This is a genomic window from Hymenobacter plasmatis (assembly GCF_020711255.1).
Classification (GTDB): domain Bacteria; phylum Bacteroidota; class Bacteroidia; order Cytophagales; family Hymenobacteraceae; genus Hymenobacter.
Map to the genome: position 1 here is coordinate 1 of NZ_JAJFAW010000013.1, position 115,343 is coordinate 115,343.

The following is a 115,343-nucleotide window of genomic DNA, read 5'->3' on the forward strand; positions in this document are numbered from 1 at the left end:
ATTTCTGGCGCTCTTTGCGCGGCCTACGCTCGTTCATGGAATTCAGAACTAGTGTATAGCTCTGGCCGGACGAGACACCCCAGCTTGCAGGAACGGGCGGCCACGGCGGCCGCAGCTTGCCCACGCACTTGGTCATCATTCCCTCGCTTTGCTTTCCGGCAGTATCTACCGTTTAGGTAAGCTTTCAATAGGTTTCTTGCTGGGATGGTCCACCGTAGCGCGTGACGAACCAGCCGACCCTAACCCATTCCCATTTGTAGGAGGGCACGGCTCCGCTTACTTTTGGTAAGTCAACTATTCAACTATTCCTCTACCGCTCGTTCATGAAGCACGCTTTACTTCTTTACACAGCCGGGACGCTTACCCTGCTCGGCTGTAAGAAATCTACTCCCACGGACCCAACCCCAACGCCCTCCGTCGCCTACCAAGGAACCGTGGTCATGGTGGATGAATTTGGAACGCCGAAGGCCGACCGCAGCTCGGTCAGCGTCACCGTGACGGATACGTCGCCCAACTGGGTTGTGCGCACGGACGCACAAGGGGCCTTTAAAATGCCGCTGGGCAATGTAACCGCTGGCACCCATCAGCTACGCTTCTCCTACGCGGGGTATGGCACGTTCGTGATGGACAATGCCGCCACCGGCAGCCCGATTCCTCCTATCACCTTGGGCCAAGTATCCACCACCCACACGACCGTGACCGCTTCCAAGAACGGCACGGCTTATGTGATTCAGGGCAGCGTCGCCGAGCGGCCCACGGCGGCGCAGCCCCGGCCCTACCGACTGTTTTTAACCCGCAGCTTTGCCCCGGCGCCCCCGCTGCCCATTGCCAATGCATATTACCTGTCCGTGGGCGGGGTCCCCGCTGCCGATGGTTCTTTCACGGTCAGCTTAACCGCCAGTGACCTTACGGCGGCCGGCTTCCGAACCGGAGACGATGTGCTGGTCTATGCCGCGGGCGATAACCCCGCTGCCAGCACGTACATCGACTTTGCGACGGGCAAAAAAGTGTTTCCCGCATCAAACGTAACCTTGAGCAGCACGGCGGCCTCGTTCAGCTTTTAGTAGACCCTTTTTCATGAAAGCTCTTTTACTCGCGGTCTTACTGCCCTTGCCCTTTGGCAGCCACGCCCAGCAGGCACCTGCCCCTTCTGGTACTTCTCCGGCATCGGTACGTCTGGGTACTGCTGCCGATACGACGTTGCACGTCATTGACAAGACCCTACTATTCGCCTGGGGCACCATCAAGCGCATGGACGGGCAGGAAGTACAGGCCTACCTGCCGGTGTTTACCCAGTATCCCGGGATGGATTTTCCCTTCGACTACTATTTTACCCCGCCCGAGGTCAAGCCCACCCCGCCGCGCCAAACAATTGCCGTCGAGCAGGTGCACAGCATGACGGCGGGGCCCTACTACTTTGAAACCATGCGGCTGGAAGGCCAAAAAAAGGCTAAAATTCTGGCCCAACGCATGGCCCATGGCCCCGTGGAATTGTTTCTGCAAGCCGAGCAACAGCGGGCCCCGTTGCCCATCCCGGTACCGGGCGCCATCCTGCACACGGCCATCCCCTACACCAACAGCCATTTCTTTGTGCGCCGCAACGGCCGCTTACAGCAAGTGGAACGCGCCTCGTTTGGCCCGCAGATGAGCCAGTACCTGGCCGACTATCCCGACCTGGCGGCGAAAGTGGCGCGTGGCGAAACCAATTACCACTACCGCGACCTGGTCAGCATTATTACGGAGTACAATCAACACACGGCGACCTCTCCGGCCCGTAGCGGCCAGTAGGATTCGGTTGTGAAAGCAGAAGGGTTGTTCGACACGTCGAGCAACCCTTCTGCTTTATATACCCGCGGCGTTCCTGCCGAACGTAATCCCCACCAATCCGGGCAACCCGTGGTGCTTCCGGCAGGGGCCGTTGGCACCGTTCAGGTCGTCGACCTCGTTGCGGTGGTGGAGGCCCGCCGGACGCCGTCGGCCGGGATAAAAGCTCCCTGGTTCCTGCCCATACGCCCTTCCCCGTTAATACAGGTTCGGCTTGAGCACGCCTTTTTTTTCGTAGCGCGCCTTGTTCATCTCGTAGTGCATGCTCGTCATCATGTTCAAGTAGTCCTTCAACGGCCCGAGCTGGTACGCTTTTCGGCGCTGGTCCACGTTAGCCGAATCCAGCAGCCCGATTTTGGGAATCGCGCGTCCGGTCGTGGCCACCTCGTACGTGACCTGGGTACCAAACAATTGCTTCAAGCCCGCGTTCACTTGCACGCGGTCGTACAGCAACGCATAATCGCTGGGTTTGGCATTCCCTTTTTTTACTTCCCGGTTCATGGCCGGCAGCACGGCTCGTTGGAAAGCCGGGTACTTATCACAGTGCTGCACCAAGAGCCAAAAATGGGTTGAACCATCCGGGCCCACTTGGTTGAAACCTAAAAAGCCATATCTTTTGAACAGGCGCTCGACCCGTTCCTTATTGCTCGTAAAAACGCTGTCTTTAAAGCTTTCCCATCGTTTGGGGGGATACTGTTGATACTTACCCTGCGGGATGTACGCGGCAATCTGGTCCACCTGGGCCATTTGCGCTAACTCCGCTTGAAGCTGCGACTTCTTAGTTGCGGTCAGCGTGGTGGCGCAACCCGCCAGCAACAGCGGAAGAACAACCAAGCAAAAAAAGGGGGTTAAGCGTAGTGACTTCATACACAATGGCCGCTATTCAGCGTTATGTCATAAAAACGGCACAGAAGCGACAGGTGCTACGCCTGGGCCTTAGATGCTATCCATCTTGCACACTAGGTTGCCTTGTAGGTAGTAAGGGGCAAACCGAACGTTGGGTCCCGTCAGCGAGCTATTCAGCTCAGTTTGCCGGACCACCTTCCCATTGACGAGTATTTCGGCCTTAAGGCGAGTCGTAGGCCCCGGTCGCGTCGAAAAACGGTTGTCGACGCTACGAAAGCCGATTTCAGCGGCGACGTAGTCTTTGGGTTCCCGAGGCCCTAAATTGAATGTTTCGGCATACGACGAAGTCGTGATGGCGGTATTCACCGTCGTGGACTCGTAGGGAAACATGGACCGGTAGTCCATTTTGAAGGTGGCCTTGACGTAGGCCCCCATCCCCGTTAAATCGGTGCCCGTAACCCGCACCTGCACGGCCGGGTTGGCGGCGGTGGTGGGCGGAGTGGGGGGGGCAGGGTCCGCTTTCTTAGCGCAACCCGATAAGGTTAGCAGAAACAGAAGAACGGGTAGCGGCTTGTTCATGGGGTAGAGAAATAGGAGTGTGGTAGAAACAATCGGAGGACAGCTCAGTCGTGGACGAAATTAATCCAATATCTCCGGATAGTAATGTTTGCCATATTCCTCGCTTTTTGTTGCTGGCAGCGGAAAGCATTGGCCTCGCAACTTCGACGCCACCGCCAGAGCTGACAGCGACCGGGGCCGCCACCATGCCTGGCCGGCAGTTCCATGTCTGTGCCACCGCGTAGTAGGCGCCAGAACCGAACGGGCCAACCGTTGCGTGCTCAGCCTTGACCGCACCAGTCCCAAGTACCCGTTGCTGGTCATCGTCAAGCCTGAGCTGGTGGGCAGGCTCCAGCTGCCACCCGCCAAGCTGAAGTGGCGGGTGGTGCTGGTGCAAGGCTACGTTCACGCAGCCGAGGGCTTCACCTCGCAAACCTGGCTCGCTCGGGCCCCGGCGCTGTACGTGCCGGCCCCTTCACCCTCCCAAATCCGGCGCATGGTCTGGTGCTGGAAATCCTCGATAATCTTGGCGTAGATGAGGGTGGTTTGCACCTTCTTATGCCCAAGGACTTTCTGCAGCACCTCCACCGGCATTCCCCGCAGCAGGCTCTGCGTGGCAAACGTGTGGCGGGCCGTGTGCATCGTCACCAGCTCGCACTTGGGCACCGCGGCCCGCACGATGCCGCCGCCCTCGGTGCTCACCAGGTCGGCCGCGCCCGTCAGCCCCGCCAGCCGGGCCACCCGCTTCAGGTACTTGTTCATCACCTGGTTCGGATGCACCGGCAGCAGCTTGAGCCGCTCGGGGTCGTTGTATTTGTCCAGAATAGCCGAAGCCGCCGCCGTCAGGTAGATGCTGACCCCGGCCCGCGTCTTGCTCATCATCAGCCGCAGCAGCCGCCCGCCGTCCCATTCGTGCAGGTGCCCCCGGTGCAGCCCCGCCACGTCCGAATAGCGCAGCCCGGTATAGCAGCAGAACAGAAAGATGTCCCGCGTGGGCACCAGGTTAGCCGGCAGCATTGCCGAGGCCAGCCGCTCCAGGTCCGAGCCCGTCAGGTACAGCTTGGGGGTATCAAAAGACTTAATCACCAGCTTGCGTACCTCGATGCCAACAGTTACCCCCCGCTCGTCCCGCAGCCACCGCAGAAACGATTTCAAGTCTTTCATGGCCGTCACCAATGAGTTGGGCGCCAGCTTCCGCACTTCGCGCAAATACACCAGCAGCCGGTCGTGCAGCTCCAGGCTGTACGTAACCGGGTCCAGCAGCTGCCCGGCCCATTCCTCAAAGCCGGCCATCCAGTTGCGGGTTACGAGGTGGTGGCGCAAGGTTTCCCGCGCATACCCCCGCGCCAGCATCGAGCGCCGGTACTCGTCATACCACACCGTCACCGACTCCTGCTCGGCTACCGCCGCTTCCGGCTCGGGTTTCGGCCGCAGCACCTCGCGCAGGCCGGCCAGCGTCGGCGCTTCGCCCGCCGCCCGTAGCTTGCGCCACCACGCCAGCGTATCGGCCGCCAGCCGCGCCAGCAAAAGGTTGGCTTCCTCCGCCAGGGGGTAGGAAGCGCGAAACCGCTGCCGGTCCGCGTTCCAGTCCACCGGCTTACACTTCTCACCGGTGGCGCATTTCAGGCGAGCCCCGTCGAAGTATACCACCAGGTGCACCGGGCACTTTCCGGCCTTGTCTTTCTTATCCGTTCGCAACACAAATTGGGTAACCATACACAGGGGGCGTCAGGGGGGGCGTCCCTCGCGTAGGGAACCCCCGGTTTCGCGTCGGGAAGGACCGAGACCCCCGAACGCAAAAAACCCGGAAAACCCCTTTCACGACGTGAGAAGGCATTTTCCGGGTGTTCCGGGTGTGCATGTATGAGCCTCTTATTGGACTCGAACCAACGACCTGCTCATTACGAATGAGCTGCTCTACCAACTGAGCTAAAGAGGCTTGTTACCCCACCAACGGTTTTGGAGGGGGCTGCAAAGATAGGCAACCCGCCGGAAGACCTGCAACCGCGACCGTAGAAAATTTAGTAACCCGGCCGCAAACTCCGCGTTTGATTGCTGACCACTACCGTCCGCCCATGAAACTCCTTCCTTCCCTTGCCGCCGGCCTGGCCGGTGCCACCGCCCTCACCGCGCTGCACGAAACCGCCCGCCGCCTGCGCCCCCAGGATGCCCCACGCATGGACGTGCTGGGCATGCGCGGCCTGCGCAAGCTATTGCGCAAAGCCGACGCCCCGCAGCCCGACGAAGACACGCTCTTTAACTGGACCATGGCCGGCGATATACTATCTAATAGCCTTTACTACAGCTTGGTGGGTAGTGGCCGCCACGCCCTGCGTCGGGGCCTGGTGTTGGGAGTGGCGGCGGGAGCGGGCGGTGTGCTCCTGCCCGGTCCGCTGGGCCTGGGCAATGGCCCGAGCAACCGCACGACCCAAACCCAGCTCATGACGGTGGCCTGGTACACGGTGGGCGGACTGGTGGCCGGCGCCGTGGCCCGCACCCTGCGGCGCTAAGGCCGCGCCGGCACCAAACCCCGGCTAAAGTATGTTGTTGAGCCAGCCGTCAGCAGGCGCTGGTTGTACCTTGCGGCGGCATTCTCGTTCTAGCTTTTATGCGTTTCTGGCTCATCTTCATCCTTCTCTTTTTTGCAGTGCGCTACGTGCTGCCCATCGTGTTGCGGCTGGTACTGAGCGGCTTTGTGCGCAAGCAAATGCGCAACGGCGGCTTTGGGATGCCCCCGCAGGCCCAGGCCGGCCCCACGCGGGCTCCGGGCGAAATACGCGTAGATTATGTGCCGCCCGTGGCCCCGGAGGCCGATAAGCCTGCCGGGTTTAAAGGCGGCGAATACGTTGATTTTGAGGAAGTAAAATAACCCGGGTAGGGCAGGGGTAAGGGCGGAGCGAAAGCCGCGCGGCTCAACTGCCGTGGCTAATTCGGTGGGGGCAGGCAGAATAGCGGGGCCATAAGTTGAGCCATCGTGCGGTTCTACTGTACCTTCGGGCACGTTTTTGTGTTCCCTAAAATTGCCCTAATGGCTGCTGTTGCTTCTGCTTCTTCTGTTTCGTCCGCGCCGTGGTGGCAGCGGGCTTTGCCCCACGTGCTGGCGGTGCTGTTTTTCGTGGTGCTGGCTTGCCTCTACTTCTCGCCCATCATGTTCGAGGGCAAGACCTTAGCCCAACACGACATCACGCAGTTTCAGGGCGGTGCCCACGAGGCCCAGGAATACGCCAAGGCCATGGGCAAAGAAGCCCTGTGGACGAACTCCATGTTTTCGGGCATGCCCACCTACCTCATCAGCCTGCACTTCCCGGGCGACTGGTCGGTGTATTTGCAGAAGGTGCTGACCCTGGGGCTGCCCGCTGTGGTGGCCAACCTCTTTCTGGCCTTGCTCTGTGGCTACATTCTGCTGGTGGCGCTGGGCGTGCGGCCGTTGGTGGCCGTGGCCGGGGCCGTGGCGCTGGGCTTTTCGAGCTACAACCTCGCCATTCTGGCCGCGGGCCACAACACCAAGAGCCTGGCCCTGGCCTACGCGCCCCTGGTGCTGGGCGGCCTGCTGGTCACCTATCGCCGCGACAAGTGGCTGGGGGCGGCCCTGTTTGCCGTGGGCCTCACGCTGAACGTGCACGTCAACCACCTGCAGATTACTTACTACCTGCTGCTGCTGGTGGCCCTGTTCGGTATTTTTGAGCTGGTGGCCGCGGCGCGTGCCGGCCGGCTGCCCGAGTTTTTCAAGCGCACCGCTCTACTTGGGCTGGGCGCTGCCTTGGCCGTGGGCGTGAGCTTTGGCCGCTTGTATACCACGCTGGAATACAGCAAGTACAGCAATCGCGGCCGGACGGAATTGAAAACCCCCGCGCCCAACGCCCCGGGCCAGGCGGCTGCGGCCAACCCCGAGGAGGCCAGCACCGGCGTCGACCGCGACTATGCGTTTCAGTACAGCTACGGCGTGGGCGAAACCATTACCCTGCTGATTCCCAACTTCTATGGCGGCGCCAGCGCCATGCCGCTCGGCCCCGAGTCTAACCTAGCCAAAGCCGGCCTGCCCCCGGAGTACCTGAACGGCATGCCCACCTACTGGGGGCAGCAGAGCTACACGGCCGGCCCGGTGTACATGGGCGCGGTGGTGTGCTTCCTGTTTATTCTGGGCTTGTTTGTGGTGGATAAGCGCACGCGGTACTGGCTGCTGGCCGGCACTGTGCTGTCCATTCTGCTGGCCTGGGGCAAGAACTTCGAGTCGTTCAACTACCTGATTTTCGACTTGCTGCCGGGCTACAACAAGTTCCGGGCGGTGAGCATGGCGCTGGTAATCGCGCAGCTGGCCATGCCCATCCTGGGCGCGCTGGCCCTGAGCCGCGTGCTGCGGCCCCGCCCCGCGCCCCATCTCCTGGCCCCGGCCGACCCGCAGCTGCACCCCGCCCTGGCCAAAGCCGCCAAAGCGGCCGGCACTGGCTCAACTGCGCCGGTGGCCTCGCCGGAAGCGGCGACCCTGCTGCCTAAGGTGCTCTACGCGGGCGCCATCACGGCGGGCCTCTGCCTGCTGGCGTACCTGGCCAGCTTCAGCTTCGATTTTGCCGCGCCCATTGATAATGAGCTGACCAAGCAGGGCTTTACGCCACAGCTGCTGAGTGCCCTGCGCGCCGACCGCGCCGACCTGCTGCGCAACGACGTGTGGCGCGGGCTGCTGTTCATCGGCGCGGCGCTGGCCGTGCTGTACTTCCACCTCAAGGGCCGCCTGGCCATGGTGCCGGCCGCGGCCCTCATGGTGGCGCTGGTGCTGGTTGACCTGTGGGGCGTGGACAAGCGCTACCTCGGCACCGACAAGTTTCAGCCCACGAGCATTGCCGCCAGCTTCCAGCCCACCCCAGCCGACGAGTTGATTTTGCGCGACACCGCCTTGAGCTACCGCGTGCTCAACATGCAGAACCCCTTCAACGAAGCCCAGACCTCGTACTTCCACAAGAGCATCGGCGGCTACCACGGGGCCAAGCTGCGCCGCTACCAGGACCTGATTGAGCGCCAGATTTCCAACAACAACCAGCAGGTGCTCAACATGCTGAACACGCGCTACCTCCTCACCGGCGACCCCAAGCAACCAGTGCAGCGCAACCCCGGCGCCCTGGGCAACGCTTGGTTTGTGAGCACGGTGAAGACCGTGAACAGCCCCGACGAGGAGATGGCCGCCCTCAGCACCCTGAGCCCTGCCACCGAAGCAGTGGTTGACGCCAGCAAGTTCCCGCAGCAGAAAGCGGCGACCTACGATGCCGCCGGCTCTACCATTACCCTGACCAACTACAGCCCCGACGAGCTCAAGTACCGCTACACCGCCAAGAACGACGGCTTCGTGGTGTTCTCCGAGATTTTCTACGCCGATGGCTGGCAGGCCTTTATCGATGGCAAGCCGGTGCCGCACCTGCGCGCCGACTACGTGCTGCGGGCCATGCCAGTGCCGGCCGGCTCGCACGTCATCGACTTCAAGTTTGAGCCGAAAGCGTACGCCGTGGGCAATGCCGTTTCGCTGGCTTCCAGCATCGTGCTGCTGCTGGTGCTGGTAGGTGCCGGGGTATACCTGGCCCGCCGAAAGCAAGTGGTGGAAGACGACGTGGTGGCCACGGCCGTGCCGGTGGCCTAGCCCAGCGGCTCGCGCCGCCGGCTGCGGATATTCTTAATGCGTGAGGGTGGTGGAGGAGCTTTTGCAGGAAATCGACGAGTCGGCAGCAAGCGCACACGGCGTGCGCTTGCTGCTGTGGCGCGATGACATGGCTCACCCCGACTTGCCCGGCAACAAAGCCCGCAAGCTCAAATACAACCTGGCGGCGGCCCGGGAGCAAGGCCACCACACCCTGCTCACGTTTGGCGGGGCCTACTCCAACCACATCGCCGCCGTGGCTACCGCGGGCCGGCTTTTCGGCTTTGAGACCGTTGGGTTGATTCGGGGCGATGTCCCGGCCCCGGGCGCAGCGCTAGCGGGGCTCAACCCGACCCTGGCCCAGGCCGCGGCCGACGGCATGGCCCTGCACTACCTGGACCGCAGCACCTACCGCCGCCGCTCCGAGCCTGATTTTATTGCCGAGCAGCTCGCCCGTTTCGGCCCGGCCTACGTGCTGCCCGAGGGCGGCACCAACATCCTGGCCCTGCGCGGGTGCGCCGAACTGGTGGCCGAAATCCAGGCCCGAACCGACTTTGATGCCCTGGCCGTAGCGGCGGGCACGGGCGGTACCTTGGCGGGCCTGCTCACGGGACTGGCGGGCCGGCAGCAGGCCGTGGGCGTGGCCGCCCTGAAAAATGGCGGCTTTCTGCGGGCCGAAGTCGACGCCCTGACCCAGCAGGCAGTGGGGCAGGTCTTTACCAACTACGCGCTGCACACCGACTATCACTTCGGGGGCTACGCCAAATACTCGGCCGAACTGCTGAAATTTATTGAGCTGTTTCGGGCGCGGCACGGGGTGCTGCTGGACCCCATTTATACCGGCAAGCTACTCTTTGGGGTGCTCGACTTGATTCGGCAAGGCCATTTCCGGCGGGGCAGCACGGTGGTGACTATTCATACCGGGGGGCTGCAGGCGTGGGCGGGGTGGCACGCACGGTTCGGGACTTCGGGCTGAGCGCCGGAGCCGGCAGCCGCCAGCGGGCGGTGAGCTCCAGCGCGGCCAGCACGAACACCACCGACAGTACCGGCGCCAGAAACCGCACGTCCCAATCATCGACGGTGAGCATGATGATGGCCGTTTGCAGCAGAAACACTGCCGCCAGAAACACCCGCGCCGGGCGCCAGATAGCCCCGCGCCGGGTAGCCAGCGCCGCCAGCCAATAGGCCGGCCACAGCACCAGCACGCCCACCACGCGGTGCGCCAGGGAATAATGCGGCTTGAGGTAGCTGATGAAAATGAACAGCTTCCCCACCATCAGGCGGCCCAGGTACAGGGGGTTGTGCACCCCGAAGTAGAGCACCCGCGCCACCGGCCCGGTGCCGGGCGGCGGCATCTGCAGCGGCTGGGCCTGGTGCACGGCCCACAGCTGGTAGCGGAAAATCAGCTCGCCGCGCTGATAGGTATCCATGAGGTAGTAGGTGGCCAGCTGGTGGTTGAGTGCCTGCCACAGCAGGGGCGAGAGCAGCACCAAAAGCAGGAGTGCCGCGCGCCAGGGCCGGCGGTCACGGCGCCGGCGCAGCACATCAAGCCCCGCGAGCCCGGCGGCCAGCCCCACCATAAAGCCGTTGGGCCGGGCCAGGGCCGTAAGAGCAAGTACGATAATCAGCCAGGCCCAATCCTGGCTCTGGCCGTGGCGCACGCGGCTGAAGGCTCCGAACGACAACGCCACCAAGCTGATAAAGAGCGACTCGGTGAGCAGAAATACGTTGAACTGCTGGATGTCGGGCCAGGTAATGAAGAGGAGCGTGGCCAGTGCAGCGGCCGCCCGCCGACCCCCCGCTAGGCGGCGGGTGCCCTGGTAAATGGCCCGCGTGGCCAGCGCCGAAACAGCCATCTGGCCCGCCACGATGCCCCACCAGCCCAGGCCCAGCCAGAGCCAGATGCTCTGGAAGAGCGGGTAGAGCACGTAGCGCAGGTTGTGGCCGGGCGCGAAGTAGCCGCGCTCGGCAATGTCATGGGCATATTCGAGGTAGCGGGCGCTGTCGTTGGCGAAGTGCGGGCCGTGGTGCTGCCGCAGGTATACCAGCTGCACCAGCACCCACAGCCCCGCCAGCACAGCCGGATGGTGCGGCCACAGGCGCAGGCCCCACGCACGAATGAAGGAGAATAAGCGCATCGGCCACAAAGCTAGGCCCCCGCTCGGCCCAACGCCGCACCGCCGGCCCCGTACTGTAGCGCATATGAACCTTATCCGCCTTATTCGTCGGCTGCTACCGCTCTTGTTTCTGGTGGGCCTGGGCTGGCTGCTGTGGAGCAAAGTGAGCCCGGCGCTCCGCGACCTGAACCCTTTGGCCAGCGCAGGCCCGCAAATCACCGTGACCCACAATACGGTGCTGACACAGGTAGAAGCCCTGGGCCGGCTGGAGCTGGTGCGCTACCGCTTCAAGGACGTGGTGGAGTACAAGCGCCGCGCCTACCGGTTTTTGCCTGAATCGAAAGTGGCCCTTGTAGTGGGCGGCGAGGCCGTGGGCTGCATCGATTTGCGCAAGCTCAAGCCGCAGGACGTGGTGCTGGAAGGCGACTCGGTGGTGCGCGTGGCGCTGCCCCCGCCCGAGCTCTGCAGCTTCCAGGTCAACCACAACCAAAGCCGCGTGTTCAGCACCGAAAACGCCTTGTTTCAGGATGCCGAGCTGATAGACGAAGGCTACAAATACGCCGAAGCCCAGGTGCGCAACGCCGCGCTGCAGTCGGGCATCCTGGCCGAGACCCAGCGCAACGCCGAGCAGATTCTCGTGCCCATGCTGCGCACGCTTACCGGCCGCCGGGTGGTATTGGGCCAACAAATGCGCCTGCCCAAGCCCGGGCCCAAGCAATAGCCAGCGGCTACGCCATGGCCTGCATCTTGTCGTTTTGGTGGCGCAGGCGCTGGCACAGCACCCGCAGGATGTTGCGCAGCACCTCGGGCCGGTCGCCCATCACGTCGTAAAAATCGTCCTGGTCGAGGCGCAGGGCCATCACCGGCTCCAGGGCGCGGGCCGTGGCCGAGCGCGGCTCGGCATCGAGCAGCGCCAGCTCGCCAAAAAAGTCGCCGGCCTCGAACGTGGTGAGCTGCTGCCCGCCGTTGTAGATGCCCACCGTGCCCTCGTGCACAATAAACAGCGACCCGCCCTGGTCGCCCTTGGCAAAAATCTCCTCGTCGGCCGCGAATCCCACCTCGTTCATGATGGGTACGATGGCGCTGAGCACGTGCTCGGGCGTTTCGGCAAACAAGGCGGTGTGTTGCAGAATCCGGACCCGCTCGGCGGCGGATACGCGGGCGGAGTCGGAATCGGGGAGCATGGGGAAGGGCGGCGCCGCGTGGGGCCAGTGGTGGAGCAACGCTTTGTGAACAATGGGCTGGGTTTCGGCCAGGCGGCGCAGCGCGGCAACGGCGCTTTCGCGCACAAGCCGGTTTTGGGCCCGCAAATGGGGGAGCAGGGCTTTTACCGTGGTAGCAGTGGGCTTCCAGGTTTGCAGGGCCTGGGCCAGGGTCCAGTCGGCAAACGCGGCCAAGCCCTGCACGGCCACCAGCTCGGCCACCGGGGGCAGGACGGCGGGCGGCGGACCCAGCAGCTCGTCGAAGGCCCGGGCCTTGGCGGCGGCCGGGGCCGGGTCGAGCAGCGTGAGCAGGCCCTGGTACACCTGCGCCGGAATGAGGTGGCGGAGCAATTCCAGCGCCGTGGCCTGGCGCTCGGGGGCGGCGTGGGCCACCGTGCGCTGCGCCTGGGCAATGAGCTGCGGCGAATACAGCCGAACGAGCAGGCCAAACAAGCGGCTTTGCACGCCCTGCAGCTCGTAGGCCAGGGCCTTGGCCAGCGGCGCTGGAGCGGTGGCCTGGCCGTGCAGCAGCTGCCGGGCCAGCTGCAGCTCGCGCTGCACCACGGCTTCAAACACGGCGGCTTCGGCCGGCTCGGGTCGGGGAGTGGTGGCGCGCAGGGCCGCGGCCCGCGCAAACAGGTTTTCGTTTCGAATCAGCTCCACCATCAGCTGGCGGCTGGCGGGGGTATTAAACAGGGCAGCAGCCTGCACCAGGCGGCGCAGCAGGGCCGGGTCGTCGGTGGCCAGCGCGGCGGGCAGGGCCGCCGCCAGGGCCGGAATGGCGGTGGGGCCCAGCTGCTGCAGGCCCGCCGCGGCGGCGCGGTGCTGCCGCGGGTCGCCGAGGGCGGCCACCAGGGCGGGCGCGCTATCGGCTGGCAGCGGCTTGCCCAGGGGCGCTTCTTCGCCCGGCTGGAGGCCCAGCAGCTGCTGCAAGCTTTGTCGGAAAGTCATTGACGAAAAAGAAGATGAGCGAAGAACTCCGCGGTGCAAGTTAAGGGGCGGGCTACCGGCCGGGCCAGAAGGCGTGCCTGAGCGGGAACAGCCGACGGCAGAGAAGGGGCCGCATCCAAACCAGCGAAGCTGGGCTAAAACTGTGGGGCGGTACTGAGCTCAGGGCCGGCCGGTGGCTGCTACTCGTCGTCCTCGGGCGCTTTGCCCAAGTCGTCGAGCGCGATTTTTATCAGGTCCTGCTCGTAGCCTTTGCCGGTGAGGTACTGCGAGATTTTCATGCGGCGCACCCGCGGGTTCGACTCCTTTTCCTGGCGGTCTTTCTTTTCCATAATCTCCACCAGATTCTGGTAGTACTCCTCGCCATCAATCTCCTTCATGCCCGACTTGATGCAAAACTCGCTGAGGCCTTTCTGCTTGAGCTCCTGCAGGATGCGTCGGCGGCCCCACTTCTTCTGGCGGTAGTGCCCGCGCACAAAGGCCTTGGCAAACCGCTCTTCGTCCAGCAGCTTTTCGCGGCTCAGGCGGATGATAATCTCGCCGGATTCGTCCTCGTCCAGCCCGTAGGAGCGCAGCTTTTGCTCCACTTCTTTCTGGGTGCGCTCCTGGTAGGCGCAGAAGGCCGCAATCTTTTGCAGGGCCTCGCCGGGCGTGTACTGCTTGGGCGTTTTGTCGGGGCTTTTAAACATTTAACAGTTATCAATTAACATTTATCAGCCGTTCGGCTTTTGCTTTCGGCGGCTCCTGTCTAACAACGCTGGCTCAAGTTCGTTACCCGGGCCGGCCGGTGGAGTGGAAATCCTCGAACGTTAAATAAGGTCTGTCAGATGTTAATTGGTAAATGTTAAAGGATATCACGCCCGGCATCCGGCTGATGCTGCTGAGTACCTTGCTGTTTGCGGGCATGAATGCCTGCGTGAAGCAGCTGCACCACCTGCCCGCGCTGGAAATCATTTTTTTTCGCTCCATCTTTTCCATCGTGGCTAGCTACGTGGCCCTGCGGCGGCTAGGCGTGGCCCCGTTTGGCAACAACTACCGCCTGCTCATTAGCCGCGGCAGTACCGGGGCGGTGGCGCTGGTGTGCTATTTTCTGGCCATTCAGCACCTGCCGTTGGCCACGGCCGTCACGGCCCAGTACCTGGCCCCGATTTTTACGGCCGTGATGGGCATCTGGCTGGTGCGCGAGCCGGTGCGCAGCTGGCAGTGGGTGTTCTTCGCCCTTAGCTTTGGGGGCGTGGTGCTGGTGCAGCAGGGCGGGCCCGCCACGCCCAGCGCCGGCCCGGCTGGGCCAGCCGACCTCGGCCTGGTGTACCTGGGCATTGGCGTGCTGGGCGCGCTGCTTTCGGGGCTGAGCTACAACGCCATCCGCAAGCTGCGCGGGCGCGAGCACCCGCTGGTTATTGTCTTCTACTTCCCCTTGATTTCGCTGCCGCTGGCGGCCCTGGGCTGCCTGTTTCACTGGCAAACCCCGCAGGGGAGCGACTGGCTTTGGCTGCTGGTGTGCGGCGCCTTCACGCAGGGCGCGCAAGTGGCCATGACGCGCGCCTACCAGCTGGAGCGCCTCAGCCGGGTGGCGCCGCTCAACTACCTGGGCATGTTTTACGCCCTGGGGTTGGGCTACGTGTTTTTTGGCGAAAGCTTTGGGCCGGTGGCCTATGCCGGCATGGCCATGGTGCTGCTGGGCGTGGGCCTCAATGCCTGGTACACCAGCCACGTAGACGCCCGCTCGGCCAGCTTGCCGCCCGCCGAGGAGGTGGTGGCGTGAGGCGCCGGCGGCAGGCATTCGCCTCTCAGCCCAAGCAACTGTTTGGCGCCGCGCGGCATCAGTTGTACCCGGGGCGTAACTTGGTCGGGTCCTTTGCTTCTGCTGTTTGCTGCTTTATGTTGGTGTCTGCGTTTCGTCTGGTTGTGTTTGCCTTACTGCTGAGCGGGTTGCCGGGGTTGAGCTACGCGGGCATCATCAAGGGCACCGTGAAGGGGGCCAACCAGGATGGGCTGGCCTTTGCCAACGTGGCCGTGCGCGGCGCCGCCACCAGCACCGGCGCCAACGAGCAGGGCCAGTTTCAGCTGCGGCTGCCGGCCGGGCAGTACGAGCTGGTGTTTCAGTACGTGGGCTACCGGCCCCAAATCCAGCCGGTGCGCGTGCTCGGCGGCGATACCGTGGTGGTGCTCAACGTAACGCTGCAGCCCGAGGCCTACAACCTGGGCGAAGTGCTGGTGAAATCCACCGACCGCGACCCGGCCTACGCCATCATTCAGCAGGCGCAGCAGTGGCGGGCCTACCACCGGCGCGAGGTGGCGGCCTACCGCGCCCGCATCTACATCAAGAGCCTGCTCCGCGTAAACGACACGCCGGCCAAAATCATGGGCCTGTTCAAGGTGGGGCCGGATATCAAGAAAGGCATTCTTTACCTCTCCGAAAGCCTGTCGGACATCAGCTTTACCCAGCCCAACGTCATCAAGGAGCGCATGATTTCGAGCCGGGTGAGCGGCGATTCGCGGGGCCTGAGCTTCAACCGAGCCAGCGCGGGCCGCAACTTGGGCTTCTACGAAAACCTGATTAAAATCCCCTTCTCGGAGCGCGGCTTCGTGTCGCCCATCGCAGCCAACGCCATGCTGTTCTACAAGTACGAGCTGGTGGGCAGCACCCCGCAGGGGGGCGCGGTGGTGCACAAAATCCGGGTGATTCCGCGCCGCCGCACCGACCCCGTTTTTTCGGGCTTCATCTACATCGTCGACAATTCCTGGCGCATTCACTCCGTTGATTTGAGCCTGGACAAAGAGGCCCACATCGACTTCGTCGATGTGCTTCACCTGGCCCAACAATACGTGCCCGCTCCGGACAATCACAACGTCTGGCTCATCCAGTCGCAGCAGATACGGGCTAACCTGTCGGGCATGGGTTTCAAAGGCACCGGCTACATCACAGCCGTGCTGTCCAACTACGCCAACGTGGTGCCCACCTACCCCACGCCGCCCGCGGCCACCGCCCCGCCTGTGGTGGCCGAGGCGAAAGAAGCCGCCGTGGGCCAGGAAACCGCCGCCCAAATCCGCAAGCGCAAGCCCGACCTGCGCGGCCTGAGCGCCCAGGTGCGCAAGCAGGTGAAGCGCGCCCAGCGCGACTCGCTGAAAAACGACCCATTTGCCCAGATGCCGCGCGGCGAGGTGCAGCTCATCGAGAAAGGCGTGAACGAGCGCGACTCCAGCTACTGGGACCAAGTGCGCCCCGTGCCACTCACGGCCGAGGAGAAAAAGGACTACCGCGTGAAGGACAGCACGGAGGTCATCCGCAAGTCGCGCCCCTACCAGGACTCGCTCGATAAAAAGCGCAACGAGTTCGAGCCTATAAACTTGGTTATCGGGGGCTATACTCACCTCAATACCTTCCGGAAGCAGTCGGTGACCGTGCAGCCGCTGGCCCAGATATTCCAGTACAACACCGTGGAGGGCGCGGTGCTCAACGCCCAGGCCGTCTTCAGCCAGCGCACCGACGACCGCCGCTACTTCACCCTCACGCCCACGCTGCGCTACGGCTTCAGCAGCCAGCAGCTCAACCCCAGCTTGGTGGCCACCTGGCAGCTACACCCGGCCAAGCTCAAGCAATTCAGCCTGGCCGCGGGCCGCACCGTCGAGAACTTCGACCGCAACTCGCAGCTCACGCCGGCCATCAACACGCTGTACACGCTCTACGCTAACCGCAACTACGCCAAGCTCTACCGCCGCGACGGCGCCGAGCTTACCTACCTCACCGAGCCGATAAATGGGCTCAACCTCCGCGCCACCGCCGCTTACTTCGACCGCCACGAGCTGTTCAACACCACCGAGCGCCTCGTGCGGGACGTGCGCGGCCGCGCCTTCACGCCCAACCGGCCCGTGAGCGAAGAGCTGCCCGATACCGGCTTTGGCCGCAGCCAGGTGCTCACCGTGGGGCTCTCGCTCGATTACAAGCCTGGCCAGCGCTACATCAGCCGGCCCGATGGCAAGTTCAACCTCGGCTCGAAGTGGCCCACTTTCAACGTGCAGGGCCGCCTGGCCGTGCCCCACGTGCTGGGGGCCGACGTGCGCTACCTGCTGCTGCAAGCCGGCGTGCGCGACAACCTGCCGCTGGGCCTGCTGGGCACCAGCAGCTTCCGCGTGAGCGTGGGCGGCTTCGTGGGCCGGGAGGTGGGCCTCACTTTCGCCGACTACCGGCACTTCTCCGGCAACCAAACCATTCTGGCCGGCAACTTCAGCAACTTCCAGCTGCTGGACTACTACCGCTTCAGCACCAAGAATACCTACCTGGAGGCCCACTACGACCACCACTTCAACGGCTTCATCTTCAACAAAGTCCCGCTGCTGCGCCAGCTCAAGTGGCAGGAAGTAGCCTCGCTCAACTACCTCACTACGGCCCAGGCCGGGCACTACGTGGAGCTGGGAGTGGGCGTCGAGCACATCCTGAAAGTGCTGCGCGTCGATTTCTACACCGCTCTGCAAAGCGGCCAGCGGCTGGGCACCGGCGTGCGCGTCGGGTTTGGGTTTTAAGGCCTGAGCTTCCTGGCCCAAGGTTGCTTCTCCTTCGGGCGGGTCAGGCGCGGTTTACAAGGCTTTCTCCGATTTGTATTTATTGATAAGCCGGAGCAGGACCCCATTGGTCCAGCCGAAGCCGTCTTGCAGGGGGTACTCGCCACCGCCGGCTTTCAGGTGCGGGTCTACCACGTTGTATTTCTCCATCAGCTTGCCCGTTTGCTGAAACACCCCGCTGTTCAGGTCAATCCAGCGGGTGCCGATGGTGCGGGCCAGGCCCGACTGATGGTACCGCTCCAGGCCGTCGATGGCCATGGACTGCAGCGGCGCCCAGGCATTGGGGGCGTCCCACTGCTGGCCGCTGCGGCTGCGGGTGGTGGCCAGGCCGCCGGGCTTCAGGAAGTTCTGCTGCAGGCCCTTGCCCACCGCAGCGGCCTGAGGCGGGGTGGCAATGCCGAACTTCAGCGGGTACACGCCGGCCAGGGTTTGAAGGGCCGAGCGCTGCCCCCGGCGTAGGTTGTAGTCGACAAACCAGCCGGCTTTGGCATCCCAGCAATACGCCAGGATGGCTTTTTTGCGGTTTTGGGCCTTGGTGAGAAACGCATTGGCCCGCGCCGGGTTGCCCTGTTGCTGGTAGGTTTTGGCAATCGTGTTTTCGAGGTTGTAGAGCAGGCAGTTCAAATCGACGGGCACCATGTCGGTGGTTTGGATGCTGCCCAGCTGGCCATCGGGCCCAAACCAGCGGGTACTGAAATCCCAGCCCGAAGCGGCGGCGGCGCGGATGTTGCGGTAAAATTGAGCTGGCGTTTGCTTGCTCAGCTTGGCGGCGGCTACGTCCTCGGCGTAAGATTCTTCGCGGGGCTGGTCGCTGGTGTCGTAGTAGCGGTTGAGCAGCTCGCCGTGGGGCATCCGCACGGCCCGGAGCCGGGCGGTGCCGGGCTTCAGGGCTTCGGCGCCGCGCATCCAGTAGGCGTATTCGCGCAGCAGCTGCGGCTGGTAGCGCAGCAGCGTTTTAGGCGTGCCCTCCTGTTCGGCTAGTAGGCCCACCATCAAGGCGAAGAACGGGGGCTGCGAGCGGGTGAGGTAGTAGGTGCGGGTGCCGTTGGGAATGAAGCCGTAGGTGTCGAGCAGGTACGCGAAGTTGTCGACCATGTCCCGAATGACGGTGGTGCGATGGCTCTCGGCCAGCCCCAGCATGGTGAAGTACGAGTCCCAGTAATACACCTCGCGGAAGCGCCCGCCGGGCACGATGTAAGGCCGGGGCAGCGGCAGCAGCGACGAGCCCACCTGCCGAACGGAATCGGGCCGCCGCTGCAGTACGGTCCAGAGGGTATCGAGGTGATGGCGCAGGCCGGCCGTTACCTCGCTGTGGTACTGGCCACCGGCCGGGGCAGGCGGCGTAAAGTGCGCGGCCACAAATGCTTTTAGGTCGAAGCCGGGCGTGTCCTTTTGCTGGGCGTAGGCCCGCAATATTTCCGCCGCGGGCTCTTTGGCCACAGCGTCCACGAAGGTTTTGTTGTCGGGATACACGCGGCCGAGCTGCACGGCCTCGAACAGGCCCGGGAAAAGCTGGCGGGGCGAGGGCGGCAGCGTTTGGGCGGCGGCTAAGCCCGATAGAGCGAGGAGGACCGCGAGGAAGAGCTTGCGCATGGGAAAGCGTTAGTTGTCGGTTGCTAGTTGTCGGTTGTTGGGGTGGCTTTCGGCGTGGGGAACCTCACCCCCGGCCCCTCTCCAAAAGAGAGGGGCCTGACGTGAAGCAATTGAGTCGGTAGGCCTCTGCTGAATTGAGTGAAAGCTTGAGCCGTGGCTCCCCTCTCTTTTGGAGAGGGGCCGGGGGTGAGGTTCCAATATGCCTACCGGCCCACGGAATAGGTCTTGCGCTGCACGCCCACGCCCGTAATCTTCACCGATTGCCAGCCCGTGGGCAGGGTGGTTTTGCTTTGGGTGATGCCCGCGGGCGTGATGTTCAGCCCCCCGAAGCCCATGAGCACGGCCTGCAGCACGCCGCCCGCGCCGGTGGCGAAGTAGGGATTGGTGCCGCCCTTGGTTTCGGCGATGACGCGGAAGGGCGGCAGCAGGTTGGGCTCGTAGGCGTCTTTAAACCACAGCTTGGCCTTGTCGCCGTTGCCGAGGCGGGCGTAGAGCAGGGAGAAAATGGCCTGCGTCATGGCCGGGGTGCCTTCGTTGGGGATGCGGGTTTCGTAGTAGGCCAGGTCTTTCTTGATTTGGGCCGGGGCCGTCACGATGCTGAGTGGGTAGGCCAGCAGGTTCACGTCGCCTTGCTTGATGCCTTCGCCCTTGTACGTGGCGTGCTCCTGGGTCACGCCGTCGGCCATTTTGAGGATGGGGATGTTGCGGGCCACCAGCTGCCAGTCGGGGTCGGCGGGCAGGCCCAGCAGCTTGGCGGCCGCGGCGGCCGCTTGCAGGTTGGCCTGGGCCGCGCCGTTGGTGAAGGCGTCGTTGTCAATGTTTTCGGCCCACTCGTCGGCCGCCACCACGTTCTTGATGTCGTAGTGGCCGGGCCCGTTGCGCTCCACGCGGCTGGCCCAGAAGTCGGCCGTGGCCGAGAGCAGGGGCCAGCCCTTCTCGCGCAGCCAGGCCTTGTCCTGCGTCACGCAGTAGTACTGCCAGGCGGCCAGGCCCACGCAGGCCGTGATGTGGTGCTCAAATGGCCCGCTCAGGGCCCACACCGGCGTTTCTTCTACGCCCGAGTCGGCGCTTTCCCACGGGAACATGGCGCCCTTGTAGCCGTGGGCGAAGGCGTTGTGCCGGGCCGGCTCCAGGCGCCGGAAGCGGTACTCCACCAGCGACTTTGCAATCTCGGGGTGCAGCACCAGCAGCGCCGGGAACATCCACAAATCGGCGTCCCAGAAGACGTGGCCGTTGTAGCCCAGGCCCGAGAGGCCCATGGGCGAAGGCGAATACTCGGTGCCCGCCCGCGAGAAGCTGTAGAGGTGGTAGAGCATGCTGTGCACGTCCTGCTGGGCCTGGGCATCGCCGGCAATCTGAATGTCGCTCTTCCACAAGTCGTCCCAGGCTTTGGCGTGGAAGGCGAGCAGGCGCTCGCGGCCTTCGAGCCTAGCAAAAATGGTCATGCGCTCGGCCTCGTTCAGGGGGTCGGGGTGGTGGGCCGAGGTAATGGACGAGCCCGCCACGGCGTAAGCGTAGGTCTGCCCCGCCTTCAGCGCCTTGCTGAACTTCATCAGGTGCATGTTGCTGTCCCACATTTCGTGGATGACCCGCGGCTCCTGCCCGTGCACCTCGTTGAACAAGAAGCTGGTGGAGGCGCACAGCTGCAGCTTGCCGGTGCTACTCTGGGCCGACGACGTGAGCAAGCTGAGCGTGGCGTGCGGCCGGTCGATTTCGTTGTAGTAGTTCTGCACGTCGCGCAGGGCATCGGGCGCGTCCATCACGCTGGCGGCGGTGAGGGCCACGTCTTTTTTGGCCGTGATGGCCACGTCCAGCAGCACCGTGAAGGGCAGGTGGCGCAGGGCGTAGTACGTGTACTTGATGGTGGCCTTGTCGGCGTAGTCGAAGGTGGTGGTGAGCGCGCCGTGGCGCATGTCCAGCTCCTGGCGGAAGTTGGTGGCGTCCTTGCCCGAGAGCCGGCGGCCGTCCACTTCCAGGTACATGTTCAGCAGGTTAAAGCTGTTGAGAAAATTGCTCACCCGGCCCCGGCCGTACTGGTCGTAGGCGCCGGCCAGCACCACGCTCTTCACCTGAAATGGCTCCGGCGACGACACAATGCCCAGCATGCCGTTGGCCACGGTGGCGCCGTAGTAGTTGCGCGGGTCCACCTTATCGGCGGCAATGCGCCAGGGGTCGGGCGCTTGAGCGGCGGCCGGGGTTGCCGGCGCCACCCACAGTAGCGTTAGGACGCTTATAAGGAATTTCAACTTCTCGGGTTTAGCTAGCAACATGTAAGAGAGTATGGAAGAAGCAGGCGACCCGCCTACTAATAAAGTTGGCCTATGAAACAAGAGGCAGAACTTGAAGAAGCATCTCTGCCGCTTTGCTGCAGCAAAGCAAGTTTCCCACCACTCATGGCAGAGACACTTCAACAAGTTTGATGGGGATGAATATTAGCGCAGCGGCAGCACCAGCGCCTGCCAGGGCAGCAGGGCCAGCGTGGAGCCAGCCGCGAAGGTGGGGTAATTATTGAGCCAGGGCGCGCCGCCTAGTGTGAGCCCGGTGGGCAGGGTCCAGTCGCGCTTTTCGGACGTGAAGTTGAGCACCACCAGCACCTTGTCGTTGCCCTGCGTGCGGGTGTAGGCGTAGACGTTGGGGTTGGCCGCGTCCAGCAGCTGGTACTGCCCGTACACCAGCACCTTGTGCTGCCGGCGCAGGGCCGTGGCCTTGCGGAAGTAGTTGAGAATGGAATTGGGGTCTTTCTCTTCGGCCGCCGCGTTTATCTGGGCGTAGTTGGGGTTGATGGTCAGCCAAGGCTTGCCGGTGGTGAAGCCGGCGTTGGCCGTGGCATCCCACTGGAAGGGCGTGCGGCCGTTGTCGCGGGCCGTAAGCTGCTGGGCCGCCAGAAACTTCGTCAGGTCGCCGCCCTCGCCCTTCAGCTGGGCGTACATGTTGCGGGTTTCGATGTCCTGGTAGTCTTTGATGTTGGTAAAGCGGATGTTGGTCATGCCCAGCTCGTCGCCGCCGTAGTAGTAGGGCGTGCCGCGCATGGTGAGCAGAAACGTGGTGAGCAGCTTGGACGACGGCGCGCGGAATTCGGGCCGGTCGTCGCCCCAGCGCGTGGTCATGCGGGGCTGGTCGTGGTTGCCGAGGTACACGGTGCCCCAGCCCGTGCGGGCAAAAATGCTGTCCCACTTCGTGTACACCCGCTTAAAGTCGAGCAGGCTGTAGCGGCCGGGCGTGCGCATCCGGTACTTATTGCCGGGTACCAGTCCCACGCCCATGCCTTCGAAATGATAAAGCATGTTGAGCTCTTTGCGGGCGGGGTCCACAAACTGCAGGGCGTCGGCCTGCGTTACGCCCGCGCCTTCGGCCACACTCATCACGTCGTACTTGCTCAGGGCCTCGCGGTTCATCTCCTGCAGGTACTCGTGCAGGTGCGGGCCGTTGGCGTAGTAGCGACCGAAGTCGCCGTGGTATTGGGCTGGCAGGGGTGGAAACGTGGTGTCCTTGGAGATGAACGGAATCACGTCCATCCGAAAGCCGTCGATGCCTTTGTCGAACCAAAAGCGCATCATGCTGTAAATCTCCTCACGCAGCTTGGGGTTTTCCCAGTTCAGGTCGGGCTGCTTGCGCGAGAAGTAGTGCAGGTAATAGGCCTTGGTGGCGGGGTCGTAGGCCCAGGCGTCGCCCTTCACGTCGAAAAAGCTCTGGCGCTTGTTGGGGGTGCCTTTTTCGGCGGGCCACCAGTGGTAGTAGTCGCGGTATGGGTTGGTGCGCGAGCTGCGTGCCTGCTTAAACCACTCGTGCTCGTCGCTGCTGTGGTTCACCACCAGGTCGAGCACCACTTTCAGTCCGCGCTGGTGCATGCCTTTCAGCAGCTCGTCGAAGTCCTGCATGGTGCCAAAATCCTTCATGATGGCGCGGTAGTCCGAGATGTCGTAGCCGTTGTCGTCGTTGGGCGAGCCGAAGATGGGGTTGAGCCAAATCACATTCACGCCCAGGCTCTTGATGTAGTCGAGCCGGGAGATGAGGCCGCGCAGGTCGCCCACGCCGTCGCCGTTGCTGTCCTGGTAGCTGCGCGGGTACACCTGGTACACCACCGCTTCTTTCCACCAGGTTTCGTTTTGGTTGGCCGCGGCCGCCGGCTTGGTGGCTTCTGTAGCCGCCGGGCCGGCCTGAGCTGTTTCTGTTTTTTGTTGGCTCCCACCGCAGCCAGCCAGGGCCAGGAGCAGGGCTGCCGAGAGGGTTTTCGCTGCGTTTCTCATCACGGGAAAAGTAAAGGGCATCGCCGGGCCAAATGAAAACGGGCCGCTGGTTGCTGCTCCTTAGCAGCCGCCAACGGCCCGTTTTCGCTATACCGGCAGGGCCTGCGTTAGTAGCCGGGGTTCTGCTTGATGTTCGAGTTTACGTCGGCCTGACTCTGCGGAATGGGATAAATCAGGTACTTCGGGGCGCTCTGGGGCTTGTCTTTACGGGCCTGCAGGAACTTGCCGAACCGGATGAGGTCCTGCCGCCGCCACGACTCGCCGTACAGCTCCCGGCCGCGCTCGTCGAGCAGCACGTCGAGGGTGAGCGCCGTCAGCGGGCTGGCGCCGCGCGAAGGGTGGGTGCGCAGCGTGTTCACGATGGCCAGCGGCGTGGCGCCGTAGGTGCCGGCGCTGGTGGGCGTGGCACCGCGCAGAATGGCTTCGGCTTTCATCAGCAGCACGTCGGCCAGGCGGAAGGACACGTGGTCGTTGTCGGCGCCGTTGCCGCCTTTCAGCTCGCTGGCGTAGTCGACGGGGTACTTCAGGGGTCGTATGCCCTTGGATTCGAGGTCGGTGCCGGTTTCGAGGAGGTTGATGTCCTTGGTAAAGGCCAGCGGAGCCCCGCCGCGCGTGGTGAGCGGTGCGTCGGTAATCAGGTTGTACTGCTGGCCCGCGAGGAAGCCCACGTTCACGCGCCGGCCCGGGTTAGGCGGGCCGCCGGGCGAGTCGTAGGCGACGCCCCGGCGCTTGTCGGTGGCCTCAAACAGGTCGTAGAACTCGGCCGTGGTGGCCGGGCCGTTGTAGCCGTCCACGGGCCGCATGCTATAGTGCGACACAAACTTCCAGAAGTCGCGCGTGGGGCCGCTGTTGCCAAAGGAGTTGGCCTGGGTGAAGATGTTTTCCAGGCCAATGGCCGTGTTGTTGGGCGCGAAGTTGTCGAAGTAGTTGGGCGTGAAGGAGTACTTGCCGCTGCTGATTACTTCGTCGGCCAGCTTCACTACCTGGTTCATGTCGGCCACGTCGAAGGTCGGGGCCGCGCGGTTGGCGTACACGCCCTTGTTGAGGTAGCACTTCATCAGTAGTACCCGGGCGGCGTCTTTGTTGGCGCGGCTGGCGGGGCCATCGGGCAGGTCCTTCTGAATGGCGGTGATTTCGCTGATGATGTAGGTGAGCGCCTCGGTGCCTTTGCGCACCTTGGCCAGCTCGCCCAGGCTGCCGCCCGGCTCCCGGTACAGCACCTGGTCGTAGAGGTCGAGCAACAGGAACTCAGCCCAGGCCCGCAGAAACCGCGACTCGGCGGCCTGCTGGGCCGTGGGCGAGAAGCGCAGCAAGTCGGTGGAGGAGTACTCGATGCCTTCGAGCTGGGTGAAAGTTTCGCGCACCCGCTCGTTGTTGCCGTCCCAGGTGTGGTTGAAGAGGGCGCGCCACTTGCCGTTGTCGTCCCAGTCGGGCCCGCGGGTGGGCATGATGCGGGCATCGGTGGATACCTCTTCGAGGGCAAACACGCTCACACAGCCCTGAATGGGGTCGCGCTGCGCGTTGTAGACGCCCTGCAGCAGGGCGGCCGGGTCGCCTTTCGGAATCTGGTCTTCGGTGAGCTGGCCGTTCAGGGTCTCGTTAATCGAGCAGCCCGTGGTGCCTTGCAGCAGCGCCAGCACGGCCGTTGCCCAGGCAAACTTTGAATATCTCATGGGGGGAAGCATGTAGGATTTAGAGAGAGAAGTTCACGCCGAACGTGAAGGTGCGGGCGCTGGGGTAGGGCAGGTAGTCGATGCCCACCGAAGGCACCTGGTTGGCGCCGCGCTTCACCGTGTTGATTTCCGGGTCAAACCCGGAGTAGTTCGTAATCACGAACAGGTTCTGGCCCGTGGCGTAAATCCGGGCGCCCTTCATGAAGGTGCCCACGTTGCCGAAGCTGTACGCCAGCGTCAGGTTGGACAGTTTCAGGTAGTCGCCCTTTTCCAGGTAGCGCGTGGTGGCTGCCGAGGCGTTGCCGAGGGCTTCTTTGATGGGGTTCTCGAAGGTGGAGAGGGCAATGTTCTTGCCGGCGCCAATCTGGCCCACGTTGCCCACGGCATTGAGCGTGTTGTTGTAGATGTACTGGCCAAAGACGCCGGTCATGTTCGCCACGAGGGAGAGCTTGCCGTAGCGGGCGTTGGCGGCCAGGCCCAGCAGCGTGCGGGGGTTGGGGCTGCCGGCGTACCCAATGGCGCCGAACGTATTAGACAAGCCTTTCTCACTGAGGCCATTGTACTGGGGCAGGAAGAAGGCGTTGATGGGGTAGCCGTTCTGGATACTCTGCGACAGTGCCCCCGACAGGCCCTGCCCGTTGATGGCACCGGTGGGGATGCTGGCGCCGGTCAGGCCCGACACTTCGTTGCGCACGAAGGTGGCGTTGGCGTTCAGGCCAATCTCCACTTTCTCGTTGGTAACCAGGGTGGCACCCAGGGCCATTTCCACGCCCTTGTTCACAATCTTACCGTCGAGGTTCACCCAGTAGATGGCCTGTACCGGCGGCGCGGGCTGGCCGGGCAGCGAGGGAAACAGCAGGTCGGTGGTGGTCTTGTTGAAGTAGTCGGCCGTGAAGGTGAGGCGGTTGTTGAAAGCCCCGATGTCGATGCCCACGTTATACTGCGCATCGGCCTGCCACTTCAAGTTGGGGTTCGGGCCGTTGATGGGGGCCTGAGCGCCGTTGTTGTCCAGCGAGAAGCGGTATTGTGCCGCGCCGGCCGGAAACTCCTGGTTGCCCGTGCGGCCGTAGCCGGCCCGCAGCTTGAGTTGGCTGAGCTTCTCGGCAGGGAAGAAAGCCTCCTGGCCCAGGTCCCAGGCCGCGGCAAACGACGGGAAGTAGCCGACCCGCTCATTGGGGCCAAACTTGCTGCTTTCGTCGCGGCGCAGCGTGCCGGTCAGCACGTAGCGGTCTTTGAAATTCAGAATGGCCCGGCCAAACACCGACTGCAGCTGCGACGACGGGTCGACGAACGACGACACCTGGCGGTTTACCGAGCTGGAGTACTGAATGTAGTTGGTGTAGTCGAGGCCAAAGTTGCCAAAACCGCCCGCGTCGGCGTTGCCGTAGGCATTCACGTTGGAGCCGGAATTGGAGAACTTCGTGTACTCGTAGCCCAGTACGGCGTTCAGGTTCAGGCTGGAAGTCAGCGCCTTGTTGAAGTTCAGGGTGTGGGCGATTTGCTGGGTCACCAGCTCGTTGTTGCTGATGGCGGCAAAGCCCTGCTTCTCGATGCCGGGGTAGTTTATCAGGCGCTGGTCGATGGAGGTGCGTCGCTCGCCGCTGTTGTAATTCACGCTCAGCAGCATGCGGTACTGGAGCCAGTCGGTGAACTTATACGAGGGCGCGATGCTGGCCAGCACGGTGTTCACCCGCGAGTTGTCGTTGAACAGCTCCTGGGCCGCCAGCGGGTTCACCACGTCGCCGCTCTGGATAAAGAGCGAGCCGTCGGCGTTGCGAAGGGGCTGGGTGGGGTTCCACTGCAGGGCCTGCCCGATGAGGCTGCCCCGGAAACCGGCGTCGGTGGTAATCGGGGGCAGCTCCTCACGGAACTGGCTGGTGGCAATGTTCACGTCCACGCCCAGCTTCTTGCTTTCCAGAAACTGCAGGTTGGTGCTCAGGTTGGCGCTGTACTTCTTAAAGCCGCTTTTGCGCACAATGCCGTCCTGGTCGAGGTAGCCCAACGAGAGGCGGTAGCGGCCGGTTTCGCCGCCCCCGCTCATGGCCACGTTGTAGTTCTGCAGGCGGCCGGTGCGCAGAATTTCCTTGAGGGCGTCTACGTCGCCGCCCTTGTCGTTGGTGGCCGGGGCGCCGTAGTACGTGATGGCCTGCCGGTACTGGCTGGCGTTGAGGAAAGCCGGCCGGCGAAGCAGGGTCGAGAAGCCATTGGATACGCCCACGTTGAGCACCGGAGCGCCCGCTTTGCCTTTCTTGGTGGTGATGAGCACCACACCGTACGCGGCCCGCGAGCCGTAAATGGCGGTGGCCGAGGCGTCTTTGAGCACCGTCAAGGACTCCACGTCGTCGGGGTTGAGGAAGTTGAGCGGGTTGCTGTCGGCACCGGTGCCCACGTCGCCGGAAGCTACCAGGCCGGGCCGGGCCGTGCGGCCGTCGAGCGGCACGCCGTCCACTACGTACAGAGGCTGGCCGGTGCCCGTCACGGCCGAGTTGCCCCGGATGCGGATGGTGGCCGGCCCGCCGGGCTGGCCGCTGTTGTTGCTCACCTGCACGCCTGATACGCGGCCCTGAATCAATTGGTCAGGCGACGTAAAGGTGCCTTTGTTGAAATCCTTCTCACCAATCACCGCAACGGCGCCGGTTACGTCCTGCTTGCGGGCGGTGCCGTAGCCCACCACCACGACCTCGCTCAGGCCCTGGGCATCTTCCTTCAGCGCTACCTGCACCGAGGTTTTGCCTGTGATGTCGACCTGCTGCGTGGCGTAGCCAACAAACGAAAACGACAGTGCCGTCGCGGTTTCGGGCACCTGCAGCGTAAAGGCGCCGTCGGCCCCGGTGCTGGTGCCTACCGTAGTGCCGGGCACGAGCACGGTTACCCCGGGCAAGCCCGTGGAATTAGCGTCGGTCACCTTGCCGGAAACCGCCCGATTGGTCTGCGCCTGCCCCAGCAAGGGGCATAAAATAGCCAGGATGGCCAACGCCAGCAGCCGAAGCCGTGGCATGAGCCGGAGCAGGCCAACGGGGGAAGCTGGCTGCTCGTGGTTTTTGTACCAGTCGTTACTCATAAGTGAAAAAAAGTGGTGGGATAAAAGAGTATGGTGAAAAAGAGCTTTTGAGGATTAAGCCAAGGGCCCCAAACGATTGCAGGGCAGAGTTGAGCTGCTTAAGGAGTTTCTGGCAGCAGTTGAGCTACCAGAGCTGTTGTGGGTGGCTACCCAGCCTTTGGGATTCGTCTGGAACTTTGCTGCCGACCAGCGCTGCGTTCCAGAATCAAGAGTTGTGGGACTTCGCTGCTAAACCTGGCCGAGATTGGTAAAGCCTTGATGCCCTAGGAAACTGCGACTTACCTATGCAAAGCCGAGGGCCGTTTTCCACAAGCCCCAATCGGCAGTAAAGAAGGACTCGACTAAAGACAGCTGGCTCACCAGACATTAAGAGAAGGAGTAGCGTCTTGACTCCTGCATCTCGTGTTCATATCGCAAACGTTTGCGGTCTATGCAGTTTTAGGTTTGGCAAATGAATCGGCCTGCGTAGTCGGATGAAAACCAGCATTGCCAATCTGCCAAAAAATATTAATTGTTATTTGCAGTAAAATGCAAATAATCAATAATTTGTCTCTGGCTCTCAAACAAAAAATATCAGTCAATTATTACAGGTAATATTTCCTGACTTGCTTGCTCATTCCTTCTTTTGAATATTCCAGCTCAACTCTGCCACCGCCGGAGATGGCCGGTGCTGCTGGGCTGTAAGCGCCGGGCTGCTGGCGCTCCATGCTATTCACCACACCTGTAAATTGAAAGTCTGCGCTCCCGCTTTTCTCGCTGCTGCCTCTCTGCCCCCGGCCGTGGCGTCGCCAGTCATTTCCAGATTAGCTTGGTTACTTGGGCTGTGCTGCCTGCTGCTTCGGGCCGCGCCCTGCCAGGCCAGCGACGGCAAAACCGACAGCCTGCTGCGGGTACTCGACCAGACCCTGGCCCGCCAGCCCATCTACGACCAGCAACGGCTCAACCGGCTGGCCGTGCTGAAAGCAGAGCTCCGGTCCCGGCGGAGCGATGAGGCCGCCAGCTTTGACCTGGCTCTGTTTATCTGCGACGAATACCAGGAGTTCAAGTACGACTCGGCCTTTGCCTACAGCCTGATGCTGGGCAAGCTGGCCCGGCGGCTGCACAGCCCCGAAAAACTGCAAACCGCGCGTACCAAGCTGGCGCATACCCTGCGCTCGGCCGGGTTATTTAAGGATGCGTTCGATACGCTGAAGGTTATCAACGTGCAGCGGCTGGAGCCGCGCTACCAGGCCGAGTTCTACGAAGTGTATAGCATCGTCTGCATTGAGCTGGCCGCCTACGACCAAGACAGCTACTTCGAGCCGCTGTATAAAGCTCAGGCCTACGCCTATGCCGATTCGGCGGCCCGCAAGGAGCCCAGCGGCTCCTACGTGCATCTCAAGCAGCTGATATTTAAGGCACGACAGCGAAACGACCTGCAAGCCGGTGCGGCGGCCTACGCCCGACTGCTACGCCTGCCCCTCACGCCGCACCAGGTGGCCGTCAATGCCAGTTCGCTGGCCATTATATACCAGCAGGCCGGCCAGCCCGATAAGGCCGCGCAGCTGATGACTGTGGCGGCCATCAACGACATTAAATCGGCCACGAAGGAGGGCATCGCGCTGTTCAATGTGTCGTCGTACTGCTACCGGCACGGCGACCTGCCGCGGGCGTACCGCTACATCACGGCGGCGAAGGAAGCGGCGGTATTCTTCCGTGCCCGGCAGCGTTTGCTGGAGATGTCGCCCATTGCCGCGCGCATCGACGGCGAGAAAATCATTTCCGTGGAGCACCAGCGCCAGCAGGCCCGCAATTATGCCTGGGCCATTGGGCTGATGGCGGCGCTGGTACTCGGCCTGGCTGTGGTTATCTACCTGCAGCTGCGACGGTTGCGGATAGCCGGCCGGCTGTTGGCCGCCACCAACCAGCGGCTGCACGGCAACAACAACAAGCTGCAGGAGCTCAACAGTACCCAGCAGCAGCTCAACGACCAGCTGCAGGCGCTCAACCGCAACCTGAACGAGGCCAACCACATCAAAGAAGAGTACATCGGCTACTACTTCAGCAATGCCTCGCGCTACGTCAACCAGCTGGAAGCCCTCCAAAACAAGCTAAGCACCTTGCTAAAAACCAAACAGGTAGCCACCGCGCAACGCCTGGTGGAAGACATTGACATCAAAGCGGAGCGCATCGATTTGTTCAAACGGTTTGATACCGGCTTCATCCGGTTGTTTCCCGGCTTCGTCGCCGATTTCAACGCCCTTTTTCCGGAAGCCGACCGCATCGTTTTGCCAGACGACCAATTGCTTACCACCGAGCTGCGCATTTTCGCTCTGATTCGCCTGGGTATTACTGATAGCGAACAGATTAGCCGCATATTGGGCTACTCCATTCACACGGTATACGCATATAAAACCAAGGTGAAAAACCGCTCCTTTGTGCCCAACGAAGCTTTTGAAGCTAAGGTGCTGGCGATATAGCTGCCGCTTCTGCAGTAGCAGGCATTAGCCTTCAAATGGCTTTGCGAAAGGCCGGTGATGTACTGCTTGAAGGAATTGTTGCAACAGGGCGAATGCGCAAGCCTGAGGCTGTCCACAATTGTGGCTCCGTCCCAACAGTGAAGTGCAAAAAATGGCAATGCGCGAAGGCAGTCAGCCGCTCCCCACCGGTTGGCGAGGAGCGGCTGACTATAGTTCACCGATGCTGTACTATTGCTGGCCGGTGCGGCGCAGTTCCTCTAGCTCACTGTTGCGGGGGCGGGCCGCTGCCTGCTGCCCGTGCTGGAAGCGGTAGCGTAGCGTCAGCCGCAGGCTTTGGGTGCCGGTGTACTGGTCAAAGGCGTTGACGTTGCCGTTGATGTTGGCTGCGCCGCGGATGCGGCGGGTCCGGAAAAGGTCGGTGGCGCTCAGGCTCAGGTCCAGCTTGTCGTGGCAGAAGGCGCGTTTCAGGCCGGCGTCGACCCACCAGTTGGCTTGCAGGCGGTAGAGGCCGTAGGCCATCGGGCCCTGGTAGCCGCTGTTTACTTCCAGACGCAGCCCGCGCGGCAGTTGCACGGTTTGGGTCGACTGCAGCTGCACGAGCAGCTGTTGGTTGCGCAGCGCCAGGCCGCTGAGGGGTAACTCGAAGCGCTGGTAGGCCAGCGTGGCGTGGTTACTCATCTGCCAGCTCGCCGCCACCCGCACCGGCGCCAGCACCGTGGCGCTGAGGCTGCGGAAGCGCTGCACGTTCTGCTGCTGAAATACCGTCGTCTTGTCGGCGGCGTGTTGCTCGGGTACTTCGGCCATGTAGCCCTGCGTGGTGGCGTAGCCCAGCACTAGGTTGTACTGCTGCTTGAGCGTCTGGCTAACTTCGAATGAGCTGGTGTATTGGGGCTTGAGGCCGGGGTTGCCCTTTATCCAGGAGTAGGGGTCGAGGTAGAAAATGAAGGGGTTCAGGCTTTCGTAGCGGGGCCGGTCGAGGCGGCGGCTGTAGCTGTAGCCCACCTGATAGTCGGCGCTAACCTGCTGCTGCACGCTCACGGTCGGGAACAGGTTCAGGTAGTTGCGGCCGGTGGTTTGGGCCAGGGTCAGCGAGTGGCCGTTGGTCAGGGTTTGTTCGGCCCGCAAGCCGCCCTGCACCTGCCAGGTTTTGCCGAAGTGCGTAGCGAGGCTGGCGTAGGCCGCGTACACCGTTTCCTGGTAGAGGAAGTGGTTGCTGCGGGTGGCGTCGAGCGGCGCGGCGGCATCAGAGCCAGTATAGAAGCGCACTTCGTTGTCGGAGGCCACGTGGCTGGCTTTGGCGCCCAACTCGAGCTTGGTCTGGCGGCCGAGGGGCTTGCTGAAATCCAGCTTGGCCGCGTAGATGGTGTAGGCCACCGGGTTTTCGCTGCTGAGCCGCGTGGTGTAGCCCTGCCCGGGGTGGCCCAGGCTGTCGTAGTCGTTGCGGAAAGTTGAGCTGCTCGTGCTGCTGAGGCGGGCGTAGTCTACATCGGCGCTTAGCGAAGTGCCCACCGTATCGAGCCGGCCGGCGTAGTGCAGGTTCGCGGTGCCGTTGGCGAAGTGGCCGTCGGTGTGGTTGCGGGCCTGGATGAACAGGTCATTGGCTGCGCTGCCGTCGCGCAGCAGGGAGCCGGTGCTGAAGTTGTCGTTGGCATTGCGCTGCGTCAGGTTCAGGCTGGCGCCCAGGCTGTGGCGGGGGCTGAGGGCGTAGTCGGCGCCCAGACGCAGGGCGGGCACGTCGCGGAGGCCTTCTTCACGGCCGTTCTGGTCGAAGGTGCTGGTGCGCGTTTCGCCCCGGAATTCGCGGTGCATGGCCAGGGTGCGGAAGCGGGTGCGCCGGGCCAGGTCCACGCCCACGGTGGCGTTCCAGCGGCCCTGGCGGTAGCTCAGGTCAGTGCCGGCGCTGTAGCCGTGCAGCGTGCTGTACTGGTAGCCGGCGTAGGCGCTGCCGCTCAGGCCGCTCATCGTGTTTTTCTTCAGGGTGAGATTAATCACGCCAGCCGAGCCAGCCGCGTCGTCCTTGGCCGAGCCGCTGGTGCTGATTTCCAGGTCGCGCAGGTTTTCGGCGCTCATGCTTTGCAGCAGGTTCTGCAGCTCCTTGCCCGTGAGGTAGGTGCGCTTGCCGTCGATGAGCACCTGCACACCGGCCTTGCCGTTGAGCTGCAGGTTGCCGTCCTGGTCCACGGCCACGCCAGGGGCCCGGGTCAGTACGTCCAGGGCGGTGCTGCCGCCGGCCAGGGCCGAGCCGGCTACCGTGACAATCAGCTTGTCGGCGTCCTTGGTGACGGTCGGGCGCACGGCCCGTACCTGCACTTCCTGCAGTTGCTGTGCGTCGGGGTGCAGCACCAGCCGGCCGAAGTCTTTGCTGAAACTGGGGCCACTTACGTCAAAAGCGGGCGTTTGCAGCGGCGCGTAGCTCAGCATGTTCAGCTTCAGCACATAGGTGCCTTTGGCGGGGGTGGGCAGGGCAAACTTGCCGTCCACATCGGCCGCGATGCCGGTGATGAGGGCCGTGGTAGCCGCGTCCAGCAGCACCACATTGGCGAAGCTCACGGCCGCGCCTTTGTCGTCGGTGGCGGTGCCGGTCAGGGTGCCGCGGCTCTGGGCCTGGCTAAAGAGGGGCAGCAGGCCCATCCAGCAGAGCAGCAGCCAGAGCACCCGGCAAGGAAAGCAGAAAGTAGCAGGCGTTTTCATGGTTTTGGGGTTGGGTTTGAGCAGTGAGTGACGGTCGTTTGGCGGGTCAATCAATTGATGCTCAAAAGTGCCCAACCCCAGAACCTAGCGAAACCAGAAAGTCACGAAGGCGGAAATGCGGGGGGTGAACGGGGATATCCGGGCGATGAAAAAGCCGGGGTGGGACGGCGCTTTGGCCGTCATGCATCGCGCGTCGAGGCGGAGTTCGGTAGAGCCAAGCAGCTCGCCCGCGCCTCTTGTCATGCAGAGCGCAGCGAAGCATCTTATCAGGTTCGAACAATTCGTTCCGCGGCGATAAGATGCTTCGCTGCGCTCTGCCTGACAGGCGATTGGGTTACTCGTGGAGTAGAGCGATGCGGACTAGGAATAACCCCCAACAAAAAGCCCGACCACGCCCGTAATGAAACAGGCGTGGCCGGGCGGGCAAAATGAATGCGACTCAGCAGCTCAGGAGTCCAGCCACTGCTTGAAGGCGGCAGCGCGGGGGCTGCTGATGAACGTGTCCTCTGCGGTCGCCGGGTTGAGCAGCAGGAACAAGCGGCCTTTCAGGTAAGGCTTCACCTCGCGCACGGCGGTGATGTGCACCAGCAGTTGCCGGTTGGCGCGGAAAAACAGCTGCGGGTCAAGCTGTTCCTCCAGCTGGTCGAGCGTGAAGTTGACGATGTAGCGCTTCTTCTCGTGGGTGACCAGGAACACCACCGCGTCTTCGGCTTGGAAGTAGGCGATTTCCGGCAGCTGCACCACCTTGATGCTCGGCCCCACCTTGACCAGAAAGCGGGAGCGGAGCGGCCGCTGCGCGGGCGCCTGTAAAGTCTGCAGCAGCCCCTGCAGGTTGCCCAGGCCCTCGGCCAGGAAGTGCCGGCGCGACTCGTCGTACATGCGCAGCGCGGCCGCCACGTCCTCGCGCTTCACGGGCTTGAGCAAGTAATCAATGCTGTTGACTTTGAAAGCCTCGAGGGCGTACTGATTGTACGCCGTGGTGAAGATGACCGGGCAGCGCACCTCCACTTGCCGGAAGATGTCGAAGCTGCTGCCGTCGGAGAGGTGGATGTCGCAGAAAATCAGGTCGGGCGCCTGGTGCAACTTGAGCCACTCCACGGCTTCTTCCACCGAACCGAGTATGCCTACTAGATCCGCCTCGGGGCGCACCTGCCGGATGAGGTCGGTCAGGATATCGGCCGCAAATTGCTCGTCCTCAATTATCAGCGTCTTCATAACGGTCCGGGGGAAGCAGTGGAAGGGCCACGCGGAAAGTGGTGGGGGTTTCGGCTATGCGCACGGCCGGCGCGCCGAGGTAGCGGTAGCGGCTGCAGATGTTGTTCAGCCCAAGCTTAGTAGATGCTACCGGGCTGCTGCGAGGCTGGCGGTTGTTTTCGACCACCACGGCCTCGTCTTCGGTGAAAATGCGCACCTGCAGGGGCTTCTGGCGGGTTGAGCCGTTGTGCTTGATGGCGTTTTCGACCAGCATCTGCAGCGCGGCTGGCGGCAGGCCCTTGGGTAGGGCTTCGGGTTTTAGCTCAATTTCGAACTGCAGGTTGGCACCCAGGCGCGTCTGCATTAGAAACAGGTAGGCTTCCACCAACTGCATCTCGGCCTGCAGGCTCACTACCGGTTGGGCGCTGTGGTCCAGGGTGAGGCGGTACACGGTGGCAAGCTGGTCCAGAAACTGGTGCGCCAGCTGCGGGTCTTTGGCGATGAGCGAGTTGAGCACGTTCAGGCTGTTGAACAGGAAGTGCGGGTCGACCTGGCTTTTGAGCAGCTCCAACTGCGCCCGGAAGTTCTCTTTCTGCAGCTGCGCGGCCCGCAGCAGCTCCTGCCGCAGCCGCGCCCGGCTGCGCTCGCGCTCCACGAAGTAGTAGAAGAAAAGGCAAATGATGTTGCTCACCACGAACCCCATCCGCACCCGCGCCGGCTCAATATTCACCTGCAGGCGCAGCCCCCGGATGATGAGCCAGTAGGGCAGGAAAATGGTCAGCAGGCTCACCACAAAATTGGCTGTGAAGACCGTGAGGCCCTCCAGCAGCGCCCGTTGCCAGCCCACCAGCCGACTAAGCGGATGCGCTTCAAAAAATGCCGCAATGCGCTGGTTCGACCAAAAAATGACCAGCAGGTACCCAAACACCAGCCCCAGTTCCAGCGCAATGCCCCGATCGAAGAGCCAGATGGTGCCCTGGTTGATGAAAACGAACGTGTAGTAGAAAACCACCGCCGTGAGGGCGGCCTGAACACTGGTTCTGAGCAAGCGGGGCGAGGGCATACGTCGGAGTAGAGTCGGCCAGCAAAATAAGGCCGGCGGCAACTCGGGCGCAAATGAGCGACTTACGCACTGGCTAAGTCAATAGCAAAGAGCGTGAGCGAAGGAAATTGGGCAATGAAACCGGAATTAGCATCCATGAACCGGGACACTCGCCAGAAAATCATTTTGGTCTCTAGACCATGAAATCACCAGGTGCGCCACCTGCTTCCATTGAGCAAGAAATGGGCCGCCGAATAAGGGGCAGCTGCCCGTTTTAGCTCCGGCGGGTACTGTCAGTGCTGAGTTCAAGAAGCTCATCCCAGGTACCGTTTTCTGTAATTTGATTTAATGAACCAGTTTTTGAACCCAATTAGGGACTGAGGGAGCTTCAGTAGCTCAGTTATTGAGTACAAGCCAGCAGTTAAGTGACAGGAGCACTTCAGCCCTACTATAATTAATTGAAAATATTTACTCGCGCTAAACGCTGTTGTTAAGCCCAAACACGAACGGTAAAAGCCCTAGCTAATCAGTTAGGGCTTTTACCGTTGGGCGCTCTACCTGACGTTTTCAGCCGGCGCAATCTTTTACATTACGCCTCTTTAACCCGTTGGGAAGCGCGGCTACTGGCAATCCAAAGGTGATGCAATAATGCGTAGACCCCGCCCCCCGCTGCCCAACCGACGCCATCAACATAGCGCACGCCACTAAAAGCGGGGAAAGATGCGCTACCCCACACGGGTGCCGTCACTACTGTCGCCAGTCCAGCCCCTAGGAGGGCCGCCGACCAAGAGCTAAGAGCCCATCGACGCGTTACGGCCGCGTAGCCCACTACAAAGGGCACGTAGAATATCCAGCCGTAAAACGCATGAAAGACGAAGCAATAAATCCACTTCTGGTAAAAGCTCAAGTCAGTGGGCAACGCCTGCAGAGCAGCCGCGACTCCAAGGCTTATGAACAGCAAAAGGATTGTTTTGAACAAGGAAGCCATAGCTAGCGACAAGGCACCGTAGAAAGTGATTGACCATTTTGTAACGCCGCTCGTCTATACGCCTGTTTAGGCCGGTTAGCAAGCGGCGGGCAATAGAAATAAGCAGGGGAAGCCTACGCTCGGCAACAAGTTCAACGCGTAACCGAAACGCCCCCGTCAGTGCCGTTTCCCAGGCCCCTGGTCGCCACCAGAGTCTAGCCATTGCCGTCGTGGAGCCGCAGATGTTCTCCATCTATAGGAAAGAGAATAGTACCAAACAGCGGCCTTATGAAGCGTATTTCGTCAACGGCTTCTGGTACGTAGCAGGCGCGCTCCCTTACAACACGGTTGGTGGAACGTTTGAAATCATCGTGGAGGCTCAAAACTACGCGTATGGAAGCTAACCCAAGGTAAGTAACCGTTCAAGAAAACCGTCCTTCGATTATGCGGAGGCGCGGGCCGGCTGTCCATTTTTCGTGAGCATTACCAGCTTTTCCTCCAGCTCGCGGGCGGCCAGGGCGCACACGGTTTCTATTTTCCCGAACAGCGTGTGGATGCGGGCCCGGCTTTCGTCGCTGGCCCAGTCGCCGGTATCCTTCAGGATAAGCATCACGGCCAGCGCCTGGATGGCCTTGGCAATGTCCTCGTACTGCGGGTCGATGCCCATAGTGGCGAAGGTGGGGATGATGGAATGCGTCGCCATTTTCAAGGCCACCCAGTTTTTCTCGCCGATGGACTTTTTCATGGTTTGCACCAGCTGCGGAATCTCCTGCAGGTACAGGCGAATCATTTCGGCCATGCGGGCCTCACTCTTGGTGATGCGCTTCAGGTAGTCGAAATTGACGCAGATAAAAGCCGGGCCCGCCGAGTCTCCTTCCTGGGTTTCCGGAGTGGCAGCGCTGCTGCTTGCCAGCTTCAGGAACTTGATGATTTTGCTGTAGAGCAGCTTGTCGTCGATGGGTTTGGAGATGTAGTCGTTCATGCCCACGGCCTTGCAATGCTCCACGTCCACGGTGGTTACGTCGGCCGTCAGGGCAATGATGGGCACCTTCAGCTTCAACTCGTTGCGGATGTAGGCGGTAGCCTCAAAGCCGTTCATCACGGGCATCTGCAGGTCCATCAGCACGATGTCGAAGGCGGTGGTGCGCAGCTTCTCCAGGGCTATCTGGCCGTTGCCGGCCACCTCCATCTCAAAGCCGAAGTCTTCGAGCAGCGTTTTCATCAGCAGCTGGTTCAGGGCAATGTCTTCCACCACCAGCACCTTCACGTTTTTGAAGCCCGCTTCCAGGTCGATGTGCAGGCCCAGGTCGGCGGCGGCTTTTTCGGTGGTTTTGGGGAAGCTTAGGATGAAGCTGAACGTGGAGCCTTCGCCCACCCGGCTGCGTACGTTCACGGTGCCGCCTTGCGGCTCCACCAGGTTCTTCACAATGGCCAGGCCCAGGCCCGTGCCCCCATAGAGGCGGCTCGTGCCGCTGGTGGCCTGCTGGAAATTGTCAAACACCGTATTCAGCTTCGCCTCCTCGATGCCGATGCCGGTGTCCGTCACGGCAAATTCCAGGATGACCTTTTCCTTGTCTTGCACCAGCAGGCGCACGCCCACGGTGATTTTTCCCTCGCTCGTAAACTTCACGGCGTTGCTCACCAGGTTCAGGATAATCTGGTGCAGGCGCACGGGGTCGCCCATCAGTACCTCCGGAATCCGGGAGTCGTAGTCCATCACCAGGGCCAGGTTTTTCTCCTGGATTTTGGTTTCGAACAGGTGCACCATGGCCGTCACCGACGCCGCGAGCTTGAAGGGAATCTGCTCGAAGGTCATCTTGCCCGCGTCCACCTTGGCCAGGTCCAGGATGTCGTTGATGAGCACAATCAGCGTGTCGCCGCTGAGCTTGATGGCCGTCAGGTATTCCCGCTGTTTCTCGCTGAGCTCCGTTTTCAGCACCACCTTCGTGAAGCCGATGATGGCGTTCATGGGCGTGCGGATTTCGTGGCTCATGTTGCTCAGGAACTGCTGCTTGGCCTTCACCGCGTCTTCAGCCTTAGCCTGCGCTTCTTCGGCCAGCACGGTGGCCAGCTCGGCGGCGATTTTGGCTTCGGTGAGCTCGGTGGCAATGCGCTTCTGGTCGGTCACGTCGCGCGCCACCACCACCACGCCCAGCACTTCGCCCTCGTCGTTCTTGTACACCGAGCCGTTGAAGAGCACGTCGGTGAGCTTGCCGTCTTTGTGGCGCAGGGTGAGCGGCGAGTCGGCCACGGTGCCCTTGGCAAACACTTCCTGGTACACCTCGCGCGCCATCTGCGGGTCGGTGAAGTACACGAAGAAGTCGGAGCCGCTGAGCTGCTCGCGGTCCAGGCCGGTGATGTTCACGGTGGCCTGGTTCATGTCCGTGATTTTGCCTTCCGGGCTGATGGTCACCAGCGGGTCGCGGCTGGCTTCAATCAGGCCGCGGGCGTAGTTGGCGATGCGCAGCTCCGCCGCCCGCTTCACCTTCTCGTCGTTCTGGAACGCCAGCTCCTTATTGGCCAGCACCAGCTCGGCGGCGCGTTTTTCCTTCTCGTCGTTCTGGAAAGCCAGCTCAATATTTGCAATGCCAAGCTCGGCCGCCCGCTTCTCCTTTTCGTCGTTTTGAAATGCCAGCTCGGTGTTGGCAATGCTTAGTTCTTCGGCTCGCTTCTCCTTCTCATTATTCTGAAAGGCCAGCTCTTCGTTGGCCACACTCAGCTCCTGCGCCCGCTTTTCCTTCTCATCGTTCTGGAAAGCCAATTCTTCATTGGCCACACTCAGCTCGGCGGCTCGCTTTTCCTTTTCGTCGTTTTGAAACGCTAATTCTTTGTTAGCAATGCTGAGCTCGGCGGCGCGCTTTTCTTTCTCATCGTTCTGGAAAGCCAGCTCGGTGTTGGCAATGCTCAGTTCCTGGGCACGCTTCTCCTTCTCGTCGTTTTGGAAGGCGAGTTCTTTGTTGGCAATGCTCAGCTCTTGGGCTCGCTTCTCTTTTTCGTCGTTCTGGAATGCCAGCTCTTCGTTGGCAACGCTGAGCTCCTGCGCCCGCTTTTCTTTCTCGTCGTTCTGAAAGGCCAGCTCTTCGTTGGCAATGCTGAGCTCATCGGCCCGCTTTTCTTTTTCGTGGTGCTGGAAGGCGAGTTCCTTGTTGGCGATGCCCAGCTCAGTGGCCCACTTCTTCTCCGCAATTTCGCGGGCCACGATGACCGCACCGAGCAGCTCGCCCTGGTCACCCTTGTACACCGAGCCGTCGAAGAGCACCTCCGTCAGCGTGCCGTTGGTGTGGCGCAGGGTGAAGGGCACGTTGCTCACGGCGCCGCTGGTTACCACTTCCTGGTACACGTCCCGCACCAGTTCCGGCTCCGTGAAATAGTGGAAAAAGTCCGAGCCCATCAGGGTCTCGCGGTCGACGCCCGTGAGTTTCACGGCGGCCTCGTTGGTGTCGATGATGCGGCCCTGCAGGCTCACCGTCACCAGCAAGTCCTGACTAGCTTCAATCAAGCGCCGGTACCGCTTTTCGCTTTCCTTCATGGGAGTGGCGCCGATGTTACCGGCAATATTTCAGGTAGTTAGTCGGTGCGCCTGGGTCGGTCGCCCCACGGTAAAGCAGGTGGTCTATCTGAAAAAGGCCAGCCCAACTTCTTTAAATGCAAAATAAACCAGCGCCATTCATTTCTTAGATGGCTGATTCATATGCAAGGTACGCCTTATAAGCCCTGAGAAAAGTTCTATCCCCTGACAGCGCCTAACGATTCTGAGTGACCAGGTCATTATTCAGGCGGGAAAACGAAGGAATTAACCCGGCGGCCCTCCGGCTCGCTTCGTTCGCCACAGGCTATTCTCCCCAGGGAGAGCCCCGATTTTTGCCCTGAATAACTTCGAGCGCGTAGTGGCCAAGCATCAGCCACGGCCCCGCCGTCTGCGGATGGCGGGCAACTATTAGCCGTAATGAATCACTACGCCGCGCTACCGGTTCCGGATGGCCCGCAGCATGTTGCTTAATGCTGCCGCCGGGTAGGCTTTGCCGCGCGAAACCACGGCGTCGATTCTTTTCACGTTGGCAATGTTTTCCAGCGGGTTGGCGGTTAGCAGGAGTAGGTCGGCGTCTTTGCCCGGGGCGATGGTGCCGGTGCGGTCGGCCACGCCCATGAACTTGGCGCCGTTGATGGTGGCCGCCTGCAGGGCCTGGGCTGGCGTGAGGCCCGCCTGCACCAGCAGTATCAGCTCGTCTTGTAGGGACGCGCCGGGGTAGATAAAGGAGTTGAACGGCCCACTGTCGGAGCCAGCCAAGATGGGCACGCCCGCAGCCTGCATCAGCGGCACGAGGCTGAAGAATTTAACTTCCAGCTTCTTGCTAAATGCCTGGGCTTCGGCCGACTGCTGGCGGGCGCTGGCCAGCCGCCGGGTATAGGTGGCTTGGATTTTGGGGTCGATGTAGGCCCGCAGGGTGTCCTGGGAATGGTCGTTTTCGGGCAGCTCGCTCAGGGTTTTGCCGATGTAGAGCGTGGGCACCGCGGCCGTGTGGTGCTTGGCCATCAGCTTGAAAATGCGCTCGGCGGCGGCTGGGCTGTAGGTATCGTACACGGCGGGCAGCACGGCAAACAGCCCCAGCGGCTTGGGCGTCTTCAGGCTGTTGCGCACCAGCGTGGTCAGGCTGTCTTCTTTGCCGGAGCAGGCCTTGAACACGTAGTAGAGGTGCTCGGTGGCATCGAGCCCGCGCTTCACGGCCTCGCCCAGGGTCACGGAGTAGGGCATGTGGCCGGTGGTTTTCAGGCCCCGCTTCTGGGCCTGCGAAATGGTGTTCAGGTAGGCTTCGCCGGAAATTTTGCTGTCGTAAATCTTCACGTAGTCCACGTGCAGCCGCTGGAGAGAGTCGAGGGCTTTGCGGACTTGGGCGGGCGTTTCCACTTCCAGCGAGCCCGGCCAGTACGCCTGGGGCCCGTCTATCTTGGGGCCCGAGGTGAAGATGTGCGGCCCGGCAAATTTGCCCGCTTCCATCTCCTGGCGCCATTGCATCACGCTGGGGGTGAGGTCGCCGCCGGCGTCGCGCACCGTGGTGATGCCGTGGGCCAGGAAAAGTGTGAGGCTCTTTTTGTTGGCCGCAATAAGGCTGTCGCCGCCCCGGAAGTGCACGTGCATGTCCCATAGGCCGGGGATGAGAAAGCGGCCGTTGCCGTTCACGTACTGCTTGGCGGCGTAGCTGTCCTTGTCGGCGGGGTCCACGCCCACAATCTTGCCCTTCGACACGGTCACTACCTGGTTGGGCTTGAGCTGGCCCGTCACCACGTCCACTACGGTCACGTGGTTGATGACCACGTCGTAAATCTCCAGCTTGGTGGGCCGGCGGGCGCAGTCGGTGAGCAGCGCGGCCGCACTCAGGCCGAGGAGAAGGCGAAGGAATTTCATGCGGAGAAGAACTGGCAGCGGGCCGTAAAGTTAGGCGGGTATTCGGACCGTGAATTCGGTGAACTCGCCTTCCAGGGTTTCCACGGTCAGGGTGCCGTGGTGGCCTTTGGTAATGATGTCGTGGGCCAGCGACAGGCCCAGGCCGGTGCCTTCGCCCACCGGCTTGGTGGTAAAGAAGGGCTCAAAAGCCCGGGCCGCCACCGCGTCGGACATGCCTATGCCGTTGTCGCGCACCCGAATGATGACCTCCGCCGACCCGCGCTCAGTGGTGACATCCACCATGGGCTGGTAGCCTGGCCCGGCGGCCTGCCGGCGCCGAACGGCGTGCAGCGCGTTGGTAAATAGGTTGAGCAAGGCCCGGCTCAACTCGCTGGGCACCACGGCCACGGGCCGGAGGTCGGGGGTGAAAGAGGTGTGCAGCTCCACCGCCGAGGTGGCGCCTGCAGTCAGGGCGCCGTGGTCGGTAAGCAGCAGGGCTTGCGCCACCAGTGCGTTGAGGTCGGTAGGCACGGGCTGGCTGGTGCCGGTGCGCGCGTGGTCCAGCATTTCTTTGATGATGGACGTGGCCCGCTGGCCATGCTGGCTGATGTTCTGCAGGTTCTGCTTGAGGCCGGCCAGGATTTCTTGCTGCAGGCCCGCGGGCCGGGCGGGGTTGGGCTGCTCCTGGTCAATGAGGGCCACGCTCACTTCGGCGAAGTTCTGCATGAAAGCCAGTGGGTTACGCAGCTCATCGGCAATGCCGGCCGACAACTCGCCCACAAATGCCCACTTTTCGGCGGCCACTAGCTGGGCCTGAGTGGCGCGCAGCTCGGTGAGCGCGGTATCCAGCTCCTGGTGCTGGGCTTCAATCCGGGCGTTGCGTTCGTTGAGCAGCTGGTTGGCAATGCGCTGCTGGCGGTTTGAGCGCCCCAGCAGCAGCGCCACTAGCCCAATAATGCCCACGATGGCCAGCAGCCCCATGCGCTGGTACCGAACGGTTTGCCGCTCCTGCGCTTCGCGCTGCTGCTGCTGGCGCTGCTGCTCGGTGAAGGCCAGCAACTGCAGCCGCTGGAACTTCTCGGGCCCATACAGGCTGTCGTGCGTGGCCATGGCCAGGCGCTGGTACCGAAACGCGCTGTCCACGTTGGCGCGGGCTTGGTACAGGCGGGCGAGCAGGTTGCTGGCGTCTAGCATGGTCACGCGGTAAGACACCTGCTGGGCTGTGCGCAGGGCTTCCCGGGCATACCGCAGGGCCGAGTCGGGCTGCTGCTGAGTATGGTACAAGTTGGCCATGAGGTACTCGGCCATGGACCGGTTGCGCAGGTCGTTGGTGCGGTAGGTTTCGCGGATGGCCCGGCGGTAGTAGGCGAAGGCCTCCGGGTGCTGGCCCAGGCGGGCGCGCACGGTGCCCATGTTGCGCAGGGCCAGCGCCGCCGCCAGCCGGGGCCTGGGAAAGCGGATAATCAGGGCTTCGGCCTGCTGTTGCGCTGCCAGGGCCGAGTCCAGCACGCCCAGCTTTTCGTAGCAGCTGCCGATGTTGGTGAGCGCGCCGCCCACCCAGGGCGGCTGGTTAAGCTGGGCGTATAAGGCTTTCGACTGCTCGTAATAACGCAAAGCCTGCCGGTATTGGCGCAGGTCCAGGCTGATGTTGCCCAACGAGTTAAGACTACTGGCTTCGCCTTCGGTATCGTGGGTTTGACGGCAGAGGCGCAGGGCCTGCAGCTGGGTGGCAAAGGCCTCGGGCAGCTGCCCACGCTCGCGCTGCACGCTGCCCACCATGCTCAGGGCGCGGCCTTCCCCTTTACCAAAACCAACCCGCCGCGCCAGTCGCAAGGCATTCTGGGCCAGCTGCATGGTCGAGTCCGGCTGGGAGGCCCGGTAGGAATACGCCAGCTTCAGCAGCCGCAGCACCCGGTTCGAATCGGGCGGGGCTTGCGCTACTAGATGCCGCAGGCTGTCGGTGGCAGCCGTTTGGGCACTGGCCGCATGCCCTGCGACTGCCAGCATCCACACAGACAGAAGCAGGAGTCGCGCAGAAAGGAAAACAGAGGTGTGAGTAATAAGAAGGGTCTTTTGTGCCTGCGCAGCTACAAGATGCTGCCGGCCGTTGGAAGGGGTAACGTAAAACACGGCAAAATCAGCGCACCCCACGCGTTGAGCTGGTGTATTTCTTTACAATTGAAGCCAAGGCAGTGACTAATGCCGCGGTTTCAAATAGTTACGAATATTCAGCTCAACTGGCTTGGCTCCTTGTCGTCATGGGCTTTAGCAGAGCTTGTCTGGGTGGAATTGGGCTGGAATCCAGGCGTGCTATGCGGTAAGCAAAGCAGAGGTGAATTGTCATTGCGAGGCCGCAGGCCGTGGCAATCCGTCCTCTCTCAGCGACTAACTCAGCGTAGTGACAATGTGCTTTTAATGCAAAAGTCCCGACTCGTGCCAGAGCCGGGGCTTTCCACAATTAGTAGGCGGGTCGCATTGACAGAACGGATTGCCACGGCCTGCGGCCTCGTAATGACAACCGTGCCGCCGTGGCTCCCCTCTCTTTCGGAGAGAGGCCGGGGCCGTGCCCGGCAGGGGTGAGGCTTCTACCTACATCGGCTTCTTGCGCTCGGCCTGAAACTTCTTGAGCTGCGGCTCAATCACCTTTTTGTCGCCCACTACTACCACGGTCATGGCCTCAGGGCGGATGTACTTGCGGGCGATTTCACTCACTTGCTGGGGCGTCACGGCGTTGATGTTCTTGACCTGCTGGGTGAGGTAGGTTTCGGGCAGGCCGTGCAGGTCCAGCACGTTGAGCTGGCCGATGATGCCGCCGGGGTTGGAGTTGCGCAGCACAAACATGCCGCCCTCGTAGTTCTGGATTCCCTTCAGCTCATCGGTCGAGGGCGGGGTCTTTTGCAGCCGCTCGATTTCGTTCATGATTTCATGCAGCGAATTATAGGTGTCGGCGGTGGTCACGTCGGCGTTCTGACTCCAGTTGCCGGTGCGGTAGTGGGTTTCGATGAAGCTGTAGGGCGAGTAAGTGTAGCCCTTGTCTTCCCGAATGTTGCGCGTAATGCGCGAGCCAAACGAGCCGCCGAGCAGCGAGTTCATCACCCGTAGCCGGATGTAGTCGGGGTTGGTGGGGTCGATGACGGGCAGGCCCACCACGATGGTCGACTGCGGCGCGTTGGGCCGGTCCTGGGTCAGCAGGTCGGCCTTGGCCAGCGGCTTCACGATGTCGATGTGGGGCGCCGGGCCCTGCGGGAAGCCGGCCCACGCCGCCGTGATGGCCTGGCGCAGGGCGGGCGCCTCAAACCGGCCGGCCACGTAAAGGCTGGTGCGCTGGGCACCGTACTGCGTCTTGTAGAAATTCTGCGCCCGCTCCAGGGTCAGGGTATCCAGTTGGGCATCGGTGGGCAAGGGCCGGCCGTAGGGGTGGTTGCCGTAGATGGCGGCTGTGAATTTCTGGCGGGCCTGCACGCCGGGCTGGGCGCGGGCTAGGGCCATCTGGCGCTTGAGGTCGGTTTTCAGGCGTGGCACTTCGGAGGCGGGCAGGGCCGGGCGCTGCACCACTTCGGCCAGCAGCGCGGCCATCTCCGGAGCGTATTCCGAGAGGCACGACGCCCACAGGCTGGTTTGGTCGGCGCCCACCGAAATGTTGAGCGTGCCGCCCATGCGGGCCACGCGCTCAGCCAGTTGGGTAGCCGACATCGTGGCCGTCCCTTCCTGCAGCAGCTTGCCCAGCAAGTCGGCCACGGCTACTTCGTCGGGCGCCTCGTGCACGTTGCCGGCCTGAATGGCCACCATCATCGTCACCTTGGGCACCTGGCCGTAGGGCACCAGTCGGGCCTTGAGGCCGTTATCCAGGGTAAATTCTTCTTTGGCGGGCAGGGTAAAGTCGCGCGGCTTGCCGCCCGGGGGCGGGACCTGCTTAGGGGTGGCTGGAGATTTAGCGGCCGCCACGGCTTTGGCGACGCCGCCGGCGCGGGTGGTCGCCGGCTTGGCGGTGGTTTTGGCCTTGGTTTTGGCGGGGGCCTGCTGGGCTAGTGCTTCCGGGGCGGCCGTGGCCACGAGGGCGGCGCTGAGCAGCCCAATAAATAGCTTGTTCATGGCGATAGAAGAGAAGGCTAGCTCTTGGCCAGGGGGTTGACGGTGATGATAGTGCGGTTGGTGGGCCGCAGGTATTCGCTGATGGTCTTCTTCATCAGCTCGGGCGTCACTCTGCGGAACTCGCTCTCGAGGCGGTTGATGCGCGACGGGTCGTTGTCAAACAATGCAAACGAAGCCAGCAAATCGGCTCGGCCGAAGTTGTCGGACCCGCTCACCTGGTCATAGAATGCCGAGCGAATTTTTACCATCGCCAGGTCCATGGTGGCCTGGTCGATGCCGGTGCGGGCCAAGCGGTTGATTTCCTGGTCGAGCACCCCCACCACCGAATCGGCCTGCACAGTGGGGTCGTACACGAGGCTGCCCATCCATAGCATGGGGCCGTTGTAGTTAAACTGGTTGCCCAGGTCCGAGTTGATGCCGCCGCTCACGTCGTCGGTGTAGCCGCGCTTCTGCACCAGGGCCTGGTAGAGGCGGCTGTCTTTGCCTTGCAGCAGAATCTGGTCGAGCATCACCAGGGCGTAGTATTCGGGGGTGTTGCGCTCGGGCATGTGGTAGGCGAAGGCCAGGGCGGGCTTGGTGGCCAGCTTGTCGTCCTGCACGAAGCGCTGCTCCTGCTCCTGGCGCGGCTCCGTAAGGTCGGGCTTGGGCGGCTGCTGAGCGCTGGGGATGTTGCCGTAGTACTTCTGCACCCAGGCCTTGGCCTCGGCGGGCTCGAAGTCGCCCACCACGGCCAGTACGGCGTTGTTGGGGGCATAGTAGGTCTTGAAGAAGTCCTTCGTGTCTTCCAGAGTGGCGGCGTCGAGGTCCTTCAGGTCGCCGTAGAAATTGTGGGCGTTATTCCAGTTTTTGTTGGCCTTCTGGGGCATCGAGAGCCAGGGGAAGCCGCCGTAGGGCTGGTTGAGCACGTTCACGCGCACCTCACTTTTTACCACCCCCTGCTGGTTGGTCAGGTTGGTTTTGGTGATGGCCAGGCCGCGCATGCGGTCGGCTTCGGCCCAGAGAATGGTTTCCAGCTTGTGGGCCGGCACCACCTCGTAGTAGTTGGTGAAGTCGAAGCGCGTGGAGCCGTTCAGCGCCCCGCCGTTTTTCTGAATCAGCCCAATAAATTCGTTCTTGCCCAGGTTCTGCGAGCCCTGAAACATCAGGTGCTCAAACAGGTGCGCAAAGCCCGTGCGATTGCGCGGCTCGGTGCGGAAGCCCACCGCGTAGTACGCCGCCACCGTGGCCGTGGGCGCCGTATGGTCGGGCGAGAGTACCACCCGTAGCCCGTTGGGCAAGGTGTAGTACTCGACCGGAATCTGGAAAGCCGGGCCCGCCGGCGCAGGTTTGGGGACCGCCGCTGCGGCAGTCGGGGCTGCGGCGGCGGGGGCCGCGGGCGCCGTTACTACAGAGGTGGCTTTGTGGCTGCAGGCTCCCAGGGCCAGCGCCGCCACCGGTGCCCACAGCAGGCCCCGGCTCAATACCTTAAAACGTCTCATAGGAAAAGGAAAAAGAGTGTGAGCAGAAAGTAAATCCGATTTACACAATATTTGGCAAACAAGCTAAGGATGAGCTGCTTTAGGCCTGTGATTCCTGTATGAGGACCGTGGCCGCGCAAAGACGCGGGCAAAACCGGGCCGCTGCGTGGCTGCAAGCCTTGGTGCCGCATTTCCGGAGCCGCCGACGACCTTTGCGCCGTGTTCGTCTTTTCTGCTCTTCCGGCCCTGCTGGCCGGCCACCTGCTCCAGGCTCCAGCCGACCCCGCCGCCGCGGTCCGGCACCTGGTGCTCGACAGCCGCCGGGTGGGGTTGCCCGCCGGGGCGTTGTTTTTCGCCCTGCGCGGCCCCAGCCACAATGGCCACCGCTACCTGTCCGAGCTCTACGCCCAAGGGGTGCGGCTGTTTGTGGTAGAAGAAACGGCCGAAATGCCCGGCGGCCTCAGCGCCTATCCCGGCGCCGGCATTATCGCCGTGAAAAGTCCGCTCGCAGCCCTGCAGGTTCTGGCTGCTGCCCACCGCGCCGAATTTGCCGGCCCCGTGCTGGCCATCACCGGCTCCAATGGCAAGACCATCGTGAAGGAGTGGCTGGCCCAACTCCTGAGTCCCGATGAGGATATCTGCCGCTCGCCGCGCTCCTACAACTCGCAGGTGGGCGTGCCGCTGAGCGTGTGGGAGCTGAACCCGGAACGCCACACGTTGGGCATTTTTGAAGCCGGCATTTCGGAAGTAGGGGAGATGGCGCGCCTGGCCGCAATCATTCAACCTACCGAAGGGATTTTTACCAACCTCGGCACGGCTCACGACGCCGGCTTTGCCTCCAGTGAGCAGAAGCTGGCCGAGAAGCTACAGCTGTTCCAAGGCCCGCAGTTTCGGCGGCTGTTTTACTGCTACGACCAGCCGCTGGTGCGCGATGCCGTATCCCGCCTACGCTTGCCCAACTTGAGCTGGACGCGCCATGCCGGCCAGCCGGCCGACCTCTACTTTGCCCTCGACCCCAACAGCACGAGCGGCAGCACCAGCCTGCATGCCCGGTACGTCGGAGCCGGGCTAGAAGCCGCGTTCACACTGCCTTTTTCCGACGAGCCATCCATTGAAAATGCGCTGCACTGCCTGGCTGTGCTGCTGCACCGGCAGGTTGAGCCGGCCGAAATTCAGCGCCGTCTCGCCCGCCTGCACCCCGTGGCCATGCGCCTGGAAATGAAGCTGGGGCGCCACGATTCTTACCTGCTCGACGACACCTATAACAACGACCTCGCCGGGCTGGCCCTGGCCCTGAATGCGCTGGGCCGGCAGTCGCGCCCCGGCCGCCGCACCCTGATTTTGAGCGACGTGCTCGAATCGGGCCTGAGCGGGGAGGAGCTGTATGCCCGCGTGGCAGCCCTGCTGCCCCCGGCCGGCGTGACACGCCTCGTCGGCATTGGCCCCGAAATCAACCGGCACCGCCGCTTCTTTACCCAAGCGCCGCCCGCGGGCCACCCGCCGCTAACGGCTGATTTCTACCCCGATACTGAAGCCTTCCTGGCCTCGCTCGACCCCAATGCCTTTGCCCGTGAAGTCATCTTGGTAAAAGGTGCCCGGCGCTTTGGGTTCGAGCGCATCGTGGCCGCCTTGCAGGCCCAGCAGCATGGCACCGTGCTGGAAGTCAACCTCGATGCCCTCAGCCACAACCTGCAGCACTACCGCCGCCATTTGCAGCCCGGCACCAAGCTCATGGTGATGGTGAAGGCCTTTGCCTACGGCGCCGGCTCCTACGAAGTGGCAAGCCTGCTCGAGTTCCAGCGGGCCGACTACCTCGCCGTCGCCTACGCCGACGAAGGCGTGGCCCTGCGCGAAGCCGGTATCAGCCTGCCCATCATGGTGATGAATCCGGCGCCGGATTCGTTCAGTACACTGCAGCACTACCGCCTGGAGCCCGAAATCTTTTCCTTCGACATGCTGAATGAGTACCTGGCCGCTTTTCCAGCCCAGGTCCCGTCCTCAACCGCTCAGCCGCTTAGCCACTCCCTGGCTCCCCCGCCCATCCACCTCAAGCTGGATACGGGCATGCGCCGCCTGGGCTTCGACGAAGCCGACCTGCCCGCGCTGGCCGCGCTGCTACAGCAGCACCCGGCCCGTCTGCCCGTGGCCAGCCTGATGACCCACCTCGCCGCGGCCGACGAAGCCGAGCACGACGACTTCACCCGCACGCAGCTGGCCGCTTTCCGGCGCATGGCCGCCGTGCTCGAAGCCGCGCTGGGCCACGCCGTGCTCAAGCACGCCCTGAATTCGGCCGGCATCCTGCGCTTTCCCGAAGCTCACTTCGACATGGTGCGCCTCGGCATCGGCCTCTACGGCGTAGATGCTAGCGGCCGCGACGCCGCGGCCCTGCGCCCGGTGAGCCAGCTGCGCACCACCATTTCCCAAATCAAAACCCTGCCCGGCGGCCACACCGTGGGCTACGGCCGCCGTGGCGCGGCCACCGAGGCCGAGCGCCGCATTGCCACGTTGGCCATTGGCTACGCCGACGGCTACGACCGCCGCTTCGGCAACGGCGCGGGCACGGTGCTCATCCACGGGCAGCCGGCGCCGCTGGTAGGCTCCGTGTGCATGGACATGTGCATGGCCGACGTGACCCACATTCCACAAGCCCGCGCCGGCGACGTGGCCCTGGTCTTTGGCGAGGGGCTGCCGCTGCCGGAGCTGGCCGCCCGCATCGGCACTATTGCCTACGAGCTGCTCACGAACGTGAGCGAGCGGGTGAAGCGAGTGTTCGTGAGCGAGTAAATTTTACTTCGGTCAATACCGTCGAATCGGGGTTGAATTACATTTTTTCAGTTCCGCGGCGTGCCGGAATACGGGTAGCCAGATATTTATTTTGCTACTTTACAGTCGGCTTGCCCCGCCCTGAATAACTTTGGGTGAGATTTAGCCTTTCGATGCTTCTTTTTATTATGACAATCAATACCCTCCGCTTATCCCGCCTTTTTGGTACTCTCCTTATTTGTTTAACCCTGGCGGCCTCGGCGCAGGCCGGCACCCGGCAGAGTGCGGCCGTAGCGGCCGTGCCGGCTGAAGTCCCGGCCCTCGACGGCTTATGGAAGGGCCAGCTCAAAGTGCCGGGCGGGCAGCTGGAAGTCATCTTCCGTTTTGTGAAGCTCAGCGGGGGCGAATATTTCTGCTCGCTCGACGTGCCGCTGCAGAAAGTAAGCCGCATGGCCGTGAAAACGGAGGTGAAAAACGACACCGTGCGCCTGTTTGCCGAAGAAGCCAACAGCCGCTTTGTGGGCCGCGTATCGGCAGATGGCAAGCAGATGACCGGCACCTGGCAGCAGCCCGGCTTTAAGGTGCCCATGGTGCTCGCCTTCAGCCCGCTGCCCGACATGACGGCCAAGAACGTGCGCCTCACCCCGCCGTACCGCGAGGAAGAAGCCACCTTCAGCAACCTCACCGTGAATGCGCGGCTGAGCGGCATGCTGACCATTCCGGCGGGCCCGGGGCCGTTTCCGGCCGTGGTGCTCCTCAGCGACGCCGGCCCCCAAGACCGCAACGGCACCGTGGGCGACTTTGGTCCCCTGGGCCTGCTGGCCGACTACCTCACCCGGCGCGGCGTGGCCGTGCTGCGCTTCGACGACCGCGGCGTGGGCAAGTCGGGCGGCACTCCGGCCGTAACCACCGCCGATTTGGTGAGCGATGCCCAGGCTGGCTTGAACTACCTGCGCACCCGTCCCGAAATTGACCTGGCCCACCTCGGCCTCGTGGGCCACGGCGAAGGCGGCAACGTGGCTTTGCTGGCCGCGTCGCAGCCGCTGCCGCCCGCTTTTGTGGTGGCCCTGGCCGCATATGGCCTGCCCGGCCGCGACATTGCGGTGCAGCAGCAGGCCACTACCCTGCGCACTCTCGGCAGCGAAAACGCGCAGATTGAAGCGGCCACCAAGCGCCAGCTGGCCATGCTCGAAATCATTCGGCAGACCACCGACAACTCCCAGGCCCAGGCCATTGTGGCCAATATGCTGAAGCAGAACAACGCGGCCATCGACAACGCCGCCGCTCAGTCGAGCGCCGCTGAGTTGACTTCGCCCCGCTACCGCTACTTCCTGGCCTTCAATCCCCTCGAAAAGCTGGTGCTCGTGCATTGCCCGGTGCTGCTGCTCAACGGCACTTCCGACCTCACCATCAACGCCGACGCCAACCAGAAAGCCCTGCAAAAAGGCCTGGCACTGAACAAGAGCGTGACCGCCAAAAAACTGGTCGGCGTCAACCACCTCTTTCAGCCCGAGCCCAGCAAATGGCCCGTGCTCAACGGCCAGCCCCAGCCCAACTTCTCGCCCGAAGCGCAGGAAACCATTCGTGAATGGATTGTGGCGCAGAGCAAGAAGTAAATAGCTCAAGGCAACCGCCGCTGCCACGCGGCGGGCCTTGATTTGTATTAGCTCACGGAGAGCACGGTTTACCACCACGAGGTAAGGCTTTCCAACGCTCATGGCTCCAACAACAGAAAAGGCCCTGCTTGCGAGCAGGGCCTTTTCTGTTGCTATCGTAATCTTATAAAAGGTGCAGGCCGGGTGTGAGCAGCGGTTGGCCCACCCGGCGCCGGCTTATTTAATCATGTCGACCTCGGCCTTAATCATGGCGTTGTAGCGGCGGCCCTGGCCGTTGGCCAACGTGAGCAGGTTCCAGCCCTTGCCGATGGTGTAGCTCCAGGTGCGGCTTTCCTTGAACTCAAAGGTGGGACGCATAATCTGGCCGTAGGGCGTGTAGTTGTCCATGAAGTTGGTGGTGTAGAACTTGTCGCCGCCCACAATCCACTCCATGGCCACAAAGAAGCCCTCTTCCGGCGCCGGGATGTTGTAGGTGCTCAGGTCGATGGTGTACCACTCGCCGCCGCGCGACGCCGAGACCACCACGTTTTCGGTGAGCAGGTCGGTGTTGGGGGCGTTGTAGTTACCGTCGGCTTTGTAGATGCGGACGCGGAAAGGCTCGCGGGGGAAGCCGTTTTCGCCGATGTAGAACGACACTGTGCGCACGTTGCCCAGCTTCTTCTGTTTATCGTTTTTCACGAAAAAAGCATATTGGCTGCCGGGCAGGCCCTGAATCATGCCTTCGCCGGGGTTATTCGAGTTAGAGCCCAGCTCCAGGTTCTTGACCTTGCCGCCTTTTACCACCACATTGCCCAGCTCAATTACGCGCTTTTTCAGCTCAATAATGAGGTCTTCGGTGCTGCCCCGCTTGATGAGAACGGCGCTGCGCTCGTAGCCCAACGTCATCACAATCAGGGAGTCTTGGGCGCTTTTCTCGAGTCCGGCTAATTGGAAATAGCCATATTCGTTGGTCAGAGCACCCGTGCCTTCTTCGCGCAAGCCGATGGAGGCGAACGGCACCGGGTCTTTCGTCTTAGCGTCTACAACACGGCCCGTAATGCGGTTTTCCTGCGCCCAGCTCAATGCCGGCAGTAGCAACAAAACCCATAATGCAAGAAAAGGTAAGTGTTTCTTCATTGCCAAAAATAATAATAATGGATGGTAGACTGGCAAATTTACAAATTCTACTCCATTATATCGCCATCCATCTTCAGTGAGGGCAGTAAATGGTCTGCTGAATGCAAATTAAAATTTGCCGTAAACCGACAGGGGTGCGTTTTTATTGCTATACGAATAGATTTTAAGCTTTTCGCTCAGGAACCCCGCCAGGGCACTTGCGCACCCAAAAAAACAACATACTTGCATATAATGCGTAACGGAGCAGGAAATACTTCTTTAATCCAACTCCCTTTCCATGACCAGACCCTTGCTTTCTCTCCTGGCTGCGGCCGCGTTGCTCACCGGCTGCGACAACCTAAATAAGCCCGAGACCAAAGACCAGCCCCAGGAAGCCACCGCCGATACGGCCGTAGTGTACCGCGACGGCAAAACCGCCGCCGATGCGGCCGCCGGCGCGGCCGACGCCGTGGACAATACCTGGGACATGAGCAAAGCCAAACTGGCCGACGTCAAGTTCAAGGAAATCACGCAGCCCGGCGTCACGGTGCGCGGCGATGGCAGCTACAACGTGTACAGCGTGGATGAAAAGGTACTGTTCGACACCGATAAGGCGGCCATCAAGCCCACCGCAGCCGCCACCCTCCAGCAGATTACCAGCTCCATTGGCCAGCGCTACGGCACGAGCCAGGTGCGCGTGATGGGCTTTGCGGATTCGCGCGGCGACAAAGACTACAACAAGGACCTGAGCGCCCAGCGGGCCGAAGCCGTGAAGAACTACCTGGTAGGCGACGGCAAAATCGACGCCGCCCGCGTGAGCGTGGAGCCGATGGGCGAATCGTCGCCCGCCGCTTCGAATGCCACGGCCGCTGGCCGGCAGGAAAACCGCCGGGTAGAAATTGCGGTGCGCATCAAATAAGCTTAGCTGCAAGAAAACTGAGCTGCTACCTAATCGCCGCAGTTCGAAGCTTGGAAAAGAAGCCCATGCGTTTGGTCGCGTGGGCTTCTTTTTTGCCCGTTAGTGGCGGCTGTATTGGTTGGCTAATAAATCAGGAAGGAGCGTGCAAATTGAGCTGGAAAACTTCAGCCCAGGAAAGTGAATTGGCGTCAGCGCATCACGGTGATTTGCTGGCGTTTTGAACAGTAGTTTGGGTAGGGTTTAAGCTTGGGTAAGTTGTGGCTCAATCACCTGAATACGAACTACTGCTTATCTTTAGGGTGCCATACGTGCATGTTAAAATAGATAAGATGAAAAGGGGTTTTATTGGGACTTTCATGCTGCTGCTGTGCCTGTTGGGTGCAGCCAGCGGCTCGGCTAATGCCGTGGCACCGGCAGAAAAAGTTTTGCCACTGGGCGGCTTATGGAGGGGGAAGTTGCCGGTGTCGGCCGGTGGGAATGACATGACGATTAGCGTAGTGCCGCTGGCCGGCGGGAAGTACTTCGCCGCCTTCGACGTGCCTGCTCAAAAGGTGAGCCGAATGACCACGGAAATCACCGTGCGCGGCGACTCGGTACTGCTGCGCATGCCTAAAGCCGGCAGCAGCTACGCGGCCCGCCTCGATACGGTCCGGCACGAGCTCAACGGAGTATGGTCCCAAGGCGGAGTGAAAGCGCCGGTGCTGCTGCGGTACTCGCCCATGCCCACCATCGGCGGGAGCGGCACCCGCCTGCCGCCGCCCTACCGCGAAGAGGAAGTGGTGTTCAATAACCCTATGGCGCGGCTCAACTTCAGCGGCACGCTGACGGTGCCGGCTGGCCCAGGCCCGTTTCCGGCCGTGGTGCTGGTGAGCGACTTAGGGCCGCAGGACCGCGACGGTACGGTGGGCGGATACCACTTTCTGGGTGCCCTGGCCGACTACCTGACCCGCCGCGGCGTGGTCGTGCTGCGGTACGACGACCGCGGCGTGGGCCAATCGGGCGGTAGCACGGCCACGGCCACCACCGAAATGCTGGTGACGGATGTGCAGGCGGCGGTAAACTACCTGCGCTCCCGATTGGAAGTCAACATCAATCGCATCGGCGTGGTGGGCCACGGCGAAGGGGCCAACGTGGCCTTGCTGGCGGCGGGCCAGCCGCTGCCCCCAGCGTTTGTGGTGGCGCTGGCAGGCTACGGCCTGCCCGGCGAAGAAACCCTGCTGCAGCAGCAAGTGGCCCAGCAGCGCGCCAAGAAGGTGGACCCCGCCAAGGTGCAGGCCGCCTACGAGCGCCAGCGTACCATGTACGACATCATCCGGCAAACCAATCAGCAGCAGGCTCAAGCCATTGTAAGCAATATGCTGCGGCAAGACCAGCCGGGCCTCGACCCCCAGGCTGCCCAGGCCGCGGCCACCAAAATGCTCACGCCCTGGCAGCGCTACTTCCTGTCTTTCGACCCCGTAGCGGAACTCGACCAGGTGCGCTGCCCCGTGCTGCTGCTCAGCGGCACCGATGACCTGGAAGCCCCCGCCGACCTGCACCTAGAAGCCCTGGAAAAGGAGCTAAAAAGCATCGGCCGCAATACCACATCCAAGCGCCTGCCGGGCGTAAACCACCTGTTTCAGCCCCCCAAAACGGAGTGGACGCTGATGAACGGCGAGATGAGGCCCGTGTTCTCGCCCATAGCCCAGGAAACTATGCGCGCCTGGATTGCCGGCCTTAGCCAGCCTGCTAAGAAGAAGCCGTTTTAAAGCGTTAACGAATTAGGCATTATGCAGCTGTAGTTGAGCTGAAACTGATGTTGCTGCCAGCAAAAAAAGCCCCGCTCGAGAGCGGGGCTTTTTTGCTAGGTGATAAGGTATGGCTTATTTGTAAAGCTCCTTACTTAATCATGTCGACTTCGGCCTTAATCATGGCGTTGTAGCGCAGGCCCTGGCCGTTGGCGGCGGTGATGAGGCTCCAGCCCTTGCCCATGGAGTAGTTCCAGGTGCGGCTTTCCTTAAACTCGAAAGTGGGGCGCATAATCTGGCCGTAGGGCGTGTAGTCGTCCATGAAGTTGGTGGCGAAGAACTTATCACCACTTACCACCCACTCCATGGCCACGAAGAAGCCTTCTTCCGGCGCCATGATGTTATAGGGTGTGAGGTCTACGGTGTACCACTGGCCACCCTGGGGCGCCGAGACCACCACGTTTTCGGTGAGCAGGTCGGTGTTGGGGGCGTTGTAGTTGCCGTCGGCTTTGTAGAGACGCACACGGAAAGGCTCGCGGGGAAAACCGTTTTCGCCGATGTAGAACGACACGGTGCGCACGTTGCCCAGGCGCTTCTTTTTGTCGTTCTTCACAAAGAAGGCGTACTGGCTGCCGGGCAGGCCCTGAATCATGCCTTCGCCGGGGTTGTCGGTGCGGGCGCCGAGCCCCAGGTTCTTGATTTTGCCGGCCTTCACCACCACGTTGCCGAGTGCAACGGCGCGCTTGGGAACTTCAATAGTGAGGTTGGGCACGCTCACGCCCCGCTTTACCAGCACTGCACGGCGGCCGTAGCCCAAGGCAATCACGACGAGGGAGTCGTCGGCGTTTTTGCTGGGCGCGGGCACAATAAACTGGCCGTGCTCATTGCTAAGCGCACCAATTTGCTCGTTCTTCAGTCCGATGGAGGTGAAGGGCAGCGGCTCCTTGGTGTCTTTGTCAACAATTACGCCTTTGATTTGGGCCTGCTGTGCCCAACCGGAAGTTGCAGCGCTGACTATAAATAATGCTACGAGAAGTAGGCGTGTAAGCATAGGATGAGAGGTAGAAAGAACAAAATTACAAATATTAGCGCTGAAAGTTATTGTAAAATATTAGTACATGCAACCTGTATAGCAGCGGGCGACTGCCAAAGCCACATTCGAGCCCACAGACGTGCTTATCGGAAGCCCGAAAAACTATAAGCGTTCGGAAAGCGTTTGGTGGCGTACCTTTGTTTGTACTCTTTCTAAATAAGCTTTTCGCCCTTCTTCGCCCGTGGCCTTATTCCGTCGTTCCGCCCCTCTCGTCGCTGCCAGTGCCGCCACCCGCCGCACCGCCAAAGACTTGCGCCTGGGCGAAACCGGCACCATTTGCTGCCTCGAAGACCCCGAAATGGCACTCAAGCTATTGGAAATGGGGTGCGTACCCGGCGTGCAAGTGCGCCTAAGCGGCCGCGCCCCCCTGGGCGACCCGCTGATGCTGGTGCTGGGCGACCAGGAATACACCCTCTCGGTGCGCGCCAGCGAAGCCGCCACCATTTTGCTGAAAGAATAGGGCGCAGCGTATGGCGGCGATAGTGAGTGATACGGCAACGGCAGCGCCCGTTGCAGCGCCAACCGGCCCAGCGGCCGGGGCCCGGCCCCTGCGCATTGCCCTCATTGGCAACCCCAACAGCGGCAAGACTTCCTTATTCAATCAGCTCACCGGGCTCAATCAAAAGGTAGGCAACTTCCCCGGCGTGACCGTGGACCGCAAGTCGGGTTTCGCGCAGCTCACGCCGCTGCAGCGGGCCGAAATCGTCGACTTGCCGGGCACGTACTCGCTCTACCCCAAGAGCTTGGACGAGAAGGTAATTACGGACCTGCTATATGACCGGGCCGCCGCCAACTACCCCGACTTTGTGGTGGTGACCGTGGATGCCAACAACCTGCGCCGTAGCCTGCTGCTGTTCACCCAACTGGGCGACTTGGGCCTGCCGGCCGTGCTGGCCCTCAACATGATGGATGTGGCCGAGCGCCACGGCGTAAAAATCGACCTGCCGGCGCTGGAGCGGGAGCTGGGCGTGCCCATCATCCCCATGAATGCGCGCAAGGGCATCGGCGTGGCCGCCCTCAAAATTGTGATGGCCCAGCGCCTGGACGCGCCTCCCGTGCGCTTCTGGGAGCCCGACGAGAAGCTGCTGCCGCTGGTGCGGCAAATCCGCTACTACTTCGACCTGCACAACGACTACCTGGCGCTGCACTACGCCCAGCAGTACCGCCATATCAGCTTCCTGAGTGCTGATGATAAGGCTCATATTCAGGAGCTGACGCACAAATACGGCTTCGATGCCACGGCCCAGCAGGCTGCCGAGACCATTGCGCGCTACGCCCGCATCAATGAAATCCTGCTCGAAACCGTGACGGTGACGCGCACGGAAACCCGCGAGCCGGTGAGCAACCGCATCGACAAGGTGCTCACGCACCGGGTGGGCGGCTACCTGATTTTTCTGGGCATCCTGTTTACGCTGTTTCAAGCAATTTTTGCCTGGGCGCAGTACCCTATGGACTGGATAGACCAGGGGATTTCGGCCTTGAGTGCCACCATTCAGGCCAACTTCCACGGGCCGCTCATCCGCTTGCTCACCGAGGGTGTGCTGGCCGGCCTGGGCGGCGTGCTGATATTCATTCCGCAGATTGCCTTGCTGTTCGGCTTCCTGGCGGTGCTGGAGGAAACGGGCTACATGGCCCGCGTGACGTTCTTGATGGACAAGCTGATGCGGCCCTTTGGCCTCAGCGGCAAAAGCGTGGTGCCGCTCATCTCCGGCCTGGCTTGCGCGGTGCCGGCCATCATGGGCGCCCGCACCATCGAGAGCTGGAAAGACCGGATGATAACCATCTTCGTGACGCCGCTCATGTCGTGCTCGGCGCGCATTCCGGTGTACACGGTGCTGGTGGCGCTGGTAGTGCCCGACCAGGCCGCGTGGGGCATATTCAACCTGCGCGGAGTGGCCCTGATGGGCCTCTACCTGCTGGGCTTGTTCTCCGCCCTGGGCTCGGCCTGGGTGCTGAAGAAGGTACTCAAGGCCCGGGAGCGGAGCTACTTCATCATGGAGTTTCCGGTGTACCAGTGGCCGCGCTGGAAGAACGTGGGCCTGACCATCTACCAGAAAGTGCAGGCCTTTGTGCTGCAGGCGGGCAAGGTGATTGTGGCCATCTCGGTGCTGCTGTGGGTGCTGGCCAGCTACGGCCCCGGCCAAAAGCAAGCCACGGCCGAAGCCCAGGTGCGCCAGCAAGTCGCCACCCAAGGCTGGAATGAGGCCGAGTTGAGCCGCCAGATTGCGTCGGCGCGGCTTGAGAATTCGTATGCGGGTTCCTTTGGGCGGGCGCTGGAGCCGGCCATCCGGCCCTTGGGCTACGACTGGAAAATCGGGATTGCACTGCTCACTTCCTTCGCCGCGCGGGAAGTGTTTGTGGGTACCATCTCTACCATCTACAGCGTGGGCCAGGACGCCGACATGGGCACGCTGCAACAGAAGCTGCAGGCCGAGAAAGATGCTAATGGGCAGCCGTTCTTCACACCGGCGCGGGCGTTTTCGCTGCTGGTGTTTTACGTGTTTGCTATGCAGTGCATGAGCACACTGGCCGTTACCTACCGCGAAACCAAAAGCTGGAAGTGGCCCCTGGCTCAACTGCTCTACATGACGAGCCTGGCTTACGTGGCTGCTTTTGTAGTGTACCAAGTGCTGGCCTAAGCCGGGTGTCCGGTAAGGAATGAGGTCTTTTAACGTGCAGTGAACCAGCGAGGGGAGAAGCAGCGTATCTCGCGGAGCTCACCAGCTTAATCGTCTGTCATGCTGAGCGCAGCGAAGCATCTTCTCAGGTCAGCGCAACTCGTTCGACGGTGATAAGATGCTTCGCTGCGCTCAGCATGACAGACGGCGTGAGCGAGCAAAAAGCCTGAAATAGTTCGGGTGTCCGGTTAAAGCCGGCGTGTCCATAATTGGACACATTTTTCAAATAGCGTAACGACTATAAACGCTGTTAAAATCTGAAAATCAGGCATTTGTAAAAATGGCACACGGCTTGGCCTTAGATGCAGAAACCTCCCTTATTTCTGCACGAAAATGGACAGAGCTATTGCCCCCGCTATTCAAAGCCAACGACAGCGCCGCCGCTGGCTGTTCGGGGCCGGCGTAGTAGTTGCGCTACTGGTGGCGGTGCTGGCCTTCCGCACCGTGCTGAAGCCCAGCATCCGCCGCACCGACATCCTGACGGCCACAGTGGAGAATGGCGACGTGGAAGCTTCGCTCACAGCGGCGGGCACCATCATTCCGGGCCGGGAAGTGGTGATAACCAGCCCCATTCAAAGTACCATTAGCCGGGTGGCGGTGGCGGTGGGCGCGCGGGTGAAGCCCGGTGAGGCCATTCTGGAACTAGACAAGGAACTGACCAACTCTGCCCTGGCCAAGCTCAGCGACGAGCAGCTGCGCAACCAGAACAAGAACTCCCAACTGCAGCTCACCCTGGAACGCAGCCTCAACGACTTGCGCGCCCAAGCCCAAGTGCAGGCCGTGAAAGTGCGCAGCCTCCAATCGGCCCTGCGCGACGAGCAGCAACTCCTGAAAATCGGTGGGGGCACCGCCGAAAACGTGCGCCAGGCCGAGCTCAACCTGACGGTAGCCCAACTGGAAGCCCAGCGGCTGGCCCGCCAGATTCAGACGCAGCAGCGCTCCAACGCGGCCGACGTGCGCGAATTGGGCTACACCGTCTCGATGCAGCAGCGCAGCATTTCGGAGCTGGCCACCAAGCTGCGGCAGGCCAACATCAGCAGCCAGCAGCCCGGCGTGCTCACCTGGGTGAACGAAAACATCGGCACCACGGTGCAGGCCGGCGACCCACTAGCCCGCGTGGCCGACCTGAGCAGCTTCCGGGTACGGGCCACGATTTCAGATACCTACGCCGATGCGCTGCACCAGGGCGACCCCGTGGTGGTGCGCATCAACGGTCTCGACTTGCGCGGCACCGTGACCACCATCAGCCCCAGCGTGGAAAAAGGCGTGGTCACCTTTTATGCCCAACTCGACAACCCCCACCACCCCGCGCTGCGGTCCAACCTGCGGGCCGATGTGTTTGTGGTGACCCGCGCCCACCACGGCGTGCTGCGCCTGAAAAACGGGCCCTACTACCAGGGCGGCAAAGAGCAGCCGGTGTTTGTGATAAAGGACGGCCGGGCCGTGCGGCGCACCGTGCAGTTTGGCGACAGCAACTTCGACTTCGTGCAGATAACCGGAGGCCTGCGGGCAGGGGAGGAGGTCGTGGTGTCCGACATGAAGGCGCACCTGGATACGCCCGAACTCATTGTCAAAGACTAAGGCGGCCCGAACATGAAGACTTCTATCCTTTTCGTTCTGCTGGCACTAGGCCTGTTCAGCCGGCCAGTCGTAGCTCAAGTTCAGCCCACAGGCCTTACCCTGGATGAGGTAATTGCGCAGGCTCTCAACCACTCGGCGGTGGGGCAGCAGGCCGTGACCACGCGCGAAACCAGCTACTGGAACTGGCGCGTCTACCAGGCCAACTACCGGCCCCAGCTGGGCCTGCAGGGCACCTTGCCCAATTTCAGCCGCGTGATTACGCCCGTGGTGCAGCCCGACGGCAACACCGATTTCCGGGCCGTGCGCATCAACAACTCCGACCTGAGCTTGACCATGTCCCAGAATATTGGGCTAACCGGCGGGCAGATTTTTGTGGGCTCGGTGATGCAGCGATTCGATGACTTTAATGGCCAGCTGCGGCGCTACAACAACCAGCCCGTGATGGTGGGCCTCACCCAGCCGCTGGGGCAGTTCAACGCCCTGCGCTGGGCCCGGCGCATCGAGCCGCTGCGCTACCAGGAAAGCCAGCGCCAGTACGTGGAAGAGCGCGAAACCATTGCCCAGCGCGTCACGGAGCTGTATTTCGACGTGCTGCTGCAGCAGGTGAACGCCGAAGTAGCCCGCCAGAACGCCGAGGCCACGGCCGAATTGCTGCGCATCGGACAGGAGCGGTTTAAGTTGGGTCGCCTGTCGCAGAGCGACTTGCTGCAACTTGAGCTGAATTTGCTCGACGCCCGCCAGGCCCAGAACCAGGCCCAGCTCAGCGCCCAGAACGCTACCGTGGACTTGCAGGCCTACACCGGCCTGGCCGACGCGCCGGCGCTGGTGGTGCCCGCCTCGGCGCCCCAGCCGACCGTATTGCCCGCCCGTGCCCTGGAGCAGGCCCGCCAAAACCGCAGCGCCACGCTGGCCTTCCGCCGCCGGCTGCTGCTGGCCGAGCGCGACGTGGCCCAGGCCCGCGGCACTACCGGTTTCCAGGCCACGCTCCTGGCCAACATGGGCTACGTGAACCAAGCCACCAACCTCGTCGACACCTACCAGAACCTGCAAAACCAGCAGCGAGTGAGCCTGGCCTTCAGCTTGCCGCTGGTAGACTGGGGCCGCCAGAAGTCCATCATCAAAACCGCCGAGCTCGCCCGCGACCAGGTGCAGCACAACGTGGCCCAGGAGGAGCGCAGCTTCGAGCAAACCGTGCTCAGCCAGGCCGGCCAGCTGCCGACCCTGGGCGAGCAGCTGCGCCTCGCGGACCGGGCCGACTCGCTGGCCCAGCGCCGCTACGACATTGCCCGCGCCACCTACGTGCTGGGCCGCATCAGCCTCACCGATTTAACCCTGGCTTCGGTGGCCAAGGACAGCGCCCGGCGCGGCTACATCGCGGCCCTGCGCGCGGGCTGGGTGGCTTACTACCGCCTGCGGGCCCTCACCCTATATGACTTTGAGCGCCAGCAGCCGCTGGTGGCCAACCAGTAACTTTTTTCTGCAACTTTCTTCCTCTCTTTTTTACTCCCATGGCAAACCTGCTCACTTCCTCCGCCCCCGATGCCCGCCCGCTGCCCGCCAGTAGTGGCCCGGCACCGGCCGACGCCACCCCCGTGCTGCGGCTGGTCGACGTCGAAAAAGTTTACCAGACCGACACCATCGAGACCGTGGCCCTGAACCGCGTGAACCTGGTCATCAACCGCGGCGAGTTTGTGTCGGTGATGGGGCCCAGCGGCTGCGGCAAGTCCACGCTGCTCAGCCTCATGGGTTTGCTCGACGAGCCCACCAGCGGCACCATTGAAGTTGACGGCCGCGCCGTGCGTTCTTATACCGACAAGGAACTGGCCGGATTGCGCAACCTGAAAATCGGCTTCGTCTTCCAGAGCTACCACCTGATAAACGACCTGGCCGTGCTCGACAACGTGGAGCTGCCCCTCCTTTACCGCCCGGGCCTGAGCGGCAAGGAGCGCCGCCAGCGCGCCCTCGCGGCCCTGGATAAAGTTGGGCTGAGCGCCCGCACCACGCACTTCCCCAGCCAGCTCTCGGGAGGGCAGCGCCAGCGCGTGGCCATAGCTCGGGCCCTGGCCGGCAACCCCGAAATTATCCTGGCCGACGAACCCACCGGCAACCTGGACTCGGTGATGGGCGAGGAAATCATGGACTTGCTGCTGGGCCTGAACGAGCGCGAGGGCGTGACCATCGTGATGGTGACCCACGACGAGCGCCAGGCGATGAAGACCGAGCGGGTTATCCGGTTTTTCGACGGCAGCCAGGTGGGCTAACGCCCGCCAAAAAACCTCCCACTCTTAACTCACACGGCCATGCTGCTCAACTATCTCAAAATCGCCTGGAAGGTGCTCTTGCGGCGCAAGTTCTTTACCTTCATCTCTCTTTTCGGCATCAGTTTTACGCTGATGATTATGCTCGTGGTGGTGGCCTTTGTCAACCACGTGGTGGGGGCCGAAGCCCCGCAGTCGCGCATCGACCGCATGCTGTTTGTTTCCTCCGTGCGGCAGCAGATGTTCGATGGCGGAAATATGAACATGCCGGCCAGTATCTTCTTCATCGACCGCTACGTGCGCACCCTGAAGACCCCGGAACTGGTAGGCCTCACGTCCATCTCGTCGAGCGCCACGTCGTTTGCCAACAACCAGAGCCTGACCCTGGACGTGCGCTACACCGACGGCAACTTCTGGAAAATAAGCGACTTTGCCTTCCTGGGCGGGCGCCCCTTCAACGACCAGGAAGTGAAAAATGCCGACCGGGTGTGCGTCATCAACGAGCACACGGCGCGGGCGTTTTTTGGGACGGCGCAGGGCGTGGCCGGGCGCACCATCGAGGTGGGGCCGCACCGCTACCGCGTCACGGGCGTGGTGCCCGACGTGCCCATCGTGCGCGTCTTCACCAGCTCCGATATCTGGGTGCCCTACACCCTCAACCCCGCTTACTTCCGGGATAGCCGCCTGGGTGGCGAGTTTATTCCCATCATCCTGGCCCGCTCTACGGGCGAGGTGCCGGCCGTGCGCGAGGAGTTTCAGCAAGTGGTGCGCCGGATAGAAATTCCCAACCCCAAAGAAATCAAGCAGATTTTTGCGCACGCCGACTCTGCCCTGGGCAGCCTTACCCGGGAGCTGACGATGCACCAATCGGACGAGAGCGACGGCATGGGCGTCTTCCTGCTGGCGTGCGCCGTGCTGGGGCTGCTGTTTATGCTGCTGCCCGCCCTGAACCTGGTGAACCTGAACGTGACCCGCATTCTGGAGCGCTCCAGCGAGATTGGGGTGCGCAAGGCCTTTGGGGCTTCGGGCAGCATGCTGGTGGGGCAGTTCCTGGTCGAAAACCTGGTGCTGACTTCGCTGGGCGGCCTGCTGGGCCTGGGCTTGGCGGCCGTGGCGCTGCGCTTGCTCAACGACAGCCACCTGTTTACCTACGCTCAGTTTGGGCTCAACTGGCAGGCTTTCGGCTGGGCGCTGGGCCTGGCCGCGGTGTTCGGGCTGATGAGCGGCGTGTACCCGGCCTGGAAAATGTCGCGCCTCAACCCCGTGGATGCCCTGCGCGGCAGCGGCGGCGGCCCGCAGTAAGCGCGGCCGGCCCCACGCAACTACTTCCTCTTCACGCTTTCATCTCCCACCGCCATGATTCGCCACCTTTTTCGCCTTATCTGGAACCGCAAGCAGTCGAACGCGCTGCTGCTGACCGAGATATTCTTCTCCTTCGTTGTCCTGTTTGGGGTGGGCACGCTGCTGCTCAACTTCGGCCAGAATTACTTTATGCCGCCGGGCTTCCAGCACCAGAACGTGTGGCGGCTCAACATTGCGGCAGGCCAGGGCGAAATGATGCCCCGCCCCCTGCTCGACGAGGCGCTGCGTGCAGTGCGGGCCCTGCCCGGCGTACTGGACATTTCACTCGGCAGCCCCAATACCCCGTTCCGGTTCGTTACCATGAACACGGACTATAGCTACGGCAGCAAAGTGGCGAGAGGGGTGGACTTCTACGACGCCGACGACCGCTACCTCCAAACCCTGGGCCTGACTTTGCGCGAGGGCCGCTGGTTCCGGGCCAGCGACGATGCCTCCACGCGTCGGCCGGCCGTTATCAGCCAAAAAGTGCGCGAGGCCCTGTTCGGCCCCGGCCAGCCCGCGTTGGGCAAGGCGTTTCGGCCCAATTATGGCCCTGGTACCGACCGGCACGAAGAATACCAGGTAGTGGGCGTGGTGGACAACGTGCGCACGGGCGGCGACTTTACCGCCCCGGAGAAGTCGGTTTGGCTGCGGCTTGCGCCCCACGACACCACCAGCTGGGAGGGCGCATCGGTGCTGGTGCGCGTGGCCCCCGGCCAGGGCGCGGCCCTGCAGCAGCGCATCGTGCACACCGTGGCGGGCGTCACGCGGCAGTGGAGCACGCAGGTGCGCACCCTCGAAGCCGACCGCCTCGACAAGCTGCGTGTGACGCTGGCCCCGCTGGCCGGCCTGGCCATCATCAGCACCTTCCTGATTGTGAACGTGGCCTTGGGCCTGTTCGGCATGCTGTGGTACAACATCAGCCAGCGGCGGGCCGAAATTGGGCTGCGCCGGGCCATGGGCGCCACGGGCCCAGCCATCAGCCGGCAATTCCTGGGCGAAATGCTGGTCCTGACCACGTTGGGCGTGCTGATTGGGGTGCTGCTGGCAGCTCAATTTCCGCTGCTGGGCGCTTTCGATGTGGAGCCGCAGGTGTATCTTATGGCCATGCTGGTGGCTACGGGGCTGATTTTCTTTCTGGCGGCCGTGTGTGCCTGGCAGCCGGCTCGGCTGGCGGCGGGCATTCAGCCGGCGGCCGCGCTGCGGGAGGAATAAGGTATGGTTGGGCTGATTCAGCTCAACTTTCCGGCACCGCTCAGCGGCGAGCGGTGCCGGGAGAATTTCTAATTTCGCGCCGAATATTATAGTACTGCTATGTTTCTCATCGTCGACGATGACCTCGCTATCCGCACCTCGCTGAAGCTCCTGCTGAAGCAAGGCGGCTACGCGGCCGAGGCGGTAGCAACGCCCGAAGAAGCCCTGCGCGTGGTGCGCGAAACGCCTCCCCGCCTGGTGCTGATGGACATGAATTTCTCGCTCGACACCAGCGGCCACGACGGCCTCGAACTGCTGGCCCAGGTGAAGCGCATTGCCCCGCAAGTGCCGGTTATCCTCATCACGGGTTGGGGCTCCATCGGCCTGGCCGTGGCGGGCATGAAGGCCGGCGCGGCCGAGTTCGTGACCAAGCCCTGGCACAACGACGCCCTGCTGCAAACCATCCGCACGGTGCTGCGTCTGCACGAAAACCAGGGCGACCACGCCGCCACCGAGGCCGACGCACCCGCCGCCAACCGCCGCCTGCTCGACAAGCAGTACCGCTTCGGCGACATCATCGGGCAGGATGCGCAACTGCTCCACGTGCTGCGCCAAGTAGGCCAGGTGGCGGCTACCGATGCCTCGGTGCTCATCGAAGGCGAAAGCGGCACCGGCAAAGAGCTGATTGCCGAGGCCATTCACCGCAATAGCGAGCGGCGCAGCGGTCCCTTCGTAAAAGTGAACCTGGGCGGTATTTCGGCCTCGTTGTTTGAAAGCGAGATGTTCGGCCACCGCCGCGGCGCCTTCACCGACGCCAAAGCCGACCGCCTGGGCCGTTTCGAGATGGCCAACGGCGGCACCATTTTCCTCGACGAAATCGGGGAACTGGAAATGGCCAGCCAGGTGAAGCTGCTGCGCGTGCTGCAAGACCGCACCTACGAAGTGCTCGGCGACAGCAAGCCCCGCCGCCTCGACATCCGCGTCATCGCCGCCACCAACCGCAACCTGGCCGAGATGGTGCAGCAGGGCCGCTTCCGCGAAGACTTATTCTATCGCATCAACCTGATTACCGTGCGCCTGCCCGCCCTGCGCGAGCGCGCCCAGGACATTCCCCTGCTCACCCAGCACTTCGTCGACCAGTTGCGCGCCACCTACCACCGGCCCGCGCTCAAGGTGGGCGCCCGCGCCCTGCACTGGCTGCGCGAGCAACCCCTGCCCGGCAACATCCGCGAGCTCAAGAACCTGGTGGAGCGTGCCGTGCTCGTGAGCGGCAAAGACGAGCTGGGCCCCGAAGACTTCCAGGCCAATGCCCAGCGCCTCCCTGTGCGGCCCCCCGCCGCCGGCGAGCTGCCCACCCCCGGCACCATGACGCTCGACGAGCTGGAAGCCCAGATGATTCGGCAGGCACTCACGCACTACGAGGGTAATATCAGCCGCGTAGCGAAGGCCTTGGGCTTGAGCCGCGGGGCGCTATATAGAAGGCTCGAGAAGCACGCCATTCCTTATGATACAGTGGAGTAGAGCCTGTTTTTCAATAGTAAATCGTCTGTCAGACAGCGCGTAGTAGCTCCCCCGCGTCGTTTGTCATGCTGACGAAGGAAGCATCTTATCACGCCTCAACGATTCGTTCTAACCTGATAAGATGCTTCGCAAGCTCAGCATGACAGCCGATACAACGAAGCAGTAAAGATGCTTCGCTGCGCTCTGCATGACCGGTTATCCAGCAAAGCGCATTTACTTATCCATGACGCTCCGCACCAAATTCCTTCTGTTCGTCGTCATTATCCACGCAGTACTTATTGCGCTGGCGGCGCAGCTGCGCACCACCAACCCGGTGCTGTTTCTAGCCTCTGAGGCGCTGCTGCTGGTGAGCATCTACCTGACTGTGCAGCTGTACCAGGGTTTTGTGCGGCCGTTCCAGCTGATTGCGGCGGGCACCACAGCCATTCAGGCCAAGGACTTCTCGATGAAGTTTGTGCCGGTGGGCCAGCAGGAGATGGACCAGCTCATCAACGTCTACAACCAGATGATTGACGCGCTCCGGCACGAGCGGGTGAGCCAGCACGAAAAAAGCTTCCTGCTCGAACGCCTCATCCAGGCCTCACCGGCCGGCATTCTGCTCCTGGATTTCGACGGCCGCATCGAGGAAGTGAATGCAGCGGCCGAACGGTTCCTGGGCCAATCGGCGGCCGCGCTGCACGGCCAGCTACCGGCCGATTTGCCCGGGCCCTGGGGCACAGCCCTGGCGGCGCTTGCCGAAAACCAGCCGCAATCTTTGCGCTTGTCGGGCCTGCAAACCTACCGGGCCCACGCGGCCCACTTTCTGGACCGGGGCTTCACGCGCCGCTTTATTGTGCTGGAGGAGCTGACCCAGGAGCTCATTCAGCAGGAAAAGCAAGCCTATGGTAAGCTGATTCGAATGATGTCGCACGAAATAAACAATTCCATCGGCGCCATCAACTCCATTCTGCACAGCTTCTACCACTACGCGCCCCAGCTCAGCCCCGACGACCGGCCCGACTATACCCAGGCCCTTGACGTCAGCATTGCCCGCAACACCCAGCTAGCCAACTTCATCGCCAACTTCGCCCGCCTCGTCCGGCTGCCGCCGCCCACGCCCCAGCCCACCGACCTGCACGCGCTGCTGCGCAGCATCTGCCGGCTGCTGCAGCCCCAGAGCGAGGAGCGCCACATCAAGTGGCACATGGAATTCCCCACCGCTCCGCTGTTCCTGAGCCTCGACGCCCAGCAAATGGAGCAGGCTCTGCTCAACATTGCCAAAAACGCCCTCGAAGCCATCGGGCGTGACGGCAACATCTGGGTGCGCACCACCGCGCAGCCGCCCACGGTGGTCATCGAGAACGACGGCCCCCCGCTAACCCCCGAAGTAAGCCAGCGCCTGTTTACTCCCTTCTTCAGCACTAAGCGCGATGGCCAGGGAATTGGACTGACGCTGATACGCGACATCCTGCTAGCTCACGGCTTCACGTTTCAGCTGCAAACCGAGGCCGAAGGACGCACCGCGTTCCGTATCAATCTGCTTCAAGCGTAAAATTCGATTTTGTTGATATTGGCTTTCTAAATGAAGGTGTAGTTGCTCGATAATAGGGATAATTTTCGATGATGGCTTGCAAAGCGATAGGGTAAGAAATAAAAGTGTGTAATTTAGGGTCTGGATGACCTATAAAATTACACCTGCTATGACCCGTAAACAATACTTGGCCTCGGCCTGCTTGGGCCTGCTCCTTACGCTTGCCCTGGTGGCCGCTTTGCTTCCCCAGGACCACCCGGATGCTAAACCCAATGTGTTTGTAGCCGCCGACCTGGCGTGGATGCTCACAGCCTCGGGCCTGGTGTTGTTTATGGTGCCGGGCCTGGCGTTCTTCTACGGTGGCATGGTGAGCAAGCGCAGTGTCATCTCCACCATGTTCCAAAGCTTTATTGCGCTGGGAGTCATATCGGTGCTGTGGTACGTGGTGGGCTTTTCGCTGGCGTTTGGCGACAGCATCGGCGGCGTTATCGGCAACCCGATGACGTTTCTGCTCTTTAACCACGTGGGCACGGCTCCGCACCCGCGCCTGGCGCCCAACCTGCCGCTGGTGCTTTATGCGGCTTTTCAGCTCAAGTTTGCCATCATCACGCCGGCGCTTATCAGCGGCGCTTTTGCCGAGCGGATTCGTTTTTGGGGCTACCTGCTGTTTATGTGCTTGTTCAGCCTGCTCATCTACTGCCCACTGGCCCACTGGACCTGGCACCCCGATGGCTTCCTGTTTAAGTGGGGCGTGCTGGACTTCGCGGGCGGCACGGTAGTGCACATTTCGGCGGGCTTCGCGGCCCTGGCCGGCGCTCTGGCCCTGGGCCGGCGCGAGACGCACAAGGCCGGCCATCAGCACGTGCCGGTCAACATTCCCTTTATCCTGCTGGGTACGGGCCTACTGTGGTTTGGCTGGTTTGGTTTTAATGCCGGTTCGGCACTGGCCGCCAATACGGTAGCAGTGCAGGCCTTCTTTACCACGCACCTGGCCTCGGCGGCGGCCATGCTGACCTGGATGCTGATTGAGGCCGTGCGGGGGCAGCGCCCCTCGGCGGCTGGTGCGGCCATTGGTGCGGTGGTGGGCCTGGTGGCCATCACTCCCGCGGCGGGCTACGTGAGCTACGGCCCAGCGCTGTTCATCGGCGCGAGCGCCGCGGCTATCAGCGCCTGGGCTGTGCACATGAAAAACCGCACCACCCTCGACGATACCCTCGACGTATTTCCCTGCCATGGCGTCGGCGGCATCGTGGGCATGATAATGACGGCCGTTTTCGCCAAGGAAGGCGGCCTGATTACCGGCCCAACCACGCTGCTCCTGCATCATATTGGCGCCTTGATTTTCATCTCTGCCTTCACTTTCGGCGGCTCGTTCCTGCTCTACAAGCTCACCAATCTGCTGATTCCAATTCGGGTGAATGCCCGCCACGAAGCCGATGGCCTCGATGTGAGCCAGCACGGCGAAACAGTTTTCAGCGAGCCGGTAATGGCCATGGCCAGCTAAGCCATTGGGCTGAAGCTGTTATACCGGTAGTGATGCTTCGCTTCGCTTGTCATGCAGAGCGCAGCGAAGCATCTTCTCACGGTTCAACGACTCGCGCTAACCTGATAAGGTGCTTCCTTCGTCAGCATGACAAATGGTGTGGTAGAGAGGCTTCGCTGCGCTCGGCATGACGGTCTTGTTACTCAGCGCGCCTAAGGCAAAGCGTTAAGTACCTATTATAAAAACCGTGGGAATCTTGTGCAGCTCCGGGGCCGGCAGGCGGCGCCAGTCCGATACCAGCAGGGTCTTGATAAACTCTCCGGCGCCCGTTACGTCGGCGGCTACGCACAGGCGGGTGCCGGGCTGCAAGTGGGCCAACAAGTCGCTGAACAGAGCCCCGTTGCGGTAAGGCGTTTCAATAAAGAGCTGCGCCTGCTGCCGCTGCTGGGCCTCGCGCTCCAGCGTTTTAATGGCTGCCACGCGGGGTGCTTTCTCAATAGGCAGGTAGCCGTGAAAGGCAAACTGCTGCCCGTTCAGGCCCGAGGCCATCAGGGCCAGCAGCAGGGACGACGGCCCCACCAGCGGCACCACTTTTATGCCCAGCCGGTGGGCCTCGCGCACCAAAGCCGCGCCGGGGTCGGCGATGCCCGGGCAGCCGGCCTCGCTCAAAATTCCCCCGTCAATGCCTTCTTTCAGCAGGGGCGCCAGGGCGGCGCGCACCTCGGCATCGGTGCTGTCTTTGTCGATGACTGTGAAACGGATGTCTTCGATTACGCGGGCCGGGGCCACGCTCTTCACGAAGCGGCGGGCCGTGCGGGCATTCTCTACCAGGAAATAGGGGAGGGCCGCCGCGGCGGCCACCACCTGCGGCGGCAGCACTTGCGGGGCCGTGTCTTCGGCCAGGGGGGTGGGGAGGAGGTATAGCGTAGCGGGCATCGGCGCGGGGAAGAAGACGCAAAGGAACGGCGCGGCCGGTTGCCATTCCTGCGCACTCCCTCTCCGACGCCAGCCAACGCGAATAACGTAACGGGCCGCCCTGTACCAACTGGACGGTCCGTTAAGAAATTAACCGCTTTCCAGCGTGGCCTTGAACCACTTCTATTCTATGTAGATAAATCAGTTGAGTTGAGCACAATGTGGCCTTAGGGCCGGGCTTGCTGCAGAATCATCATGAAGCTCGGCGCTTTGGGCATTTCCTTAAGCAACCGGGTGTCGTTCAATCCCCAAGCCTCTACACCATCCAATGAGCTCAGGTCGCCCCCAGAGCCGGAGGAGCTTGGGCTGGATTGTTTCGTGAAGACGGACTCCTGGCTCATGGGCTGGTTGTGGTCGAGCGCCGTGCCATCGCCCAGCTGGCCAAAGCGGTTGGCGCCCCAGGCGTAGAGCTGGCCATCGGCGGTGTAGGCCAGGTTGTGAAAGCCTCCGCTGGCTATCCGAGTCCAGGCAACTGCCGCTGAGGCGTTCTCGGGCAGGGTAACCACTACCGGCTGCAACTGCCGAACGGTGGTGCCATCGCCCAATTGGCCGGCGCAGTTGTTGCCCCAGGCTACCAGGCGGCCGTCGGCGCTCAGGGCCAGGGAGTGGGCATCGCCAGCGGCCACTTGCGTCCACACGGCGTTGGCTAAGCTGCCGGGCATTAGCATGAGCGTGGGCAAGTTGCGTCGGGTATCGTCTTCCTCTCCCAACTGGCCAAATCGGTTGGAGCCCCAGCTATAGAGCTTGCCATCTCTCGTCACGGCGAGGGTGTGAAAGCGGCCGGCGGCCACGTTGGCCCAGCGCAGCGCCGCCAGTTTCTGGGTTTGCCCTACGGCTTCGGGCTCGCGCGAGGTGGCGTAGGAGCCGTCGCCCAACTGGCCAAACTGGTTGTTGCCCCACGCAAATAAGCGCCCATCGGCTGTGAGAGCTAGGGTGTGGTCGTTGCCCGCGGCTACCTGCGCCCAGGTGGTGTTGCGGGCACTCTCGGGCAGGGGCACTTCCACGGGGTGAGCGTAGTCGAGGCTCGTGCCTTGCCCGAGCTGGCCGTTGGTGTTATTGCCCCAGGCATAGAGGTGGCCGTCGGTGGTGAGGGCCAGCGAATGCGAGGTGCCCGCGGCCACCTGCTTCCAGGTGGCGTGGGCTGCCTCCTCGGGGAGCTTCACCGCCACCGGGGTCAGGTGCTGCTTGGTGGTGCCGTCGCCCAGTTGGCCTTTGCTGTTGCCGCCCCAGGTGTATAGGCGGCCGTCGGTGGTCAGGGCCAGGGTATGGGAGGTGCCGGCAGCTACCTGCGCCCAGTGCGTGTTCGGGTCTTCGGTCTTCACGCGCACGGGGGTAGTGCTGCAGGTAGTGGTGCCGTTGCCGAGCTGTCCTTCCAGGTTGATGCCGCTGGTCCAGAGGCTACCGTCGGGGCGGATGATGGCGGAATGGTTAGTGCTGGCGGCGAAGGTGTTAGCAGGCGTCTGAGCGATGGCTGTACCGGCATTGAAGAGCAGGCACAGCCCGCCCCACAAGGGGATTGATTTAAGTAGCATGACGGTTTGCAGAAAAGAAGTGAGAAAGTTTTTCGTCTCCTAGGTCAGACAATCCTATAGATGCTCGGGATAAACTACCGTTGTCTGAAGGGATGAAAAAATTTAATAAAACTGCGTTTTCGCTGCGTCTTGGGCATAAAAAAATAGCAGCTCCGAAGCTGTCGGAGCCGCTATTGGCGTAACGCTTGAGCTAAAATTGAGGGGGTGAAAACCTGCCCCATTCAAGAGGCAACCATTAAGCAGAACGGTCTACTGCTGCACAAATGCCTTCACCAGTTGAAACGCTTCTTCGGGCTTCTCGGCATGCAGCCAGTGGCCGGCATCTACAACGGTTTCAACCTGCGAGTTGGGAAACAGCGCTGGTATGCCGTAGAGCTTGTCTTCGGCAGTGATATAGTTCGACTTGCCGCCCCGCACAAACAGCGCGGGTTTCAGAAATGGCTGCGTAGCGGACGTTTCTTCCCCCACAGCAGCCATTGAGGCGGCGAGCGTCTTCAGATTGATGCGCCAGGCAAAGGAATTGTCTTCGCGGCGGTACAGGTTTTTAAGCAGAAACTGGCGGACGCCCACTTGCGGAATATGCTGGGCCATGGCCGCATCGGCCTCCTGGCGGCTGCCGAGGTGGGCGAGGTCCACGGCGTGCAGGCCGGCGAGGATGTCGGTTTGGTGCGCCATGTCGGAGAAACGCGGGGCAATGTCGAGCACGATAAGGCGGGCCAGGCGCTCGGGGTGGTCCAGGGCCAGGCGCATGGCCACTTTGCCACCCATGCTATGTCCCATGAGCGTGGAGTCGGGCCCCAGATGCAGGTGGTCGAACAGCGCCAGCACATCCTGCGCCATGAGGGCGTAGCTGTGCTCGGGGCTTTGGAAAGAGCGTCCGTGGTTGCGCAAATCCACGCTCACCACACGTAGCCCCGCTTCGGTGGCCCAGCGCCGGGCCAGGGTTTGCCAGTTGTCGAGGGTTCCGAAGAGGCCGTGGAGAATAACCAGGGGCCGGCCCTGGCCTTGGTCGAGGTAGTGAAGCAAAGGCATGGGGCAAAAATAGCGCAGCATCTCTGGTCCGGCCGGGTGGGCCGCTGCGCTTTAGCTCAAGCATAGGGGGACGATAAATAAAGTAGTGGGTTTTAACTCAGCTTCACCTGCTCCACACCCACGGCCTCCGATTTTTGAGTCAAATTGATTCGCTTTTCCCTTCTTAGTTCTTCTGATTCTGAAACTCTCCTCATTCCTGCTGGGCGCTATGCTGCTGTTGGTTGGCCGTGCCAATGCGCAGGTTACGCCGCCGGGCACCACGCCCCCCGTTACGCCGCCCAATGCCGCCGCGGCGCAAGAGCCTGCGCACCAGCCCAACGACACCGCGGGCCAGCCGCGCGACTGGAGCCTGCATTTCCAGCAGACCCTCATCGACCAGTGGCACAACGACCTAAGCACGCCCTATGCCGGCGACTACAGCCTGGCAAACCGCGAATCCGCGAAGCTCTCGTTTACATCCACGCTGTTTATCGGCCGGCGACTGTGGAAGGGCGCAGCTATCTACTTCAACCCCGAAGTAGCCGGCGGCAGCGGCCTGAGCGGCGCGCGGGGCATTGCGGGCTTCACCAATGGCGAAACCTTCCGCATCGGCGACCCCTCGCCCAGTCTGTATTTGGCGCGCCTGTACCTGCGGCAGGTTTTCGCCCTGGGCACCGGCACGGCAACAGATGAGGACGACCTAAACCAGCTGGCCGGCCTACGCCCAGAGCGCTACTTCGCCATCAACCTGGGCAAGTTCAGCACCGCCGATTTCTTCGACCAAAACAGCTACTCGCACGACCCGCGCACCCAGTTCCTGAACTGGAGCCTGATGAGTGCCGGCGGCTGGGACTACGCCGCCAATACCCGCGGCTACACCGTAGGCGGCGTGCTGGAGTACGTGACGCCCGGCCTGGCCTTGCGTTTCGCTTCCACGCTCATGCCCACGCTGGCCAACGGCCCGGTGCTGGACTTCCACTACGGCACGGCCCACGCCGAAACCCTCGAACTCACCAAAGGCTACCGCCTCGGCGGCCGCCAGGGCACAGTGCGGGTACTGGGGTTCCGCAACGTAGCGGCCATGGCTACCTACCGCAGTGCCATTGCATTAGCTCAAGCCACCGGCACGCAGCCCGATGTGGTGGCCGTGCGCCAGAGCGGCCACACCAAAGTGGGCTTTGGCCTGAATGCGGAGCAGGAGCTGACGCAAAATGTGGGCCTCTTCGCCCGCATCAGCTATAACGACGGCAAAAACGAAACCTGGGCCTTCACCGAAATTGACCGGAGCGCCAGCCTGGGGGTGGTGAGCACCGGCGCCCGCTGGCAGCGCCCCGACGACCGCCTCGGCGCGGCCGTGGTCGTGAACGGCATCAGCCCGGAGCACCGTGCTTACCTGGCGGCCGGGGGATATGGCTTTATCGTGGGCGACGGCGCGCTGCGCTACGGGCTGGAAAGAATCGGCGAGGTGTATTACAGCATCAGCCTGCCCCGCTACCATGCGGCCATCAGCCCTGATTATCAATTTGTGATGAACCCCGCCTACAACCGCGACCGCGGCGGCCCGGTGCATGTGGTGGCGCTGCGCCTTCACGTGGAGTTCTAGCGGAAACGCCTGCTGGGTCTACCAGCATTTGCGGCCATAAAACGAGCGGGGGTATAAAATTCGGGCATATCCTTGCCCGGTCCGGCCGCCGCGGGCCCGTTGTCGTACCTTTGCCACGGCGCAAAGCGCACTAGAATTTCCCACCCAACACCACCCTGTGTACCTTCATCATGTGGCTGCCTACCTTCCGGAGACAGTCGTCACTAATGCTCACTTCACCCGCCTCAATGGCTTGGCCAACGAGTGGATAATTGAGCGAACCGGCATCCAGGAGCGCCGCAAAGCCGGGCCCGGCGAAAATGCCAACACCATGGCTATTGCCGCTACGCAGGCCGCTTTAGCCGCTGCGCCCGCCTTTGCCCAAGATACGGTCGACCTAGTGGTTGCCGGTACCTACACGCCCCACGATACCATCTTCACAGCCGCGCACGCCGTGCAGCGCTTCATTGGCATCAACGAAATTCCAACGGTTAGCATCTCGTCGGCCTGCTCTTCTTTGCTGAACGCGGTGGAGATTGTGGAAGGCTACTTTGCGATGGGCAAAGCCACCCGCGCCATCGTGGTGGTAACAGAGCACAACACCGCTTACAACAACGAGGAGGACACCATGGCCGGCCACCTGTGGGGCGACGGCGCGGCGGCTCTGCTCATCTCCAAGGAGCGCATCAGCCCCGAAGATTTGGTTATTGCCGAGGTCATCACCGGTGGCGCCGCTCCGGTGAGCAAGGCCGATGAGGCCGTGACGCTCAAGCCCGTAGAGAAAGGCATTGTGATGCCTTTTGGGCGCGACGTGTTTCAGCAAGCCTGTATCTACATGGCCCGCGTGACGCAGAACCTGCTCGACAAGCACCACATCGCCACACCCGACCTCACCTACCTCATCCCGCACCAAGCCAACCTGCGCATTTCAAAAAACGTGGTGAAGCAGCTGGGCATCGACCCTAGCCGGGCCGTGAACAACATCGACCGCCTCGGCAATACCGGGTGCGCCGGAGCCGCCATTGGGCTGGCTGAAATCTGGGACACTCTTAAGGGCGGAGACAAGGTGATTGTCACGGTGTTCGGAGGCGGGTATTCCTACGGGGCCATGCTCTTGAATAAGTAAGGGTTGAGTTTTGAATGTTGAGAGTTGACTGAGCTGATAAGCCCAATCAATCTGCGCATTCGTCGCAGCACCAAGGGCTAAATGAGCGGCTATTTCAACTCAACATTTAACCCTCAAAACTCAGCACTTCCCCATGTTGCCTCCCGCCGACGCCTTCCTGCCCGAAATCACGTTTCAAACCAGCCGCTCCAGCGGACCCGGTGGGCAGAACGTGAACAAGGTGGAGTCGCGGGTGGAGCTGCGCTTTCCGTTGCTGAGCTCTCAGGTACTCACTGAGAGCCAGAAAGCCTTGATTCTGGAGAAATTGAGCAACCAGCTTACGGCTGAGGGCTTGCTCATCATCACGGCCCAGGACGACCGCAGCCAGCTGCGCAACAAGGAAATAGCCCTGGCCCGTTTCCACGAGCTGCTGCAAAAGAGCCTACGCCGGCCCAAGCCCCGCAAAGCCACTAAACCCAGCAAAAGCGCCGTGCGCAAGCGTCTAGAAGGCAAGAAGCTGCAGGGCGAAAAGAAAGCTAGCCGTCGGCGGCTAGAGTAGGTATTCGCACAGAGTTAAAATAGGAAAAGGGAGTTACGCAGAGCAAAATTCTCTCTGCGTAACTCCCTTTTCCTATTTTAACTCTGTGCGAAAGCTTAAAGCAGCGTGCCGTGCAATAGCACCAGGGCCACCGTGAAGTAGATAATCAGCCCAGTTACGTCGACCAGCGTGGCCACGAAGGGAGCAGAAGAAGTAGCCGGGTCGAGGCCCAGCTTCTTGAGCAGCAGCGGTAGCATGGAGCCCGCCAGTGAGCCCCACAGCACAATGCCTACCAGCGCAATGCCCACCGTGAGCGCCACCATCAGCCAATGCGGGCCATAAATGGGGGTGATGCTTTGCCAAACGGCGATGCGGGCAAACCCGACGATGCCCAGAATGACGCCCAGCGCGAGCCCCGACATGATTTCGCGCCGCAGCACCCGCCACCACTCGCTGAGCGTGAACTCGCCCAGCGCCATGGCCCGGATGATGAGCGACGTGGCCTGCGAGCCCGAGTTGCCGCCGGAGCTGATAATGAGCGGAATGAACTGCACCAGCACAATGGCCTTTTGGAGCTCGCCTTCAAAAAACTGCATGGCCGAGGCCGTGAGCAGCTCGCCCAGAAACAGCACCACCAGCCAGCCGGCCCGCTTCTGCACCATGCGCAGGAGGGGCGTGGCGAGGTAGGGCTCATCGAGGGCTTCGGAGCCGCCCAGCTTCTGCATGTCCTCGGTGTCTTCCTGCTCGCGGATGCTCAGGATGTCGTCGATGGTCACGATGCCGAGCAGAATGCCCTGGTCGCTGACCACGGGCAGGGCGTTGCGGTCGTTGCGACGAAACACGTCGATGGCGTCTTCCTGGTCCTGGGTAGCGGTGAGCTGCACAAAGCGACGGTCCATGAGGTCGCGCACCCGGGCCGTGGGCGCGGCCAGTAAAAACTCGCGGATGCGGATGTCGTCGAGCAGGACGCCTTGGGCATCGGTCACGTAGAGCATGCTCAGCGTTTCGGACTGCCCGCCGTGCTGGCGAATGTAGTCGAGTACCTGCTGCACCGTCCACGTCTCGCGGATGGCAATGTAGTCGGGTGTCATGAGGCGGCCCACCGACTCTTCGGGGTAGCCCAGCAGCTGCAGGGTCACCTTGCGCTCTTCTTCGGAGAGGCTCTGCACCAGCTCGGCCACGAAGTTGGCGGGCAGGAATTCGAGCAGGGCCGTGCGGTCGTCCGGCGACATTTCGTTGAGAATGTCGGCCATCTTGTCCTGGGCCAAGTTGTCGAGGAAGTGCCGCTGGATTTCCAGGTCCAAGTACTCAAACACCTCGGTGGCCAGCTTGAGGGGCAGCAGCCGGAAGATAATAAGCTGTTCGCGTTCCTCTTCTTCTTCAATAAGCGCCACCAACTCCGAGGGTTGAAACTCGCGGAGCACCTGCTTCAGCTTGAAAAATTCGCCCTCCTGAATCAGGGACGTGATGGTTTCCACGGTCTGCGGCTGCATGGGAAGAGGGGAGGAGAGTGCTTCGCTAGGCAAGCAGGATTGTTAGGAGAGAAAAAGCCCTGCAAAAGTAGGGCTAAAGCACAGCTTCAGGTCAAAAAAACGCGTTATGGAATCGGGCAAAGTGGTGTTGCTGCCAAAACCACCATCTTGCCCCTTCAAACCAGTGCCTATGCCCGTTGATTCCCCTGTTTCCGTTGGCGCGCCGCGCGGCATCCTTGTGATGCTGGGCGGCGGCGACGACGACCCGCTGCTTTCGCTTTTGGCCAGCCTGCTGCCCGACCACGACGCCACCATAGAAGTGCTGACCACGGCCACCCGCCGCCAGCCGGCCCGCACCGCCGCCGCCTACGCCCACGCCTGGCACCAGTTGGGCTACCGGCACGTGCGGCATTTGCAAGTCGATGAAGACCACCCCGCCGACGACCCCGCTACGCTGATGCGGCTGCGCCGCGCCACCCTGGTCTTCATGAGCGGCGGCGACCAGGAACGGCTCACCGACTTCTTGCTCGATACCGAGTTTCTGAGTATTCTAAAACATAAATACGAGAGCGAGGATACCTTTATCATCGCGGGCACCAGCGCCGGGGCCTCGGCCGTGGCCGAGTTTATGCTGGTGTACGGGCACGGCTGGCGCAGCTTGAAAAAGGGCAGCATCGAGGTGAAGCCCGGCCTGGGCTTGCTGCCCGGCGTGCTGCTCGACCAGCACTTTGCCGAGCGCGGCCGCTACCCCCGCCTGATGCACGCCGTGCTGGACCAGCCTACCCTACTCGGCATTGGGCTGAGCGAGGAGACCGGCCTCATCGTGCGGCCGGGTGTGCCCGCAGAAGTATTCGGCGACGAAGTCGTGGTGGTGGTCGACGCCGCCCAAACCACGCACAACAACCTGCCCGACCTGGCCCACGATAAAATCATCAGCGGCCACCGGCTGCATGTGCATTTGTTGGTAGCAGGCCAGCGGCTCAACCTGGCCACCCGGGACGTAATGGAGTGCTGAACAGTAGGCCTGCCAAGTGGAAACGGCCAACCGCTTTCAACGCCATTTGCCTGTAGCCTTATTGTTTAAGCGGGCACGAAACCATCCTACATTTGCGTTGATGCCGCGAAATAATCCCGTGCGATTCATGCGTATTTCCCGTTTGTGGCTGCGGCCGCTGCGTTTTCTGGGCCTTGCCATGCTGCTGTGCACGCTGCTGCCGTGGGCCTGTACCCGGAAGGCTGTGTCTTTCAATAGCAACCCCGACCAGCCCGCTACCGCCGCGCTGGTAGCGGATACGCTCGTCCGTACTGCCGATACTATTAAGGGTCAGCCTTCGCTCAGCACGGCCCGCAAGGTGGTCATTACCAAAGAGCAGGAGCGCGCCGCCAAAGAAGCCGAGAAGGAGGCCCAGCGCAAGCCCAAGAAGAAAAAGAAGGTCTTCCTGGGCGAGAAAATCAAGCGGGCTTACTCGAAGACGGGACCCAAGGGCCGCAACCAGATTGTGGAGGTGTTCTACTACCTCAAGTACCCGCTGCCCATTAATGACTACGCCCCGGCGCACTACTATTACGATACCAAGAAGCACAAGATTCTGAAGCTGGCCTCGGTGGAAGAAGACGCGCCCACCCTGAAAATCCTGCACGGCCCCTACAAAAAGCTGCAAAACAACAAGGTGCTCGAAACCGGCTATTACGCCTTGGGTACCCGACACTTGCGCTGGGAGCGGTTCGATAAAAATGGCGTCTTGCTAAGCAAGGTCCACTACGAAATGGGCTTTCCGCGCGATGCCAACGTGAGCTACTATGGCGAAGACCGCAGCCTTATCAACGAGGTGGTGCCTTACGTGAATGGCAAACTGGAGGGCGACTACGCCAAGTTCCTCATCAATGGCCAGGCCGATTGGCGCGGGCAGTTTGAGAACGGCAAGCGCGTTGGCGTCTGGACCAAGTACTGGGGCTTCCGCAACCGCCGCCATTACGAGTACCAGTACGCTGAGTCCGGCTATGACCCAGAAGTGACCGAGCCGGAACTCATTCGCGAGTACAACCGCAACGCCGTCATCATCTACGACAAGGAAAAGAACATCGACAAGCGCGGCCAGCCCGAAGCCGAAGACCGGCCCGGCATGCGCCGGCCCGTGCCGCGCGCCGCACCCAAAGCGACCCCGAAACGGTCGAAGTAATTCCGCTCAATAATTCAGCTCAACGAGCAGTTGGGCTCAATAAAAGGCGTCCTCGAAATGCTCGATGCGAAACCCCTGGCTGAGCAAGGTCAGGGCCACGATATCGAAGCGAATGTCGCCGCGCCAGTCCAGTTCTGCTTGCAGGTGCGTGGCCGCGAGCCGGAACAAGTCCTTCTTCCGGGCCGACACAAATGTTTCGGGCGGCCCAAACTGCCCGGATGAGCGGGTCTTGACTTCCACGAACACCAACAGCTCAACTCCGCGCCGCAGCACCAAGTCTACTTCGGCCCGGCCGTGGCGGTAGCCGCGGGCAAATACCTCGTAGTCGCGGGCCAGGAAGTAGTCGGCCGCCGCAGCTTCGCCGGCTTGGCCTAACTCGTGGGGCGCATGAGCCATAGTAGAGAGTAGGGGAGGAAAGAGTAGCGTGCTGACAGTTCCACTGTCGAGCGCCTGCAAGCTAGCCGCGGGCTGCCATACCTCAACCGATTGGCAGGAAGCCAAGCGTCCATTCTTGGAAGGCATCCGCCGGCCGGGGAGGGGCAAGCTAATGCCTACGGCGCTTAGTACCTTTGCGTCCCGTTTCCTCACCTCACGCTTATGGCCTCCTCCGTAGAACAGTTTCCGTACCAACTGCTCGACGCTACCCTGCCCAACGCTGCCAGCCCTGCGCCCAACCGCACGCTGCACGTGCAGCGCCTGGGCTTGGTCGACTACGTGCCCACTTGGCTGCTGCAGGAAGAACTGATGGATGCTACGCTGGCCATCAAGATTCAAAACCGCCAAGCCGAAGCCACCGGTGCGGCGCCCGCTCCCACACCGAACCACCTGCTACTCTGCGAGCATCCGCACACCTACACCCTGGGCAAAAGCGGCAAGCCCGAGCACCTGCTACTCAACGAGGCCGCGCTGGCGGTGCACGGCGCCAGCTTCCACCGCATCAACCGTGGCGGCGATATTACCTACCACGGCCCCGGGCAGCTCGTGGGCTACCCCATCCTCGACCTCGACAACTTCCGGCCCGACATTCACTGGTACCTGCGCATCTTGGAGGAGGCCGTTATCCGCACCTTGGCCGAATACGGCTTGAATGCCGGCCGCATCGCCGGGCTCACCGGCGTATGGCTGGGGTGGGAAGAAGGCGCCCCCAACCCGCGCAAAATCTGCGCCCTCGGCGTGAAGTGCAGCCGCTGGGTCACGCTCCACGGCTTTGCCCTGAACGTGAACCCGGACCTTGCGTATTTCGGTCATATCGTGCCCTGCGGCATCACGGATAAAGCGGTTACCTCCCTGGCACAAGAGTTGGGGAGCAGCGCGGCTGTGTCGGTAGCCGAAGTGCAGGAACGCCTGCTGCCCCATCTGGTGGAGCTATTGGGAGCCAGTAGCCCGGCCCTCTCCCCGAATTTGCCCACTAACAAAGCCTAAGGTTGTGAAACAAGACATTCCTTTTGACCCCGTAGAGGGCGTTTCAGTGGCCATCATTCCCGATGAGGAGGCCCTCACCCCCGAAGGCCAGCCCATCTGGCAGGTTTACCTGCTCAATCACAACGCTTTTCCCCTTGAAAATGTGATTGTGAACGCCAACGGCTACGGCCAGCAGGCGGATGGCGAAAAGGTGCGCACCTCCACCTTGCGCTACCTGTTCGAAGAAGTGCCGCCCCGCACCGCCGTCCCCGTCGAGCCCATCGACCCGGCTCTGTTTCATCTCAATAATCAGTATTGGGTGAGCTACTATCACGGCCCCCAGATTTTCGACAAAAAATTCATTTTCGTGCCCGACTCCATCGTGGCCGACAACCTCACGCACATCTCCCTGCTCGACCGGGAGGGCGTACTGCACAGCTAAATATTCTTTTCTGCCGTTCTGAATTGTGATTCTTTCTGCTGGGTTGGGTCGTTTTTTCTTAATATATTTTCTATGATTCATTTTGATATTCCACTAGGCTTGGCTTGGATGTGGGCATTGTTGGTCTCGCTCTTCGCTGTGCCTTCCATCATCTACATTGCCCACCTCAAAAACATGCTGGACACGCCCAACGGGCGCACCGTGCACCAGTCGCTCACGCCCCGCTTGGGCGGCGTGGCCGTGTTCGCTGGCTTCATGTCGGCCCTAACCATCTTCGCTCCGCTTCAAAACGGCGCCAAGGAGCTGCTGGCTGGCTGCATCATCCTGTTCTTCGTTGGGCTGAAAGATGACTTGGTGGGCATGTCGGTTTCGAAGAAGTTTGTGGGCCAGTTGCTCGCCACCGGCATCGTGATGATAATGGCCGACGTGCGCATCACCAGCTTCCAGGGCATTCTGGGCGTGGGAGAATTGCCAGTCGGCATTAGCTACGCCTTCACGTTGGGCGTCATCGTGGGCATTACCAACGCCATCAACCTCATCGACGGGCTGGACGGCTTAGCGGGTACTATCGTATTAATTATCTGTAGCACATTCGGTTATTATTTTTATGTGTACGGCGGCCCCGGCTACAGCAACTACTCTTATGTAGCGGTTTGCCTCATTGGTGGGTTGCTGGGCTTCTTGCGGTATAACTTCCACCGGGCCCCCATTTTTATGGGCGATACCGGTTCGCTGGTATGTGGCTTTATTGTATCGGTGCTGGCCATTCAGTTCATCGAAATGGGGCTGCGAGTGGGCCAGCCTTTCGGCTCTGCTTCCCCATCGGTCGCCGTTGGCATTCTGTTTGTGCCTTTGTTCGATACCATCCGGGTGTTCTCGCTGCGCATGCTAGCGGGCCGCTCGCCTTTCTCACCGGATAAAAACCACATCCATCACCGCATTCTGGCCATGGGCTTTCAGCAAATCAGCACTGTGCTGCTGCTGGGCTTGCTCAACGTGCTGGTTATCTTGTTCGTAATTCGGTTTGCTTCGCTTGGCAACACGGTGCTCATCGCGGCCCTAGCTGGCTTCTCGGCCTTGCTGAGCATCTTCTTCGGTGTGTACCAAAGCCGCATTTCGCGCCGCCAGTTGCTGGCCGCCGAAAGCAGTAAATTAGCCTAGTCGCTCACCTCATCATGTTACCTACGGGCTCGTTGCGAACGTTGTGGCTGCTCACGTGCGGCCTGTTCTTGGCAATGGTGGCCGCGGTGCGCCCGGCGCAGGCCAGCGAGTACCGGCAGCTTCCGCCGGCCTCGCCCACAGCCCTTTCCGACGATTGGCTTATCCACGACGCCGCCCGCAACCGGCTGATATTCTACCTGCCCGGCTACCACCAGCCCGCGCACGCCTACTACCAGTGGGTGCGGCTTAACCATAGCCAGCCCTTCCCGCTGTCTTTTGCGGCGCAGCCGGGCCTCAGCATTTTTATCGATAACCAGCTCGTCTTCACCGCGAAGACGGCAACAACGTATTCCCTGGACCTGGCGCAGCTGCTACCAGCTCAACTATCGGCTGGTACGCATCTGCTGGCCGTGTGGCAGCCCGATGGGTCGCCCGCGCTGGCGTCATTTTCTGGCGTGAGCGCCAGCAGTGCTTCGGCCGGGCAGGCAAAAGTTCGCGCCGAGCAGGCCCAACCCCGGCTGCCCCGGCCCCAGGGCCAGAATGTGTATCTAGGTTTTTTGCTGGTGCTGGGGCTATCCTACGGAGCGGTTCGGTCGGCGTACCAGCCGGGTTTGGCCCGCATTTTCCAGATTGAGGAGTTGTTTGGTGGCGGCAGCGACCAGCAGGCCTTTCTGGCGAAGCCTGCGTTTTCGCTGCTCAACCTGCTGTTGGTCCTGCTCTTTGCCCTGTCGTTTGCGTTGCTGCTCACGGCCATCCATACCGACTTGCAGAACCTGCCTTTACTGCGTCGCTTCTTCGACGTGCCGGAAACCGCCATCGTGGGCCGCGTTGTCCTTTACACTGCCGTCATCACCGTCTTCATATTCGGAAAGTATGTGTATCTGGAGGTTATGGGCTACATTTTTGGGCTGCAGCCCCTCGTCAACATCCAGTATCGGGAGTTTCTGCGCACCACATTGCTCGGTGGGCTGTTTCTGCCCCTGGTACTGCTGCTTTACCTTAGCCTCAACAGTAGCTACCCGCGCACGGTGGCCTGGGCAGCTAGTGCGGTTATTGGCATCGTGCTTGTCGGCACCGTACTGCGCGTGGCCCGCACTCTGCATCAGCACGCTTCGCTGCTGAATCTGCATTTGTTTGCTTACCTTTGCGCTACTGAAGTATTGCCTTTACTGGTTTTACTTAAACTTATCGTCTTTACGTACTGATTGGCGCTCGTCGCCCTGTCCGAATTAGTCCCTTTCTCTCCTCTTATTGTCCTAGCATTACCCTTTATTTTCCTGTATGGCCGAGAGTGCAGATAAGCCGGGTACAGGCCGGCATGCCAAGCGCATCACAAGTATCCTGGTTACCCAGCCCAAGCCCACCAACGACGTATCTCCCTACTTCGCCATTGCCGAGAAATACGGCATCCAAGTCGATTTTAGAGAGTTCATCGAGGTGCAGCCCGTATCCTATAAGGATTTTCGGCGCGAAAAAATAAATATACCGGACTTCACAGCTGTTATTTTCACCAGCCGGAACGCCGTTGACCATTTTTTTCGCATCTGCCAAGAAGCCAAGCTAGAGATGCCGGCCGAGATGAAGTACTTCTGTATTTCAGAGCAGACCGCCAACTACTTGCAGAAGTACATCGTGCTTCGCAAGCGCAAGCTGTTTGTGGGCCAGCGCACGGCCGCCGACCTGTTTGAGGTGATAAAAAAGCACAAAGGGGAGAACTTCTTGTACCCCTGCTCCGACATTCGTAAGGACGACCTTCCGGTGTTTATGCGTGCCAACAACCTCAAGTTTTCGGAAGCGGTGATTTACCGTACCGTAGCCAGCGACCTGTCCGACCTGTCGGATGTGAAGTACGACTGCATCGCCTTCTTTAGCCCGTCCGGCATCAGCTCGCTTTTCATCAACTTCCCTGATTTCGTGCAGGATGGCACGCGCATTGCCGCGTTTGGCCCCACCACTGCCAAAGCCGTAATTGATGCGGGCCTAATCCTGGATATCGAAGCACCTCATCCCAATGCCCCGTCGATGACGGGCGCAATCGAGGCTTACATCCGGCGGCATGCCCAGCCCGAGGTCGGGAAAACCAGCTCCAAGAACGCCAATCCGAAGGTTTAAGCTACTTAATTGACTGAGAACCGGCGCAACCCACCCTTGCGCCGGTTTTTTTTGCCCGAATTTTTTGAAGAGCGTTTTTCACTTACATTTGGAAGCTAGTACCCCCTTCGCGTCTGCCGCCTCCCCACCGCCCGCTTTCTTCTTGCACCGCCAGTGCCCCGCCCTATGAAAGTAACGCTACTCGCGACTCTGCTGCTCACCGCAGCAGCTGGCACTGCGCTTGCTCAGCAGCAGCCCCAGTTCACGCATTACGGTCTCAATGGCATGTACCTGAACCCGGCTTACGCCGGTATCAAGGGGCAGGGGGAGGTTAGCCTGATTGGTCGCTACCAGTACTTGAACTATAGTGGCACCTTCGATGGTGGCGGTTCGCCACGCACAGGTTTGGTGACGGCCTCTTTGCCGATTCTGGCCCTCAACGGCGGGGTGGGCCTGGCCGTGTACTACGACCAGGTAGGCCAGTCGAAAATGACTAATGCAGCCCTCTCGTATTCGCAGCACATCAAGTTAGGGTCAGGCAAGCTAGGCGTAGGCATTCAGGGCATCTACACTTATTTGAGCAAAGGCACTTACAATGCCATCGACCCGGAAGACATCAACGTGCCGAAAGACGCTTCCGACAGCAAGTTTGACGCGGGCGCTGGCGTATGGTACGAGTCGCCCAAGCTGTATGCAGGTTTAAGTCTCAACAATCTCGCTCGTTCCGAGTACTCGTTTAAGAGCGCCGGCACGAAGGGTACTGCAAGCAAGTACTTGGCGGAAAATCACGCTTATTTCACGGCGGGGTACAATATCGATGCTACGTCTTCCGTTGTCGTGACGCCCATGGTTCTCGTGAAAGCCGTGTTGCCCGGCAAGTTCTCAAGTACCAGCAAATTTGACAACGCAAAGAACTACTCTTTCGAAGGTGGCGTTCGTGCCACTATTGACGATAAATATTGGGCTGGAGTCAACTACCGCCATCAAGAATCTTTTTCCGGCCTTCTTGGCCTGAGCTTTGCAAAAGACAATGCTATGCGCGTCGGTTATGCGTTCGATTTCATTGCTTTCAATCAAGATGCCCGAGCATTCAGCTCGCATGAAATTATGCTCTCTTACCGCTTGCCCAAGCCCGGTTTAGCTACCCGGCCGGCCATCCGCACACCACGCTATAGCTTCTAATTTTCCTATTTACCGACCTATTCTGCAAGGGTGCTGTTTTTTTCTTTAGTTAGGACAAATTCCAGTCAGGCCCACAGGCTATAAAACGAATTAAACGAGTTATTTACGCCATTCAGCGTGTTTTCCCCTGATTTGGCTCTGTGTAGAAAATATTGGGTATTGCACAGTATCCCAAAAACATGTAGATTTGCCAGCCCATCCAACTGTACTTTAGCGGTATTGGCAACAAAACAGAATTTTTAACTCTCATGAACAAGCTTCTAGCAATATCCCTTTTCGCTATCTCCGGGGCATTATTGGGCGGGTGTGGATTTGGTAAAGGGCCTCAGGGCGAACTCGTTGGTTCCGACGAGCGTCCTATCTTTAACCCTCAGGAAGTGCCTTTTGGTATGGTTCCTTGCCCAGGGGGGACGTTTCACATGGGTCAGACCGACCAGGACATATCTGCTTCCATGGTGAACATGAACAAGCAGGTGACCATTGCCGGCTTCTACATGGACGAGACGGAAATCACCAACAACGAGTACCGCCAGTTCATGGACGCCATCAAGCAGGACTCGCTGGATGTGCTAGGCGAAGAGTACGTGATGACGGAACTGTATCCCGACACCACCGTGTGGGTTCGGGACTTTACCTACCACATGGGTGACCCATTGCTGGAGTACTACTATACGCACCCAGCTTTCGACGACTATCCAGTAGTTGGTGTGGACTGGTTTGCTGCTAAGTATTTCTGCAACTGGCGCACCAAGTTCCGGAATGCGGCACGTGAGGAAAGCGGTTATGCCAATGACCCCAACTTCCGTCTGCCTTCCGAAGCAGAGTGGGAGTATGCTGCTCGTGGTGGCCGCGACCTAGCTACCTACCCATGGGGCGGTCCTTACTTGCGCAACACCAAAGGCTGCATGCTAGCGAACTTTAAGCCAGGCCGCGGTGATTATGCTTCCGATGGCTTTGCCTATACGGCTGAAGTAGGTTCGTTCTTCCCCAACGACTTTGGCCTGTATGATATGGCCGGCAACGTGTCGGAATGGTGTGATGATGCTTATATGGAGGCTTCGGTTCCGGTAGTATGGGACTTGAACCCGACCAATCCAGATGATAACGAGCCCCGCAAAGTAGTTCGGGGTGGTTCGTGGAAGGACATAGCTTACTTCCTCGAAACCGGTACTCGCAACTTCGAATACCAGGACTCTGCTCGCTCGTACATCGGCTTCCGCTGCTCGATGATTCAGATTGGCATGGGTAGCAACAATTCCCTCAACTAAGGTTTCAAACGGCTGACGCCACATCCACCACCCTACCCATTAACACCTTCTCCAATCAATAGTTAAATTCTCATGGCAGCTAAAGGAAATTTTCTCTACGATACGCTGATGCCCAAAATCTATGGCATCGGTGCAGCAGTTGTAATCGTTGGTGCACTATTCAAAATTGAACACTGGAACGGTGCTGACCAGATGCTTATCGCAGGTTTGAGTACAGAAGCCGTTATCTTCTTCCTCAGCGCATTCCAACCGCAGTCGAAGGAGCACGATTGGTCGTTGGTATACCCCGAATTGAGCGAAGGCTACGACCCCTCTACGGGCAACCCTAGCTTCTCGACCGATAATTCGGCCAAGGGCCTGACCATGAAGTTGGACGACATGTTGAAGAATGCCAACGTTACTCCCGAAGCCCTCACCAACCTGGGCCAGGGCTTGAACCGCCTCAGCACCACTACCTCGCAGCTGTCGCAGCTGGGCGAGGCTACCAATGTGACCGACGAATACACCAAGAAGGTGCGTTCGGCTGCGGAGTCGCTCGATAAAATCAACGTAGCCTACGGCAATACGGTAGAAGCTATTTCGGCTATGTCGAATGCTACCTCCGACGCCAAAGAGTACCACATGCAGGTACAGAACGTGACCAAGAACTTGGGCGCACTGAACGCTGTTTACGAGATGGAGCTGCAGGATGCCAACACGCACCTGAAGTCCATGAACCAGTTCTACGGTACGCTCAGCAAGGCCATGGATAACATGACCCAGGCCGGCAAGGACACCGAACAGTTCCAGAAGCAAGTATCTGATTTGACGAGCAACCTCACGTCGCTCAACCGTGTGTACGGCAACATGCTGAACGCCATGCGGGCTCCGGCCCAAGCCTAATGCTTAGGCAGCAATTCAGTTCTTCATCCAATTTTAGAGGAAACAGATAATGGCAGGCGGAAAAGAAACTCCGCGGCAGAAGATGATTGGCATGATGTACCTCGTGCTAACGGCTCTTCTGGCGCTCCAAGTGAACTCAGCAATCCTGCTGAAGTTCAAGTTTATTGACGACAGCTTGCTGAGCGTCAATGACAAAACATCGGTTGCTGCCGATGGTACCGTTAAAGGTATTCAGGCGGCAGTGGTGAAAAACCAAAATCAGGCCCGTGACCAGGCTGTGTTAAAGCAAAGCGAGGAAATTCGTCAGAAGACGAAGGACATCGTTTCTTACCTGCGTGATGTACGCGAGCAGCTCTTGAAGGCTACTGAAAACACCGCAGGTGAGGTTAAGAACATGAGCGGTGAAGACAAGGTAGCTATTACCATGCTCGGTGGTAAGAAGAACGGCATTGCCTATACCACCATGAAGCCCAAACTGAACGAGTACGCTGAGTACATGAAGCAGTTTGTGCCTTCGGCCACTCCGCTGGCGCTTGACGCTAAAGAAGACGCTCGTGTAACGGAGAAGTCGCAGAAGACCAAGAATTTCGCTGAGCTCAACTTCGAGAACACTCCGGTTGTGGCCGCTTTGGCTACCATCTCCCAAAAGGAGACAGAAATTCTGAAGATGGAAGCCGAAGCGTTGCAGAAGCAAGCTGAGAAAGTAGGTGCCAAAACCATCGTATTTGACAAAATCGGTGCTTTCGCTAGCGCTGAGTCGAACACGGTAGCTGCCGGCACTAAATACAAAGCTGAGCTTTTCCTGACGGCATCAGCTTCGAGCATTAGCCCACGGATGACGTTGAATGGTTCGCCCATCCCCGTTGGGCCCGACGGCCATGGTAAGATTGAGTTTACGGCTCGCCCCGGCAACTTTGATGCTTCCGGTAACGCTAAAGCTTCGTGGACTGGTACTATCCGCTTTAACCAGAATGGACGTGACACTACCTTCACCAAAAAGGTAGAGTATACCATTACCAAACCAGTTATGCAGATTCAGTCGGCTTCGGTGCAGGCTCTGTATTTCAAGTGCGGCAACAAGCTGAACGTATCAGTACCTGCTTTGGGTGCTCAATACAAGCCTAGCTTCTCGGCCTCGGGTGCCTCCGTGCTGCCTGGTTCTAAGACTGGCGACGTAACCTTGGTGCCCAACTCTAAAGAAGTAACCTTGAACGTGAGCAGCGGCGGCAATGCCATCGGCTCACAGACTTTCCAGGTTCGTCCTATCCCCAAGCCTACCATCGAATGCTTCGTGGGTGGCCGTCAGGTAAACGAAAAGCAGGGTACTCCCGGTACTGCTGTGCGCTCGATGACGCTACGTGCTATTCCCGACGCTGGCTTTGCCACTTTCCTCCCAGATGATGCCCGGTACCGTGTGTCTCGCTACGAGGTAACGCTGGTACGTGGCCGTCGTCCTGCAATTCAAACGAGAACGGTAAACGGTCCCGAGGCTAACCTTAGCGACATCGTGAATGCTTACCGCGAAGGCGACCGTATTTACATCGAGGTGAAGGAAGTGCAGCGCTTGAACTTCCAAGGCAATGTTGAGACGGTAAATGTGTCCAAGCAATTCAACGTGCCCCTGCTATAATATCACAGGCGCTACCCACGTTAGCGAACTATCTTAAAGTAAATCTGCTTTTGCCCGTTATGAAATCCATTCACACCTTGGCCGCAATTGCTGCTGGTTTGTCGTTGTCACTCACGGCTTCGGCCCAGGAGCAAGCCACTACGGCCACCAGCACGGGTTCGCACCGGCCCATTCCGCCTTCGGACCAAATGTTCCGCAAGAGCATCTGGCGCCAGGTAGACCTGCGCGAGAAGCAGAACAAGCCCATGTTCTCGGAAGGCAAGGAAATCAGCCGCATTATTCTCGAAGCGGTGAAGCGCGGCGAACTGCAGGCTTACAAGAGTGACTCGCTTACTTCCACGTTCAACCCGCAGGAAGTAACCGGCAACATGTCTTATGTTGACGAAGGATTCAAGCTGAGCGACGAAGAGAAAGCAGCTGGTTTCAGTGAGAAAGACCTGAACGGTGGTGGCAGTGACGATGGCTGGGGTACTCCTGCTCCCAAAAAGGGCGCAAGCAAGGCTACAGCAGCTAAAACCATTCGCCGGCCCAAGCTGGACAAGAACGGCAAGCAGCTGAAGGACAAGAAGGGCAAGGTGATTATGGAAACGGTAGCTGCTGCTCCCGTTGCTGCACCTGCTCCTGCTGGCAACGAGTACCGCTACAAGGACTTGTATGAGATGGAGATAAAAGAGGATATGATTTTCGACAAGAAGCGGTCGAGAATGTATCACGACATTAAGTCCATCACCCTGCTGGTGCCTTCGACCTTGCCCTCGAATACCTCAGGCATTGAGAAGCCCATCGGCACGTTCAAGTACAGCGACCTAGTGAAGGTATTCCGCGCCAATCCGGAGAACGCCATCTGGTTTAACGCCGAGAACGACGCGCAGCACAAGAACCTGGCTGATGCCTTCGAACTGTGGTTGTTCAACTCCTACATCACCAAAGTATCGAACGCTGGCGATAGCCGTCTGGATGACATCTACGGCGGTGCCCAGCAAGGCATCCTCGCAGCTCAGCAAACCGCTGCCGACCTGATTGAATACGAGTACAACCTGTGGAGCTTCTAAACCACAAATTGGCTCAAAGTTGAGCTGATTTTATGGATTGTGAAGTCAACTAAGGTAGAAATAAAAGGCCCCCGCAGTACTTACTGCGGGGGCCTTTTTCGTATGAGGCAGCCTTGTTAGCTGGGGAGCTGTCTGGCAGGCATGGGATGGGAGGGCGCCTCGTTTTCGGCGAAGTAATTCTGGAGAACCTTAGCTTTGGCTTTGCCCACTTCGGCAATGAGCTCGGCTTCGCTAAGCTCCCGGATTTTCTTGACGGACTTGAACTTGTTGAGGAGCTTATCGGCAGTGACGGGGCCGAGACCTTTCACATCGGTTAGCTCAGTTTTAAGGGTGGCTGCGTCGCGACGGGAGCGGTGGAAGGTAATGCCGAAACGGTGCACTTCGTCGCGCATGCGCTGGAATAGGCGCAGGGACTCACTCTTCTTGTCGATGTAGAGTGGCAGTGGGTCGTTGGGAACATAGATTTCCTCCAGGCGCTTGGCGATGCCGATGACGGGAATCTGTCCCCAGAGATTTAAGTCTTTTAAAGCCTTTACGGCCATGCTGAGCTGGCCCTTGCCGCCGTCGACGATGACGAGTTGGGGAAGGCTGGCTCCTTCGTCGACGAGGCGGCGATAACGGCGCGATACCACTTCGTACATGGAGTCAAAGTCGTTGGGACCCACGACGGTCTTGATGTGGTAATGGCGGTAGTCTTTCTTGCTGGGCTTGGCATTGCGGAAGCAAACCATCGCGGCCACAGGGTTGTCGCCCTGGAAGTTGGAGTTGTCGAAGCACTCAATATGTTTGGGCAGCTCGGTAAGGCGCAGGTCCTTCTTGATGGTTTCCATGATGCGCACCTCGTTGAGGTCCTTGCTGCGGTCGTTCATGCTTTCCTTTTCCTTGCGGGCGTACAGCACGTTTTTGAGGGCCAGCTCAATAAGCTTGCGCTTGTCCCCAATCTGAGGTACTGATACGGTGACGCCGGGAAGGGGGAGCTCCAGGGCCACGTTGGTGAGTATTTCGCGGGATTCGCTTTCGAATTCTTGGCGCATTTGCATCACCAAGGGCGCTAGGATTTCGGCATCCTCCTCGTCCAGCTTCTTCTGCACTTCCAGCGACTGCGTAAGAATGATAGCCCCGTTCATCACCTTGAGGTAGGTGATAAAGGCCGATTTCTCGTTGCTGGCAATAGCGAACACGTCGATGTTGGTCAGCGTGGCGTGGACGATGGTGCTCTTCACTTGGAAGGCCTCAATCTTATCGAGCTTGACCTTGAACTGGTGCGCCAGCTCGTATTGCATGTCCTGGGCGGCGGCAGTCATTTGCTCGCGGAAGTACTGCTTGGGCACGCGCAGGTCGCCGTTGAGGATGTTGCGGATTTGCTGGATGTAGCCGTTGTACTGCGCTTCGTCCTCGTGGTTTTCGCAGGGACCCTTGCAATTGCCCAAGTGATACTCCAGGCAAACCTTAAACTTACCGGCAGCCACGTTTTGCGGGCTCAGGTTGAAGTTGCAGGTGCGCAGTGGGTACAGGGCCCGGATGAGCTCCAAGAGCACGTTCAAGGCCGTGCCATTGGCGTAGGGGCCGTAGTAGCGCGAGCCGTCGTTAATCTTGTTGCGGGTGGGAATGAGGCGCGGGAATCGCTCGTTAGTCAGGCAGATGTACGGATACGTTTTGCCGTCCTTGAGCAGGATGTTGTACTTGGGCTGATGCTGCTTGATGAGGTTGTTCTCAAGCAGAAAGGCATCGGATTCAGAGTCCACAATCGTGAATTCGATGCGCTTGATGTTCTTGACCAGCTGCTGGGTTTTCTTGTTGTGGTCTTGCTTCGTGAAGTAGCTGCTCACCCGCTTGCGCAGGTCGATGGCCTTGCCCACGTAGATAATGCCCTCATCGTCAAAATACTTGTACACGCCGGGCTTGTGTGGCAGGGCGCTTATTTGGGCTTGCAGGTGCTCTTTGGCGGCCATAAATCACGGATTAAGACGGGTTGTACGGATTTTCTGGAAGGAAGAACACCCAATACAACGGTACTGAGAACAACAAAAATGGCCGACGAAAGGTCGCCGGCCACGAAGTAAAAGGGAATGATGGCAAGGCGCTAAATATCTTCCTCGCTCAAGTCGACCGGGTCGCGGCGGTCCAGCTTCTGCGCATCGGGAATGGTGTCGCGCTGGCCACCGTAGTATTTCGAGCAGTCGATTTCGATGCTCAGTGGGGCCGCAGGCTTGGGGAATGGGGCGGTGCTGATGCCGATGCTCTTATCCTTGTACACCTTCTGCATAAACAGGCCGTAGAGCGGCAGCGCCAGCCGTGCGCCCTGGCCATACGCACCGGTGCGGAAGTGAATGCTGCGGTCTTCGCCGCCTATCCACATGCCGCACACGAGGTCGGGCGTGATGCCCATAAACCAGGCGTCGGAGTAGTTGGAGGTGGTGCCGGTTTTGGCCCCGATTTCATACGGGAAGTTAAAGCCCGTGTGCAGGATGGTGCTGGTGCCGCCGGGCTCGGTGGTGCTGGCTTGCAGCATGTTGGTCATGATGTAGGCCGTTTCCTCGCTCAGCACTTCTTTCGTTTGGGGCACAAACTCGCGCAGCACGTTGCCGTTCTTGTCCTCGATGCGGGTGACCATAATAGGGGCAGTCCAGACGCCTTTGTTGACGAACGTAGAGTAGACCCCGCACAGCTCGAAAATGCTGCAATCGGACGTGCCAAAGCCCATCGACGGCACGGCGTCGACCGGGGAGGTGATGCCGAGGCGCTTGGCGTAGGTGGCGACGGTTTCGGGCGTGAGCTTCATTACCAGCCAGGCCGTGATGGAGTTCATGGAGCGGGCCAGGGCCTGACGCAGGGTGAACACGCGCCCCGAAAAGCCGCCCTCAAAGTTTTTGGGCGTGTACGCCTCACGGCCTGCTACCGCCGGAAACGTGGTGGCCACATCCGGCCGCGGGTAGCAAGGCGAAAAGCCCTGGTCGATGGCTGCCGTGTACACAATGGGCTTGAACGTGGAGCCGGGCTGGCGCTTGCCCTGACGCACGTGGTCAAATTTGAAGAACTTGTAATTGGGCCCGCCTACCCAGGCCTTCACCTGGCCGTTGAGCGGGTTCATGGCCATGAACCCGGCTTGCAGGTAGCGCTTGTAGTACGCCAGTGAGTCGAGCGGCGACATCATCATTTCCTTCTCGCCCTGCCAGGTAAACACCTGCATCTTGTACTTCTTATGCAGGTAGTAATTTACCGAGTCGCGGTTGCCGTCGTAGATGTTCATCAGCGACTTGTAGCGCTGGGTGCGCCGCATGGCCGTGTTCAGAAAGTCGGGGATGACCTTGCCGGTTTCGTCGCGCCAGGGCAGCTGGCCCTTCCAGTGGGCGGTAAACCACTTCTGCTGTAAGGACAGGTGCTCGGCCACCGATTTCTCGGCGTAGGCCTGCATGCGCGAATCGATGGTGGTGTAGATTTTCAGGCCGTCGGCGTAGAGGTCGTGGTCAGTTTCTTTAGCCCAAGCCAGCAGCGACTTCGCCACCTCGGCCCGGAAATACGGCGCCAGTCCTTTGGCCGGGTTCTCCACCGAGTAGTGCAGCACAATGGGCTTGGCCGTGTCGGCGGCCAGCTCCGTGGCGGTGATGTAGTGCGACTTAGCCATTTGGCGCAACACCCAGTTGCGGCGCATTTTAGAGCGCTGGGGATGGGCCACGGGGCTAAAGCGCCCGGGCGCGTTCACGATGCCCACCAGAGTGGCGGCCTCGGGCGTGGTCAGCTCCTTGGGCTTCTTGTTGAAGAAGGTTTTGGCGGCCGTGTTGATGCCAAAGGAGTTAGAGCCATACTCCACCGTATTGAGATACATGCGCATGATTTCGCGCTTGGTGTAGTTCCGCTCCAGGCGGATGGCCAGAATCCACTCCTTGGCTTTTGTAATGAGCAGGCCCACTTTACCAGTGCCGTTCAGGGTGCCGTCGTTGAGGTCGCCGCGGGTGCGGAACAACACCTTGGCTACCTGCTGGGTGAGCGTGGAGCCGCCGCCGTTGTGGTTGAACGTGGCCACGCCGGCCACGGCCCGGAACACGCTTTTCATGTCAATGCCCGAGTGCTGCTCGAAGCGGACATCTTCGGTGGCAATCAGGGCATCAATCAGGTTCTGGGGCAGGTCCTTGAACTCCACCGGCGTGCGGTTCTCGCGGAAGTATTTGCCCAACAAAACCCCGTCGGCCGAATAAATTTCCGAGGCCAGCTCCGAGCGGGGGTTTTCCAGCGTTTTCAGGTTGGGCATGCGCCCAAACAAATTCAGGAAGTTGCCGCTCACCGCCAGCACAAACAAGCCCAACCCCACCACGCCGGCGCCAAATAGCAGCCACATGGTGCGCGTGAACGCCGTGAACCGCCCCTTGCGCACAGTTTTCAGGGGCGTCGGCTTGGGGCGGCGGGCGGGGGAGGAAGTGGGCATAAGGGATAAATACAGAATAATTAAGCAAAAATAAAGCCTCCAGCGTGGGCCGGAGGCTGTAGGCCCTTTTCAGCCCACAAAAATTACTTATAAACGCGCTGATAGAAGGTCAAATATCCGGCCAAATCCCCGCTGGCTTGCAGCAAAGCCAGGTTTTCCATGCTGATAACCAGGGTTTGGTAGCCCGCGCCCCGCAACCGGGCCAGTGGCGACTGCGGCCCGCGCAGCTTGGTGGCATAGCTCTGGGCTACTTTGGCACCCGGCAGCGTCCGCACTACTACCAACGCCTGGTCAGCCCCGAGCGCCGGGGTCTCAATCTGTAGGTTGTTGGCCCGGAAAAACCGGTTGTTGTAAGTCGTCAGTTGAGCTGACAGGTCGGCAGCGGGCGGCGTGGCTTTGGGGAACACCAGCACCACTGCATGCGGTCCGCTTAACTGGGTGGTGTAGGCCGTGGCAGGGGCGGCCGGGAGCGAAGGCACCGGAGCCGGGGTAGCCGCCGGAGCGGTACCGCTGGGTGCGGTGGCATTGCCAGGGGTGGATGCCGGCGGAGCTGTAGACGAGGTAGTAGGCGCAGGTGCCGACCCAGGCGTAGGAACAACAGGTTGAGCTGAATCCGGCAGCTTCGGGGAAGTTGTTGGGCTAAGTGCAGTAGCCGGAGCAGACTTAACCGTGCCGCCGGGCAATACCTTTTCGGCGCTGCTGGAAGTAGGGGAGGCAGGTGCCGGGGTGGCTTTGGGTGCCTCAGCTGGGGCAGCCAAAGTGGGATTTAATGCCTTGGCCGGCGTTTCGTTTTCCTTGAAGAAAATGCGCATCCGGTTCTCCACTTCACCCGGCCGGAAAACCGACACCACCGGTTTCTCTGTGGAAGCCAGGGCGCCGGCTATTTGCCCGGCACTTTGCCTTTTGTAGGTTTCGGCCAGCTCCTGGGCCAGCGGCACCAAGGGGCTTTCGGGGTACGATTGGTAGAACTTCTCCACCGACGCCCGCGCCGTGAGCGGCGGCTGGGTGCGGACTACCAACAGCGTTTTCAGGTAAGCCACCCGGTCGGCTAAGTCACTCTTGGGGTACAGCTTTTCGGTGCGGGCCAGTACGGCAGTTGCCTTCTTAAACTGTTGGTTTTTGTAGAAGGTAAAGGCCGAATCGACGCGGCTGGCTACGGCATTGTGCAGTGCCAGCTCGTGTTCGCGGTAGAGCGGGTCAGCAATCAGCTTGGCATACACGGAAGTGGGAAATTCGCGTTGCAGCGCTGCGGCGTATTGGGCCATCTTGCCCGCATCCGGCTTGTCTTTGTAGTACAGGTACAGCAGGTAGTAGGCATCGGGGGCGTGCTGGCCGTGGGGGTAGCGGGCTACCTGCTTCTCGTAGGTGTCGAAGCCCTTTTCCCGCTCCTTGAGCTGTTCCTTGTAGATGCCAGCCAGCTCATACAGCGCCGCTTCTACCTGCGCATCCGAGGCCTGAAGTTGGGCTGGCGTGAGGGGCAGCTGGCTGCGGTATTGTGCTACCAAAGTGCTTTTCTGCGCCACTGGGTCGGCTGCCGCAGCGGCAGTGGTGGCAGTAGCCGCCGAGTCGGCTCGTGCGCCAGCGGGCCGCGGCGCGCCGTTGCTACCGCCGCTGTTGAGGGCAGCGGGTGCCCCCGCGTTGCGGGGCGCATTGGGCGAGCTGTTGGCCTGGCTGCTGATGCGCCAGTTGTCTTGCAACTGGCGGTTGCCCCACTTCCGCACGAAGTCGGCGCGCGCCGTGCCCAGGGTGGCGGGGTTGTCGAAATACCACTTGCCGCCCGAGGCCGGGGCCATGGGGTCGAAGGCCGTCAGGTTGTCGTTAGTGGGGCTGCCGGGCAGGGTGCTCAGGCCCGTGTTGCTGGTGCGGGAGGCAAACTCGGTTGCTTTGTCGTTGGCTTTCTTCAGCGCCGCCAGGCGGTCGGCCTCCTTCTGCTTTAGCTCAATTTCGACGTCGGCGTACAGGTTGAGCTTTTGGTCCAGCGCCTCCGGGCTCAGGCGGGCCAGGGCCTGCAGGCTGTCCTGCGTTTCGATGATGGTGTACTGCTTGGCAAAGTCCCGTAAAATCTCGCTGCGCTCCTTAATGGCGGCATAGGTCTTGGCTTCCTTGGCCAGGTTCTGTACCGTGCTGTCGTAGTACGCCGCTGCCAGGCGGTACTTCTGCAGGTCTTCGTAGTAGATGCGGCCGGCCAGCAAATACGTGTAGCTTTTCTGCAGGCGGTTGGTCGTGGTAGCCTTGATGGACTTCTGCAACAGCCGCAGTGCTTCCGGAAAATTCTTTTCGCGGTAGTTGAGCCGCGCCATTTCGTAGAAAACCTTGTCGCGGTAGTCCTTATTCTTGGAGTCCTTTAGCAAGGCCGCAAAGTATTTGTCGAGCCGGGCGCGGTCTTTCTGGTTCAGGTCCGACACTTGCGCCAGCATGAGCTTAGAAAAAAAGTCGAGCTCATAAGGCGGGTTGCGGGCCAGAATCAGGTTGAGCTGGTCGTAGGCTTTTTTGTTTTCGCCGGCGTCCTGATATAGCTGCGCCAGCACGTAGCGGGTACGCGACCGTTCATTTTTTAGCTCAATAAGTGGAATGGCCCGCTCTAGCTGCGGGATGGCCTTGGCCGGCTCATCGGTGCGGATGTAATAGTCGGCACGGGTCAGAAACAGCTGCCGGGCGTCTTTGGGCAGGCCGCTTTCTTTGTCGAGCAAATCCGACACGGCCTTGGCACTCTCATATTCGCCCTGGGCCACGAAGGTGCGCATCAGCCCAATCAGCGCCTCGTGTTTGGCGTTGGCGTCTTTGCTGGTCGAGTTAACGTACTTAAACGTGAGCGCCGCATCGTCGAACTGCATCTGATAAAACCGCGCCCAGCCCACCAGGATGTAGGCGTCATCGGTCCAGTCGGAGCCCGGCCGGTGCTGAATCGGCATTGAAGCCTTCTTAATAATATCGTTCAGCTCTGCCCGGTTGGCTCGCACGGAAGTGCTGTCCAGGGTAGGAAACAGCGGCAGGGTCTGGTTGTAGTCGTTCACGCGCGCGGCGTAGAGCTTCTCTTCCGTTTCGTGCAGCTTCTCACGGGCCAGGAAGTAGGCATTGTCGCGCGCGGCCACGTTGTTGAAAGCGTGCGAAACCAGATTTTTGTCCGACGCACAGCCCGCCGCACCCATCCCCAGCAGGAAGGCGAGCAACGTAGCCCAGCGGTATTTGAGCAAATGTCGTGTCAAAGTCAAAGGAAGGGATAAAGACAACCAGCTGGCCGCGGAACGCCGGAAGCAAGCCGAAATGTTCGTTTTAGCGCCCAGGTGCCAGAGCGCTAACGTAGGCAGAGGAGTAAACGTAGGTAGAGCAGTAAAATTACGTTTTTTCATTTCGGTGGGCACGGTCCCGTTTCAGGCAGGTAAGATTGCTGGATTTTTGCCCATTACCTTTCTGCCCTTGTTCTTTCCTTATTGCTATGGCTTCCGAACCGACTAAGCCCGAAACGCCCGCCGACCAGGCCAGTAATGTGGCCAAGTACTCCGGCATTGCCTTTACCATGCTGGCCATTATCGGGCTCAGTGCCTGGGCCGGCACTTGGCTCGATGGCCATTTTCATAACACCACCCCGTACTACACCGTGGGCCTGATGGTGCTGGGGCTGTTTGTGGCGCTCTACCAAGTCATCCGCTCCCTGACGAAATAATTTTCGATGCCCCGTTTCCTGCTGTACCTAGCTGCGTTCACCCTGGCGCTGGCCGCCATCATCTACCTGCTAAGCGCCCAATTTGGCCCCCAGATTATTCACCCGTATTCGGCGCGGGTTCTGCTACTGTTAGCTGTTCTTACGGGCGGCACATATTACCTCACTGCCCGCGTCACGGCCGTAAAGCAGGACTATTTCATTGCCGCGTATTTCGGTGGCGTGGTGCTGCGGTTTCTGGGGTCAATCCTGGTGCTGGGTATCTATCTGTACCGGGCCGGTGGGGTGCATAACCAGGGCACTATGAGCTTGCTCATTGCCTTCTTCATTCTGTACTTTTTGTATGCTGGATTTGAAATCTGGGCTATCCTTAGTAACTTGCGCCCGTTTTCAAAATAAGGGTAAACGGCTCGCGAGCTCCTTCCGCCGCTGCCGTCCCTAAGTCAGACTTAATGAAGCATTTACTGCTCGCCCTCTGTTTTTTCTTCACACTGCCTTCATTTGCAGTTCAGCACGAAACGGGTGCTGTTGAAGCCGCCCAGTCGGAAAATTTCGACCCAGGCAAAGTAATCATGGAGCACGTTGCCGATGAGCACGAATGGCACTTCGCCACGTTGGGCAACGAGCACACCGGCACCCACGTTACCCTGCCGCTGCCCATTATTGCCTACCAGCCCAGCAAAGGCCTATCGGTGTTTTCCTCGAGCCAGTTTCACCACTCGGCCAATGGTACTTACAACGGTCTGAAGATTGAGGAAGGCCACTTGGTCGCCGAAGACGGCAGCAAAGTCTACGACTTCTCCATCACCAAGAACGTGGCCTCGCTCATGCTGAGCTGCCTGATTCTGATTCTGATTTTCCGGGCGGTAGCCAGCGGCTATACCAAGCGCCACGGCCGCGCGCCCAAAGGCATCCAGTCCATGCTAGAGCCCATCGTTCTCTTCATCCGCGACGAAGTAGCGAAGAAGAGCATTGGCCCGAAGTACGAGCGTTACATGCCGTACCTGCTCACCATCTTCTTCTTCATCTGGTTCAATAACCTGCTGGGTCTTACGCCTGGAGCGGCCAACCTGAGCGGTAACATCACCGTAACGTTCATGCTGGCCGTGGCCACGCTGCTCATCACGTTGTTCAGCTCTAACAAGTACTACTGGAGCCACATCTTCCGTCCTCCGGGCGTGCCGCTGTGGCTTCTGCCCATCATTGTGCCGGTAGAAATCGTGGGTATTTTCATTAAGCCCATTTCCCTGATGGTGCGACTCTTCGCCAACATCACGGCCGGTCACATCATCATCCTGAGCTTTATCAGCCTGATTTTCCTGTTCAAGTCGGTGGCTGTGAGCCCGCTGTCGCTTGCTTTTGGCTTGTTTATCAGCATGCTCGAGCTGCTAGTGGCGCTGTTACAGGCCTACATCTTCACGCTGCTGTCGGCCATGTACATCGGCGGTGCCGTGGAAGACCACCACGATGCCGACTACCAGATGGGCTACGACGATGGTTCGGAAACGACCCACGCCACCCACTAATCCACGTTTTTCCTGCGAACCCGCGGCGCTCCTCCCCCCAGTCGCGGTTAGCTGATTTTCAATTTCTTTTTTTTCTCTTTTTCAAAATTTATGCTTCTCTCTTTGTTCTTGCAGGCTGTTGCCGCTGTAGCCGGAAACGGTAATAACCTTGCCGTAATGGGTGCCTGTATTGGTGCTGGTCTGGTTGCTTTGGGTGCTGGTGTTGGTATCGGCCGCATCGGCGGTAGCGCCATGGACGCCATTGGCCGTCAGCCCGATGCTTCGGGTAAAATCCAGACGGTAATGCTGATTGCCGCCGCTCTTATCGAAGGTCTGGCACTGTTCGCAGTGGTAGTCTGCCTGCTGGTGAGCTTCAAACTGTAGAAGTAGCCGCTACAAGTTCGGCAGCCCGCTGGCGCGTCCGCCCCTCGCGGCGCGGCGCGGGCTGCTTTTCTTTAGTATCAAGCAGTAAGTAGCGAGTATCTAGATAATCGACTTCTACGTGCCCGGTGCTTGCTACTTACTACTCACTACTTATTACTAACAGAGTATGGACTTAATCACCCCCCAATTGGGCCTGCTGTTCTGGCAGACGGTCCTGTTCTTACTGCTCCTGTTCATCCTGACCAAGTTCGCTTGGAAGCCCATTATGGCTTCGTTGCGCGAGCGGGAAGACAGCATCGAAAGCGCCCTGCGCATGGCCGACCAGGCCAAAATTGAGATGCAGCAGCTGAAAGCCGGCAACGAAAAATTGCTCGCTGATGCCCGCCAGGAGCGCGACCGCATGATGCAGGAAGCCCAGGTTATGGTCAACCAATTCCGCGAAACGGAAAAGACCAAAGCCGTGGAAGAAGCCAACCGCATCACGCAGCAAGCCCGCGAAGCCATCCAAGCCGAGAAAAACGCCGCGCTGGCCGAGGTGAAAAACACCGCCGCCCAACTGTCGGTCGACATCGCCGAGCGCATTCTGCGCCGTGAACTCGCTGAGCCAGCCGCCCAAACGCAGCTGGTGGATTCGTACCTGAAAGACGTTAAACTGAACTAGTTGATAGCGTTTAGTTGTCAGTTGTTAGGCTATTATCAGCCATCCATAACAGCCCTGACAACTGCTAACCACTCAATTGACAACTAATACAATCCAATGGCTGACCAACGAGTAGCGGCCCGCTACGCCAAGTCGCTCCTCGACTTGGGCAAGGAAATGGGCACGCTGGAAAGCGTGAAGGAGGACATGGACTTGCTGAGCAAGACCATGGCCGAAAGCCGTGAGCTGCGGCTGTTGCTGCGCAACCCGATTGTGAAGCACGACAAGAAGCTGGCCATCCTGAACGCCATCTTCAAAGGCAAGGTATCGGACATGACCATGCGTTTCTTCACCATCCTCACCAGCAAGAACCGGGAGGCGGCGCTGGAAAGCATGGGCACCGAGTTTCAGGTGCAGTACAACGCCATGCAGGGCATTCAGATGGCGGAAGTGACTTCGGCCACCCCGCTGAATGCAGCCTCGCGCGCTGAACTGGAAAAGCTGGTAACCCAGCAAACCGGCCTCACCAACGTGAAGCTCACCGAGAAGGTGAACCCGGACCTCATCGGCGGCTTCGTGCTGCGGGTGGGCGACATCCAGATTGATGATTCGGTGCGCACCAGCCTTCGCAAGATGCGCATCTCTTTGCAAGAAAATAGTTACTCTGGTAGTCTGTAGCTGGTAGTTACCAGTCGGTAGGGGAGAGTCGGAAACGACGGCCTGCCACCGACCACCAACCGCCCTTTACCGACTACTGACTACCCGATACTTAATACTAAACATTCCCAAACCATGGCAGAAGTACGTCCGGACGAAGTATCCGCAATCCTGCGGCAGCAGCTGTCCAATTTCAAGTCCGAAGCCGAGCTGGAAGAAGTCGGCACCGTGTTGCAAATCGGCGACGGTGTGGCCCGCATCTACGGACTGAGCAAAGCCCAAGCGGGCGAACTGATTGAGTTTGAGAACGGCCTGCAAGGCCTCGTACTCAACCTCGAAGAAGACAACGTAGGTGCCGTACTGCTCGGCGACTACTCGGGCATCCAAGAGGGCGCCACCGTGAAGCGTACCCGCAAAATTGCCTCGATTAAAGTAGGCGAAGGCATCGTGGGCCGTGTGGTAAACACCCTCGGCCAGCCCATCGACGGCCGTGGCCCCATCCAGGGCGAGCTGTACGAAATGCCCCTCGAGCGCAAGGCTCCCGGTGTAATCTTCCGTCAGCCCGTAACTGAGCCGATGCAAACCGGCATCAAGTCGATTGATGCCATGATTCCGATTGGCCGTGGTCAGCGCGAGCTGATTATCGGTGACCGCCAGACGGGTAAATCGGCTGTGGCCATCGATACCATCCTAAACCAGCGCGAATTCTACGAAGCGGGCCAGCCCGTATTTTGCATTTACGTGGCCATCGGCCAGAAGGCTTCGACTATCGCCCAAGTGGTGCAGTCGCTGACCAAAGGTGGTGCCATGGACTACACGGTGGTAGTAGCTGCTCCGGCCGCTGACCCGGCTCCGCTGCAATTCTACGCTCCCTTTACCGGTGCTGCCATCGGCGAGTTCTTCCGCGACACGGGTCGTCCCGCCCTGGTGGTTTACGACGACTTGTCGAAGCAGGCCGTGGCTTACCGCGAGGTGTCGCTGCTGCTCCGTCGTCCTCCCGGACGTGAGGCATACCCCGGCGACGTATTCTACCTGCACAGCCGCTTGCTGGAGCGGGCCGCTAAAATCAACGCTTCGGACGAAATCGCCCGGAACATGAACGACCTGCCCGACAGCATCAAGCATTTGGTGAAAGGCGGCGGTTCGCTGACGGCCCTTCCCCTGATTGAGACGCAGGCGGGTGACGTATCGGCTTACATCCCGACCAACGTGATTTCCATCACCGACGGCCAGATTTTCCTCGAGACGAACTTGTTCAACTCGGGTGTGCGTCCGGCTATCAACGTGGGTATCTCGGTATCGCGCGTGGGTGGTAACGCCCAGATTAAGTCGATGAAGAAAGTGGCCGGTACCTTGAAGCTTGACCAGGCCCAGTTCCGCGAACTGGAAGCCTTCGCCAAGTTCGGTTCCGACCTCGACGCCTCGACCAAGCTCACCATTGAGCGTGGCCGTCGCAACCTCGAAATCCTGAAGCAGCCCCAGTTCTCGCCTGTGAAGGTGGAAGACCAGGTGGCCATCATCTACGCCGCCACCAACGGTCTCCTCGACAGCGTTCCGGTTAACCGCGTGCGTGAGTTCGAGAAGGAGTTTGGCCAAGTGATGAACTCACGCTACCCCGACGTGCTGAAGGCCCTGAAGGCTGGCAAGCTGGAGGACGCTGGCACCAAGGCCATCCGCGAGGTAGCCAAGGACGTGTCGGCGAGCTACGCTTCGTAAATTAATTAATGAGGAACGACGAATGAAGAATGAGGAATTGTAGCTGCCGTTACTGGAGCAGCAATTCTTCATTCTTCATTCTTCGTTCTTAATTCCCAAAGAATGGCAAGCTTAAAAGAAGTCCGCAGCCGCATTCAGTCGGTGACGAGCACGCAGCAGATTACCAAAGCCATGAAAATGGTGGCGGCGGCCAAGCTGCGTCGTGCCCAGGACAACATCATCCGGATGCGGCCCTACGCCCAGCGCCTGAACACCATTCTGGCGAACCTGACGCGCACGGCTGATGCCGACATCGTAAGCGACTACGGCGTCGCCCGCGACGTGCGCAAGGTGCTGGTTATTGCCGTTACCTCGGACCGTGGTCTGGCGGGCGCGTTCAACTCGAACGTGTTCAAGGGCGTGAATGCCCTCATTGCCGAGCGCTACGCTAACCTGCCGGCCGCCAGCATTTCGGTGCTTGCCATTGGCAAGAAGGCGCACGACTACTACACCCGCAAAGGCAACATCGTGGGCAACTTCACGCACGTCTTCGCTAAGCTGTCGTTTGAGACGGTGCGCGAGGCGGCAGAAGTGGCCATGGATGGCTTCCGCAACGGCACCTACGACGAGGTGGTGATGGTGTACAACGAGTTTAAGAACGTGGCCACGCAGATTGTGCGCACCGAGCAGCTGCTGCCCCTGGTGCAAGTGGCATCGGTGCTGGCACCTGCTACGCCACGAGAGGCGAAAATTGCTAATGTGCTGGCCGAAACCACGGCCAACGTGGATTATCTGTTCGAGCCCAGCAAGGAGGAAATCGTGCAAACGCTAATTCCGCAGTCGCTGAAAATCAAGCTCTACAAGGCGGTGCTGGAAAGTAACGCTTCGGAGCACGGCGCTCGGATGACGGCCATGGACAAAGCCACCGAAAACGCCGGTGAATTGCTCAAGGCCCTCAAGCTGACTTACAACCGCACGCGTCAGGCAGCTATCACGACCGAGATTCTCGAAATCGTGGGTGGCGCCGAGGCACTGGCTGCTGGCTAGCCCAAGCACGCGGTTGAACTGCCTCCCGGTAGCTGCGCTTGTTCTTGACACAATGCTGATTATAGAAAAAGGCCCGCCTCTCATAGAGGCGGGCCTTTTTTATGCAGTCGAAAGAAGTGGAAACGCCAACAATTCGTGCTAAGAGCATCCTTTTTCAGGTTTCGTCGTGAATGACCGGGGGTTGGTCGTGATAGCGCAGCAATTGGACAAGAGCCGCATACCGACTCGTGCAGGGCTGCGTTGAATCGGCATCGCCGCACTGCTGGCGACGCTGCTACTTCTATTCTTTCGTCCTTTCACACCTTCGCTATGTTCACCATCACTTCCTCTGCGCTCCTTTCAAGCAGTCGGCAGCTGGCCATGCCGTTGCCATTATTTATGCTATTGGCCGGGCCAGCGGCCCGTGCGCAGGCCCCCGAAACCCTGGCAGATTTAAGTGTGTACCCCAACCCGGCGCACATCCGCGCCACGGTGAAAGTGCCGGCGGTGCCCGGCGCTACCCGCGCTACGGTGAGGATGAGCGACGCACAGGGCACCGTGGTATTCGAGCAGCCTGTGAGTCTCATGGAAACTGGTGGGGCTGCTGAGGTGCCCTTGTTGGGCCGCCCGGCTGGTTTGTACCGGGTGCAAGTACAAGTTGGCGACCAGCGTGTGGCCCGCACCCTGACGGTGGAATAAGCAGATGCCCAATGATAGCCCTACCAATCTTGGCAGTGCTATCATTGGGCATTATGATTTTGTAGTGGGTTTTATAAGTGCATGTACTGGCGCTGAGCGCGCTGCTTGTCCGGCTTCGGGGCATTGGGCTGCTGCGCGAGTAGCTCCAGCAGCCGCTCGGGGGTGAAGCCGGTGAAGTCTTTGATGACGGCGAGCGGGGCTTGGAAATCCTTTTCCTTCAGCGAGGAGGCCACCGCTACCACGCGCATGCCGGCTTTGTAGGCCGCCTGCTCGCCCAATACGGCATCTTCGAACACAATGCAGTCTTCGGGCTTTGCGCCCAGCTTGGCGGCTACCGCAGTGAAGGTGTCGGCGTGGGGTTTGCCTTTTTCCACATCGTCCTTGCCCACCACTACGTCGAAGTAATGGCGCAGGTCGAGGTGGTCGATGATGTAGGTGATGGTTTCGGGAGCCGAGCCGGTGCCCAGCCCAATTTTAAACCCGGCCGCACGGGCGGCCTCCAGAAACGGGCGCAGGCCGGGCATGGCGCGCCGCTTGGTCCAATAGAGGGTGCGGTACAGGAACTCGCGCTGCGAGGCGTATTCCTTAAGCTTCTTCTCGGGCACAGGGTTGCGAAACACTGTTTTGAGGATGTCGGTAGCCGGCATGCCGTTGAGCCGGCGCAGCAGCTGGCGGGCATTGGTGGTCAGGCCCAGGTCGCGGAATAAGAGCTGAAAAGCCCGGGCCTGGTAGGGCGTGTTGTCGACGAGCACGCCGTCCATGTCGAAGATGAGGGTGGGTTTCAAGTCAATGAGGGATGGAGGATTAGCGTGTTTTAGGCGGTCAGGCAGCGCGCCGCGAAGCAGTTCGCGTGCACCAGCATGACAAGAGACGGGAGCGAGATGCGGCGCGGCGCTCGGCATCACAGAGTGCGGGGGTATCTTTGCGCCCACGTAGTCTTACCTGTTTTCTCTTGAAAAAGATATTAGCCTTTTCGCTGGCGGCCTTGCTGGCAGTTCCTTCATTTGGCCAGAAAGCCAGCCAGCCGGTGCCCCGGCCCAAGCTCGTCGTCGGCATCGTGATTGACCAGATGCGGTACGACTACCTCTACCGCTACTGGAGCAAGCTGGGCAACGATGGTTTCAAGCGCCTACTGGGCCAGGGGTTTAGCTTCGAAAGCTGCCACTACAACTACGTGCCCACCTACACCGGGCCGGGCCACGCCAGCATTTACACGGGCGCCACGCCCTCGGCCAACGGCATCATCGGCAACAACTGGTGGGAGCGCGAAACCGGCCGCGGCACCTACGTAACCGAAGACCGTACCGTGCAACCCGTGGGCGGCAGCGTGGTGGCCGGGCAGCAGAGCCCGCGCCACCTGCTCACCACCACCATCGGCGATGAGCTGCGGCTGGCTACAAACTTCCAGAGCAAGGTAATTGGGCTGAGCATGAAGGACCGGGGCAGCATTCTGCCGGCCGGCAACGGCGCTAACGCCGCTTATTGGTACGACGGCGAAAACGGCGCCTTCATCAGCAGCACGTTTTACATGAAGCAGCTGCCCGAGTGGGTTACTAAGTTCAATACCGAGGGCCGGCCGGCGCAGTACCTCAGCAAGCCCTGGGAAACCCTGCTGCCCCTGGCTCAATATACCGAAAGCTCGGCCGACGACGTGCCGTGGGAAAGCGTGTTTAAGGGCGAAACCACGCCCACCTTCCCCCACGACCTACCGCGGCTGAGCGCCGCCCCGGTGGCCTCCGTGAAGTCGTTGGAGAAGGCGGCCGGGGAAATCTCGCCCCAACCCGCTCCCCAGAACCTGGACCTGATTCGGTCCACGCCCTTCGGCAACAGCCTCACCGCCGATTTTGCCATTGAAACCCTGCGGGCCGAGCAGTTGGGCCAGCGCGCCGGCATCACGGACATGCTTGCCGTCAGCTTCTCTTGCACCGACTACGTGGGCCACCAGTTTGGCGCCAATGCCGTCGAAACCGAAGACACATACCTGCGCCTCGACCGCGACCTGGCCCGCCTGCTGGCCGCCCTCGACAAGACCGTGGGCAAGGGGCAGGCGCTGGTGTTCCTCACCGCCGACCACGGCGCTGCCCATGCGGTGGGCTTCTTGCAGGAGCACCACTTGCCCGGTGGCGGCGTGGGCATCGCCCAAATGCGCGACTCGGTGCAGCGCGTGCTCACGCGCCGCCACGGCCCCGGTGCCTGGGTGCTCGACTTTGAAAACCTGCAGGTGTACCTCAACCGCCCCCTGCTGGCCCAGAAAGGCCTGGACCTGGCCAAAACCCAGGAAGAAGTGGCCGGCATTCTGCGCACGCTGCCCGGTGTGGCCCTGGCCCGCACCGCCTCCGACCTGCAAAACGCGCACTGGAGCACCGGCGCCGGCATGTTTGAGGAAAACGGCTTTTATGCGCCGCGTTCCGGCGATGTCCTGGCCGTGCTGATGCCCGGCTGGCTCGAAGCCTATTCGTTTCCGGTTATCAAAGGCACGACCCACGGCGCTTCCTGGCAATATGATACCCACGTGCCGCTACTTTTTTGGGGCTGGCACGTAAAGCACGGCGAGTCCACGGCGCCTGTGCACGTGGTCGACATTGCGGCTACCGTGGCGCGCTTCCTGCACATCCAAGAACCTAGCGGCTGCTCAGGGGTTCCATTAGCTGAAGTGCTGAAATACTAAGTAGTAACTCCCCTCCTTAGCAAGGGGGAGATGTTCGAGCCGACGGCTCAACCACCCCAATTGCCGCTCGCGTGGCAACGTCCCCTTCTTGGCAAGGAGGAGAGCTTTTTGTTCTGTCTTATTCCAATCCATTCACGATACATGACCCCCCATTTCAACCCCTGGCACGACGTAACGCGCGGCGATGAAACCCCCAAAGTCGTTCAGTCCATCATTGAAATTCCCAAAGGCAGCAAAGGCAAGTACGAGCTGGATAAAGAAAGCGGCCTGTTGAAGCTCGACCGCGTGCTTTTCTCGGCCGTGCACTACCCCGCCGCCTACGGCTTCATCCCGCAAACCTATTGCGACGATAAGGACCCACTGGACATTCTGGTGCTCTGCTCCGTCGACATCGTGCCCATGTGCCTCGTGGAGGCCAAAGTCATTGGCGTGATGCAGATGGTGGACCAGGACGAGGAGGACGATAAAATTATCGCCGTAGCTGCCCACGACATTTCCGTCAACCACTACAACGACATCAGCGACCTCCCCCCGCACACGCTGCTGGAGATGCAGCGCTTCTTCGAGGACTACAAGGCCCTGGAACACAACAAGCACGTGGTGGTGGAGCGGTTTATGGGCCGCGAAGACGCCTACCGCATTATCAACGACAGCATTACGCTCTACGAAGAAACCTTCGGCGAGAAGAAGCTGGTAAAGGCCGAATAACCAGCGCGGCCGGCCGGGCCATGGTCCGGCTTTGTGGCGCTGGTTCCACCCTCCGGGCACTTTTCACGTAAAGGCGAAGCATGACTATTAAGCGTCCTGCTTCGCCTTTTTGGCGTTTTTGCTACGAAAACGGTTTGTTACTGGTCGTTGGCCTATTGGTAGTGTTGACTTTAACGGGGCAGTTCTTCACGGGCTGGAACGACTACAACGACGAGCTAAAGGAAATGGGCTTGGCCCAGCTATCGGCCGGGCAGTACTTCACTTCGGGCCATTTTCTGGAAGCCACTTTCGAAAACTGGGAAAGCGAGTTTCTGCAGATGGGCCTCTACGTGGTGCTCACCGTATGGCTGCGCCAGAAGGGCTCCTCCGAATCGAAAAAGCTCTACGAGGACGAAGACGTGGATGCCGAGCCTGACCCCAACAAGCCGAATGCGCCGGGCCCCGTGCGCCAGGGCGGCTGGGTGTTGACTATCTACAAAAGCTCGCTCAGCATTGCACTGTTCGCATTATTTTTCGGCTGCGTGTGGCTGCACGCCAAGGGCGGGGCCGAAGTATACAGCATTGAGCAGGTGCACGAGGGCAAGGCGCCGGTGAGCACGCTGCAGTACCTGGGCACCTCGCGGTTCTGGTTTGAGTCCTTTCAGAATTGGCAGAGCGAGTTTCTCAGCATCGTGAGCATCGTTGGGCTGAGCATCTTTCTGCGCCAGCAAGGCTCGCCGGAAAGCAAGCCGGTGGATGCCGAGCACGCCGAAACCGGGAAGTAAACCGGCCCAGACTGCGGCCGCTGAGCTAATTTCGCCCGTGGCCCATTCAACGCTATCTGCCTCCGCTGCGCCCCGCCACCCGCTGGGCCGGCTGCTCGATGTCGTGCTCTACAGCAGCGCCTGGCTGGCGGCTGCGGCGGCCGCCCAAACGGCGGCTACCCTGCACCAGTGGCCCCCGATTGGGCCGAGCGGCTACCGACTGGTCACGCTGGTATTTGCGGCCACCCTGCTCGTGTACAACTTAGACGCGGCGCTGCCCTTCAAGCACCGCGAGCCAGCCGGCAACTCGGCCCGCAAGGCCTGGCAGCAGCGGCACCGCCTGCTCATGCTGGGGCTGGCGGGCACGGCCGCGCTGGTGGCCGGCTTTTTCTTTTTCGCCGATGGCTGGTGGCACTACTTGCCCTTGCTGGCGCCGCTGGGGGCCCTGGCCCTGCTGTATTCGTGGCCGCTGTGGCGGTGGCACGGGCGGCCCCGCGCCCTGCGCGAGGTGCCGCTACTTAAAGGCTTCCTGATAGCCACCGTGTGGACCGCCGTGACGGTGGGCCTGCCGGCGCTGGTGCTGCACCATTCGGTGGCGACCGTGGCGTGGCTAATGGGCCAGCGGTTCTGCCTGATAATGGTTATCGCCATCGTGTTCGACATCCGCGACTATGGGCGCGATCACCGAGCGGGCACCCGCACCTTTCCGGGCGTGCTGGGGGTGGGCGCCGCCAAGCGGCTGGCGCTGGGGTTTCTGGTAGCCTCGGTGGTCGTGGGGCTGGCGCGCGGCGCTTCGCCCTTGGCGGTGTTGCTGCCCGCGGTGCTCACGGCCGTGGTGGTAAATGCCGCTGCCGAAACCCGCAGCGACTACTTCTATGCCTTGCTCACCGATGGCTTGCTCATCGTGCAAGCGGCCGCGTATTTCGTGTTTTAAGCTGTCTGCGTTAATCGTTCGGGTGTCAGAACAGTGTAGAGACGCGACACTTCGCGTCTCATCGTCTGCGCCATTAGTAACCCGCTCCAACCATCGTTCAACGCAAAGACGCGAAGCGTCGCGTCTCTACATCGTGCTGGCTACTCAAATGGCATCTTGAGCTGCTCGCATTACCACCACATTACGCCTCCACCTCCCGCAGGGCCAGCCCAATGTAATGCGCGATGTCACCCGCTATCAGGCCTGCGTGGCCGGTCTTGGCAGCGGCCAGGTCGCCGGCGCGGCCGTGGGCATACACGCCCAGTCGGGCGGCCTGAAAGGGGAGCAGGCGGGCATCGGCGCGCAGGGCGAGCAGCAGGCCGGTGAGCACGTCGCCACTGCCGCCGGTGGCCATACCGGGGTTGCCGGTGCTGTTGAAGTGCAGCTCGCCGGCGGGTGTGGCCAGGCAGGAGTAGGCGCCTTTCAGGAGTACCAGGCAGCGGTGCTGCTGGGCAAAGCGGCGCAGCAGCTCCAGGCGGTGGTAGTCGTCGCGGGCGAGCTCGGTAAGGCGCTCAAATTCCTTGGGGTGGGGGGTGAGCACGGTGTTTTCGGGCAGCAGCGCCAGCAGCTCGCGGTGCTGGCCTAATAGGTTGAGCGCGTCGGCGTCGATGACGAGCGGTAGGGGCTTCTGGTGGGCAGTGGTAGCCGCGGCGGTTTGCAGTAGCTGCTGCAGCACGGCGATGCTGGCTTGGTCCTGGCCCAGCCCGGGGCCAATACCCACGGCCTGGTAGGGCTGCAGGTCGGGCAGCGCACTAATAAAGTTGGGCTGGGGGTCGGCCAGGCACATGGCTTCGGGCACGCTGGTTTGGAAGATGTCGTACCCACAGCCCGGTACCCGCGCCGTGAGCAGGCCCACGCCGCCGCGCAGGCAGGCCCTGGCCGCCAGCACGGCGGCGCCCACTTTGCCCCAACTGCCGGCCAGCAGCAAGGCATGCCCAAAGGTGCCCTTGTGGCTGAAGCGGGCCCGGGCGGGCAGGGCCCCGGCCACGGCGGCCTCGTCGGTGTAGTACCAGGGCGTGGAGGAGCTGGCGATGAACTCCTGGCTCAGCCCAATATCTTTTACGTGCCACTCACCCACAAATTCGGCGTTCTGCGGCAGCAGAAACGCCAGCTTGGGCGTGCCGAAGCTCACCGTATGCTGGGCCCGTACGGCAACGTCTTCCCTGGGCTGGGGCGCTTCAGTAAACAACCCGCTGGGAATATCAACCGCTACCACGCGGGCGTGGGCGGCATTCAGGTGCCTGACCAGGGCGGCCGCCAGCCCCGCAAGCGGCCGGGCCAGGCCGGTGCCAAACAAGGCATCAATGACCACCGCGCCGGGCAGAATCTCGGGCAGCTGCTGCTCGCTGATGTCGGCTACGGGAATGGCTTCGGGCAGGTGTAGGCGGTTGTGCTGCCAGTCGGGCGATTGGGTTTCGGCGGGCAGCAGGGCCACGCGCATCTGGTAGCCGGCCTGGTGCAGCAGCCGGGCGGCGGCCAGTCCGTCGCCGCCGTTGTTGCCGGGCCCGCACAGCACCAGTACCTCGCCGGCCTGCTCCTGGTCGAGCCAACCGCAAAACCACTCCACCAGGGCCTCCGCGGCGCGCTCCATCAGCTCGGCCGAGGTGAGGTGCTGCTCCCGGATGGTGGCCTGGTCAAGCTGGCGGGTTTGAGCGGCGGTGAGAATTTTCATGAGGGAAAGTAGCTTGGGGCAATAGTTGCGGCTTGGTGGGTAAGGAAGAAGCCTGACGTTCGTCTATTGAGGTGCTACGGCAAACCTCCGGGCCGTGGCCGCGTTTACCCTTTATCTACCTGCTTTCAATCTCCAACACCAACGATATGCAAACCTGGAACGATGTCATTCGCCTTGCCAATAACCCCATTCCCTCGCCGCGCCGCGTAGAGAAAACCCCTGCCGAGTGGCGCCAGCTGCTCACGCCGGAGCAGTTTCACGTTACGCGGGAGCACGGCACTGAGCGCGCCTTCACCGGCGAATACTGCGAGGCCCACGAGGCCGGCTTGTACGCCTGCGTGTGCTGTGGCACTCCGCTCTACGATTCGCGCACCAAGTTTGAGTCGGGCACCGGCTGGCCCAGCTTCACCCAGCCCGTCGACGAAAGCGCGATTCGCTACAAGAAAGACACCAGCTACGGCATGACCCGCGTTGAAGTGCTCTGCAACGTGTGCGACGCCCACCAAGGCCACGTATTTCCCGACGGCCCGCCTCCCGGTGGCCTACGGCTGTGCATCAACTCGGCCAGCATCAAGCTGGTGACGGAAACCGAAAACCAGCCCGCTGCCTAGGGCCGCGCCTGCGCCAATCCTGTAGCTTTGAGCCCCGGTTGAAGACACCTTCGGCCGGGGCTTTGCGTTCTCTTCTTTTACTAGCTCAATTCCCACCCCGCCATGTCCCTTCTCTTCAACGACTTCGCCTCCTGGGGCGAACACTGCGCCGCTACCGGCGAGCCGCTGTACCAGCCCGTTCTGGCTTATGAAATTGAGCAGAAAGGCCGCACCGAGGACGAAATATGGAGTGGCCTGCAGCGCGCCTACGACGTGATGCGCGACGCCGTGCACGAGGGCCTAACCGGCGACATGACGTCGCGCTCGGGCATGATAAACAACGGCGCCAAGAAGATTGCCGCCTCGCCCGTTACCGTGCTCTCGCCCGAGTTCAAGCAGCTCATTACCCGTGCCTTGGGAGCCAAAGAGGTGAATTCCTGCATGGGTCGCGTGGTGGCGGCGCCCACCGCCGGGGCCTCGGGCATCCTGCCCGGCGTGCTCGTTACGCTGCAGGATTTGCATAAACTCTCTGACCGGCAGATTCTGGAAGGGCTGCTTGTGGCGGCCGGCATCGCCCTCATTATTGAGCAAAACGCCTCGCTGGCCGGCGCCGTGGGCGGCTGCCAGGCCGAAACCGGCTCCGCCGCCGCCATGGGCAGTGGTGCCATTGTGTATTGCCTCGGTGGGCCCGTAGACCAGGTCTTTGCGGCCGTGGCCGTCACGATTCAGTGCATGCTGGGGCTGGTGTGCGACCCCGTGGCCGGGCTGGTGGAGGTGCCGTGCGTGGTGCGCAATGCTTCGGCCGCCGCCATTGCCTTTAGCTCGGCTCAGATTGCCATTGCCGGCATCGACCCGGTTATTCCCGTCGACCAGTGCGTGGCGGCCCTCGGCGAAGTGGGCCAGGCCATGGAAACGCGCTACAAGGAAACCGCCCTCGGCGGGCTGGCGAATACCAAGCGCGGCCGCGAAATTGAGCAGCGTGTGCTGGTGCAGGACATCAATATCCTGCCTGATGATGGGGAGTAAATAGGTTAAGCGTCGGTACATACATACTGGCTGGCATGCAGCAGGTAGCCTCTCGCTCGCGCCTCTTGTCATGCTGAGCGCAGCGAAGCATCTCATCAACATCAGAACTGTTCAAGCGTGAGAAGATGCTTGCTGCGTCAGCATGACAGGCGATTGAGTCTACTTCCGAGGTAGAGATGCTCTACGCTTCGGGACGTTCTATTTTTCTCCTGCGATTGCGCACGCCCCAGGGCGCTTTACGTCATCTTTAAACTGGGCGCCATGGTGAGGTGGGCCATGAACCGCAGGGCCGGCACGTAGCGGCTGCGCAGTTCGCGGTAGCTATTCCAGGCCGCGTCGCGGTCTTCTACTATGGTAAGGCCATGGTCGACCAATTCCTTGCAGGCCAGGTCGAAATCGGCTCGTTCGGGCTCGTCTTCCTCCTCGCCGGGCTGAAGGCTTTTGGGCTCG

General features: G+C 61.0%; 88 protein-coding genes and 1 tRNA gene (1 of these 89 running past the window's edge). 56 read left to right on the forward strand and 33 right to left on the reverse strand.

Going from position 1 to position 115,343, the window contains the following annotated elements; all coding sequences use genetic code 11:
- The first annotated feature begins 323 nt into the window (after nt 1–323).
- Both LJ738_RS10935 and LJ738_RS10940 read left to right on the forward strand, forming a co-directional pair.
- On the forward strand, nt 324–1,064 hold the full coding sequence (locus tag LJ738_RS10935) for a carboxypeptidase-like regulatory domain-containing protein (protein ID WP_227786358.1): 741 nt from the start codon (nt 324–326) through the stop codon (nt 1,062–1,064).
- 13 nt (nt 1,065–1,077) lie between these two features.
- Nucleotides 1,078–1,788, forward strand: coding sequence for a hypothetical protein (locus LJ738_RS10940; RefSeq protein WP_227786359.1), 711 nt, complete (start codon nt 1,078–1,080; stop codon nt 1,786–1,788).
- 234 nt (nt 1,789–2,022) lie between these two features.
- Here LJ738_RS10940 and LJ738_RS10945 read toward each other — a convergent pair whose 3' ends face one another.
- From LJ738_RS10945 to LJ738_RS10960, 4 genes are all read right to left on the reverse strand, one after another.
- Entirely contained in the window at nt 2,023–2,658 is a 636-nt protein-coding gene (locus tag LJ738_RS10945) for a DUF6624 domain-containing protein (protein WP_227786360.1), read from the reverse strand.
- A gap of 102 nt (nt 2,659–2,760) precedes the next feature.
- On the reverse strand, nt 2,761–3,249 hold the full coding sequence (locus LJ738_RS10950) for a hypothetical protein (RefSeq protein WP_227786361.1): 489 nt from the start codon (nt 3,247–3,249) through the stop codon (nt 2,761–2,763).
- A gap of 384 nt (nt 3,250–3,633) precedes the next feature.
- Entirely contained in the window at nt 3,634–4,944 is a 1,311-nt protein-coding gene (locus tag LJ738_RS10955; protein ID WP_227786362.1) for a site-specific integrase, read from the reverse strand.
- Between the two features lie 150 nt (nt 4,945–5,094).
- A tRNA-Thr gene (locus tag LJ738_RS10960) sits at nt 5,095–5,167 on the reverse strand.
- A gap of 136 nt (nt 5,168–5,303) precedes the next feature.
- On the opposite strand from LJ738_RS10960, the gene LJ738_RS10965 reads away from it, so the two are divergent.
- The 4 genes from LJ738_RS10965 to LJ738_RS10980 all read left to right on the forward strand — a co-directional run bounded on the left by LJ738_RS10965 (nt 5,304) and on the right by LJ738_RS10980 (nt 9,827).
- Nucleotides 5,304–5,738 carry a hypothetical protein gene (locus LJ738_RS10965; RefSeq protein WP_227786363.1) on the forward strand — a complete coding sequence of 145 codons (435 nt, stop codon included), beginning with the start codon at nt 5,304–5,306 and terminating at the stop codon, nt 5,736–5,738.
- A 98-nt stretch (nt 5,739–5,836) separates the two neighbouring features.
- Nucleotides 5,837–6,097: a DUF4834 family protein gene (locus LJ738_RS10970; RefSeq protein ID WP_227786364.1), complete on the forward strand. Its 261-nt coding sequence runs from the start codon at nt 5,837–5,839 to the stop codon at nt 6,095–6,097.
- A gap of 159 nt (nt 6,098–6,256) precedes the next feature.
- Entirely contained in the window at nt 6,257–8,854 is a 2,598-nt protein-coding gene (locus LJ738_RS10975; protein ID WP_227786365.1) for a YfhO family protein, read from the forward strand.
- A 49-nt stretch (nt 8,855–8,903) separates the two neighbouring features.
- Nucleotides 8,904–9,827, forward strand: coding sequence for a 1-aminocyclopropane-1-carboxylate deaminase/D-cysteine desulfhydrase (locus tag LJ738_RS10980; RefSeq protein WP_227786366.1), 924 nt, complete (start codon nt 8,904–8,906; stop codon nt 9,825–9,827).
- On the opposite strand, the gene LJ738_RS10985 is transcribed toward LJ738_RS10980, so the two are convergent.
- The gene (locus LJ738_RS10985) at nt 9,763–10,989 is read right to left on the reverse strand and encodes a glycosyltransferase family 39 protein (RefSeq protein WP_227786367.1); all 1,227 of its coding nucleotides are present in this window, start codon (nt 10,987–10,989) and stop codon (nt 9,763–9,765) included. The genes LJ738_RS10980 and LJ738_RS10985 overlap by 65 nt on opposite strands.
- Before the next feature lie 64 nt (nt 10,990–11,053).
- On the opposite strand from LJ738_RS10985, the gene LJ738_RS10990 reads away from it, so the two are divergent.
- Nucleotides 11,054–11,689 (forward strand): DUF4230 domain-containing protein, encoded by a 636-nt coding sequence (locus LJ738_RS10990; protein ID WP_227786368.1) that lies wholly within the window; start codon nt 11,054–11,056, stop codon nt 11,687–11,689.
- 7 nt (nt 11,690–11,696) lie between these two features.
- Here LJ738_RS10990 and LJ738_RS10995 read toward each other — a convergent pair whose 3' ends face one another.
- Complete coding sequence (locus LJ738_RS10995) at nt 11,697–13,121, reverse strand: cyclic nucleotide-binding domain-containing protein (RefSeq protein WP_227786369.1); 1,425 nt, start codon at nt 13,119–13,121, stop codon at nt 11,697–11,699.
- A gap of 179 nt (nt 13,122–13,300) precedes the next feature.
- Entirely contained in the window at nt 13,301–13,807 is a 507-nt protein-coding gene (locus LJ738_RS11000; RefSeq protein WP_227786370.1) for a regulatory protein RecX, read from the reverse strand.
- 152 nt (nt 13,808–13,959) lie between these two features.
- Between LJ738_RS11000 and LJ738_RS11005 the strand changes: the two genes are divergently transcribed.
- Both LJ738_RS11005 and LJ738_RS11010 read left to right on the forward strand, forming a co-directional pair.
- Nucleotides 13,960–14,883 (forward strand): DMT family transporter, encoded by a 924-nt coding sequence (locus LJ738_RS11005; RefSeq protein WP_227786371.1) that lies wholly within the window; start codon nt 13,960–13,962, stop codon nt 14,881–14,883.
- A gap of 122 nt (nt 14,884–15,005) precedes the next feature.
- Nucleotides 15,006–17,642 (forward strand): DUF5686 and carboxypeptidase regulatory-like domain-containing protein, encoded by a 2,637-nt coding sequence (locus LJ738_RS11010; protein ID WP_227786372.1) that lies wholly within the window; start codon nt 15,006–15,008, stop codon nt 17,640–17,642.
- Nucleotides 17,643–17,696: 54 nt separating this feature from the next.
- On the opposite strand, the gene treF is transcribed toward LJ738_RS11010, so the two are convergent.
- The 5 genes from treF to LJ738_RS11035 all read right to left on the reverse strand — a co-directional run bounded on the left by treF (nt 17,697) and on the right by LJ738_RS11035 (nt 28,255).
- A complete protein-coding gene (gene treF, locus LJ738_RS11015) occupies nt 17,697–19,274 on the reverse strand; it encodes an alpha,alpha-trehalase TreF (protein WP_227786373.1) in 1,578 nt (525 codons plus the stop codon).
- Nucleotides 19,275–19,477: 203 nt separating this feature from the next.
- Nucleotides 19,478–21,520, reverse strand: coding sequence for a kojibiose hydrolase (locus LJ738_RS11020; protein ID WP_227786374.1), 2,043 nt, complete (start codon nt 21,518–21,520; stop codon nt 19,478–19,480).
- 186 nt (nt 21,521–21,706) lie between these two features.
- Complete coding sequence (locus LJ738_RS11025; protein ID WP_227786375.1) at nt 21,707–23,521, reverse strand: glycoside hydrolase family 13 protein; 1,815 nt, start codon at nt 23,519–23,521, stop codon at nt 21,707–21,709.
- 107 nt (nt 23,522–23,628) lie between these two features.
- The gene (locus LJ738_RS11030) at nt 23,629–25,194 is read right to left on the reverse strand and encodes a RagB/SusD family nutrient uptake outer membrane protein (RefSeq protein ID WP_227786376.1); all 1,566 of its coding nucleotides are present in this window, start codon (nt 25,192–25,194) and stop codon (nt 23,629–23,631) included.
- 19 nt (nt 25,195–25,213) lie between these two features.
- Nucleotides 25,214–28,255, reverse strand: a complete 3,042-nt coding sequence (locus LJ738_RS11035) for a SusC/RagA family TonB-linked outer membrane protein (RefSeq protein ID WP_227786377.1) — start codon at nt 28,253–28,255, stop codon at nt 25,214–25,216.
- A 728-nt stretch (nt 28,256–28,983) separates the two neighbouring features.
- Between LJ738_RS11035 and susR the strand changes: the two genes are divergently transcribed.
- Nucleotides 28,984–30,714 carry a SusR family glycan utilization regulator gene (gene susR, locus LJ738_RS11040; protein WP_227786378.1) on the forward strand — a complete coding sequence of 577 codons (1,731 nt, stop codon included), beginning with the start codon at nt 28,984–28,986 and terminating at the stop codon, nt 30,712–30,714.
- Between the two features lie 228 nt (nt 30,715–30,942).
- On the opposite strand, the gene LJ738_RS11045 is transcribed toward susR, so the two are convergent.
- The 3 genes from LJ738_RS11045 to LJ738_RS11055 form a co-directional block, all read right to left on the reverse strand.
- Nucleotides 30,943–33,405 (reverse strand): TonB-dependent receptor, encoded by a 2,463-nt coding sequence (locus tag LJ738_RS11045; RefSeq protein WP_227786379.1) that lies wholly within the window; start codon nt 33,403–33,405, stop codon nt 30,943–30,945.
- A 447-nt stretch (nt 33,406–33,852) separates the two neighbouring features.
- On the reverse strand, nt 33,853–34,620 hold the full coding sequence (locus LJ738_RS11050) for a LytR/AlgR family response regulator transcription factor (protein ID WP_227786380.1): 768 nt from the start codon (nt 34,618–34,620) through the stop codon (nt 33,853–33,855).
- Nucleotides 34,601–35,662: a sensor histidine kinase gene (locus LJ738_RS11055; protein WP_227786381.1), complete on the reverse strand. Its 1,062-nt coding sequence runs from the start codon at nt 35,660–35,662 to the stop codon at nt 34,601–34,603. The genes LJ738_RS11050 and LJ738_RS11055 overlap by 20 nt, the downstream gene beginning before the upstream one ends.
- 844 nt (nt 35,663–36,506) lie before the next feature.
- Between LJ738_RS11055 and LJ738_RS21285 the strand changes: the two genes are divergently transcribed.
- Together LJ738_RS21285 and LJ738_RS21605 are read left to right on the forward strand one after the other, a co-directional pair.
- Complete coding sequence (locus LJ738_RS21285; RefSeq protein WP_262907656.1) at nt 36,507–36,635, forward strand: hypothetical protein; 129 nt, start codon at nt 36,507–36,509, stop codon at nt 36,633–36,635.
- Between the two features lie 203 nt (nt 36,636–36,838).
- Nucleotides 36,839–37,012 carry an NTF2 fold immunity protein gene (locus tag LJ738_RS21605; RefSeq protein ID WP_227786382.1) on the forward strand — a complete coding sequence of 58 codons (174 nt, stop codon included), beginning with the start codon at nt 36,839–36,841 and terminating at the stop codon, nt 37,010–37,012.
- Between the two features lie 38 nt (nt 37,013–37,050).
- Here LJ738_RS21605 and LJ738_RS11065 read toward each other — a convergent pair whose 3' ends face one another.
- The 5 genes from LJ738_RS11065 to LJ738_RS11085 form a co-directional block, all read right to left on the reverse strand.
- Nucleotides 37,051–40,137 (reverse strand): PAS domain S-box protein, encoded by a 3,087-nt coding sequence (locus tag LJ738_RS11065; protein WP_227786383.1) that lies wholly within the window; start codon nt 40,135–40,137, stop codon nt 37,051–37,053.
- 435 nt (nt 40,138–40,572) lie between these two features.
- Nucleotides 40,573–42,012, reverse strand: coding sequence for an amidohydrolase family protein (locus LJ738_RS11070; protein ID WP_227786384.1), 1,440 nt, complete (start codon nt 42,010–42,012; stop codon nt 40,573–40,575).
- A gap of 30 nt (nt 42,013–42,042) precedes the next feature.
- Nucleotides 42,043–43,998 carry a tetratricopeptide repeat-containing sensor histidine kinase gene (locus LJ738_RS11075; RefSeq protein WP_227786385.1) on the reverse strand — a complete coding sequence of 652 codons (1,956 nt, stop codon included), beginning with the start codon at nt 43,996–43,998 and terminating at the stop codon, nt 42,043–42,045.
- A 582-nt stretch (nt 43,999–44,580) separates the two neighbouring features.
- Complete coding sequence (locus LJ738_RS11080; protein ID WP_227786386.1) at nt 44,581–46,083, reverse strand: M16 family metallopeptidase; 1,503 nt, start codon at nt 46,081–46,083, stop codon at nt 44,581–44,583.
- Nucleotides 46,084–46,100: 17 nt separating this feature from the next.
- Complete coding sequence (locus LJ738_RS11085; protein WP_227786387.1) at nt 46,101–47,561, reverse strand: M16 family metallopeptidase; 1,461 nt, start codon at nt 47,559–47,561, stop codon at nt 46,101–46,103.
- 198 nt (nt 47,562–47,759) lie between these two features.
- On the opposite strand from LJ738_RS11085, the gene LJ738_RS11090 reads away from it, so the two are divergent.
- A complete protein-coding gene (locus LJ738_RS11090; RefSeq protein WP_227786388.1) occupies nt 47,760–50,324 on the forward strand; it encodes a bifunctional UDP-N-acetylmuramoyl-tripeptide:D-alanyl-D-alanine ligase/alanine racemase in 2,565 nt (854 codons plus the stop codon).
- Nucleotides 50,325–50,491: 167 nt separating this feature from the next.
- Complete coding sequence (locus LJ738_RS11095) at nt 50,492–51,919, forward strand: alpha/beta hydrolase family protein (RefSeq protein WP_227786389.1); 1,428 nt, start codon at nt 50,492–50,494, stop codon at nt 51,917–51,919.
- Between the two features lie 216 nt (nt 51,920–52,135).
- On the opposite strand, the gene LJ738_RS11100 is transcribed toward LJ738_RS11095, so the two are convergent.
- The gene (locus LJ738_RS11100; protein ID WP_068190144.1) at nt 52,136–52,999 is read right to left on the reverse strand and encodes a carboxypeptidase-like regulatory domain-containing protein; all 864 of its coding nucleotides are present in this window, start codon (nt 52,997–52,999) and stop codon (nt 52,136–52,138) included.
- Nucleotides 53,000–53,312: 313 nt separating this feature from the next.
- On the opposite strand from LJ738_RS11100, the gene LJ738_RS11105 reads away from it, so the two are divergent.
- Together LJ738_RS11105 and LJ738_RS11110 are read left to right on the forward strand one after the other, a co-directional pair.
- Complete coding sequence (locus tag LJ738_RS11105) at nt 53,313–53,933, forward strand: OmpA family protein (protein WP_227786390.1); 621 nt, start codon at nt 53,313–53,315, stop codon at nt 53,931–53,933.
- 482 nt (nt 53,934–54,415) lie between these two features.
- Entirely contained in the window at nt 54,416–55,681 is a 1,266-nt protein-coding gene (locus LJ738_RS11110; protein WP_227786391.1) for an alpha/beta hydrolase family protein, read from the forward strand.
- A 130-nt stretch (nt 55,682–55,811) separates the two neighbouring features.
- Here the strand turns inward: LJ738_RS11110 and LJ738_RS11115 are convergent, their stop codons facing one another.
- Nucleotides 55,812–56,711, reverse strand: coding sequence for a carboxypeptidase-like regulatory domain-containing protein (locus tag LJ738_RS11115; RefSeq protein WP_227786392.1), 900 nt, complete (start codon nt 56,709–56,711; stop codon nt 55,812–55,814).
- Between the two features lie 223 nt (nt 56,712–56,934).
- Here LJ738_RS11115 and LJ738_RS11120 point away from each other — a divergent pair, with 223 nt between their 5' ends.
- The 10 genes from LJ738_RS11120 (at nt 56,935) to LJ738_RS11165 (ending at nt 70,340) form a co-directional block, all read left to right on the forward strand.
- Nucleotides 56,935–57,213, forward strand: coding sequence for a FeoA family protein (locus LJ738_RS11120; RefSeq protein WP_227786393.1), 279 nt, complete (start codon nt 56,935–56,937; stop codon nt 57,211–57,213).
- Between the two features lie 10 nt (nt 57,214–57,223).
- On the forward strand, nt 57,224–59,392 hold the full coding sequence (feoB, locus tag LJ738_RS11125) for a ferrous iron transport protein B (protein ID WP_227786394.1): 2,169 nt from the start codon (nt 57,224–57,226) through the stop codon (nt 59,390–59,392).
- 372 nt (nt 59,393–59,764) lie between these two features.
- A complete protein-coding gene (locus LJ738_RS11130) occupies nt 59,765–61,012 on the forward strand; it encodes an efflux RND transporter periplasmic adaptor subunit (RefSeq protein WP_227786395.1) in 1,248 nt (415 codons plus the stop codon).
- 12 nt (nt 61,013–61,024) lie between these two features.
- The gene (locus LJ738_RS11135) at nt 61,025–62,482 is read left to right on the forward strand and encodes a TolC family protein (RefSeq protein WP_227786396.1); all 1,458 of its coding nucleotides are present in this window, start codon (nt 61,025–61,027) and stop codon (nt 62,480–62,482) included.
- Between the two features lie 122 nt (nt 62,483–62,604).
- A complete protein-coding gene (locus tag LJ738_RS11140; RefSeq protein WP_227786453.1) occupies nt 62,605–63,273 on the forward strand; it encodes an ABC transporter ATP-binding protein in 669 nt (222 codons plus the stop codon).
- Nucleotides 63,274–63,312: 39 nt separating this feature from the next.
- A complete protein-coding gene (locus LJ738_RS11145) occupies nt 63,313–64,572 on the forward strand; it encodes an ABC transporter permease (RefSeq protein WP_227786397.1) in 1,260 nt (419 codons plus the stop codon).
- Between the two features lie 54 nt (nt 64,573–64,626).
- Nucleotides 64,627–65,826: an ABC transporter permease gene (locus LJ738_RS11150; RefSeq protein WP_227786398.1), complete on the forward strand. Its 1,200-nt coding sequence runs from the start codon at nt 64,627–64,629 to the stop codon at nt 65,824–65,826.
- Nucleotides 65,827–65,925: 99 nt separating this feature from the next.
- Nucleotides 65,926–67,326 (forward strand): sigma-54-dependent transcriptional regulator, encoded by a 1,401-nt coding sequence (locus tag LJ738_RS11155; RefSeq protein WP_227786399.1) that lies wholly within the window; start codon nt 65,926–65,928, stop codon nt 67,324–67,326.
- Between the two features lie 223 nt (nt 67,327–67,549).
- Nucleotides 67,550–68,857, forward strand: coding sequence for a sensor histidine kinase (locus LJ738_RS11160; protein WP_227786400.1), 1,308 nt, complete (start codon nt 67,550–67,552; stop codon nt 68,855–68,857).
- A 148-nt stretch (nt 68,858–69,005) separates the two neighbouring features.
- A complete protein-coding gene (locus LJ738_RS11165; RefSeq protein ID WP_227786401.1) occupies nt 69,006–70,340 on the forward strand; it encodes an ammonium transporter in 1,335 nt (444 codons plus the stop codon).
- Between the two features lie 204 nt (nt 70,341–70,544).
- On the opposite strand, the gene LJ738_RS11170 is transcribed toward LJ738_RS11165, so the two are convergent.
- The 3 genes from LJ738_RS11170 to LJ738_RS11180 all read right to left on the reverse strand — a co-directional run bounded on the left by LJ738_RS11170 (nt 70,545) and on the right by LJ738_RS11180 (nt 73,858).
- On the reverse strand, nt 70,545–71,255 hold the full coding sequence (locus tag LJ738_RS11170) for an SAM-dependent methyltransferase (RefSeq protein ID WP_227786402.1): 711 nt from the start codon (nt 71,253–71,255) through the stop codon (nt 70,545–70,547).
- A gap of 206 nt (nt 71,256–71,461) precedes the next feature.
- Nucleotides 71,462–72,826 (reverse strand): RCC1 domain-containing protein, encoded by a 1,365-nt coding sequence (locus LJ738_RS11175; RefSeq protein ID WP_227786403.1) that lies wholly within the window; start codon nt 72,824–72,826, stop codon nt 71,462–71,464.
- Nucleotides 72,827–73,075: 249 nt separating this feature from the next.
- Nucleotides 73,076–73,858, reverse strand: coding sequence for an alpha/beta fold hydrolase (locus LJ738_RS11180; protein WP_227786404.1), 783 nt, complete (start codon nt 73,856–73,858; stop codon nt 73,076–73,078).
- Nucleotides 73,859–74,066: 208 nt separating this feature from the next.
- On the opposite strand from LJ738_RS11180, the gene LJ738_RS11185 reads away from it, so the two are divergent.
- The 3 genes from LJ738_RS11185 (at nt 74,067) to arfB (ending at nt 77,083) form a co-directional block, all read left to right on the forward strand.
- Nucleotides 74,067–75,440 (forward strand): carbohydrate porin, encoded by a 1,374-nt coding sequence (locus tag LJ738_RS11185; RefSeq protein ID WP_227786405.1) that lies wholly within the window; start codon nt 74,067–74,069, stop codon nt 75,438–75,440.
- Between the two features lie 157 nt (nt 75,441–75,597).
- On the forward strand, nt 75,598–76,545 hold the full coding sequence (locus LJ738_RS11190) for a 3-oxoacyl-ACP synthase III family protein (protein ID WP_227786406.1): 948 nt from the start codon (nt 75,598–75,600) through the stop codon (nt 76,543–76,545).
- Nucleotides 76,546–76,678: 133 nt separating this feature from the next.
- Nucleotides 76,679–77,083, forward strand: a complete 405-nt coding sequence (gene arfB, locus LJ738_RS11195; protein ID WP_068190128.1) for an alternative ribosome rescue aminoacyl-tRNA hydrolase ArfB — start codon at nt 76,679–76,681, stop codon at nt 77,081–77,083.
- 95 nt (nt 77,084–77,178) lie between these two features.
- On the opposite strand, the gene mgtE is transcribed toward arfB, so the two are convergent.
- Complete coding sequence (mgtE, locus tag LJ738_RS11200; RefSeq protein ID WP_227786407.1) at nt 77,179–78,555, reverse strand: magnesium transporter; 1,377 nt, start codon at nt 78,553–78,555, stop codon at nt 77,179–77,181.
- Nucleotides 78,556–78,724: 169 nt separating this feature from the next.
- Between mgtE and LJ738_RS11205 the strand changes: the two genes are divergently transcribed.
- Both LJ738_RS11205 and LJ738_RS11210 read left to right on the forward strand, forming a co-directional pair.
- Complete coding sequence (locus LJ738_RS11205) at nt 78,725–79,549, forward strand: cyanophycinase (protein ID WP_227786408.1); 825 nt, start codon at nt 78,725–78,727, stop codon at nt 79,547–79,549.
- A 127-nt stretch (nt 79,550–79,676) separates the two neighbouring features.
- Nucleotides 79,677–80,714, forward strand: a complete 1,038-nt coding sequence (locus LJ738_RS11210) for a toxin-antitoxin system YwqK family antitoxin (protein ID WP_227786409.1) — start codon at nt 79,677–79,679, stop codon at nt 80,712–80,714.
- Between the two features lie 36 nt (nt 80,715–80,750).
- Here LJ738_RS11210 and LJ738_RS11215 read toward each other — a convergent pair whose 3' ends face one another.
- Nucleotides 80,751–81,110, reverse strand: coding sequence for a YraN family protein (locus LJ738_RS11215; RefSeq protein ID WP_227786410.1), 360 nt, complete (start codon nt 81,108–81,110; stop codon nt 80,751–80,753).
- A 201-nt stretch (nt 81,111–81,311) separates the two neighbouring features.
- Between LJ738_RS11215 and lipB the strand changes: the two genes are divergently transcribed.
- The 10 genes from lipB to porN all read left to right on the forward strand — a co-directional run bounded on the left by lipB (nt 81,312) and on the right by porN (nt 91,823).
- Nucleotides 81,312–82,136 (forward strand): lipoyl(octanoyl) transferase LipB, encoded by an 825-nt coding sequence (lipB, locus tag LJ738_RS11220; RefSeq protein WP_227786411.1) that lies wholly within the window; start codon nt 81,312–81,314, stop codon nt 82,134–82,136.
- A 4-nt stretch (nt 82,137–82,140) separates the two neighbouring features.
- Nucleotides 82,141–82,557 carry a hypothetical protein gene (locus tag LJ738_RS11225; RefSeq protein ID WP_227786412.1) on the forward strand — a complete coding sequence of 139 codons (417 nt, stop codon included), beginning with the start codon at nt 82,141–82,143 and terminating at the stop codon, nt 82,555–82,557.
- 72 nt (nt 82,558–82,629) lie between these two features.
- Nucleotides 82,630–83,718 (forward strand): MraY family glycosyltransferase, encoded by a 1,089-nt coding sequence (locus LJ738_RS11230; RefSeq protein WP_227786413.1) that lies wholly within the window; start codon nt 82,630–82,632, stop codon nt 83,716–83,718.
- Between the two features lie 14 nt (nt 83,719–83,732).
- On the forward strand, nt 83,733–84,923 hold the full coding sequence (locus LJ738_RS11235) for a DUF4271 domain-containing protein (protein WP_227786414.1): 1,191 nt from the start codon (nt 83,733–83,735) through the stop codon (nt 84,921–84,923).
- Between the two features lie 76 nt (nt 84,924–84,999).
- Nucleotides 85,000–85,830, forward strand: a complete 831-nt coding sequence (locus tag LJ738_RS11240) for a uroporphyrinogen-III synthase (RefSeq protein WP_227786415.1) — start codon at nt 85,000–85,002, stop codon at nt 85,828–85,830.
- 165 nt (nt 85,831–85,995) lie between these two features.
- Complete coding sequence (locus tag LJ738_RS11245) at nt 85,996–86,991, forward strand: PorP/SprF family type IX secretion system membrane protein (protein ID WP_227786416.1); 996 nt, start codon at nt 85,996–85,998, stop codon at nt 86,989–86,991.
- Between the two features lie 248 nt (nt 86,992–87,239).
- Nucleotides 87,240–88,259 carry a T9SS ring complex lipoprotein PorK/GldK gene (gene porK / locus LJ738_RS11250; RefSeq protein WP_227786417.1) on the forward strand — a complete coding sequence of 340 codons (1,020 nt, stop codon included), beginning with the start codon at nt 87,240–87,242 and terminating at the stop codon, nt 88,257–88,259.
- 108 nt (nt 88,260–88,367) lie between these two features.
- Nucleotides 88,368–89,141, forward strand: a complete 774-nt coding sequence (gene porL, locus LJ738_RS11255) for a type IX secretion system motor protein PorL/GldL (protein WP_410779915.1) — start codon at nt 88,368–88,370, stop codon at nt 89,139–89,141.
- A gap of 49 nt (nt 89,142–89,190) precedes the next feature.
- Entirely contained in the window at nt 89,191–90,771 is a 1,581-nt protein-coding gene (porM, locus tag LJ738_RS11260) for a type IX secretion system motor protein PorM/GldM (protein WP_227786419.1), read from the forward strand.
- 59 nt (nt 90,772–90,830) lie between these two features.
- Nucleotides 90,831–91,823, forward strand: coding sequence for a type IX secretion system ring subunit PorN/GldN (porN, locus tag LJ738_RS11265; RefSeq protein ID WP_227786420.1), 993 nt, complete (start codon nt 90,831–90,833; stop codon nt 91,821–91,823).
- 116 nt (nt 91,824–91,939) lie between these two features.
- Here the strand turns inward: porN and uvrC are convergent, their stop codons facing one another.
- From uvrC to porW, 3 genes are all read right to left on the reverse strand, one after another.
- Nucleotides 91,940–93,775, reverse strand: coding sequence for an excinuclease ABC subunit UvrC (uvrC, locus tag LJ738_RS11270; RefSeq protein ID WP_227786421.1), 1,836 nt, complete (start codon nt 93,773–93,775; stop codon nt 91,940–91,942).
- A gap of 131 nt (nt 93,776–93,906) precedes the next feature.
- Nucleotides 93,907–96,246 (reverse strand): penicillin-binding protein 1A, encoded by a 2,340-nt coding sequence (locus LJ738_RS11275; RefSeq protein WP_227786422.1) that lies wholly within the window; start codon nt 96,244–96,246, stop codon nt 93,907–93,909.
- An 83-nt stretch (nt 96,247–96,329) separates the two neighbouring features.
- Nucleotides 96,330–99,452, reverse strand: coding sequence for a type IX secretion system periplasmic lipoprotein PorW/SprE (porW, locus tag LJ738_RS11280; RefSeq protein WP_227786423.1), 3,123 nt, complete (start codon nt 99,450–99,452; stop codon nt 96,330–96,332).
- A gap of 230 nt (nt 99,453–99,682) precedes the next feature.
- Here porW and LJ738_RS11285 point away from each other — a divergent pair, with 230 nt between their 5' ends.
- From LJ738_RS11285 to LJ738_RS11325, 9 genes are all read left to right on the forward strand, one after another.
- Nucleotides 99,683–99,910, forward strand: coding sequence for an AtpZ/AtpI family protein (locus tag LJ738_RS11285; protein ID WP_068190094.1), 228 nt, complete (start codon nt 99,683–99,685; stop codon nt 99,908–99,910).
- A gap of 6 nt (nt 99,911–99,916) precedes the next feature.
- Nucleotides 99,917–100,306 carry a hypothetical protein gene (locus LJ738_RS11290; RefSeq protein WP_227786424.1) on the forward strand — a complete coding sequence of 130 codons (390 nt, stop codon included), beginning with the start codon at nt 99,917–99,919 and terminating at the stop codon, nt 100,304–100,306.
- Nucleotides 100,307–100,479: 173 nt separating this feature from the next.
- Nucleotides 100,480–101,433 (forward strand): F0F1 ATP synthase subunit A, encoded by a 954-nt coding sequence (gene atpB, locus LJ738_RS11295; protein ID WP_317206800.1) that lies wholly within the window; start codon nt 100,480–100,482, stop codon nt 101,431–101,433.
- A 90-nt stretch (nt 101,434–101,523) separates the two neighbouring features.
- Nucleotides 101,524–101,796: an ATP synthase F0 subunit C gene (atpE, locus tag LJ738_RS11300; RefSeq protein WP_191007053.1), complete on the forward strand. Its 273-nt coding sequence runs from the start codon at nt 101,524–101,526 to the stop codon at nt 101,794–101,796.
- 166 nt (nt 101,797–101,962) lie between these two features.
- The gene (locus tag LJ738_RS11305) at nt 101,963–102,457 is read left to right on the forward strand and encodes a F0F1 ATP synthase subunit B (protein WP_227786426.1); all 495 of its coding nucleotides are present in this window, start codon (nt 101,963–101,965) and stop codon (nt 102,455–102,457) included.
- A 96-nt stretch (nt 102,458–102,553) separates the two neighbouring features.
- A complete protein-coding gene (gene atpH / locus LJ738_RS11310) occupies nt 102,554–103,114 on the forward strand; it encodes an ATP synthase F1 subunit delta (protein ID WP_227786427.1) in 561 nt (186 codons plus the stop codon).
- Nucleotides 103,115–103,228: 114 nt separating this feature from the next.
- A complete protein-coding gene (atpA, locus tag LJ738_RS11315; RefSeq protein WP_227786428.1) occupies nt 103,229–104,809 on the forward strand; it encodes a F0F1 ATP synthase subunit alpha in 1,581 nt (526 codons plus the stop codon).
- 102 nt (nt 104,810–104,911) lie between these two features.
- Nucleotides 104,912–105,835 carry an ATP synthase F1 subunit gamma gene (gene atpG / locus LJ738_RS11320; RefSeq protein ID WP_227786429.1) on the forward strand — a complete coding sequence of 308 codons (924 nt, stop codon included), beginning with the start codon at nt 104,912–104,914 and terminating at the stop codon, nt 105,833–105,835.
- A gap of 378 nt (nt 105,836–106,213) precedes the next feature.
- A complete protein-coding gene (locus LJ738_RS11325) occupies nt 106,214–106,513 on the forward strand; it encodes a T9SS type A sorting domain-containing protein (RefSeq protein ID WP_227786430.1) in 300 nt (99 codons plus the stop codon).
- A 71-nt stretch (nt 106,514–106,584) separates the two neighbouring features.
- Here the strand turns inward: LJ738_RS11325 and LJ738_RS11330 are convergent, their stop codons facing one another.
- Nucleotides 106,585–107,298, reverse strand: a complete 714-nt coding sequence (locus LJ738_RS11330) for an HAD family hydrolase (protein ID WP_227786431.1) — start codon at nt 107,296–107,298, stop codon at nt 106,585–106,587.
- 167 nt (nt 107,299–107,465) lie between these two features.
- Here LJ738_RS11330 and pafA point away from each other — a divergent pair, with 167 nt between their 5' ends.
- From pafA to LJ738_RS11350, 4 genes are all read left to right on the forward strand, one after another.
- Nucleotides 107,466–109,181, forward strand: a complete 1,716-nt coding sequence (pafA, locus tag LJ738_RS11335; protein ID WP_227786432.1) for an alkaline phosphatase PafA — start codon at nt 107,466–107,468, stop codon at nt 109,179–109,181.
- A 141-nt stretch (nt 109,182–109,322) separates the two neighbouring features.
- Nucleotides 109,323–109,889: an inorganic diphosphatase gene (locus LJ738_RS11340; RefSeq protein ID WP_068190071.1), complete on the forward strand. Its 567-nt coding sequence runs from the start codon at nt 109,323–109,325 to the stop codon at nt 109,887–109,889.
- A gap of 80 nt (nt 109,890–109,969) precedes the next feature.
- On the forward strand, nt 109,970–110,653 hold the full coding sequence (locus tag LJ738_RS11345; RefSeq protein WP_262907658.1) for a DUF6766 family protein: 684 nt from the start codon (nt 109,970–109,972) through the stop codon (nt 110,651–110,653).
- Between the two features lie 37 nt (nt 110,654–110,690).
- Nucleotides 110,691–111,566: a UbiA prenyltransferase family protein gene (locus LJ738_RS11350; protein WP_227786434.1), complete on the forward strand. Its 876-nt coding sequence runs from the start codon at nt 110,691–110,693 to the stop codon at nt 111,564–111,566.
- Nucleotides 111,567–111,747: 181 nt separating this feature from the next.
- Here the strand turns inward: LJ738_RS11350 and LJ738_RS11355 are convergent, their stop codons facing one another.
- The gene (locus LJ738_RS11355; protein ID WP_227786435.1) at nt 111,748–113,277 is read right to left on the reverse strand and encodes an NAD(P)H-hydrate dehydratase; all 1,530 of its coding nucleotides are present in this window, start codon (nt 113,275–113,277) and stop codon (nt 111,748–111,750) included.
- 146 nt (nt 113,278–113,423) lie between these two features.
- Here LJ738_RS11355 and msrB point away from each other — a divergent pair, with 146 nt between their 5' ends.
- The gene (msrB, locus tag LJ738_RS11360; protein WP_068190063.1) at nt 113,424–113,888 is read left to right on the forward strand and encodes a peptide-methionine (R)-S-oxide reductase MsrB; all 465 of its coding nucleotides are present in this window, start codon (nt 113,424–113,426) and stop codon (nt 113,886–113,888) included.
- Nucleotides 113,889–113,990: 102 nt separating this feature from the next.
- Complete coding sequence (sdaAA, locus tag LJ738_RS11365; protein ID WP_068190060.1) at nt 113,991–114,893, forward strand: L-serine ammonia-lyase, iron-sulfur-dependent, subunit alpha; 903 nt, start codon at nt 113,991–113,993, stop codon at nt 114,891–114,893.
- A gap of 236 nt (nt 114,894–115,129) precedes the next feature.
- Here the strand turns inward: sdaAA and LJ738_RS11370 are convergent, their stop codons facing one another.
- Nucleotides 115,130–115,343 carry the 3' portion of a hypothetical protein gene (locus tag LJ738_RS11370; protein ID WP_227786436.1) on the reverse strand. It continues 842 nt past the right edge of the window, so the window shows 214 of its 1,056 coding nt (coding positions 843–1,056); its start codon lies off the right edge, out of view; the stop codon is at nt 115,130–115,132.

Excerpts from the sequence above, each read along its gene's own strand:
- LJ738_RS10935 (WP_227786358.1), top strand. The coding sequence starts at position 324 with ATGAAGCACGCTTTACTTCTTTACACAGCCGGGACGCTTACCCTGCTC.
- LJ738_RS10940 (WP_227786359.1), top strand. The coding sequence starts at position 1,078 with ATGAAAGCTCTTTTACTCGCGGTCTTACTGCCCTTGCCCTTTGGCAGC.
- LJ738_RS10950 (WP_227786361.1), bottom strand. The coding sequence starts at position 3,249 with ATGAACAAGCCGCTACCCGTTCTTCTGTTTCTGCTAACCTTATCGGGT.
- LJ738_RS10955 (WP_227786362.1), bottom strand. The coding sequence starts at position 4,944 with ATGGTTACCCAATTTGTGTTGCGAACGGATAAGAAAGACAAGGCCGGA.
- LJ738_RS10965 (WP_227786363.1), top strand. The coding sequence starts at position 5,304 with ATGAAACTCCTTCCTTCCCTTGCCGCCGGCCTGGCCGGTGCCACCGCC.
- LJ738_RS10970 (WP_227786364.1), top strand. The coding sequence starts at position 5,837 with ATGCGTTTCTGGCTCATCTTCATCCTTCTCTTTTTTGCAGTGCGCTAC.
- LJ738_RS10975 (WP_227786365.1), top strand. The coding sequence starts at position 6,257 with ATGGCTGCTGTTGCTTCTGCTTCTTCTGTTTCGTCCGCGCCGTGGTGG.
- LJ738_RS10985 (WP_227786367.1), bottom strand. The coding sequence starts at position 10,989 with ATGCGCTTATTCTCCTTCATTCGTGCGTGGGGCCTGCGCCTGTGGCCG.
- LJ738_RS10990 (WP_227786368.1), top strand. The coding sequence starts at position 11,054 with ATGAACCTTATCCGCCTTATTCGTCGGCTGCTACCGCTCTTGTTTCTG.
- LJ738_RS10995 (WP_227786369.1), bottom strand. The coding sequence starts at position 13,121 with ATGACTTTCCGACAAAGCTTGCAGCAGCTGCTGGGCCTCCAGCCGGGC.
- LJ738_RS11000 (WP_227786370.1), bottom strand. The coding sequence starts at position 13,807 with ATGTTTAAAAGCCCCGACAAAACGCCCAAGCAGTACACGCCCGGCGAG.
- LJ738_RS11005 (WP_227786371.1), top strand. The coding sequence starts at position 13,960 with ATGTTAAAGGATATCACGCCCGGCATCCGGCTGATGCTGCTGAGTACC.
- treF (WP_227786373.1), bottom strand. The coding sequence starts at position 19,274 with ATGCGCAAGCTCTTCCTCGCGGTCCTCCTCGCTCTATCGGGCTTAGCC.
- LJ738_RS11025 (WP_227786375.1), bottom strand. The coding sequence starts at position 23,521 with ATGAGAAACGCAGCGAAAACCCTCTCGGCAGCCCTGCTCCTGGCCCTG.
- LJ738_RS11030 (WP_227786376.1), bottom strand. The coding sequence starts at position 25,194 with ATGAGATATTCAAAGTTTGCCTGGGCAACGGCCGTGCTGGCGCTGCTG.
- LJ738_RS11035 (WP_227786377.1), bottom strand. The coding sequence starts at position 28,255 with ATGAGTAACGACTGGTACAAAAACCACGAGCAGCCAGCTTCCCCCGTT.
- LJ738_RS11045 (WP_227786379.1), bottom strand. The coding sequence starts at position 33,405 with ATGAAAACGCCTGCTACTTTCTGCTTTCCTTGCCGGGTGCTCTGGCTG.
- LJ738_RS11050 (WP_227786380.1), bottom strand. The coding sequence starts at position 34,620 with ATGAAGACGCTGATAATTGAGGACGAGCAATTTGCGGCCGATATCCTG.
- LJ738_RS11055 (WP_227786381.1), bottom strand. The coding sequence starts at position 35,662 with ATGCCCTCGCCCCGCTTGCTCAGAACCAGTGTTCAGGCCGCCCTCACG.
- LJ738_RS21285 (WP_262907656.1), top strand. The coding sequence starts at position 36,507 with ATGAAAGACGAAGCAATAAATCCACTTCTGGTAAAAGCTCAAGTCAGT.
- LJ738_RS11065 (WP_227786383.1), bottom strand. The coding sequence starts at position 40,137 with ATGAAGGAAAGCGAAAAGCGGTACCGGCGCTTGATTGAAGCTAGTCAG.
- LJ738_RS11070 (WP_227786384.1), bottom strand. The coding sequence starts at position 42,012 with ATGAAATTCCTTCGCCTTCTCCTCGGCCTGAGTGCGGCCGCGCTGCTC.
- LJ738_RS11075 (WP_227786385.1), bottom strand. The coding sequence starts at position 43,998 with ATGCTGGCAGTCGCAGGGCATGCGGCCAGTGCCCAAACGGCTGCCACC.
- LJ738_RS11080 (WP_227786386.1), bottom strand. The coding sequence starts at position 46,083 with ATGAACAAGCTATTTATTGGGCTGCTCAGCGCCGCCCTCGTGGCCACG.
- LJ738_RS11085 (WP_227786387.1), bottom strand. The coding sequence starts at position 47,561 with ATGAGACGTTTTAAGGTATTGAGCCGGGGCCTGCTGTGGGCACCGGTG.
- LJ738_RS11095 (WP_227786389.1), top strand. The coding sequence starts at position 50,492 with ATGACAATCAATACCCTCCGCTTATCCCGCCTTTTTGGTACTCTCCTT.
- LJ738_RS11105 (WP_227786390.1), top strand. The coding sequence starts at position 53,313 with ATGACCAGACCCTTGCTTTCTCTCCTGGCTGCGGCCGCGTTGCTCACC.
- LJ738_RS11110 (WP_227786391.1), top strand. The coding sequence starts at position 54,416 with ATGACGATTAGCGTAGTGCCGCTGGCCGGCGGGAAGTACTTCGCCGCC.
- LJ738_RS11115 (WP_227786392.1), bottom strand. The coding sequence starts at position 56,711 with ATGCTTACACGCCTACTTCTCGTAGCATTATTTATAGTCAGCGCTGCA.
- feoB (WP_227786394.1), top strand. The coding sequence starts at position 57,224 with ATGGCGGCGATAGTGAGTGATACGGCAACGGCAGCGCCCGTTGCAGCG.
- LJ738_RS11130 (WP_227786395.1), top strand. The coding sequence starts at position 59,765 with ATGGACAGAGCTATTGCCCCCGCTATTCAAAGCCAACGACAGCGCCGC.
- LJ738_RS11135 (WP_227786396.1), top strand. The coding sequence starts at position 61,025 with ATGAAGACTTCTATCCTTTTCGTTCTGCTGGCACTAGGCCTGTTCAGC.
- LJ738_RS11145 (WP_227786397.1), top strand. The coding sequence starts at position 63,313 with ATGCTGCTCAACTATCTCAAAATCGCCTGGAAGGTGCTCTTGCGGCGC.
- LJ738_RS11150 (WP_227786398.1), top strand. The coding sequence starts at position 64,627 with ATGATTCGCCACCTTTTTCGCCTTATCTGGAACCGCAAGCAGTCGAAC.
- LJ738_RS11155 (WP_227786399.1), top strand. The coding sequence starts at position 65,926 with ATGTTTCTCATCGTCGACGATGACCTCGCTATCCGCACCTCGCTGAAG.
- LJ738_RS11160 (WP_227786400.1), top strand. The coding sequence starts at position 67,550 with ATGACGCTCCGCACCAAATTCCTTCTGTTCGTCGTCATTATCCACGCA.
- LJ738_RS11165 (WP_227786401.1), top strand. The coding sequence starts at position 69,006 with ATGACCCGTAAACAATACTTGGCCTCGGCCTGCTTGGGCCTGCTCCTT.
- LJ738_RS11170 (WP_227786402.1), bottom strand. The coding sequence starts at position 71,255 with ATGCCCGCTACGCTATACCTCCTCCCCACCCCCCTGGCCGAAGACACG.
- LJ738_RS11175 (WP_227786403.1), bottom strand. The coding sequence starts at position 72,826 with ATGCTACTTAAATCAATCCCCTTGTGGGGCGGGCTGTGCCTGCTCTTC.
- LJ738_RS11180 (WP_227786404.1), bottom strand. The coding sequence starts at position 73,858 with ATGCCTTTGCTTCACTACCTCGACCAAGGCCAGGGCCGGCCCCTGGTT.
- LJ738_RS11185 (WP_227786405.1), top strand. The coding sequence starts at position 74,067 with ATGCTGCTGTTGGTTGGCCGTGCCAATGCGCAGGTTACGCCGCCGGGC.
- arfB (WP_068190128.1), top strand. The coding sequence starts at position 76,679 with ATGTTGCCTCCCGCCGACGCCTTCCTGCCCGAAATCACGTTTCAAACC.
- mgtE (WP_227786407.1), bottom strand. The coding sequence starts at position 78,555 with ATGCAGCCGCAGACCGTGGAAACCATCACGTCCCTGATTCAGGAGGGC.
- LJ738_RS11205 (WP_227786408.1), top strand. The coding sequence starts at position 78,725 with ATGCCCGTTGATTCCCCTGTTTCCGTTGGCGCGCCGCGCGGCATCCTT.
- LJ738_RS11210 (WP_227786409.1), top strand. The coding sequence starts at position 79,677 with ATGCGTATTTCCCGTTTGTGGCTGCGGCCGCTGCGTTTTCTGGGCCTT.
- LJ738_RS11215 (WP_227786410.1), bottom strand. The coding sequence starts at position 81,110 with ATGGCTCATGCGCCCCACGAGTTAGGCCAAGCCGGCGAAGCTGCGGCG.
- lipB (WP_227786411.1), top strand. The coding sequence starts at position 81,312 with ATGGCCTCCTCCGTAGAACAGTTTCCGTACCAACTGCTCGACGCTACC.
- LJ738_RS11230 (WP_227786413.1), top strand. The coding sequence starts at position 82,630 with ATGATTCATTTTGATATTCCACTAGGCTTGGCTTGGATGTGGGCATTG.
- LJ738_RS11235 (WP_227786414.1), top strand. The coding sequence starts at position 83,733 with ATGTTACCTACGGGCTCGTTGCGAACGTTGTGGCTGCTCACGTGCGGC.
- LJ738_RS11240 (WP_227786415.1), top strand. The coding sequence starts at position 85,000 with ATGGCCGAGAGTGCAGATAAGCCGGGTACAGGCCGGCATGCCAAGCGC.
- LJ738_RS11245 (WP_227786416.1), top strand. The coding sequence starts at position 85,996 with ATGAAAGTAACGCTACTCGCGACTCTGCTGCTCACCGCAGCAGCTGGC.
- porK (WP_227786417.1), top strand. The coding sequence starts at position 87,240 with ATGAACAAGCTTCTAGCAATATCCCTTTTCGCTATCTCCGGGGCATTA.
- porL (WP_410779915.1), top strand. The coding sequence starts at position 88,368 with ATGCCCAAAATCTATGGCATCGGTGCAGCAGTTGTAATCGTTGGTGCA.
- porM (WP_227786419.1), top strand. The coding sequence starts at position 89,191 with ATGGCAGGCGGAAAAGAAACTCCGCGGCAGAAGATGATTGGCATGATG.
- porN (WP_227786420.1), top strand. The coding sequence starts at position 90,831 with ATGAAATCCATTCACACCTTGGCCGCAATTGCTGCTGGTTTGTCGTTG.
- uvrC (WP_227786421.1), bottom strand. The coding sequence starts at position 93,775 with ATGGCCGCCAAAGAGCACCTGCAAGCCCAAATAAGCGCCCTGCCACAC.
- LJ738_RS11275 (WP_227786422.1), bottom strand. The coding sequence starts at position 96,246 with ATGCCCACTTCCTCCCCCGCCCGCCGCCCCAAGCCGACGCCCCTGAAA.
- LJ738_RS11285 (WP_068190094.1), top strand. The coding sequence starts at position 99,683 with ATGGCTTCCGAACCGACTAAGCCCGAAACGCCCGCCGACCAGGCCAGT.
- LJ738_RS11290 (WP_227786424.1), top strand. The coding sequence starts at position 99,917 with ATGCCCCGTTTCCTGCTGTACCTAGCTGCGTTCACCCTGGCGCTGGCC.
- atpB (WP_317206800.1), top strand. The coding sequence starts at position 100,480 with ATGGAGCACGTTGCCGATGAGCACGAATGGCACTTCGCCACGTTGGGC.
- atpE (WP_191007053.1), top strand. The coding sequence starts at position 101,524 with ATGCTTCTCTCTTTGTTCTTGCAGGCTGTTGCCGCTGTAGCCGGAAAC.
- LJ738_RS11305 (WP_227786426.1), top strand. The coding sequence starts at position 101,963 with ATGGACTTAATCACCCCCCAATTGGGCCTGCTGTTCTGGCAGACGGTC.
- atpH (WP_227786427.1), top strand. The coding sequence starts at position 102,554 with ATGGCTGACCAACGAGTAGCGGCCCGCTACGCCAAGTCGCTCCTCGAC.
- atpA (WP_227786428.1), top strand. The coding sequence starts at position 103,229 with ATGGCAGAAGTACGTCCGGACGAAGTATCCGCAATCCTGCGGCAGCAG.
- atpG (WP_227786429.1), top strand. The coding sequence starts at position 104,912 with ATGGCAAGCTTAAAAGAAGTCCGCAGCCGCATTCAGTCGGTGACGAGC.
- LJ738_RS11325 (WP_227786430.1), top strand. The coding sequence starts at position 106,214 with ATGCTATTGGCCGGGCCAGCGGCCCGTGCGCAGGCCCCCGAAACCCTG.
- LJ738_RS11340 (WP_068190071.1), top strand. The coding sequence starts at position 109,323 with ATGACCCCCCATTTCAACCCCTGGCACGACGTAACGCGCGGCGATGAA.
- LJ738_RS11345 (WP_262907658.1), top strand. The coding sequence starts at position 109,970 with ATGACTATTAAGCGTCCTGCTTCGCCTTTTTGGCGTTTTTGCTACGAA.
- LJ738_RS11355 (WP_227786435.1), bottom strand. The coding sequence starts at position 113,277 with ATGAAAATTCTCACCGCCGCTCAAACCCGCCAGCTTGACCAGGCCACC.
- msrB (WP_068190063.1), top strand. The coding sequence starts at position 113,424 with ATGCAAACCTGGAACGATGTCATTCGCCTTGCCAATAACCCCATTCCC.
- sdaAA (WP_068190060.1), top strand. The coding sequence starts at position 113,991 with ATGTCCCTTCTCTTCAACGACTTCGCCTCCTGGGGCGAACACTGCGCC.